Origin of the sequence: Dyadobacter sp. CY351 (genome assembly GCF_021502625.1) — a bacterium.
GTDB lineage: Bacteria > Bacteroidota > Bacteroidia > Cytophagales > Spirosomataceae > Dyadobacter > Dyadobacter chenhuakuii.
In genome coordinates this window covers 692,056-807,398 of record NZ_JAKFFU010000002.1, presented here as the reverse complement: position 1 = coordinate 807,398, position 115,343 = coordinate 692,056, and the positions used below count along the sequence as shown (strand labels likewise).

Here is a 115,343-nt window from a genome sequence, read left to right as displayed (position 1 = left end):
CACTGGCGAGCATGTAGGTGAGCCAAGATTACTGATTTGTCTGTACAATAACCCCATGCTTCATGTCGACTTAAAGTTTGTCTGCCTGCCTGATATGGCTTCCAGAGTGGAAGATCCGGTTATAATCTGGGAAAGAAATGGTGTGTTAACCGACGTACTGACACAGTCCGTGGCTAAATTCCCCCATCCTGATTTGCAGTGGATTGAAGACCGTTTCTGGGTTTGGGTTCATTATGCAGCCGCAAAAATTGGCCGTGGAGAGTATTTTGAAACGACAACATTTTTCTCATTTATCCAGCAAACTGTACTAGGGCCGCTGGCTTTGATCAGTAATAATGAGTTGCCAAAAGGGGTAAGGAAAATAGAATTCCTGCTTCCTGAGCAAGACTTAACATTCATGAAAAACACGATGGCGGAACATAACGCCGAATCCTGTTTCAATGCTTTGCAAAACACAGTCCGCTATTATCGCTTCCTAAGAGAAGCCACGAAGCCCGAATCCCTCCAGATAAACCACCGCGCAGAACAAGCTGTAATGGCTTACTTGTCCGACTACACGAACGATTCTTCCCGGTAACATTCATTGCGAAGCGCGTAAGATATCCGGAAACTTCCCGGAAGAAATTTTATGCTATTTTTTAAAATCCACACTCACCCAATTGATGCCATAAAATGGCCAATTCGTTGTCCATTAAGGCCAATTGCTGCAAAGTGTACTTCCCTTTTTTATACAACATTGCTAAACTAGCATCCGCCTCATGACATCCGGGCGATCTGACGGATGAAGTGCGCATTGACGGTCATTAAATGGAGCCGTTGGCTGCTTGTGACAGCTATTTTTTGTATTTCAGAAAGTACATTTTAAAGCCATGAATTGGAAAAGTTGGATGCTTCCGGGGGCGATCTTTATTGCCTCCGGGTGTAAAATTCAGTACCAGACAGAAAAGATTGAATACAAAGTCGAGTCCCAGGACGTTGCAGAAGGAAAACGACTTACCATGCTGGTCTGCGGATCTTGCCATTATAATTTTGAGACAAAGGATTTCAGTGGCAAAAGACTGGAAGACTCGCCAAAATTCATCGGTAAGATCTACTCCGCTAACATCACGCAGGATCCCGAGCGCGGTGCAGGCAAATACACGCCCGGCGAACTAGCTTACCTGATCCGCACGGGCGTAAGCAGGACGGGACGACTAATGCCTTACATGCACCGCCCCAATATGGCCGACCAGGACCTGGACGACATCATTGCTTACTTGAAATCCGATGATGCTGCCGTAAAGCCATCGGTAAGGAGCGCGGGTAAAACAAAGTACATGCCAGCGGGCGGGCTTGGTTTGAGCATGATGAAACCCGGGGAATATCGCAACCACAGCATTCAAAAGCCCAAAGAGGATCAGGTGATGCTCGGGAAATACCTGGTCGATAACCTGGCTTGCTACCATTGTCATTCCAAAAGTTTTGTTTCGCTCGACCCGCTGGATCCGGCCAGATCGAAGGGCTATTTGGGTGGTGGGAATAAATTGCGGGATGCAAGCGGAAAAAAGATCAAATCACCGAATCTTACGCCGCACATAACCGGCATCCTGAATTGGACGGATGCCGAGTTCAGACGTGCTATTACCGAGGGCATTTCAAAAGACAATTCGGTTATCAGTTACCCTATGCCGCTATTCCCGGAATTGACGGAAGATGAAAGTTCTGCCATATTCGCCTACTTACAAACTGTCCCACCTATAAAAAGGAAAAGATAACAAGCAACAATTCAATTGGTGAACTCGTCGTGATGCGATTCGAGAAATGCGGGCTTACGCTGGCAAATGTCGTATGCCTCTCGCAATCCAATTGGCGCATAATGCTGCTTTATTTTGAAAATATTGTCTATTCCCACATCCAGGGATTTGCCCACGTTCTCGTACGAGCCGTGAACATGTCCATAGAAAAGAGGAACATTGTGATGCGACTGGTGCCAGATCGACATAGGATAATGGGCACACACGAATTTGAAGGATTCCACCTGATAGAAGCCTATCTGGGTAAATTCAATAAATAAGTTTTGCGGGCCCACATGCGCCCGCGAGATATGGTGATCGTGATTGCCTTGCAGTAAGATCACATTTTTACAGGCAATTTTCTTCCTGAATATCTGGATGTTATCCTTACCACCAAACGACCAATCGCCGCAATGGATCAGCAGGTCATTTTTGCCCACAGTTGTATTAATGCCGGCTATGATGGCATCATTCATCTCCTCAATGAGCGGGAATTTTCGACATCCCCCGGCATGATCTTCCGGCCACGTTGTTGTTCCTGAACAAATATTTTTATGCCCATAATGCGTGTCAGAGGTCAGGTAAACCTCATCAATTTTGAAGGGCAAATTACGGAATGGTATCATTTTGGAACTGCTTACTTTGAATTCTTGTCAAACGAATAAGCTCGCCTAAAAGTTATCTGTTTGCATATTGCAACACAAGCTTTCCGCCTTTTTTAATAACCAAAACATCTTTCACCACACTTTCACCCGGCATGAACAACTTCATAGTCGTCCGCGGACTTTCCACATTAAAACCCACCAGTTCTATATTTTTCCAATCGATCTGGTCCGTTGACTGGGCCACTTTGGCATGGGGTAACACGGCACCTTCGCGGACCAGCATGACCACTTCCAATTCACCAGCCTCAATATCGTGCCAGCCGCCTTCGTACACCTTGCGACTTTGGTAATCCACCCATTTCCCTTTTGGTAAATACACCTGCCGGCTTCTGGCTTTTTCAAAAAACGGCGCAATCAGCATATCCGATCCCAGCATATATTCATTGTCCACCATCCAGGCACCCGGATCGTCCGGAAATTCGACCAGCAACGCGCGCACCATCGGCAAGCCCTTCTCGGAAGCTATTTTGGATTGGGTATAAATGTATGGCATAAGCTTATATTTCAGCTCCACCGCTTTTCTGAAATAATCCTGAAAATCTTTCCCATATTCCCAGGGTTCTTTGGGCGCTTGACCATGCGTGCGGGTATGGGAGCTCAGCAAGCCCATCATTAACCAGCGGCGGTAAAGATCTTCGGGCGTTTTCATGGTAAAACCGCCGATATCATGGCTCCAAAACGTAAAACCCGAAAGTCCCAGTGACAATCCGCCGCGCAGCTGTGCTTCCATTCCCTTGTCCGTGGTTTCCGCATCCCCGCCCCAATGGATGGGGTAACGCTGGCTGCCAGCCCAGGTGCTTCTGGCCCAGATAATGTTGTCGCCGGTTATCTTTTTTGTCAGTTCCGACACGATCTTATTATAACGCAATGGATACAGGTTATGCTCATAAAAGCCCGTGCGACCGGATGCATACACGCCCGATAATGGTGCAGCTTCACCAAAATCAACCTTAATAGCGCCAACGCCAAGTTTCAGCAATCCTGAAATTTTATCTTCATACCATTTAATGGTGTTGGGATTGGAAAAATCAAGCACAGCATCTTCATAGGGAATGGTCCCGTTTGCGTTCTTCACAGCCAGGCCTTTGTCCACGATTTCGGGATACAATGTGTTTTTCGGAACAAAATAAGGCAGCTGCCAAAGCGATGTACGGAAACCCTGTTTTTTGAGGTCCGCGATCATGCCCTCGGGATTTTTGAAGCGACTTGGGGCGAAGTTGTAGTCGCAACGCCAGTCCGTCTCAAACCAGCCTGTATCGAAATGGATCACGTCGGAAGGGATGCGGTTCTCGCGCAATTTGGCGGCAACATTGCGCCCGTCCTGCTCTGAGAAGTACGTTATGCGGCTCATCCACAGCCCAAATGACCACAACGGAGGCATGGATGCCTTGCCGGTCAGGTTTGTGTATTCATCCAGAATGTCTTTGGGCTGACCCAAAAACACGAACAGGTCCAGGTTCTCATCGCCGATCTGCATGGCATTGGACTCCCCGTAAGTAGCGCCAAAGTCGCAGGTTATGGGCGAAGTTGTATGCATAAACATTCCATAGCCGCGCGAGCTCATGTAAAATGGAATCGGTTTATACATCGTCTGCGTTTGAACGCCATTCGGGTCGTGCGTCCATAAAACAACCTTTTGCCCATTTTTGTCGAGCCGCGTAAACGACTCGCCGCAACCAAAAATCTTCTCGTCAGGCGAAATAGAAAAAACCGCCGCAACGCTCCGCGAATAGTCGGCAGCCCGGCGGACAAATGAAAACGGCAATGTCGGCGTATAAGAAGATTTGCCGTCTGCCTGCCCCCGCGTCTGCGTAAGCACTTTCCCATTTGAATCCTTAATCAGGATCTTCCAGGGATTTTCATAAATGATAACAGATCCGTGTGCATTCGTGTATTCGTGGCCACCATTAATTTTTTTATATTTCCAGGAACCATCCTTAACCGGCTCTTTCACAAGCATCAGCGACATTTCGGAGGAAGGTCCCAGAGCACCCGTATTCGCACGAATACGGACAGTGCGCGGCGATGTAAACTCAACAGAAAAAGGCAAAACAGGATCCTGTGCGTATTCAATGGAAGGAAATTCATTGCTGTAAGAGCGCTTATAGCTCAGCATGGAATTATCAAAATTATGCGCAGCGAAAGCCTCATGCCGCTTCCATTTGATCTTTCCGGCACCGGTTGCAGGATCAAATGAGGCCAGACTATCGGCAAAAAACAATGTGTTGGAAAAATCCCGGAAATCACCGCTGATATCAACGGGGTCATTCACGAGCTTGCTCTGCTGGGCTGAAACAGGATTTATATTAAAGATCAGCGAAAGCAGGAGGAGGAGCAATGCTGTTTTTTGTAGGAATTTATAATGATACATATTGGAGGATGCAATTGTTGTTGCCCTTGATTGCTGTTACTTGGGCGGACTAGGTGTCCTGTCACCCTGAGCGGAGTCGAAGGGGTGCTACTGCCTAGGCATGACGCCTTTTGCATCGTGCTCCTCCCCTTCGGCTCCGCTCAGGGTGACAGGGAACTTACTTCTTCACAATCCTGAAATTATCAACACTTCCATTAAACGAAGCAATGGCTACGTCGGCTGAGCCGAATGATACTTTCAGGTCGCTTACTTTGGATGCGTCTGCGATGGTGCCGCCGGAGGCGCTTTTGAATTCGGAAAGCTCTATGACGGCCGTTCTCCATCCATTGGTTTGATAACCGGTTGCGGTGAATTCTGTGGAATTCCAGGGCTGGAATGCGTATACGAATTCAGTGCCGCCTGCGGTGATCGTGATTTCGTATTTACCAGCTTTCCAAGGCTCTGCAATGTTGTGCTCGAATTTGAATTGTCTTTCAGCGGCCGGACCTGCTGCCAGCTTGAAATCGAAACTGCAAGTGGAGAAAACCCACGCGTCGGCGTAGCCGGTTGCGGGTAACTTGGTTTGTTTGATCCGTGAATATTTTCCTGAGATCGCATTCGCATCCGTTGCCGGCACAATCGGCGCTCCGCCCCAGCATACTTCTGCCCCCCATGTTGTTGCAGGCACGTCAAAATTGACCATATGCCCTTCCATACTGTTCACTTTGAAAGCGGTTTTGACACTGCCAAATTCGCCCTCCACCGTAACAATGTCCGAAACGGCAGTAGCGGGCATTTTGGCGGTGATCTGCTTCACCGTAGTGCTCAGGATCTGCAAGTTGGTCGCGCCTACTTTTACGGATTTAATGTTATAAAAATAATCTCCGTTGATAACCAGCGTGCCTCCGGGCTTTACAAATTCGGAATACAAACCTGTGAGCACAGGCGTCGGCGCGGATAATACGAAGTCGTAAGTAGCCTCCCCGCCGCGGGTCTGCACTTTAATTTTATTGGACACATTCGCGTCCACTGCCTTGGTAGGTGCATTGGCTGGTATGGTCACAACCAGATTTGAGTTGCTGCCCAATGCAGCATTGAATGTAGCTTCGAAATCATTGAAATACACCTTCATCACACTCCCCAGGTTCTGTCCCTGGATCACGATCAGACTACCCGGTTCTGCTGCATTCAGCGAACTGTCGGCTTTGGTAGGGTCGAGCAGGCGGACGTTGGTGATTGCAGGCGCGCCGTCCACATCGTCGTCATTACAGCTCTGGAACGAAAGCAGCATTCCCGCTGCCAGGCACAGCCCCAGTGCTGTTTTATATATATTTTTAAAGTTCATCGCTTTACAAAAATTAGGGTTAGTCAACTAATGTGCTGAAATCAAAAGGAACCGGTTCACCTTTCAATGAAGGTGCATTCACGAGCTCTCCCTCCGGAAAGGGCAGGTAAAGCGTGTTTTCCGACAACGGATAATACTCAGCCGGTGAATAAGTCACGGTGTATTTCTTCGGATTGGTAGAACCTGGCACGTAAGTCATTGTATAGTTCTCCCTGCGTTGTGCAGCTGTGTAGGCGATTGCTTTGGCCGGATTGAAATAGTACCAGCGGACAATCTCATTCCAGGAGTTACCTTCAAACACGGTTTCAATTCTTCTTTCTTTGAAAATATCCTCGAAAGTCAGTGAAGTTTTAGCCGCCAGACCCGCTCTTTTGCGCACCGCATTATAGTATTGCAATGCTTTGGCATCATTGGTTGTAGCCGCATTGCCTAAAACTGCATCTGCATAAATCAGGTAAACTTCTGCCAGACGCAGCATATAGGAATTGATATTGGCAGCCATGAATCCGCCCAAACCACCATTATCTGCCGGTGAGCCAACAATGTATTTTTTGATCGCCGATAATTGCGCAGGCCTGTTGTATTTCAAACCACCGGTCGCTTTCTGAATGTTCGGGTACACATCGCTGTCGAACATCGCGATTGATTTTCTGCGAAGTGAATCCGCAGGGTTTTCAACAAAATATTTCACCAGATCCGCCGACAAACCTTGCGCTGCACCCCAGCCATCGCCCGTTGTGGTAATGTTGGCGTCGTAGGCAAAGTATGCCTGGAACGAATTGTTAACTCCCCAGGGACTGCTTACCGGCATCCATTGCAGCGAAAACAAGCTTTCCGGGTTATTTTTGGAAGAGTTGTTATTAGCACTTTCAAACAGCTCCGCATAGGTTGGCGCGAGCGTCCGGCCGCTTTTCGTGATCACATCTTCCGCATAATATTTCGCACTGTCCAGATCCGACTGGTTACGCGTTCCTTTCTGGTTCAATCCGGCGCGCATCAGGTACATTCTCGCCAGCATTCCTTCGGCTGAATATTTTGTCAAACGGCCCTGATCGGCAGTTGCAGGAAGGTTTTCTGCTGCGAAACGGTAATCCTGAATCAACAGCTTCCACACATCTTCAATGCGGTTGCGGACAGGTGGCAAGTTAAGCTGCGCCACGTTATCATACACAATCGGCACCGCGCCCCAGTTGGTTACCAGGTAATAATAGGCTGTTGCACGCATAAAACGGCATTCGCCCAATCCCTGCGCTTTCACAGTGGCCGAAGCCGTGCTTCCTGTCGCTTCCTTGATCGCCTTGTAAGCATTGTTGCTTTGCGCAATGATTTTGTAAAACGATTTGTAACCCGGCAAAAGCGTATTTACATCCGTCGATGGAATGGCGTGCTTAACATATGCCGTCCTGTCATTGGAGTTAAGGTTACCAGCGCGGGCTTCCTGAAATGACATGTTGGCCTTATCATTGAAATCGAACCACACAATGTTGTAAAGTGGCGCCGTTCCGGCCAGGATTTCGGCGTCAGTTTTGTAAAAATTACCCGAAGTGAGCGCGTCCAGTGGCGGGCGGTCCAGGAATTCTTCGCTGCATCCCTGCATAAGCATCAGTGTGCCGATGGCTGCCAGGAGTTTTATTTTGAATTGCATATAAGTTTCTTTTAAAAAATTATTGGATCAGATCGATTAAAAATCAGCCATCAGACCGAAAGAATACATACGAACAGACGGATAGCGTCCTGTGTCGATGCCGGCCATGACCGTTCCGCCATAGCTTACCATTCCGATCTCCGGATCATAACCTTTGTATTTCGTAATGGTAAACAGGTTTTGCGCGCCTACCGAAGCTTTCAATCCACGGATGAAAGTGTCTTTCAGCAATGACTTAGGGAAGTTGTAGCTCAATGTGATATTTTTCAAACGTACATAGCTTCCGTCTTCAATGAAATTGGTGCTCATCCGGTTGTTACCATTCGGGTCACCCGGCGCGATACGCGGGATTACGTGACCAGGATTGGTAAGTGTTACCGTTTCCGCATCACCTACTGCATAGCTGCTTGGGCGTGCATAGTTGGCCACCGATTTCCACTGGTTTCCAAATACACCACCATTACCCGGTACTTCCGCACGGTAACGCGGATAGTTAAGAATATCATTCTTGAAACTTCCCGTCATGAACGCGTTCAGCTCGAAGTTTTTGTAGGTCATATTGTTATTGAAACCCAATGTGAACTTCGGCCATGGGTTACCGATCACGGTGCGGTCTTCTGCATCAATGATGCCGTCGCCGTTCAGATCCTTGAATTTGCTATCCCCTACCCAGCTGCCTGTGAGCGGATTCATCGTCAGCTCGCCGTTGGATGTCTGGATCGCATGGCCTTTAATGTCGGCAGCGTCCTGATAAAGTCCCTCGGCTATGTAGCCGGTTAGCATACTGGCTGGTTGTCCCACCTCTGTTTTGAAACCAACCGAAGTTGCGTTCCAGGTTGGTGTAATCGGGTTCAGCAGTGACGTTACCTTATTGCGGTCGAACGAAAGGTTAATGCCTGTTCTCCAATAGAAACCCGCTTTGTCGATGTTCACGGTGTTCAATGTAAAGCCGACACCTCGGTTTTTCATGGAACCAGCATTAACGGCCGGCCAGCTCAGGTAACCTGGCGAGTAAGCAATGTCACCACCATAAGTAAACGGATATGAATTAACCGTGATCAGGCTCGTAATGTTTTTGATATAAGCATCCACGATCAGTTCCACGCGGTTGCTGAACATATGCAGGTCCAATCCGGCATTGATCACGTCGTCTTTTTCCCAGGTCAGGAATTCATTGGCAAAGTTCGAAGCCAGGAAGCCTGTTCCCCAGCCCGTTGGAACCGTTTGAAGCGTTGAATAAATAGCATTACCGCCACTTCCCTGGTTACCCGAGCGACCGATCTCAAATCTCAGTTTCAGGTCATTGATTGCATTAACACTTTTCAGGAAAGGCTCTTCCGAAACGCGCCATGCCACCGAAACGGCCGGGAAGTTGCCCCAGCGACGTCCTTCACGGAATGCCGAAGAACCGTCCATCCGGTAAGTTCCCTGCAAGAAGTAACGCTCATTGAAGCTATAATTCACACGAGCAAAATACGATTCACGGGATCCTGAACCTTTACCACTGTTGTTGCTGACATTGGAAATAACAGATGCATCACCACCGGAAAGCTCCTCTATCGTATTGGTAATGAACTTTTTACGCGTACCGCTCAATGATTCATAGGTAAATGCCTGTGCTTCATGACCAGCCATAATATTCACACCGTGACGTCCCAGTTTCAAATCATATGTCATACGGCTGTGCAAGCTCCACCAGTTGTTGGTGTTGACCGAGCGCGTCGAGGTCGCTGCGTCTTGTGAAACCACGTAACCGCCGATTGTATAAGAAGGGTGGAATGAGTAGTATTTCAAAAACTCAGAGCTTCCGTTCACTTCCGTGTGCCACGTCAGGTTTTTCATCAGCTTCACATCTGCAAAAAGGCTTCCCAGGATCGATGTACGGCGGTTATAGTCGTTGTAGATCTTGGAAATCATCACCGGGTTCGTGAATTGGAACTGTGTAGAAACAGGCCCGCCCCAGCTTCCATCCGGATTGGTTACCGGCACACTCGGGTTTTGGTCCAGTGCAAGCTGAATAATGCCGCCATTGTTCGTGTTCACTTTTTCCTCAGTGATACCAACGCTCATATTCGCGCCGATTTTCAGCCAGTTACGCGTTTGGTTTTCTAGGTTCAAACGACCATTATAACGCTTGAAGCCCGAACCTTCCACAATCCCTTTCTGATTAAAATACTCACCGGAAAGGTAATAAGTCGATTTTTCCGTACCGCCGCTCAGGCCCACAGAATACTTCTGCAATGTAGTCGGACGGAAAAGTGCGCTCTGCCAGTTTGTACCATCTCCTAATACCGAAGGGTCCGCAAATTGCGGTTCGGTAGCCGTGCTACCCACAGCCGCCGCTTCATTCCGGAACTGTGCATATTCACGCAGGTTCATTACATCAATGTGCTTTGGCTCCGATTGCAATGTCAGCAGCGAGTTGAAAGTAATTTTCGCTTCCCCCGCCTTACCGCGTTTGGTAGTGATCATGACAACACCATTGGCCCCTACTGCACCATAAATCGCTGTGGCAGAAGGACCTTGCAAAACGTTGATCGTTTCGATATCGTCCGGGTTAATGCTCGAAAGAATGTTTGAAAAACCGGTTGGCCGGTTATTAGGATCATCCTTCATGTTATCAGGCTTGATCTGCACACCATCAATTACATATAATGGCTGCGTTGTGCCCGTCAGCGAGCTTAGTCCGCGTATCAAAACCGAAGGCGCCGCTCCCGGCTGACCCGAATTTTGCTGCACCATTACGTTCGCCGCCCGTCCCTGTAAACCCTGTTCAAGCGAAGTATTGATCGTTTTGCTGAGGTCTTTGCCTGAAACAGTCACTTGTGAGCTCGAAACGTCCGTTTTCTTCATTTCTCCGTATCCAACCACCACCACTTCGTCCAGGGCAGCAATGCTTTCCTGCAATCTGATGTCGATTTTTGTCTTGTTCCCTACCAGAATTTCCTGCGTCACATACCCGATAAAAGAGATCACCAATGTATTTCCCGCACTCGCCTCAATTGAGAATTCACCCTCCGTATTTGTAGTTGTACCATTAGAGGTTCCCTTCACCACCACGCTTGCGCCTGGAATTCCATCGTCGCCATCCACCGAAACCACCGTACCGGTAATCGTTTTTTTCGCATCGCCCTGCGCAAAGGCACCCAGCCCAGCGCCCATGATCCCCAATGTTAAAAGAAGAGGTCGTAGCAACCCGGCGAGGAACTGCAAGCTGCGACTTACCCGCCTTGTTTCGTACAAATTTTGTTGCATGTTGTTTGGTTTTATAAAGTGACTATTTGTTCACCTCCGATTTAGATTTTTCCGGGACTACTGGGTGAAGTGCCGGATTTGGTATAAATCGAATGAATAGTTGGACAAATGTGCCTTTAAAAAACAATCAGCAGGGGATCCAAATGTTTACAAATAGGGGTTCATTTGTAAACTGAGACGAAAAATTGCCCTATTTTTTCGCCTGTGGATGCATTATGGGATGGTTATTTAAAAAATGCGATTGAGCAGGTAATGAGCAAGTGTATGCCGATTATATGTTAGTATCAAAATGATCTTTTGTACTATTCCTGGCCAAGATGCTCTTTCCGGTAGGCTGTGGGAAGCATATTATACTCTTCTTTGAAGAGTTTTGCGAAGTATTTCGGGTTGTTAAAACCGATCTGATAAGCGATTTCAGAAATGGATAGCTGGCTTTTTTCCAATAGGCTCGCGCCCCTGCGTATACGGATGATGCGAATGAATTCAATGGGCGTTTTGCCGGTCAGTGAAAGGATTTTTTTGTACAAATACATGCGGCTCATGGACATGGCATCGCTCAGTTCTTCGACGGTAAACTCGGCATTGGACATGTTTGCTTCCACCACTTTCACTGCGCTGTTTACAAATTCCTCGTCCAGCGAACGAATGGCAACCTCGCTCGGACGGATCTCCACGTGCTGCTGAAACTGCTGCTGCAACTGCTCACGCTGACGGATCAGGTTGGCGATCCTGACTTGTAAAATATCCAGCCGGAAAGGTTTGGTCACATACGCATCGGCGCCGGTCTGGTAACCTTGCAATTGCTGTTCTTCTTCCGCACGGGCTGTGAGCAGCACTACCGGAATATGCGAAATACGCCGGTCCGTTTTAATAATGCGGCAAAGCTCGATCCCGTCCATTTCGGGCATCATTACATCGCTTACAATCAGGTCAGGGATTTGTTCCAATGTGATTTCCAGTCCGGTTTTCCCGTTACCGGCTTCCAGGATGTCGTATTCTTTTTGAAATACTTCTTTTAAATACACCCTGAACTCGTCATTGTCCTCCACGAGCAGCACGAGCGGCTTGTTTTTCGCCGCTTTTTCCACGGGCAGATCTATTTCCACGTCGGTCATACTGGGCGCCAATGCCTCTGTCGCGGGCAATGCATACACTCGGGACGGATTTTCCTGCAAAGGCAATGTCACGGTGAATGTGCTTCCCTGGCCCACTGCGCTTTCGAGATCGATTGTGCCGCCATGCATTTTTACAAACTCCGAGACAATCGCAAGCCCGATCCCGCTGCCCTGGTTCATCATATTGTCGGGCATCGGATGCTGGTAAAACCGTTCGAACACCTTGGCTTGCGCGTCGGGCGGAATCCCGATCCCCGAATCGGCCACGCTTATTTCCAATGCTTCGCTATTATCCTGGTTCACAATGTGCAAGGTCACAGTTACGCGCCCGTTTTCCGGCGTGAATTTGAATGCATTAGAAAGCAGGTTATACATGATCTTCGACAACTTATCCTGATCAAAATCAGCATAGCGGGAGGTTAATTCACTTTCGAACCGGTAACGAATGTGCTTGTGCTCGGACAAGTCCGAAAAAGTCTGCGCGATCTGCCTCAAAAACCGGACAATATCTCCCCGTTCCGGCCGGAACTGCGTTTCTTCCACTTCCAGCTTTTTGAAATCGAGCATCTGGGTTACCAGGTTAAATAGCCGCTGCGCATTCCGGTGCACCAGCGACAATTGCCTGTGTACAGTGTGATCGGAACGGATATTTTTCAACAGGTTTTCGAGGGGAGTCAACATCAGGGTAAGCGGCGTGCGGAACTCGTGGCTTACATTGGTGAAAAACCGGATCTTCATCATGTCCAGTTCGTGCAGCTGCTGGGCATAATGTCGCTCCTGTTCGAGTTTGAAGTTCATCCGTTCGCGCTCAATCAGGATCCATCGCGCAACCATCAGCGCACCGGCTGCAAACAGGAAGTAAAGCAGATAAGCCAGAGGCGTGCGCCAGAATGGCGGCAGGATCACCACACGCAGGCTGCGCTCCGTGGACGCGCCGCCCTCTTTCATTTTCACCTTGAAAATATAAGTCCCCGGATCAAGGTTGGTGTAAGTCACCTTGCGCGTATTGTCGGCTTCAAACCATTGTTCGTTAAAGCCTTCCAATGTATACAGGTAATGGTTTTTCTCAGGATGCAGGAAATTCAGCGCAGCAAATTCGATCGTAAATACATTCTGGCTGTATTTCAACACAATGCGATCTGTCAGTGAAACCGACTTGGCCAGCACAGCCTCGCCATCGAAAAGCTCCCCAGGCTGAACGCTTTGATTGAAAATCTGAAAATCGGTGAGCATTACCTGTGTGGCGGTGCGCTCGTTTGTAATTTGTTTTGGATCAAAAATCGAGAAACCGTTGGCCCCGCCAAAAACCATTTCGCCCGATTGCAGCCGGAGCGCAGCATTTTCATTGAACCCCCTACCCTGTAAACCATCGACCTCATTGAAAGTCCGCACCTGAAATGTGACGGGCACCCCACCCGAACGCTTGGAAATATCCACATGAACCAATCCTTTTGGTGTACCAAGCCACAAATTTTGCATCTCGTCGACGGCCACTGTCAGAATGGAGTTATCCGGCAAGCCGTGTCGCGTATTATAGGCAACGAATGCATTGGTGCGCGCGTCGTATCTGTTCAATCCTTCCGAAGTCCCGATCCAGATGTTGCCGAAATGGTCCTGTGCGAGTGAAGTAACGGCATCGCTGCTCAAACTTTTGGGATCGCCGGCTTTGTAGGCATAATGCACAAACCGGCCCGTTTGCCGCATTAAAACGTCGATCCCGTTTGCGGTTCCGATCCAGATGTTGCCTTGCCTGTCTTCGAGCATGGCCGAAATGTAATCCGAGCTGACGGAGTTGGGGGCCAGCCGCCGGTAATGCCGGAATGTTTTTTTGTTCCGGTCAAATAAATCAAGGCCATCGGCGAGGGTGCCTACCCACAATCGCTTTTGCGAATCTTCAAAAATCTCCCAGACGCGGTCATCGATGAGGCTCGTGGAATCAGCCGGATCGTGCAGATAGCGCGTGAAGGTTTTGCCGTCAAAACTGTTGAGCCCGCCAAAATAAGTTCCGATCCAGAGCACATTGCTTTTATCGAGACAAAGACTGACAATCACATTGTTACTCAAACTTGCGGGGTCGCCGGGAATGTTCTTGTATTGCCGGAATGTGTTGTTTTTACGGTCAAAATAAATCAAACCCCCGCCATTCATACCCAGCCAGAGATTGCCTTTCTGATCCTCCACAAACATATTCACATCGTCAAAAGGAAGACTGCGCGGATCGCCGGGTGCGTGCTGTATCAGCGAAAATTTGAAGATATTCTTATGGTAACTGCAAAATCCTTTCTTAAATGTCCCGGCCCAGATCATGCCCGTCGGGTCTTTGTACAAAGCCTGAATGCTGTTCTGGCTGATCGTTCTGGGGTCGCCGGGATTGAACAGCATGGTGGAAACGGTCCCGTGTTTTTTATCCACGACATTAATGCCCCCATGATCCGTGCCCATCCAGATGCGCCCATCCGGGCCGGTGACCATTGAACTTACGGTGTTGTTACTGAGGCGGAAATCTGCCCCGGCGGTGTTGGCAATGCGTAATGTGTTGTTTTTGAAATCAAAATAAAATGCACCCAATGCGGCTTTTACCACATACACCCAGGGCTCGCCATCGTCATCCACAAAAACCTTGTGGTTGGACAAATTACCCAGGTTTCGGTTTTGTAACATGGCACTTTGCACATCCACCTGGTAGGTTTTTGCATGCAAACGGGCCAGAAACCCATCGTCACACACCACCCACAAGTTACCCTGCGCATCCTCACCGAAATCGGAGATCAGACGCTTGGCGGGCTCGGATGAGTCTTCGGAAGGGCTAAATTTAACCTTGACCAGCTTTTTGGAACGGGTTATAAATTTCAGTAACCCCAGCCGGTTGTGATTGATCCAGTAGTCGCCGGAGCGTGTTTTTATAATGCGGCTGAAATTGGCATCTGGCAGTCCGAGCCTTTTTGCCGCCAAGTCGGCATTGTGGTCAATGCGTTCAGCGATGGGATCGTAAATATCAAATCCAACCGGTGTACTGATCCAGATGTAACCCTGCGGATCTTCAAATATCGCATTGATCCGATGATCCGAAATGGTGGTGGAATCGCCTTGAATGTGCTTGAAAACGCGAAACGAGTAGCCGTCGAACCGGTTAAGGCCGTTAGCCGTGCCGATCCAGACAAAACCCTGGCTGTCTTTCAGGAAACAGTTGACTTCATTGTGGGATAGTCCGCGTTCGGTGTTATAGCGTGCAAACTGATATTCATTGGATTGAGCCAGGCTCTTCCCCACGCAACCCAGCACGACCATTATTACCCAGCAAAAACCCCAAAAGCAACTTCGCATCACACAAAAAAACGAATCTTTTGTCTGAATTCTTACATTGTTATATGTGAATGTGGATACAACCGGGCGAGCAGGCAATGTTGCTGCCCGGCAACATTGCTTATCAGAGCTTCCTGCTGAAACTTAGTCCTACACCTGCCTGATTATTTCCATCTGGAAAGCTGTAAATATTCCAGGAGGTGCGTTTCTGCTCCATTTTCTTCTGGCGCAAAAGATTCCAGCTGCTCAATAGAATGGTGCTGGTGCCGATGCCTATATTGAACAAAGAAAGCCTGCCCTGACTGGTAAATTGAGGCGAATTGTCACCCTTGGTCAAACGTCTTTCGCGCGCAAAGCCGAAAGCACCCATAGCAACCTGGCTTGTTCCGGCCAAAAATCCAAGGACCGGGGCCGTTTTGGAATCGGCGCCCCTGGTAATATCTGCAATATTAATAACATTAAAAGTCGCATTTGCGCCCATCACAACGGCTGAACTGATGGCATACATGGGCTTAATGCGGTTTGAAGGCTGATCGGGATATGGATATGAGCCGTAGGCTGGCTGAATCATCGCACATTCTTCCTTCGTTAACCCACTCGACGCGATCCAGTTGTCAACCGATTCGCTGTTCATATCTAAAATGTCGGCATACTGATAATTTGCGTTGATAAGCTCTGCTGTACGCCTCCCGGCAGTTTGTTCAACGAGATAACCTACCGCGCAAATATTCTGGTCTTTGTCGATGAAACACGGTTTGCGCTGCCCTTCGTAATCGTAGTTTTTAGGATACTTTCCAGCTTGCGCATAGCTCCGGAGCAGGTCGAGCAAATGGGTTCTTCTGGATTTAAATTCGTTGGTAAGGTGCGAAACATCTGCTTGACGCAAAAGCCGCTCCACATACAGGAGGTGTGTTTTGATCCGCAGCTCGTTATCCGTGTCCTCATCAGGCTCAAATCCAAACTTCTCAATAAAACTAATGTTACCGATGACCGGGTTGACGACGTCGGACTTTTGGTGATTACACCCGGCAAAAAATGCGATAATACACAGGCAGATAAATAAGGAAACGGTGCGCATAGGACGTTGACGGTTAGGTTGATAGTTCGGTTTAATATCCTTCCAGTTACTAAGAACTAAACAAATCGAAAATGGTTGGAAACTACTCGTCAATCCTTTGTGCAAAAGCGTCCTATTCATTTTTTTTCGCTAGAAAATGTTTCAAAATTTCCGCGGCATAGGGACCAACAAATATTGCGGGGGATGGGGAGGAGGATTGTCATTTAAATCGCTTTTACCGGAAATCGAACGACTGCTGCCATGACACAGAACTACGCGAAGATCGCTTTCCGGGGACTTGCCAGAAATAAAGCTCATTCCTTCATCAACATTGCCGGCCTGGCCATCGGGATGGCCGTTGCACTGCTCATCTCCATGTGGGTGTGGGACGAATGGAATTTCAATAAAAAGATTGAAAACAGCGACCGCATTGCGCGGGTTATGTGGAATTCGACGCAAAATGGCAAGGTGATCACGTCTGCCAATATGCCGTTCCCACTCGCTGCCGAGCTGCGCAACAGTCACGGACAAGACCTGGAACAGGTAGCCGTGTCATGGAGCAGTGACGATTATGATATCTTGTCGGATGAGAACAAGTTTCGGCGTAAAGGGCGTTTTATGGAGCCGCAAGGCGCGCACATTCTGTCGCCCATAATGATGAAAGGCAGCCGGGAGGCTCTTCAAAACCCTTCCGCGGTGCTCATTTCTGAATCCGCTGCGAGCGCATTTTTTGGAAAAGGTGAAGCATTGGGCAAAATCATCCTGATCGATCACGAGCTGCGGGCCGAAGTTGCCGGCATTTATCAAGATTTCCCTGAGAATTCTGAATACAAGAATCTCGATTTCATCGCACCGTGGAAACTGTTCGTTAGTGCCAAAAGAAGGCAATGGATAGGCGAGGCTAAGGATAACTGGGGCATTAAGACATTTGAAATACTCATAAAAGTTACGCCCAAAACAAACATTGAGTCGGTGTCCGAGCGGATCAGCGGGTTAATGATGAGCCGCGTAAAGGACAATAAGATGGAAGCGAGTTTAAAACCAAGCTTGCTATTGCATCCTATGAACCGCTGGCATTTGTTCGCCGATTGGGAAAATGGCCGGAATGCGGGCGGTCAGATTACATATGTATATATTTTCAGCGTTGCCGGCATCTCCATTTTATTGCTGGCTTGCATCAATTTCATGAATCTGAGCACGGCGCGGTCTGAGAAAAGGGCTCGTGAAGTGGGCGTCCGGAAGGCGGTTGGATCGATGCGTTACCAGCTTGTTTTCCAATTTTTGTTTGAATCCCTTATTACCGTTACCATCGCATTGCTAATTTCATTTGTTCTGGTTGAAGTTGCTTTGCCTTATTTCAACGCGGTTGCCGATAAAAATCTGCAATTGGTACGAGGCACTGAATTCATCTCCAGCCCGGCTTTCTGGATCCTGATCCTTGCGTTTTGTGGCGTCGTTTCCATTATTTCAGGAAGTTATCCTGCTTTCTATCTGTCGTCCTTCAAACCTGCTAAAATCTTAAAATCAGGGAATGTTCACTTTGGCAACATTACTTCCTTACCAAGAAAAATACTGGTCGTTTTACAATTCACGGTTTCCGTTTCTTTGATTATCGGGACCATTGTCGTTTTCCGGCAGATCCAGTTTGGACAAAACCGGGCAGTTGGTTACGAACGAAACGGACTCATTAATGTTCAAATGCCACGCGGGGGCGGCCCATTGGATGCGCTGAATAATGATCTGCTGCAATCGGGTTATGTGGCCGATGTTGCACAGTCATCCGGCCCGGCGACGGACGTGATGTCCAATGCGAGCGGATTTTCATGGGCTGGAAAAGCGCCTGACTTGCAGGAAAATTTCGCCGTCATTGCAGCTTCACACAGTTACGGCAACACGGTGGGCTGGCACGTGAAGGAAGGACGTGATTTTTCAAAAGCATTTCCGTCCGACTCAATGGCAGTTATTTTAAACAAATCTGCCGTTGAATACATGGGTTTGAAAGATCCGATAGGGAAAACGATCCGCTGGAAAGATGCGACTTTTAATGATGATGTGTATCACATTGTGGGTGTGATCGACGATATGGTCATGCAATCGCCTTTTCAGCAGGTGAAGCAGACTATCTATTTCATGACCTACGCACCGAATTTTCTTTACCTAAAACTAAAACCCGGAACCGAAACTGCGACGGCCATGGAAAAGGTCCAGTCCATTTTCAAAAAGCATCTGCCGGATGCAGTGATCGATTTCAAGTTTGCAGATCAGGAATATGGCTTGAAGTTTGCAGTGGAACAGCGTGTTGCCAAGCTGGTTACCTTCTTCGCTGTGCTCGCAATTCTTATTTCCTGCCTGGGACTTTTTGCATTGGCAGCATTCACTGCCGAGCGGCGAACCAAGGAAATCGGCATCCGGAAAGTGCTAGGCGCAACCATCACGAACATCTGGCTGATGATTTCGAAAGAATTTGTTTACCTCATCGTAATTGCACTGCTCATAGCAACTCCCCTGACCTATTATTCTTTATCCAACTGGCTTGCTAAATATCAGTATCATACCACATTATCCTGGTGGATATTCACAATTTCGGGGTTGCTGGCATTGGCTTTAACCGTGCTTACAGTAAGCTATCAGGCTGTTAAAGCTGCCTCACTAAATCCTGTCAAATCGCTTAAATCGGACTGATCACTTTTTTTCAAACAATTTGATCGTATAATCCAGCAGCGCAGTATCGCCTGACTTGCCGTGGCCCGGAATTATGACCTCGACGTCGGGATATCGCTGTTTCAGCCTGGTCACCGTTGCGGGCCAGGCGGCTTCGTTGGCGTCTTCCAGGTTCCCTTTCCCTGCTCCGACTTCCTTAATAAGGCATCCGCCAAACATTACTTTTTCGCTCGGAAAATAACCGACGACGTTGTCTTTGGTATGTCCTTCACCAAAAAATTCCGTGATCACATTCCTGTTGCCTACTTTCAATGCAAGCTTGTTATCAAAACCTTTTTCAGGCGTCGGGAAATTTTTTAGTTTGGTGGAAGCAATGGTGCGGTTTTCGGCATAAGAAGGAATCCCACGGCGTTGAAACTCTTTGAGCCCGCCTACACAATCTTCGTGAAAATGCGTCGCAATGATGGCCACAACCTTACAATCGAGGCCATCCTGAACCCAGCTGATGAGTTGCGAAGAAGTGGAATCATCGACCGGCGTATCAAAAATAATAGCTTCCCCTTTATCAAATACAACCATCCCGTTGCAAGGCACTTTTCCGAATGTCTCACTTTGGAAGTAAGTAATGTGCCGGTAAACATTCGGCTTAACGCGCTCAACAATAATGTCTCCCTTGCTGAAACTTTTGTCAGAAACTTTTGCGGATTTGCAGCATGTCAGGAGAAATACAAGGCTTAGGAACAGGAGTTGTCTCATCGTTGCGTATCGTTGATTTTTGTTTTAGTAAAACAAAACGAATTCGCCTGCTTAAACAAATCTCAACCAACAAATACCCGAATCAATGTCAAAAATCACCTGGAAGTAACTGAATCGCGGTCCGCAGCTGCTGAACTGTCGCGATATTGCCTTCTCTGGCCCACCTGTGAACTGTCAGCGTATGCCTTTTGATTTGAACGCTGCGGTAGGGTCGTTACGGTTTTGGTCTGCATCATTCCTTCATTGCCTCGCGCGTCCGCTCCGCTCATTTCCCACCCTGTCAGTGGCGCGGGACTGTCTGTCGGTTTATACAGATCGGTTTTTATTTCCCTTTTAATATAAATGCTGGAAGGGTTTGCCAGCTTCGTCCTTGTTGCAAGCACCTCGGATTGTCTATTCTGATTTACAATGATCATGCAGCCAATCAAAACAAATAATGTAATGATCAGGCTAAAAAGCTGCCAATTTTTTGTCATAACTATGCAGAGTATACGTTCGCGGTGCTTTGCACTTCTTTACAGAGATATTTGTCACCATTGATCACTGTCTTAATGCACGTTACCAGTTCGTCGGGATGATTGGTTTTTAGTAGATATCCGCTCACACCCTCATCCAGAAGCGAATTTGCCAGATCGTGCTGTAATTTTCCAGCGTAAACGACGAATGATGATTGCGGATAATCGTTCATAATGCGCTTCAATGCTACATTATCGATACCATCCGCTTCCTCTGTCATACCAATGATGATGATATCAAAAGTATGCTGTTCATCACATTTCCCGAACGTTTGCATACAAGAGGTTTGGATCATTGTGAGGTTCTGGAAGTGATCCCTGAGAAAGATACGCATCCCTGAGCGAAGGACCGGATGCTGGTCTATTACGGCGATTTTCATGGCGCAAAACTACAACGTATAGCTGTCAGCGACACGCGAGATAATTGAATTGATAATTGAAAAATGTTATTTGAGGACTAAAAAAATTAAATACCCTGACAAATTAATTCTATAACTATTTTTTCTAACTTGTTGTGTGAATATGCCAGGTTTCATTATTACTAACGTTCCTCATGAGCATTCAAATTATTGTGGCCGAGGACCATCCATTGATTTTGATGGGGATCCAGCATTTGTTGATGGAACACATGCCAGGCGCTGTTGTCACGGCAACCGGCGATTTCAACAAAGCGCTGGCCTTGCTTGAAAAACAGCCATACAACTTACTGATCATGGATATTAACCTGCCTGGCGGCGACAAAGTGGGAATGATCACCTCTGTGCGGATGAAACAGCCCAAGATCCCGATCCTGGTATGTTCCAGCTATGACGAACAGCTTTACGCGCTCCCTTTTTTGAAAGCCGGAGCCAATGGCTACATTTCGAAGACGGCACTTAACGAGGAATTTAAGCAGGCGATTGACAGTGTGATCAGTGGAAAAATTTACGCGAGCCCTTCGGTTATGGAGCAGGTTTTTGGCCAGCTTTTCAATAAAGGCAGCCAGGATCTGATTACGGATAAGCTGACGGACAAGGAGCTGGAAGTCGCCAAATTACTATCCAAAGGACTGTCTACCAAGGCCATAAGCGAGCACATTCACTTGTCACCCTCATCCGTGAGCAGTTACAAAGCGAAGATCTTTGAAAAACTCGGCGTAACCAATGTCATTGAACTTACGAGATATTTTGAATTGAACGGGTAACTTCATGTACCGGCATTCTCTTAATTGGAAACGTGTTATTGACGCCCGAATGAGAATCTGTCCGGTCATCGTTTTACGGTGCTTTCTTTGCCTTATGCTCGTTGCCTTTTACATTAAAGCGCAGCCGCAGGACGAGCTTTCATCGTACCGCCTGCAACATTTCACTGACGAAAACGGGCTCCCGCAGAATAGCGTAAAGGCCATTATGGAAGACAGAAACGGCTTTTTTTGGCTTGCGACAGAGGTGGGCGTCGTGCGTTTCGACGGGCAAAAGTTTATCACTTTCGATAAGTCTAATGTAGCCATTTCAAGCAACCGGATACGCGGCTTTGTTCCCGCCCTGCCAAGTCCGCAGGCCGATCCCGATTACGAATTTTACGGACTCACGGAGGACAACCAGTACATCGGCATCCGCAACAACGGGCTGGTAAAATCTGACACCGCTTTTTATAAAAAATACACGCAGACCGACCCTTTCACAGGCAGGCAGATCAGGCACAACAGCATGCTGGGAAGCTCGCCCGCGCAATACCCGAACAGGCCGATGGAGGAGCATTACTTCGTGGCTGCGGACAGCGCGACATTCTACATATGGAGGCAAAACACCATTTCCTGCTATAAAAATCAAAAGCTGATCTCGACATCCCGCGGCTTGTTCCGGGATTTTTTCCTGATTGGGTCCCAACCGTTCGCCATCGACGCATTGGGCAGGATTATCAGAATAAGGATTGGGAAAAGCAATGAAATCGTTTCGCCCGATGGAGACATCGTTCGTAATGATTTGTTTATCAAAGGCAAAGACAATCTCAAATTGTATTGGAACAATGTTGCAAAAAGTGCCTTTCTATATCTGAATGAAACCTTCTACGCGCTCGAATTAACGCCTGGGGGACGATTGACGACAAAATTGCTTCTGCAGGGTTTTGATTTTGAAGATCAGGATATCGTGGCAGCGCATTATAGCAAAACCACCGGCGCTCTGCTGCTGGGAAGCACGACCAAAGGTTTGTTTTTAATTAAAAATAAAAACTTTGTAACGCTTAAAATAACCGGTAAGGACGCTGATAATGCATACTACGCACAAAAACCAGCTGGAAACAATGCTGTAATAACCAGCCAGGGATACCGCATAGGACGGAACGAAGCAGGTGCCCCGTTTTTTGAAGGCGTGGTTTCTCCGTTTATGAAAGAGTTTGGTTACAAATTCTCTCTGGCTATGAATCCTGACAGTTCTTTCTGGTTTGGGATCGGTGACGACCTTTTTAAATTGGATAAAACAGCACGAAATGTGCTATATCAGTTAAAATTGCAGCAAAAATTCATGTCGCTTCGTATCGATAAGCAACATAGGGTATGGCTGGGCGGGGAAAACAACACGCTGCATGAACTGGTGAAGTCCGGCAACGGCTACCAGCCCAAATTGGTTTTAAAAGCAGATTTCGGAGGTGTTTCCATCATAGGCCAGGAGTCAGATGACGTCCTTCTGCTGGGAACCACAACGGGGTTTTTCAGATATAATGTCCGCACCAAACTGTTCCAAAAGCTGACTAATTTCAAGGATATGAGTATCCGGAGCTTTTACACAACCGCAGAGGGAACGTGGATCACAACTTATGGCAACGGTTTTTTCCTGTTAAAAAAAGACCGCTTGATCTCGTTTCCCTTAGATAAGGACCGGTTTCTGGCCTTTGCACATTGCATCAGCGAAGATGCGAATGGCTTTTTTTGGATTACCACAAACAGAGGCTTATTTCAGGTAGCGAAGCGGCATTTACTGGACTATGTCCAGAATAGTCATAACATGGTTTACTATTTATATTACGACCGGAGCCAGGGTTTTGCTACAAATGAGTTTAATGGTGGTTGTTATCCGTGTTCGGTAAAGCTGGCCGACGGCACTTTATCACTTCCTTCAATGGATGGCCTTGTGTGGTTTTCTCCAAACAAAATCAAGCCCGAATTGCCGGATAGGGGCGTTTTTGTAAGTTCTGTCACTATGGATGGGAAAGACATCCCGGTCAAAGACACGCTGCTTGTTCCATATAACTCGGAACAGCTTCGCTTGCAGGTGACGACACCATATCCCGGTCATGTGAATAACATTCAGATGCATTATTCCTTGTCAGGCGGAGGAAGAGAGGAGAAATGGTTGCGCGTTAATACCGACTTCATGATCTCCATCCCGAAGATGCCGTACGGTAAATACAACCTGACGATCAGAAAGAAAAACGGCTTTAAGACCAACGATTACACCTACAAAACGATCGTCCTGGACATTCGGCCGGCGTGGTACGAAACGTGGTGGTTCCGGTTACTTATCGCGCTTGCCTTGCTGGGATTGTACTTCATGGCTGTAAAATGGCGGGCGGGTTATCTGGTAAAAAAAGAGCGAAAAGACAATCTGGTCCGGCATTACCGGGTTATCAGCCAGATTGTAGCAGCGGTAAATCACGACATTCAGACGCCATTGCATTACATCGGCTATTCGCTGCGGTATATCAATGATTATCTTCAAAAACTGGAAAATGGTAATCCGCTGATAAACAGGATGAGCGAAGAAACGCTTAATACTACGGTGCACATTGGAACGCTGACCAAAAATTTGTTGGATTACATCAAAATTCAAAACAAAAACGGCTCTTCACGCACACAAATGAGCCAGGTAGAGGCGCGGGCCATGATCGATGGCATTTATTCGCTTTTCTCCGGCATTGCCGTTTCCAGGGGAGTTGTATTAAAAAATAATGTTGAGCCCGGTTTTCATGTGTGGAGCGATCCCAGTCTGCTATCGATTATCGTGCATAATTTACTGGATAATGCATTAAAAATCAGCGCATCCGAAATAACAATATCGTCCGGCATTGAGGATGGCAAGAAGCAGATCATCATCGAAGACAGCGGAACCGGCATGCCGGAAGACCTTATGAAATGGCTCAATAAATCCTATCGCACCTACGAAGAATGGCTGAAAATCTCCCTATATCCCGAACAAAGAGGCATCGGACTTGTAATAGTAAAAGACTTAAGCGTCCTGCTCGCCATCAACATCACCGCCACCATCAACACCAAAAATCACACGATTGTGAGGTTGGTTTTTGAGTAGATAAGGGACTTACCAGCATGGCGTAGCTTATAAAACCCCACCCTCAGACCAACTTATCAACCGTGATCGGTAGCTCTCTTATGCGCTTTCCGGTGGCGTGGAAAACTGCGTTGGCGATGGCGGCGGCTACGCCTACGATGGCGATTTCTCCGAGGCCCTTGGAGCCGATGGGATTGACCACCATATCGGGCTTATCAATGTAAATTACCTCAATTTCCGGAGTGTCCATGTGAACCGGGAGATGATAGCTTGACAAATCATTCGTCACGTAACGGCCATAACGGTGGTCCATAACGGCTTCTTCCATCAGCGCCATTCCTATGCCGCCCACTATGCCGCCAATGGATTGGCTCCGGGCAGTTTTGTAATTGATTATTTTGCCAACGTCCGCGCAGGTGACGACACGCGTTACCCGCACTTCCGCCGTAACCGGATTCACCTGCACTTCCACAAAATGACACCCAAAAGAATACATGGAATACTGGTCACGCTCCGGCCCGGATTTAGATTCTTCCGTGACTTCGACTTGTGGTAAATTGTGATATTTCAAAATGTCGGGATACGAAACGGACTTGGAACCGGAGTCGGGCATCGCCTCAGCCAGTTCGGACAATCTCTTTTTCAGGGCTTCGCAAGCGACGTGAACTGCCGAGCCAACGCTTGGAATGGTGGATGAGCCATTCTGCCCCGGCGCGTCCGGCAGGCTGGAATCGCCCAGGTCGAACCGGATTTTTTCCGGGCTTATTCCCAGGACTTTCGATGCAATGCTGGTCATGGCCGTTCCTGTTCCCGGCCCAATATCCATCGTTGCGCTTTGCACAATAACGGACCCGTTGGCGAGCATAATCGCTCTGGCTTTGCTCGGGTGCCGGTGAAAACCATAAAGGCTCGAAGCCATTCCATAACCAACCAGCATATGGTCTTTTTGCATCGAGCGAGGTGACATGACCCGATCTTTCCAACCGAATTTTTCAGCTCCCAGTTTGTAACATTCCCGAAGTCCTTTCGCCGACCACGGCAGATTCCTTTCCGGGTCACATTCGGCATAATTGCGCAACCGCATTTCCAGCGGATCGATTTTCAATGCATAGGCCAGCTCGTCCAATGCTGATTCTAGTGCAAACATTCCCGTTGCGTCGCCGGGCCCGCGCATCCATGTCGGCGTGTTAACGTCCAGTTTCAAAAGCCTGTATTGCGTAGTCACATTCGGGCAGGCATACATGGCGCGGGACGCGAGGATGGTCCGCTCCAAATGTTCTTCGTAAGTGGAGGTCTGCCCTACCCCTTCGTGCACAATGGCGGAAAGCGTGCCCTGCTCATCTGCCCCCATAGCCACTTTTTGAACCGTATAGGGACGATAACCGACGGATGTGAACATTTGCTCACGGGCCAGAACGAGCTTCACCGGCCGATTCAGCTTCCTGGCTGCCAGCACCGCTGCCACCGTGTGCGGCCATACACGGATGCCCGATCCAAATGCACCGCCAATGAACTGCGCGTTCACTTTTACATTCTCCCGAGGCAGCTTGAACGCTTGCGCCAGATTCCCCTGGGCAGACTTGACTCCCTGATTTTTATCATAAATGGTCAATTTATCCGCGCCTTCCCAAACCGCAATGATCGCGTGCGGCTCGATGGGCTGGTGATGCTGCGTAGGGATCGTGTAAGTGTCCTCAATTTTTACTTTCGCTTCATTAATGGCATCTGGATTTCCCCTTACATAATCCTGAAAAGGTGAATTTTTATTTCTCTGTACGCCTTCTGCTAGGGCAGCATTTTTTATATTTTCCTCAAAGTCAGTCTGATGAGCCTCCTTTTGGTATTTTACTTTGACGAGTGATGCAGCTTGATTTGCCTGCTCCAATGTCTGCGCGACCACCATAGCAACCGGCTGGCCACTGAAATACACGAGGTTATCATAGAAAACGCGAAATGCTGTTCCGACAGCCGCTCTTTCGGCCGGTTGTTTAACATCCCCATATCCCGGAACGCCAGGGGAATTCAAATGGCTGATCACAGCGAGGACACCGCGTACAGCCGCCGCTTTTTTGGAATCAATGCTTACAATGCTTCCTTTTGCTATTGTACTGGTAATCAGCACAGCATAGGCCATATCAGGGAAGTGGTAATCTGCTGAATAAGTCGCGGCCCCCGTCACTTTTACCCGCCCATCCACACGATCGAGTGACATGTCCGGCTCCGAAGATTCAAAAAATGGCTTCATTGCTTTTGATTGTCATTTTGGACCTGCATAATGATATTTATTTTCTTATACATAGTTCAAAAAGCGCTATCTGCCCGCAAGTCTACCCGTTGTATCAGCGCGCTGCCAGCACTTCGCGTATGCGCGTCCAGCGGATATCCGGGTAGCGATCGTTGTCAAGCGGACTCATTTTTGGCTTGCCGCTCAACATGTTTTGAAGATATTGCATGCCCTGCCAGGGCGGAAAAACTTCGTCGTTCTGCGGAGATAAGGTGCGGGTGATTTTGATCATCGTGCCAAGAAAACCCAAGCCACCTGGACGCAATGTACCAAACTTTTCACCCGTCGCTTCCGAGGCTGCCCGCTGAATGTCCCGGATCGTCGCCACCTCTCCCGCAATCCGCAGATAACGCGGCGTAGTAGGATCCAGTGCCGCAGCTGCGGTATAATCAGCAGTATCCCGCATGGTTGTAAAGTCCATGGGCTGATCCGCGTTTCCCCAATAAAGCACGCGTTTGATTTTGAACAAAACCACGGGAGCCTGACCGGTTAACAGGTCTGTAAACATTCCATTAAGGATAGATGTGGCCGCAATGGGCGCATCATTTAGCTTACGACCAAATTCGCGCCGGAGATCAAGGTTGCGGTTGCTGCCATCGGGCAGCTTGGTGAAATCAATGCTGAAATCGGAAGGAATAAATCGCGGAATACCGGCAGCAACAGCAGCATTTAACAAACGCATCTGCATGTCAACAATCACGTCCCGGAGCCCTGATAGCGCTGAAACTAAGCAAGTCCCGCCGGCGCAAGCGCGTGTCAGCTCGTCGACATTAGCAAAATTCACCTCAATGATTTCGGCCCCTATACGCCGGAGTTCTGAAACGCGGGGGTTGCTGCTGCCTTGCCTGACGAGTGCCTTCACGACCCCACCGCGCTTCAATATAAAGCCTGCAATCAGAAAACCCAGCTCGCCCGTGGCCCCCGCCAGAATTATAGTCGCCGATTCGGGTAATTTTGTAATGTCCGTCATGATATCCGTTTAATGTTGCAACAGAGAATACAACAATTGTTCCCGGACACATTTACTTTACAGCATTGCAATGTATGGCTGAACGGACTTTCATTCAGGAACCGTCTTTCTAATCAAAACCCTCACGAAAAAGCAGCTCCTTGTTTCACTTTTCAGATTTAAATCAACTACTTTTTCAAAGACTTAATAAATAATGTAACAGACTCAATGTCCGGCTCCGTCAGGATGCCGACGAACGAGGGCATCTCTTCATTGTAACCCTTCACGATTTTGACGCCCGGTTTCAGAATAGATTCCTTAATGTATTTTTCGTCTGCAACTGCGCTTGTTCCATCCTCAAAAACGCGTTTGGAACCGTACAGATTCTGAAACGGCGGGCCATACATTCCGTCTGTTTTCAAGCCTTCCGAATGGCAGCCGGCGCAGGCCATTTTTTGGAATATTTCCCGGCCGTGTTCCGCTGAAACCATAACCTTTTTGTCTTCCTTTTCCGCAATTACCGGCATTTTGACGTCCAGTAGGGCAAGGTCAACATTGCCAAACCCATACGACGTCAAATCCATATTTTCCGCTTTGTTCACCGTAAAACAGAAGCTGTCGTTCATCTTTTTGCCGTCAGCCGCAGCCAGCTTATACGAAACTTCCATTTGCATCACCTCGGCCATTCCGGGGACCAGGATCAGAATCTTTTTACGGTCTGCCGACAAATAGGAAGCGGCAGCAGTCAAGGTTTCCTCGCCGGAAGTGCCATCCATTTTAAAGTGACCCGAACCATATTCTTCCGTGCGCTGATAATTCCATCTTTTCACTGCAAAATTGGCTGCATCAGCTGCCATTTTAGGATCAAGCTCTGCATCAAAACCAAGGATAACCCCTTGTTTGCCAGCCTTAAACTGGTTGGGCAGATAGCTCGGCTTACCTGTAGAGCGCAGGCGCAGCAATGCACTGATGCCCGTCGAAGTAGAGCCCCACAAGTTGAAACCGGCAACATATAGCTGCCCGTCGACCGGGTTAACGATGCCTTTGGAGGTCGGCGCAGGATAATCAGCATGAATGACCGAAACCCCTCCCTGCGTTACATTCGAAGAACTATCAATCAAAACTCTGAACAAACCCGGCCGGCCAAATGAGAAATGGATCAGGCTGCCATTCAGCGGGCCCATCTTATTGCCGGTAATCCACGCCTGGCTAATGCTGGAACGGTCCACTCTATGCGGAATCCAGGTCAGCGGAGGCGCCACTTCCGGATTATCTGAGCGGTGGGCAGTGGGTTGAACGCCATAGTAATCCCCTTTTTTAATTAAATAAATAGGTGTTGACGGAACGAAATTTCCCTGCTGATCCGAAGCGGTAAGAATGCCCTTTTCAGGATGAATTCCAAGGTAAGGCCCCCTTAGCCCCGTTGCTATCACCTCCGATTTCAGACCATTCCGGCTTATTTTAAGGATCGCCCCATTCTGCGTCGATCCGGATCTGAAACCTTTGCCGGTTTTGGCAGTCATTCCCGGCCCGTTGTCCAGGCTTCCGCCTTTCGCAATGTAAAAACTACCGTCCGGCGCCGCCACCATATCCGCAGCCCATTCTCTCGATTCGGCCGATTGCTCCATCACATTGGAGAAATTTTCGTAGAAATCAGCCACGCCATCTTTATTAAGATCGTGCAATTTCACAATGCCTTCCCGCCCGAATACATAAACCCGATCATTTACGATTTCAATGCTCATAGGCTCATGAAAACCAGAAGCAAAGCGCGTCCATTTCAGATTTTGAAGGTTTTTATCAATTCCTTCGATCATCCACACATCTCCCTCGAAAGTCACTACGCTGGCACGCCCATCTTTGAAAAACCCAACATCTGCCACACGCACATTGCGCTTCCACGGATTCGGCAAAGGAAGCGTTAACTGATCCGTCACAAAAGCGGCCGTGTCCGGCGAGAGTTTCCCTTTGGTAAAAACCGTTTCTTTCCATAGAGCCGGCCCGCCTTTTTTGTAGTCGGGAATGGTCACCTTGCCCTTTTTGCAATAATTTTCAAATGCTTTTTTAAGTCTGGCAGGGCCTTTCCAGATTACAACCGTCTCATTGATAGCCTTTTGAGATACAGGAACTCTTACCGTCAAGAACTGATTACCCGTAATTTCAGGCTGCAATGAACCTCCTTTGCCCAGAATGCCGACCGCCGTAACTGTATCCTTGTTCGCCCCGTGGTATAGATATGCAATTTTGCCCTTCACCTCCGAACCGGTTGCCTGCCGGACTTCTGCCGCTGTCAGGAAAATTTCCTTTGTAGTGTTTTCAAATTGAAATGCTCTCGTAAAAGCCGTTTGATCTTCAAACTTCGTGCTTCCCGGCAATTCGGCAACGTCGGCACTCCCCACCGTATAGGTCAAAACAGCCTCATTACCATAGACATAAACGCCTTTCCACCGACCTTGCTCCGCAGGCATCGGCGCCCAGGTTGGCTGCTTTGTTTCATTAATGTTGGATAAATCTCCCGAAAACGGCTTTTCCAGAGTCCAGCCTGGATAAACACCCGTGGCTATTTTCGCTTCTCCGGTGAGTGAAGCGATTTTATTATTCTTATTAAAAAAGTCCTTATACGAGACCTGCGCCATCAAAACCATCGGCAAATACTTCCCAGTCCACGCCACCGACCAGCGCAAAAGGTCGGTGTCGAAACAAACATAAGTGTCGTTACCGAGCTGCAAAGCCAATGTTCGCGCCGCCATATTGTCCTGCGGGTAAGCCGGTCCAAGCTTACGCGCATCAACTGATGTGGAAATATATGGAAAGCCATCCTCTATGAACGAACCCAGTTCCAGGGAATCCTTGTAATTGGCAACAACCGTTTTATTATCCGTATAACCCGTCAGAAAAACAGAACCCAACGTCAAAATACACATCCAGACTGTCCCCAGGTGTTTACGGCAATATCTCAAAATAAGCATGGTAATGAATATGGTAAAAGAACAAAGTCAAAAGTCTGTTGCAGTTGAAAAGTTACTTGTAAAACTATCTGAAAAAGTGAAAGCGCACCTGTACACCCACTTGAAGAGGACGCGTAAATGGAGGTCTTAGCCTGAATGATTTTACCTTAAAATAACTCAAACCGTCTACTGGCACAATGGATTACCCAAGAATTCAGAATCTCCGCAATTTTTATCAAACGCGTTAAGGAAACGCGTCATTTCAACTTTGTAAACCTTACTATGTTATGAAGAAAATTGTTTTACTATTTTCCCTACTCTGGTTCCAGCAAAAGCTCTTCGCACAAACCATCGAGAATGTGGGAATCAACACCTACACCCCAGACCCCAGCGCGGCGCTGGATGTTCAGGCTACGAACAAGGGGGTGTTGCTGCCTCGGGTTTTTTTGCAGTCAAACACCGATGCCGGAACCGTCGCAAACCCAGAAAGAGGATTGCTAATCTTCAACACAAATCCCGGATTACTGGATAAAGAAGGCTTTTACTTCAATATCGGTACGGCTGCGAGTCCTGATTGGAAGAGTATCGAGGAAAACATCAAGCTTCCTTTTAATCAAACTGCGACAAGTTCGGGGGCGCTTTTTTCTATTAAGAATACGACGACAACCGGCAATTCTGCTGGAATTGGAGGCTATGCTAATGCTGGACAAGCGATAGCAGGCCTTTCGTCGACCGGGACGGCGGTTATGGGAAGAGGTATTCAAAATGGAACGGGGGTGTATGCTTCTTCACTTACTGGACTTGCGCTAGAAGTAAATGGCAAATTCAAATATGATGGCCCGACATTATCGCCAGGGACAGGAAAAGTTCTAACATCGGACGGTGTTGGCAATGCAACCTGGGAAACACCGCTTAACGAATTTGATAATATCTTCAATGGTTTTCAGGCGAGTGGCATTCTTGGAGGTGGCAGCCAGAATATGTCTGAAAGCACTTTCGTCAAAGTTGCATTCGCAAATCAGATTTACGATTGGGGCGGAAGTTACAATGACGTTAATATGGCTCCGCATAGCACTTTTAATGCTCCAAAACATGGGATTTATCATTTTGACGTAATGGCAAGATGGGAGAAAAGTTCAGACGACCTTTTTGGCCCTACAATGAAGCTTGTTAGAATTAGAGGCGGAGTTACCACAGAGGTGTCAGAAAGCAGGGCATGGTCAACGGACGGATCTCATACATCACACATAGCCATTGATTGTGAATTAGAGCAAGGCGATCAGGTAAATGTGATTGCCAGGTCTTATGGGACTCAGGTAGCCCTTGCGATGTCTGATAGGGATGCACACTTTAATGGACATCTTGCTATAGAACTATAATTTTTAACTCCCCAAAATTAAGATACTTATGAAAAAATTATTCATCCTTTTAACAACAACGCTATTATGGGAAAGCGCTTCTGCGCAAAGCGTCGGCATTAACACAAATTCGCCACACCCTAGCGCCATACTGGATGTAAATAGCACCAACAAGGGTGTTCTTTTTCCGAAGATCTCATTGCAATCGGAATCGGATAAAATAACAATTCCCAATCCAGCAAAGGGCTTGTTGATTTATAATACGAACACGCTGGCGGGCAGTGAAGGCTTATACTACAATTCCGGTGATGGTAACAATCCTTTTTGGAGAATAGTTGGTTCAAAACTAAGTTTCCCTTTCAGCCAGATCGGGAACAGTAATGTTGCGTTGTTTTATGTTTCGAATTCGGGCGTTTCGCAAAATTCCGTCGCAATTTCTGGATCCTCCGAAGTGATAGGTGTTAGAGGTGCCTCCGATACGGGGATAGGTGTTTCAGGAACGAGCTCGTCCGGAGTAGGAGTTTTGGCGGCAAGCACTTCGGGACTTGCCTTACACGTTTCTGGAAACCTTAAAATCGCAGGAAACGGACAATCCCCTGGCAACGGTAAAATACTGACATCAGACGCCAATGGTAATGCAACATGGCAAGCACCGGCTGTAAACATTGTCGCTTTCTCAGAAGTGGGCATCAACGGTGGAGGCAATATCAATTCATCAGGCGGACAGGAGTTTGTCACGGTTAACTTTGGCAATATCACATATAATGTCGGTGGAAATTATAACCCTCTGGCTAACAGCTTCGTTGCTCCATTTAATGGAATTTACCACTTTGACGCCATGGTTGAATGGACCCACGGAGATCCGGACTTGGAATTCAGTCCTTCGTTGCAATTGGTCAGATTTAGCGGAAATAATGTCTCAGAACTAGCACTAGACTACAAATACAAGGTAAGTTCCAAGTATACATCGATCATATCAATCGATTGTCAATTGCAGCAAGGCGATGTTGTAAATGTCAGGGGGAAATCGGGAGTAAACGGTGTAGAGCTTGAAACCGCAAACTCCACTGCTCATTTCAACGGAAGAATGCTACAAAAGCTTTGATGCAAAAAAATTCAGTTCATTCAATAGTCAAATAATATATTATGAAAACAAAACATACCATAATAGCACTGCTAGGCTTCACAGCCGTTTTTGCAGAGGCACAGGCGCAATTGAAGACAGGCGCGAACAGCTTCTTTATATCGCCGGGAACAACCGTGACCGTTAGCTCTTTGTCACTGACGCCAACCGAAGCGACGAACCTGAACAACAATGAAATAACACATTCGGATGTGGCAATTGCTGGTAAGCCAACGGGCAGCATCAATCGTGTTTACAATCTGGCGAGCCCACTTACTTTTAAAGGAAAAGTGCTGATCACTTATCTTGAATCAGAATTGAATGGTAACAATGAAAATGTGCTGCAAATCACACATGCAGGACCAGATCACATTTACACGATTCCGACGAACAAAAGCACACCCGACCCGATTTTGAACAATGTTTCCGAATCAGGAGACTGGACGAACATCAGCACCCTCACTGCAACAGAATCCGGCAGTGGGCTGCCTGTTACATTGGTGGACTTCGTTGCCGCACAAAAGGAAAATGATGTTGTTCTTACTTGGAGCACTTCGTTTGAAGCCAATAGCGATTTCTTTGAAATTCAGCATAGCACAGATGGGAAGAACTGGCTCGTACTCGGAGACGTAAATTCAAACGGCGATAGCAAGATAGAACGCACTTACTCCTACGTACATGAGCGACCGTTAGCAGCTGTGCATTATTACCGCTTGCGTATGGTAGACAATGATGGAAAATTTGCATTCAGCAGAATCCGGAATATTCGGGTGGCAAATAATTTCGCTGTTGCATTCCATCCAAACCCAGTAGCAGATTGGCTTACCATTGAAATGCCGGATGCACGTCAACCCGAAAATGTAAAAATTGTAAGTAAATCCGGCAGTGTTGTGTACGAAGCCAATAAGAGTGAACTACAAAAGCTGCCTGATGGTGCAATCAATTTGAAACAGCTTACAGCAGGCATTTATGTTATACAGGTCCGTGAGCAGGATGGAACATTACATTCTTCTAAATTGATCAAAAACTGATTACTATGATCAAAAATCCCTATTCATGCGCTTGTATGATTTTATAAAGTGAATCTTTCTCTACCACGACGGCGTAGCTTAGTGACCAATGTGTCCTGGCTGCGTCGTTTTTTTGTTTCCAACTAGTGTGTTACCTGTTTAAAGCCACAGCTAATAAAGTCGATTCATGCCAAAACAATCCCTGTCAACAGCTTATCTAAAATTTTTCAGATATTTTTAGTGTCAAATGTTTGATATTTAAAATAACAATATTATTTTTACATCAAGGTTACACTTCATCAGCAAAAATTATGAAACGCGTTCACATCGACAACAACCATTGGAATACACTGGCCAGCATCAGGCATCACATGTATGAATATCTCCTGGTATTTTCTTGTGATAAGGTGACGGAAGCATTGCTTCATAATGTAAAGCGTTATTTTGAGGAAAATTATGGGTGCGCCTATGCTGCGAACCTGGTACCGCACCTTACGCTCTTCAAATGTACGATTCATGAAAACAAAGTGGATCGCATTATCCAGGGATTTGAGAAAGTGGCCCGCCATACATCTCCATTGTCCATTTCGCTGACGCAATTCAAGAAGTACGAATACGGGAAATTTTATGTCGATCTGGAAACAACGGCGTCCGATCAGGTGCTTGATCTGACTAAAAAGTTGAAATCAGAAATAGGCCGGCACGTGCGGCAATGGGCGCCCGGCGAGAATCATTTTTGTGAAGATCCGCATTTCACCATTGCAAGGAATATGAGCGCCTTGCAAACCGCCAAGGCAGCCATAGATTGGCTTTACCGCGAGTTCCTGGCATCATTTCAAGCCAGCGAAATGGTTCTCCTTAGGAGATCACTGGTTACAGGCTCTAAATACGAGCAAATCGCAAACTTCCCACTTCTTGGAGTTCCAGGAGGCAGTTATACACAAGGTTCACTGTTTTGAATGGTTAGGTTCATGGCGTGCGGGTGTCACATCATGAACAACATTCAATAGTTAGCGTAAACAAAATACCAGGAGTTGCCGCATATATGGGGTAGCAACATATGTGGAGTAACAAAATTCACTAGTGGGCGGCTCAGCAATGAGTAAATGTTTAAATTGCGTAAGGACGGCAGTATGATTAAGGCTGTTGATCCCGCAAAACCTGAACCAGCTACGTTTATGAAATTACGTCTCCTACTTAATTTGTCTGTTCTCAGCATATGTGCTTTTGCAGCAAATGGTCAGTCTTTTAACAACTTTCCGGTTACCACGCAAAAACCTCCTTTGCATGCCAAGCACTGGATCGGCATTACCGGAAAACCGTTGGCGGCTACGGCGGGAGCGATGATTTTTAGTAAAGGCGGGAATGCGATTGACGCTTCCTGCGCAATGCTGGCAGCAACCTGCACCATGTGGGATGTGTTGAGCTGGGGCGGTGAAACGCAGGCGCTGATCTATAACCCAAAAACGAAAAAAGTAATCGCAATCAATGCGATGGGTGTTGCTCCGACCGGGGCAACCGCTGATTTTTTTAAAAACAAGGGCATGAAATATCCACCGGAATATGGGCCATTGGCGGCAACAACGCCGGGAACGGCTGGTGGTTTAATGACAATGCTGGCAGAATATGGTTCAATGTCCCTGAAAGAAGTGCTCGCACCAGCAATGCAACTGGCGGAAGGATATCCCATCGAAGCACAGACTGCCAATGCGATCGAAAGAGATAAGGCCGAAATAAAAAAGTGGCCATATTCCACCAAAGTGTTTCTGCCACATCTTGGTTCAAAACGGGAGGCGCCGGATGCGGGCGAAATATTTGTTCAGAAAGACTTGCTGGCGACGTTGCAAAAACTGGTTGACACAGAACAGGAAGCATTAAAAAAGGGGAAGAGCCGGAAAGAAGCGATTTATGCAGCTTACGACCGTTTTTATAAAGGTGACATTGCCAAAGAAATCGCCAGAGGAACGAAGGAACAAGGCGGCCTGATCACAGAACAGGACATGGCCAATTGGAAAGTCAAGATCGAGGAACCGCTGATGACTTCTTACAGAGGGATCGATGTCTATAAAATGCAGCAATGGACGCAAGGCCCTGTGTTATTGCAGACTTTGAATATGCTGGAAAACTTCGATCTGAAAAGTATGGGTTACAACTCATCGCGATACGTGCACACGTTGTATCAGACCATGAACCTGGCTTTTGCCGACCGGGACTTTTACTATGGTGATCCGGCTTTTGCACCTGAGGAACCAATGAAAGGTTTGCTTTCGAAAGAATATGCCAAGGAAAGAATCAAGCAGATCAATTGGGAAACGAATGATGCGAAGGCACTTCCCGGAGATCCGTATCCATTCGAGGGAAAGAAAAACCCTTATGCAGATCAAATTAAGTCATGGGGAAATTTCCATGCTTCGCTTAACCGTAACGCGAACGGATTAAGTAATGAATATATGGATGAGTTCACAGCGGGGACGACATCTGTGGAAGCAGCCGATGAAGAAGGCTGGGTGGTAAGCATTACGCCCAGTGGCGGCTGGGTGCCTGCCTGCATTGCAGGCAATACGGGTGTGGGATTGAGCCAGCGTATGCAGTCATTCGTTCTGGATGCGAAGGAAAACCCGTTCAATGTTGTAGAGCCGGGCAAACGGCCGAGGGTTACCTTGACGCCAAGCCTTGCGCTGAAAGATGGAAAGCCATTTTTGTCATTTGCAAAACAAGCCGGGGATGAACAGGACCAGTTGCTGCTGCAATTCTTTCTGAATATGGTGGAGTTTGGCATGACGGTGCAGGAGGCTACGGAAGCACCCAGCTTTAAGACCTTGCAAATGTATGCAAGCTTTGGAGCACATGAAAAAGAGCCGGGCGGGCTTATACTCAACCAAGCCATGCCCGATTGGTCCCGAAAAGAACTTACCAGAATGGGTTACAAGCTTTACTTTCAGCCGAGAACAAGCGGACCGATCAATGCGATCTATTTTGACTGGCAACATAAAAGCTTCTGGGGCGGATCCAGCAACCATGGGGAAGATTATGGCATTGGCTGGTGATCCCTATTAAAATCCGGACCGTACTAACCCGGACAAGTGAGTTGCCATTCCTGTCGATGCATTTTTTTAAACAAAGCGCAATCAATATCTTTGAAATAAACCGATACGTATGTTTTCCGCTGCTGAATTAAAGAAACACAACACTTCATTGTCCACTGAAATTCTTGCAGGAGTGTCGTCGTTTCTGGCCACAGCGTACATTATCGTAGTCAACCCATCCATATTAAGCCAAACGGGTATGCCGTTTTCGGCAGTGCTGACGGCCACAATTCTGGTTGCTTTTTTCAGCAGCTTAATGATGGGTTTCTATGCAAATAATCCGATCCTGGTTGCGCCGGGAATGGGATTGAATGCATTTTTTACATTTACAGCAGTCTTTACCGAGAAACTGAGCTGGCAAGTTGCGCTGGGGACTGTGTTCTGGTCGGGTATCTTTTTCCTGTTGCTATCGTTTTTTAATGTGCGCGCCTACATTGTAAAGGCCATTCCAAAATCGCTGCGGTTTGCCATAGCGGCCGGAATCGGCCTTTTTATTACATTAATAGGCTTTGCAAATGCCAAATTCATCGTTGCCCATCCCGCAACAATGGTGGGTTTGGGCAAATTAAATGCTTCGTCGCTCACATTTGCCGCGGGGTTATTAATTACGGTCGTTCTTTTGATCAAAAATATTAAAGGCAGCATTCTTATCGGCATTGTTTTAACGAGCCTGCTCGCCTGGCCAATCGGACGCTGGTGGGGCGGAACGGAGACCATTATCAACATCGACACCATTGTTTCACAACCTGATTTCAGCCTGCTTTTCGAGCTGGATATGGTCAATTCACTGAAATGGAGCCTGGCCCCTATTATCCTGGCATTTGTTTTCACGGATATGTTCGACAGTCTTTCCACATTCGTAGGACTCGCCGAAGCGGCGGAACTGCTGGATGAGAACGGCGAACCCAGGAACATTAAAAGATCACTCGTTACCGACGCCTTTTCCACCACCATCGCTGGATTGGTCGGCAGCAGCCCGGGAACTGCATACATTGAATCGGCCGTAGGCATTGAGCAAGGTGGAAAAACAGGACTTACCGCTGTCGCGGGAGCGATTCTTTTTCTTCCTTTTCTTTTTTTATCGCCATTATTAAGCGCTATTCCGGCTATTGCAACTGCTCCGGCCCTTGTATTAGTGGGCGTTTTTATGATGAAACCAGTTGTTAAGATCAATTGGGGGAACCTGAGCGAAGCGTTTCCAGCATTTTTTGCGATGGTGCTAATTCCATTCACTTACTCCATTACGCAAGGAATTATCTGGGGATTTTTGAGCTGGACCGCACTGCATATTGCAACGGGAAAGATCAGGGAAATCAGTCTGGCGCTCTGGATCATTGACATTTTTGCCATTCTGGCGCTCATTCTTTAACTTTTTATGAAAAAATCACTCCTTATTTTTCTTCTCTTATTTTTACAAATTACAAACATTAATGCGCAGAGCATAACGGGCGTTCTTGGTGCATTTCCTCCTGAGCTGGTGTTGCTGCAAAGCAGAATGGAGGAGAAAAAAGACACGATCATACAGCAGATCCGCTTTACAAAAGGCAAATTAAATGGCCGCCAGATTGTATTGGCGCAAACGGGGATCGGGAAGGTGAATGCTGCGATCACTACGACTTTGATGATCGAACATTTCAAGCCACGCGAAATTATCTTTTCCGGAATCGCGGGCGGCATTGACCCTGCGCTTAACCCAGGCGACATAGTGATTGGGACACATGTGACCTACCACGATTTTGGTATGGCCGAAGACAACGGGATGCAATATTGGTCTACTAAAAACCCGGCAACAATGTTGGAAAACCCGAGGTCATTTGTTTGTGACAGTACATTGGTTAAGAAGGCGTTAGCCGTTTCTAAGGGACTTACATTCTCTAAGATCAAACGCGACAACGGCAGTTTTGAACCAGCTGTAAAGCAGGGAATTATTGTCACAGGCGATATTTTTGTCTCTTCTGAAATTATCACCAAACGCCTCCGTGAAGAGCTGAATGCCGCTGCAACTGAGATGGAAGGTGCTGCTATTGCCCAGACTTGTTACCAACAAAACACACCTTTCCTGATCATCCGCAGCCTGAGCGACAATGCCAATGAAAAAGCGCAAAATGACATTATGGCCTTTTACGACATTGCCGCTCACAACGCCGCCACACTTGTAATGGCTGTTGTCGGGAAAATGTAAATGTGCTGTTATTATGCCCAGATATCGTTGCTGGCCGTTAAAATGATCGGCGCGCCGTCGGTTACCACGATTGTGTGCTCATGCTGAGCCATGAAACCGCCTTTGTCCCCTACCGTTGTCCAGCCGTCGCCTGTTTCCACGGCCAGCGATGAACGTGTTGAAATAAACGTTTCGATGGCAACTACTGAGTTTTTCTTGAAGCGCCTCGTATTAGAACGATCGCGGTAATTGGCAATTTCGGACGGTTCTTCGTGCAGATGCCGTCCTATTCCATGGCCATTCAAGTTTTTGATCACCTTATAACCGCGTTTTCTGGCTTCTGATTCTATTAAAAAACCGATATCCGAGATTCTTACGCCGCCTTTGATGTTGCTGATCGCCTTTTTCAGGATTTGTTTGGAGGCGTCCACAAGCTGCTGATGCCCGTTTGTATCTGGTCCCAACACAAATGATCCGCCGTTATCAGACCAGTAGCCACCCACTTCTGCCGAAACATCAATGTTCACCAGATCGCTATCGCGCAAGATCGTTCTGTCCGTTGGGATGCCGTGGCAAAACTCATTATTAACGCTGATACACGTCCAACCGGGAAAGCCATAAGCGAGGTTAGGCGCTGATTTTGCCCCAAATTCTTTAAAAAGCCCAGCCCCGAAATTGTCGAGTTCTTTGGTTGTCATTCCGGGTTTTGCAAACGCCGTCATTCTTTTCAGGATTACGGCAACCACTTCACTCGCACGCTGCATTCCCGTTAATTCTTCTTCTTTGGTAATCGACATATCTTAATTGTAAAATCCCCGATGCTTATTCGCCCCTAACATAAGCAGACAAATGTGCTTAGTCAAGCGCGGATATGAAAATCGAGCAATTGTTTCTGGTGTTCTATTGTGGGAACAAGGATTTTCAACCGCTTCAAATCTTCTATACTCACGTAATAAACACTGCCTTTTTGTTTTGCGATCCTGTGAATGTTTCCTTCCAGACGTAATTGGGTAAGCATTAGTAACAGAAAATGGCTGTTCAGGTGCTCATTGGCAACAATGCGCAGGTATTTGGTATGTAAAACAAAATGGGGAAGATCGAAAAGGACACAATTGCCAAGCTGGCTGGAACTGCTGTTATGGGTAGATATAATGTCGCCATGCAGGAAACAGAACTTCTTTTTCTCGCGCTCGGAAACGCGCATATATTTCGGTTCTCCCAGGATAATACTGTCGCCGACCAGTTTTTCAATGAGTGTGAATGGTTGTAAATTTTCATCGGGCCATTCAAACTGAGCATATTGGCATCCCGTCGTGATCGTTGCCACAGCGCCCAGCTCTGCCTGATCGCAGTCTTTAAAATTAAAATACTTTATGGGTTTCAATAATTCCATCGTTTTGCCCCGGTCATCAAAATGTGTCCGCTCGTACATTAAAGCGCTTCATAAGATAGCCGGATAAGCATAGGAATGGAAGAAGGCAGGAGCTGAATGCCGGGAATTTTGGCCTGAATGACAGTTATATCGGATTTAAGTAATGCATCAATGATCCTATTTACCGAGCCAATCCTTAAATGCAGCAATGCGATCCAGGCTTACAGTCACTTCAACTCGTGGCGTAGGCTCGATTTCCACGACCATTTTGCCCATGGGATGCTGATTCACCGACCGGATGGAATGTAAAGAGATCACTTGCGACCTGTTAACCCTGAAAAATCGATTCGGATCAAGCAGTTCAACAAGCTTATCCAAACTGTAATCAAGGCTATAAAATTTCCCGTCTGTTGTGTTCAACAGCGTGGTCTTTCGCTCATAGGAAAAATAGGCGACTTGCGCCACCGCAATGCTCTGCAATCGCGTTCCGGCCGTGACCATGAACCGCTCTTTATAGGCCGACTCCTTATAATTTTCCAGTAACCGCGCGAACCGATTTTCGGGCAACGTAGGTTTTACAATGGTTTTAAACTTGTCGATGGCCTCCGAAAGCTCCTGATAATCAATTGGTTTTAACAAATAATCGATACTGAATGTTTTGAAGGCCCTTAATGCATATTCGTTGAAAGCGGTTGTAAAAATAACCGGAACGGTTAGTTTCAGCTCTTCCAGAATACGGAATCCAAGATCGTCTTCCAGGTGAATGTCCATGAAGATCAGGTCTGGAAGCTCCGCATTTTGTTTTGCAAAATATGCCAGCGTCTTTTCAACAGACGCGATTTTGTCGAGCACCCGGATCGTCTTGTCATACCTGTGAATGAGGTTTTCCAGGCGTTCGGCAGTCTGGCCTTCATCTTCAATGATCAATACTTTCATGTCAGCAATGGGATTTTCACAACGAATGAAACGCCTGTTTCAGAGACCGTTACCGGCTCTTTGGTCAGCAATCCATATCTGCGGATAATGTTGGACAGTCCTATTTCAGCCGAAGCCGGCACGTTGTTCCGCTTTCTGATGAGATTACTAATAATCAGCTGAAAATCAATCATTTCAATACTGATATGCAAAGGATTTTCCAGCGACATTTGGTTGTGCTTCACCGCATTTTCAATGAGCAATTGCAATGTGAGCGGAGCGATTTTGTATTGGTAATGGGCAGCAGCAGGGATTTCGATGTGCACATGCATCTTTTCCTCAAACCTCGATTTCAGTAAAAAAACATACGCTTCAATGAAATCCAGCTCCGTTTTCAATGTTACCGATTCCAGATCGGAATGATCCAGTATATAACGGTAGGATTTGGATAACCTATTGACATACACCACCGATTGCTGCGGATTCTTTTCAATGATAGAGGTCAGAATACTCAGGCTATTAAACAAAAAATGAGGGCTTAATTGACTTTTGAGTGCTATAAAGCGGGTTTGCAAATTCTCCTTTTCGAGCTGTGCGGCGCGCAAGCTTACTTGTTCCAGTTGTTCATTGCTGCGCTTGACCGAGACCATATAAATGGTCGCCAACATAGCCATCACCGTCAGGCCCGTATTCGCTTTTGCTTTTTGCTGACGGTTGAAAGGCTGTATTTCCTGCTCGGTCCTTTTGATGACGATCTGTAATTGCTGCGCCAGCAACATTTCCATATTGCGCCAAAGGAAAATGAATGCAAAATTGAATAACACCGCCAGCACCAAACCAACGGCATAGGTAAAAAGCCGCCTCGGAAACCTGAACGTAAACGTTGCATCGAGCCTGCCGGATGAGTATTGTATGGCACCGATGATCGCGATCCATATCCTGAAAAACAGCAGGTTAACAGCGAATTCAGCACTCCAGAGCGGCATTTTATTTAAAATGGTCTCTCCGTCCAACGCCACATTGCTTACAAATATCCGCACAGGCAGATAAATGCAAACAATCCCGGCCGCCAGCTGCCACTCCTGTTTTGAGAATAATGTTGAGACCGGAATTAATCGCATAGCGGAAGCAGGACGGTGAGGGTTACGTGAATGTGCGAACCCGGACTATCATTATTTATGCCTGGAAATGTAATCTGCATGACTTGAATTGCATTTTTTCAAAAGTAAGTATAAATCTGAAAGTCCCAGGCTGTTATGCAACGAAATTGAAGTAGCGATGTGTCCTTATGACAAAGCAATTATTACTACGATCCTGCATGATATCAAGAAAATTCTATCTTTCATTGACTTTGACTGCGCTGCTTTATGTCTTTTCAGAAGTCATTTTCAGGATAGGCCTTTCCCTGGTCGGTTATCCGTTCTTTCAGCCGGCCCGATATCTTGAAAAGAAATATTACCCCTATATCGAAGCCATGCAGGAGGCGCAAGTGGAACGTGGCGGCGACACCCGGAACATCCTGATCCTGGGCGGATCGGTGGTCAACACGCATTGGTCGAGGTTGGAAATGCGGCTGGATACATTGTTTCAAAAGGCCTATCCGACAGTTAAAAAATTCAACTTCTTCAATGTCGCCATGCCGGGCCATAACTCCCGCGACAATCTCGTAAAATACCGGCTCCTCAAAAACCAGCCCTATGACCTAGTCATTTTTTATGAAGCCATCAATGAGAACCGCGCCAATAACATTTCCACCGAAATGTTTTACCCGGATTACAGCCACATCAAATGGTATGACGAGATCAATTTGCTGTTGAAGCATCCGGAAATGAATGTGACTGTGATACCCTACTCCATTCATTTATTAATCAAAACACTGATAGACAAGCTAAAACACCGGAATTACATCAGCAATGACCAGGTTGACCCTGCATATGCCGGTTATGGTGAGGACATTAAAACGGCTGCATCCTACTATAACAACCTGAATGACATTGCCCGGCTGGCCAACAAGAAACACGACCCGCTGCTTCTGGTAAAATATGCAACCTTCTTCCCGCCCGGCATAACATTGACGGGTGAGGAGGCCGACAAAAAATATTTCACGCCCTGCTACATGGTATCGCCGGTGACCACGTGGGGCAAGCCGGCGAATGTTGCGAAAGGAGTCCGGATGCATAATGCAATGCTGGAAAAAGTCCATCGCGAACAAAAGACCGGTTTCTTTAATATGGCGGCGGTTATGCCCAAGGATTCGGTTTTATTCTGTGATGTATGCCATCTGAGTGAGCCTGGCGCGCAGCGTTTTGCAAGGGAGCTGTCGAAACATATCGTATCGAGCGGAGTGTTAAAGTGATCCGTTTTGCATATTTAATTTCAGTTCAAAAACTTGCTGCAAATCCATATTTAGACCAATTATCGTTTAACTTTGTGCATCTTGACTCTCAAAACAGGGAAGTTGCACCTGTTAACCCGTTATTTTAATTCGTCTTAATATGAAAAAACTTCTTATTGCTGCCTGTGCATTCTTATCGTTTGCTGCTCAGGCTCAGCAGAATGTCCTTCTGGAACAATCTTTCTGGAAAACCTCCCCGGATGTGAGTGCAGTGAAAGCGGAGATTGAAAAAGGAAGCAATCCTGCCCAGTTCAATAACAACATGTTTGATCCGGTTGTGCTTGCTATCAATGCAGGAGCGCCCAACCCTACCATTGAATATCTGCTGACCCAGCCGGGCAACACAGTGGATAAGGCAACCCACGACGGCCGGATTTATCTGCATTGGGCTGCTATGCGAGGCAATGTGGAATTGATGGAATATCTGGTTGCCAAGGGAGCGAAAGGAAATTATGTGGATGGCCACGGTGCTACGCCGATCAACTTTGCTGCAGGCGGCGGTCAGCAGAACACCAAGGTTTACGACATATGCCTGGCACACGGCGCCGATTTGAAAAAAGACCTGAATAATGATGGTGCAAATGCATTGCTGATCGGCATAGCAAATGATAAAGACCTGGCGTTGACCAATTATTTTATATCCAAAGGCCTGGACTTAAAAAGCACTGACGCTGCCGGACACAATGCATTCAGTTACGCTGCCCGTGCGGGTAAAATCGATGTTCTGAAAACACTTTTAGCAAAAGGTGTTCCTGCCAATTCGGATGCGATTCTCATGGCTGCGCAAGGCGGTCGCGGCAGTGCTAACCCTATCGAAGTTTATCAATATCTGGAAAGCCTGAAATTGAAACCGACAGTTATCGGGAAGAACGGAGAGAATGCATTGCATGCTATTGTGCGCAAGCCAAAGCAGGAAGATATCATCAAATATTTCCTGAGCAAGGGCGTGGATGTGAACAAAGCGGACGAAGATGGCAACACGGTTTTCATGAATGCTGCGGCCAGCAATCGGGATACAGCGACCATCGGCATATTACTTTCCAGTGTTAAAAACATTAACCAGTTGAATGAAAAGGGCGTTAGTGCGTTGGCAATGGCTGTTCGCGGTAATTCTCCTGAGGTGATCGGTTACCTGATCGGCAAAGGTGCAGATATTAATACAACGGATAAAAACGGCGATAACCTTGCTTTTTATCTCGCACAATCTTACAATGCCAGAACAGCAGGCGAGTTTGGACCAAAAATCAAAGTGTTGCAGGACAAAGGTTTTAAAATCGCTGCACCGGCGAAAAACGGTAACACATTATACCATATCGCAGTGGCGAAAAACGACCTGGCACTGGTTAAAAGTCTGGAAGCATATCAGATAGATGTGAATGCAAAAAACAGCGAAGGCATCACCGCATTGCACAAGGCTGCTATGGTTTCAAAAGACGATGCAATGCTGAAATATCTGCTTTCCATCGGTGCCAAAAAAGAGATTGAGACAAACTTCAACGAAACTGCTTTTGATCTGGCGGGAGAAAATGAGTCGCTATCTAAAAACAATGTAACTGTCAATTTCCTGAAATAACTTTCATGTCTGATTTATTTAAAATAACACTCCTTTTCCTGACACTGACGATCGCCCGCCCAAACAATGCTGTTGCACAGGCGGCCGGCAAGAGCAAATACAAGTGCATGATCCAGATGACCAATTACATGGGTGAAGGCGCATATATCGTGATTTCGCTCATTAACAGTAAAGGTGCTTACGAGAAGACATTGTATGTGCTGGGGCCCGATAAAAAGTGGTACAACAGCATGAAAGAATGGCACAAGTTCCAATCCAGGCAAAAAGCCAACATCAGCGCCATTACGGGTGCATCGGTGACGGGAGGCGACCGGAGCGTGAACGTGTTTGAAATTGATAATGCCAAGATCAACGCGGGATATAAGATCCGTTTTGAGAGCGCTGTGGAAGACAAGGAATATCACGTGAAAGACCTGGAAATCCCATTGACCACCGAGTCACTGGCTGCGAAAAACGAGGGAACTGGATACATTCGTTACGTCCGTTTCAGCGCTAATTAAAGTTTAAGTTCCTTATGACCATTTCTGTATGGAGATACAGCCACCTAGCGTTGGCTGTATCTTCTTTTCTTTTACTGACCCTCGCCGCTGTTACGGGCATCATTCTGGCATTTCAGCCATTGTCCGAAAAAGTCCTGCCCTACCGCACCGATCATTTCAGTGAAACTACGCTGGCGGGAACATTACCCGTTTTACGAAAACAATATCCCGGAATCAGCGAACTTACGGTTGATAAAAATCAGTTTGTACAGATCAAAGGCAGTGATGCGGAAGGGAAAAAACTGCAAGCTTACATTGATCCGCAAACCGGCAGCCTGCTGGGTTACCCCGCACCCAAAAGCGAATTTTTCGAATGGGTAACGGCGCTGCACCGCTCGCTCTTTATTCATGAAACAGGCCGGTTTTTTATCGGGCTGACTGCGTTTTTATTGCTCCTGATCACCGTTTCCGGCACAATGCTCATAATCCAGCGGCAGCGTGGATTGAAACGTTTTTTCAGCCGCATTGTGCGGGATAATTTTGCGCAGTATTACCATGTGGTGCTAGGCAGGCTGTCGCTCATCCCTATTTTCATCATTGCATTAAGTGGCACGTATCTCTCGCTGGCCCGTTTTGGATTGATAGAGTCCCCGGTTGTATCCGCCGAGGTTGATTTTGATGCGATCAAGTCGGGGCCTGTTCGGGATCCTGCTGATTTTGAGGTGTTTAAAAAAATAAATTTATCCGAGGTTCAAACCATTGAATTTCCCTTTTCCGAAGACCCTGAGGATTACTATACATTAAAACTTACCGACCGCGAGATAACGGTTAACCAGATCAACGGAGACATTTTAAGCGAGGTTCGGTATCCGACGGCTGCATTGCTTACCGAGCTAAATCTGGACCTGCACACGGGGCGCACCCATGCGATATGGGCTGTTATCCTGGCAGTTGCTTCGGGTAACATTCTCTTTTTCATCTACTCAGGCTTTGCGATGACATGGAAGCGCAGGGCTAACCGCGTAAAAAACAAGTATACGGCGGATGAAAGTGAGTTTATCATCCTGGTAGGATCTGAAAACGGCAGCACTTTTAATTTCGCCAATGCCATTCACAAGCAGCTGATCGCAGGAGGCAGATCGGCTTATGTTACGGAGCTTAATAATTATAAAGTTTATCCGAAAGCATCAAACATCATTGTCATGGCGGCTACTTACGGGCTGGGTAACCCGCCTACCAATGCTGCACATTTCGCTGCACATCTGGAAAAGCACAAGCAACCCCGTCCCGTCCGTTTTTCTGTGGTAGGCTTTGGTTCACACGGTTATCCCGATTTTTGCAAATTCGCGTTTGAGGTTGATAATCTTTTGGCCAAACAGGATTGGGCTGTTCCTGCCCTTGAAATCCACACCGTCAATGACAAATCCCCGGATGAGTTCGGTCAGTGGGCAGCGAGCTGGTCGCAGCATGCGGGTGTGGCGCTTGCTATATCCTCCGACTCGCTAACAACCCGCCATGAACCCGTACAGCAACTTACAGTCGTTGATAAAACAACCGTTTCAACCCCAGGCGAAGCCTTTCTCATCAGCCTTCGGGCAAATAACCCGACGGATTTCACTTCCGGCGATTTACTTGCCATTTATCCCGCAAATGATCACCGGGAGCGGCTTTATTCTATTGGCAAGGTTGGTAGCAACATTCAATTGAGTGTAAAATTGCATGAAGGCGGGTTGGGTTCGGATTATCTTTATCGCCTGAATGCAGGGAGCGAGATCGGTGCCAGGATTGTAGGCAACCCGCATTTCCACTTTCCAGAGAATGCGTCTTCGGTGATTATGATCTCTAACGGGACAGGCATAGCGCCGTTCCTGGGTATGATCGATCAGCAAAATGCTCCGGTGGATTGCCGTTTATACTGCGGTTTCCGGGACGATGCCTCGTTTTTGCTTTACAAAACTTCCATTCAAACTAACCTGAAAAACGGGAAATTAAACAGTCTGCACATTGCTTATTCCCGGGAAGGCGCCAGGGAATATGTGAAAGATCTGCTGGCAAGGGACGAAGCTTTTGTGGCCGAAACGCTGTCCAATAACGGTGTTATCATGCTTTGCGGGTCGTTGGCCATGCAGAACAATGTAGTCGCTTTGCTGGACCATATTTGTCAAACCCGCCTGGGGAAAAACATCAGTTACTTTCAGTCGCACGGCCAGGTGCTAATGGATTGTTACTAAGGCCGGTATCTGGCAATATTGAAATTTTTTGAAGTAACCACTTTACCGTCGTCGGTGATCATTACGCAATTGAATTCCGGGAATTGGTTGATGAGCTTCATTCCGGCTTCCTGGCCCATAACCATCAGCGATGTGCTGAAACCATTGGCGCGCTCGGCACCGGGCCCGAAAACGGTCACGCTCGTAAGGCCCGTAGCAGGATAACCCGTCGCAGGATTGATAATGTGCGCATAACGCTTGCCATCTATGACCACAAACTTCTCATAACTGCCCGACGTCACTACGGCACCCTGACGAAGCGGCACCACTGCAAAAAGTTCTCCCGGACGCCCCGGATCCGTTATGCCGATGACCCAGTCGCTGCCATCGGGCTGTTTTCCCCACGCGCTCATATCTCCGGAACCATTCACTATGCCAGCCTTAATGCCCTGTTTTAACATCATATCACGACACCGGTCCGTTGCGTAACCTTCGCCCAGCGCCCCGAACCCGATTTTCATTCCTTTCTCTTTCAGAAAAATAGTCCCTTCCTCTTTATCCAGGATAATGTTTTGGTAACCCACATTTTCAACAGATTTTTTCACAGCATCGGCACTGGGCATTGCTGTCATTGAGCCATCGAACTTCCAGATGCGTTCCATAGCTGCAAAACTGATATCGAAGGCACCATTGGTGAGTTTGGAAAGTGCAATGGCCCTTTCCGTTAACCCGAAAACCTCCGCATCGACTTTCACCGGCCGGATACCCGCATTGGCATTAACTTCTGAAACCTGGGAGTTGGGTTTCCAATCGGAAATCAGATTTTCGATCCGCGTAATTTCCGCGATCACGGCATCAATGCCCGCTTCTGCTGCGGCGGAATCTTGTGCTACGATGGTGATGTCAAAACGGCCACCCATGAGCATAGTGGTCCTTTTCCGCAAAACCTGTGCATTTGTTGTGAGGCAAAAAAGAAAGAAGAATATAGTAAAACGATATAGCATGTCAGAAGGATTCTTTGCAAAATTAATCCCTAGTCTATCTTTTTAAACACTTTTCAAAAACTATTGCTGCACCACGCATTTATAGCTTGCCGGTTGGTACGGTTTTAGTTTAGCACTGACGAAAAAATTAGATTATTGATATGGAAAATAATAATAAAAATACGCGCGACGGACGCAACACAAGCCTTTGGCAAAAAAATACATCCGGTGCAGCAGCCTCTGATGGGCTCGACACTTCCAGGACATTTGACGCACTCATTGTAGGTGCGGGAATTACGGGAGTAACAACGGCTTTACTCTTACAGAAGGCCGGGCGGAGTTGCATCCTGGTGGACGCGCACAATCCCGGATATGGCACAACCGGAGGCACCACGGCACACATTAATACATTTGCAGACACCACTTTTGCAGAAGTAGAAAGCAAATTCAGCGAAGAGGCTGCCAAACAATTCGCGGATTCCATCGCCGGGTCCGTACGCCTGATCCATGAGCATGTTGAAACTTACGAGATCGACTGCGATTTCGAATGGAAAAAAGGATATGTGTATTCGCAAACGGAGAAAGAAACCAAGGAGCTGGATGATATTTTCGACAGCTCGCTACGGGCTGGTGTGAAAGTGGAAATTACCAACGAAGTCCCCGTAAACGCCGAGTTTCAAAAAGCCATTGTATTCGAAAACCAGGCACAATTCCACCCGCTCAAATACATCCAGGGCCTTCTTTCGGAGTTCGAAAAGCTGGGTGGTGTCACATTGGGGAATACGCTGATCGATGATATTAAAACAGAAGATGGTGTTCACATTGCCTCAGCAACGTCGCGGGAAATTAAGGCGAAAACGGTTGTATATGCCACCCACATTCCGCCGGGCGGAGTTAATGTGCTCCATTTCCGGAATGCGCCTTATCGCAGTTACGTTATAGCAGCTACGCTTACCAACGACGAATATCCTGAGGATCTGGTCTATGATATGCAAGAGCCTTACCACTATTTCAGGACGCATGAAATTGATGGACAAAAGTATCTGATAGCGGGAGGTCATGACCATAAAACGGGCCACGGTGACCCGGAACAGTCATTTACTGACCTGATCAATTTTACAAAACAATGTTATCCCGTCAAAGACATTTACACCCAGTGGTCGGCACAGTATTATGTTCCGGCGGATGGGTTGCCTTACATTGGCAAGTCGCCCGGAGCCTCGGACGGCATTTATACAGCCACGGGCTTTAATGGAAATGGTATGATCCTGGGAACAGTTTCGGCGATGGTTCTTTCCGATATTATTTTAAATGGAAAAAGCGAATACGAAGACCTGTACAATCCGGCAAGAATTAAGCCGATCGCTGGTTTTACAGAGGTCATCAAAGAAAATGCCGATGTCGTGGGCCGCTTTATAGGCGACCGCTTTGGCGTGCAAGAAATCGATTCAGTTGCCCAACTACCGGATGATTCAGGTGAAATTGTTGAACTGGACGGTCAGAAGCTGGCCATTTACAAAGATCCAACGGGCAAGGTCCAAGCGCTTGATCCCGTGTGTACACATACCCATTGCATTGTGAACTGGAATAATGCTGAAAAAAGCTGGGACTGCCCCTGCCACGGAGCGCGCTTTGATACGGACGGGACCGTACTAACAGGACCGGCCAGAAGAAATCTCCAGCCGGTCAACATTGGGGTAAAATGATATTAGTAATAATTATGAGTATGGTTTAGATCATACTCATAATTGTTCCAGTTCGTGGATAACTGTCTTTGCGGCCAGGTCTGCTGCCAGCAGCACTATTTCTTCCGGAGAGCCTTCAAAAACTTCCCTTGCAGCAATAGAACGTTCGTTCAGGAACATGTGAATGAAAATGGTGCCCACCGGCTTTTGTTCCGTTTCGCTCCCACCCGGTGTGGTCAGCCCGGTAACAGCAACCTGGACATCTGATTTGATCAGGTTTTTCAGGCGCAAGGCCAGCTCTTTGGTAACTTCCCCGGATTCTGGAGTGAATTCTTCTATAAAAGCCGGATCCATCCCTAACACGTCCACTTTTACTTCCGCATCATAACACACAAGTCCGCCTTTGAGGACACTGCCGGAATTTTCCGTCAGTGAAAACTCCGCGGCTAGCCGGCCCGCCGTCGCACTTTCGGCGAAGGCAATGGTCAGTCCTTTTTCGTTTAAAATTTTACTACAATCAATAATCAGTTGTGAAGGCATATTTTCAATGGTTTAATCAGGAAACTGCATAGTTTGCGGCCGGTAGTCCGTATAGACGAGCCCGTTTTCTTTGCGCTCTCTTATAATGAAAAAGATATACAGGCTTCTTGGCAGAAACAACATTCAGTTTGCAATATAGCTGATGCGCTTTTTCTGCGACATAAGCCCAGGTAAAATTCTCATTCACCCGTTTCAAGGCATTATTACACAAGGCCTGATACTTTTCAGGGCATGACAATCCTTCCAAAAGGGCATCGGCAAGTGCCTTAGGATTGTGCGGAGGGACCAGAAAGCCCGTTTTTTTATCTAACACTGTAAACTTGATGCCGCCAACATCGGAGCCTATGACAGGTGTGCCGCAAGCCATAGCTTCCAGGGGTGTTATGCCAAATGGTTCATACCAGGGTGTTGAAATGAAGAAATCGGCTGCCTGATAATAGTAGCGGAGTTGCTGCCTGTTCCGTCGTCCTACGAACTCCACAGCGCCGGAAACTTCCTCTACTTCTGCCACTTCTTTGAGGCGTTTGAGTTCCGGATCATTCACAAAGTCAGGCTTCTCATCCGCACCGCCTACCACAAGCAGTTTGATCCTCGGAATATGTTTCAGGAACCGGATGGCGCGGATTACATTGTCAATGCCTTTGCGGGGTACAACCCTGCCCAGTTGCAGCAGCACCACATCATCTTTTTCAAGGCCGAGCTTACGTCTGGCTTTTTCTTTGGGATACGGATAAAATTCCTCGGAACTGAACCCGCACGGAATGATCGTTATGCGCGAAGGGTCAGCATTATAATGTTCTATCAGATCCTGTTTGTCCTGAGGGCACTCGGCGATGACGAAATCGGCGTCGTCTACAAGCATCTGCTCAATGTCCATCCGGGCGGCAGGAAATGCATCCTTGTCTTTCTGATGGATCATACGGATCTTACCTAAGGCATGGAAAGTGATTACATAAGGAATATCCAGTTGTTTTTTAACTTCGGAAGCCACAAGGCCGGACATGAAAAAATTGGCATGCACAAGATCATACTGGAAGTCCTGCTGGTTGATAAACCGGATCATGCTTTGGGTAAATTCATCCATATATCCCAGCAGCATTTCCTTAGGCACTTCCTGCGCAGGCCCCGCATCCATGTGAATCACGCGGATATTAGGAAGCCAGTGAACGATCTGAGACAAATATTCATCGTCTCTCCGCGTAAAAATGTCAATCACATAACCCAGTTTAGCCAGACATTTGCATAGTTCGGCCACGTATACATTCTGGCCTCCACTATCCACTCCGCCCAGGGTTGCCAGCGGCGAAGCGTGCTCACTGATAAATGCTATTCTTTTTGTCATGATTGTGGATCGTTAGTTGGATCGTTTGTCTGAAGGTATTTTCCCAATCACTGGTAAACCTGTTAATGTCAAATTTTTCCAGCGCCGTCTGTTTCGCTTTGGCGCCCATATCTGCAACCCTTGCAGGATCGGCTATGAGCGAATTCATCTTATCAATTAGATTTCCAATGTTGGTATCAATAAATCCGGATTCGCCATCCTTGATCACGGTCACATATTCCGTGGTAGCAAGCGCAACAACGGGCATACCGGTCATCATGGCTTCACACACCGCCAGACCGAAGCTCGTATACCGGATAGGGTTGAAGAAAAATCGGTAATGGCTGATAAATTCGGGAAGTTGCGGGTTCAGCACCTCGCCTAACCCACCGGATTCTGATGTCCCCATGCCGATCAGGTCCAGGGGCACATGCTTTCTCACTTCATCAAAAACATCCCAACCGGTGATCCGCCCCCGCTGTTGTATATGGTTAATCACCACAATGCCCCGGGGGATATCTCCCTGATAAGCAACCTGCGGGATGCACACTCCGTGCTCAATTACCCTCACATTGGGAATTCCGGTGCTGTCCCACATCAGCTTATTGAAATGCGTCACATGCACAAGCGTCACCTGCGGATCCGACATAACGTGCCGCGTATTGGTGGGATGCTTTTCCGGCGTGTTATGCTCCACGTAAACGCGCGGAAGTTGTTTCTGCCAGTCGGCAAGAACCTCATGCTGATCAATCAGGAAGTTACGTTCGGACTGAAAAAGGATGCAGTCAAACTGCATGTTCCTGACTTCCCCTGCCGGCACTTCAATCACATTCGGACCAAACGGAAACGTTTCTCCCCTACCGTAATAGCCTTCACTCTTGCGTTCAGTAACGGGGATATAAATGTCATAATCACCTTGCGATAAGTAGTACAGATAGCTTCCGTGAATGTGCCAGGTAAAGATTTTTAACCTTCCATTTGTCGTGTTGATTTGATGCATAGGTCAGCGAATTTGGATGAGGACAGAACGGCGTTATAAAAACAATGCCATCCAGCACAAAACGCTTCCCTTATTATCAGTGAGTTATGAAACCTGCTCATTGTCAGGACGAAACGATTTCAGGATTTTTATCAACATTTTAGAATCCCGGATTTACAAGCAATAAGTTCCACACTTCTTGCTGGCACCAAACTTGTAAGCAACCCGCTGCATTTAAACCAGACCACTGCTTATGTATATCCTTGGAATCAATGCTGCGTTTCACGATACCGCCGCAGCACTCGTTAAGGACGGCAAGATCATTGCTGCCGCCGAAGAAGAGCGTTTTACGCATATCAAGCATGGGAAACGGCCTGTTCCTTTCTCCACGTGGGAGCTTCCGTTTCATGCCATTGATTATTGTCTCAAAACAGCGGGCATTACCATGAAGGACGTGGACCACATTGCGTATTCATTTGATCCGGATGGCGTAAGCGAAGCAGCTGTATACGAGGACGACCTGCTTTCTGGCTCTGATGTGCTGGAAGCTGCGGATGTATACAATGGCTGGGATACATTATTTCTCAATTACATACGCAAAGCACCCGATCAGCTAAGGGACGGTTATCCGCACCATCTGCAAAAACGATTTGCGGATGCAGGCGATTTAAATGCAAAATGGACATTCATTAACCATCATAATGCGCATGCGGCCAGCGCATTCTTCCCGTCTCCTTATGAAGAAGCAGCCGTGCTGACTTTGGACGGACGCGGTGAGAAGGCAACGACAGGCTATTTTTTAGGACAAGGAAATAAAATTACACAGCTGGCGACGGTGGACATGCCGCACTCGCTGGGTATGTTATACGAAAAAATCACAACCTATCTGGGCTTTTTGCATTCGTCCGATGAATACAAAGTCATGGCCCTTGCCTCCTATGGTAAGCCGGTTTTTATAGAAGATTTCCGTTCCGTGATCCACATTGAGGACAACGGACAATATACCATTGATGAATTCGACCCGGAACAATGGTGGGGACCGGGCCGGAAAAAAGATGATCCTTTCGAGCAGCTGCACCATGACATTGCACACTCCCTGCAAAAAGCGTTGGAGGAAACTGTGCTGAAACTGGTTCACTGGCTGCACGAACAAACCAACTCGGAAAACCTGTGCATGGCAGGCGGCGTAGCGCTGAACTGCGTAATGAATGCAGTGATCCGGGATCACGGCCCGTTCAAAAATGTATGGGTGCAACCGGCAGCAGGCGATGCAGGCACGGCATTGGGCGCGGCGCAGTGGCTGGATGTAGCGTTGAACGCGCAAGGCGATATGCGCTATACAGCCGAAATGAACCACGTTTACTGGGGACCTGAATATACCGATGATGAGATAGAAAAATTCATGATATGGGCAAAGATGCCTTATAAGAGACTGTATAATGTTGCCAGCGAAACGGCCGCTATCCTGGCTGAGGACAAGATTATTGCCTGGTACCAGGGCCGTATGGAATTTGGTCCGCGCTCGCTGGGAAGCAGGTCTATCCTGGCGTCACCAATCCACCCGGATATGCAGGCCAGGCTAAACGATATCAAGGACCGGGAAGATTTCCGCCCTGTTGCTCCTGTGGTTTTGGAAGAAGATGCCCCTGAATGGTTTGAAGACGCAACCGTTTCTCCGTTCATGCTTTTTGTATATCCTGTAAAAGATGATAAAGCGGACCGCATCCCGGCGGTACGGCATACGGATGGCACGGCACGCGTGCAGACCATTAATGCACAGCAGCATCCGTTATATTATGAGCTTATCCGGGAGTTCAAGGCAAAAACGGGCGTGCCTGTTCTTGTAAATACATCATTCAATACGCGCGGCGAACCCATTGTTTGCTCTCCCCGGGATGCCATCGAATGTTTCTGGACATCACCATTCGACGCCCTGATCATTAATTCTTTCATCCTCGAAAAATAATGGCAGACCTGATTAGTGTAGTGATCCCAACTTATCGGCGACCCACACTTTTGCGCAAGTGCCTCGAAGCCATAGCCCTGCAAACGTGCAGAGGCTTTGCCTTCGAGGTTATTGTGGTCTCCGACGGGCCCGATCCGGCAACGGCATTGCTTATTGAGCGTATCAGTGGCGAACAGCCTCATTTATCCATTTCATTTCTTCCCCTTGAAAGAAAAAGCGGCCCCGCGGCTGCCCGGAATTCCGGCTGGAAAAACAGCAAGGGTTCATTGATCGCATTTACGGACGATGACTGCATTCCCGCACCGGGATGGCTGCAAGGGTTCTGGCAGCATTATAAAAATGAGATTGTGCCAACGATTGCATTCACGGGACAAGTTGAAGTTCCGGTTCCTGAGCGGCCCACGGACTATCAGAAAAATGTCTCACATCTGGCCACGGCCGAGTTCATTACGGCCAACTGCGCTTGTACCAGAGCCGCATTGGAGCAGGTTAACGGGTTTGATGAATCCTTTCCCGCAGCCTGGCGTGAAGATTCTGATCTGCAATTCAAGTTTTTGAAAAATAAAATACCCATTATCAAAGTGCACGAGGCGCTGGTATGCCATCCTGTGCGCGAGGCCGGCTGGGGATCGAGCATTCGCGACCAGGAAAAAAGTATGTTCAATGCCCTGCTGTTCAAAAAGCACCCCGACCTTTACAGGACCAGGATCGCCAGCGGGCCGGTGTGGAATTATTATATTACTATCGTGTCGACCCTAGTTGCCATTGTGGGATTGCTGGCAGGCAATAAATGGATTGCGGGCATTGCGATTGGGATCTGGCTCATTTCAGTAGCGCGTTTTACCCTGAAACGCCTGAAAGGCACAGATTTAAGTTGGTCGCACCGCTTGGAAATGATCATTACTTCCTTTCTGATCCCCTACCTTTCCGTATATTGGACATTGCGCGGAGCCATGCGTTATAAAGTTTTTTTCCTATGAAATTCTCTCCTGATACCACACATAAGATCGCCATTTTCAGGGCGTTGCAATTGGGCGATATGCTTTGCACGGTTCCAGCATTACGGGCGCTTCGCAACAGCTATCCCGACGCCGAAATAACATTGCTGGGCTTGCCCTGGGCCGCATCTTTCAGCGAGCGGTTTTCTGATTATATCGATCGTTTCATTCATTTCCCCGGCTACCACGGCTTACCGGAGCAACCGTTTGACGAAGCGGCTTGGAATGCTTTTCGGGTGCAGATAAAAGCCGAGCATTTCGACCTTATACTGCAAATGCAGGGGAACGGGAACATTGTTAATGAGATGCTGGAGAATTTAGACGCCGGGCCGGTCGCGGGCTTTCATAGTGCTGGTAATCACAGAAATGAAGCGCTTTTTCTCGAATATCCCAATGGCATTTCTGAGATTGAGAAACATTTAAAAATGCTGGCAAACCTCGGAATCCCTTCACTAGGCACCGATCTGCAATTCCCGATATCAGCGGCTGAAAGGAGGCACCTGCAGGAATCTGTTTCCCTGCCGGATGGTCGTTATGTATGTGTGCATCCGGGTTCCCGCGGTGCATGGCGGCAATGGCCTCCCGCACATTTCGCGAGCCTGGCGGACCATTGCGCAGATCAAGGCTATCACATAATCATTACCGGCACAAAGGACGAGGCGCCTATTACTGCGCAAGTGATTGGCTTAATGAAACGTCCGGTTTTGGATCTTACCGGTAAAACGGGTCTGGGAGAAATTGCCGCGCTAATCGAAGGGGCAGACCTGCTGATCAGTAACTGCACGGGCGTTTCGCACATTGCGGCCGCCACGCGCACGCGCAGCATTGTTATCAGTATGGACGGAGAGCCCGAACGCTGGGGACCTTTGAATAAATCTCTGCATTATACCATTGACTGGACAAGGGATACATCGTTCGAAAACGTCCGCATGGCGCTTGACACCCTGCTGAGCAGCATTACGGCACATTGAATGCAATGTTCAGATCTTACCTTTCGCATCCCAGTGATCTTTCAGGATTGCTCCTTGTTTATCTTTAATTAAAACACGCGTAAAACGCTCACCCTTGATCCTGCCATCCGGTGTAAGCTCGCCTATAAAAAGCAGGATAGGGTTTCCCTCCGCATCGGTCTTGAAGCTGATGTCGTAACGCTCAAATTTCCGGGTGATCATTTCCTCCGGTGCATATTGCTTGCTGAGCACCTTATGCAATTTTTCTCCGATTTTCATAACACAACATTCCTGTTTCCCTAATCAACATTTAGTTATACGACAGACTTTCCGGATCAAAGTCGCTCGTCTTCATTGTCGCCAGATCTTCCGTATTGAAGTCGTTCGTTTTACGATCCGACACATCGCCTGGATCTGTAATATTCAAGTGTATAGCGGACTGCTTTTTTGCTTCCAGTGTTTTTGTAATAAGCATTTGTGCCGCCATTAGCGCGTGCTGCGATTCTTCATGCAAAACCCGGCTGTATTTACTCGAAAAATCAGTATCCCAAAGTCCCGAATGATGCCAGATATGGAGATGGTCCCAGTCGGGCCGGTCGATGATGGGATACAAACACACGCCCAGCAACGGTACGCCACGATCCAGCACATCCGCACATTCCGATGCAATCATATTAATCCACAAGGGCCTGTCCTCCTTGGGATGGCTGGTTTCAGATATAATGATAGGCTTGTTGTATCGCTCGTATCCGGCCTGCAAAAGATCGGCCAGTGGTTTCCAGCGGGGATCAGGCACAGGATCATTCCAGCCGAGAAACTGGTATCCACCTATGATCCATTGGTTGTTATAATAAAAATTAAAGCCAATTACATCCACCAGATCCTCGCTGCCGCCGAGCTCGGGGCATATCCGCCCGCAAAGCATATCAACGGACTGGAACTGCTGCTCATTCTGGGCAGCGGCGGTTGCCAGGTCTTCTAAATCCGGGTCAAAACCCGGTACCATATTCACGAGCGGCTCGGTTGTCACGATCCGGACGAGGCCGCTGCGCTGCTTCATTGCCCTGGCTCCTGCAATGTAGGCGCGCATCAGTGCGTACTTCAATTCCCAGCCGTTTTTCGTACAGTAAGGCACCGTTCCGGCCACTTCTCCGCCCAGCCAGGAAATAAAACTCACCTCATTGATGGGTGTTACGAGCAATAATTTCCCGGGATTATTTTGTAAATAAAAATCAACAAATGCCTCACAAAGCGCCACAAAACGCGCGGTAAACTTGGGATGGAAAGGGCTCAGATCATCTGGGTAACCAAAATGACAAATGTCCCAGATCTGCTGCACATCGTGCTCGTCAGCCGCACGCATCATTTCCAGCACCGGACTGAAATCATACTCATAAGGTCTTCTCTCCACGAAACTCCAACGAATCCCTTCGCGCACCGTTGAAATTCCCAGTAACGAAATCCGCGCATAATCCGCCCTGATCAGTTCGAGGTGACCCGTCATTTCGAGCAGGTCGACCCGTTCGCCTCTGTTGTTCAACTGATCGGTGCATTCGAAGCCTGCCATCCAAAATGTCTTGAATGGATTCTCGAAAGTCCTTTTTGATTCAGTCAGGATGTTATTTTCAGTCAGCATTGCTGTTGGTCTAATGTCTGTCATTGCGGTTTATTTCTTGATCCGGGTCGGGCGAGGATGTAAGCAGTCCGGCCGGAACCGTTAGTTCGCCGGTTTCAAAGTCGATCAGTCCATTGCGTTCATCCTCAATGTTCGTGGCCTGTGTATAAACGTCTCCCGAAAAAGACCTCTTTCTCAGTTCCTTTTTAAAAAGGGCGATCTGGCTGGCTCGTGCAGAATCGTCCACCGGCCCGCCGTAGTTTTCAAATCCAAAACCTCCCCATTCACTTACGATCAGCGGCACCTGTTTCCTGTAAAAGAACGGGTCGCCGACAACGAGCGGAAAGGCTGCAACCGAATTGAGATTTCCGGCTGTCAATTCATCGAGCATCCATTTCCAATGATTGAGGTCAGGTGTGTACAAATGCGCGGTCAGCAGATCGGACTTTAATCTTCCCTCGAAGGAAATATGTTGCCAGCCGTCATTATCAACCACTATAAACTGCGGGTAGGCAATCTGCATGAAGTGATACATATCAATGATATACTGCCGCGTATCCACATTCACGGCAATGTCCTGGGCTCCCCAGTCTTCATTATACAGGCTCCATATCACCACGGAAGGATGTGTCCCGATCAATGCCAGCATGCGCATCAGCTCGGCTCGGTGATTCTCCCGGCTCTTCTTAGTCGATTGGTGCGGACTGGGAACTTCCACCCACAGCAGTATGCCAATTTTATCGGCCAGTTTATAAATACGGGGGTCTACACCGGCAATGTGGATCCTTACCAAGTTGCATCCCAGCTCTTTCATAGCCAGCAAATGCTTCTTGATCTGGTCATAGCTGGCATTGCCCGGCTGGTAAAGAATGCCATCCAGGTAAACCGGCAAATTATTGAGATACAGGCGACTGCCCCGGGCCTCAAATTTTCTGAGGCCGAATTTTGTCTCAATTTCAGAAATATCGCCTTTTTCGTCAATGAGCTGCGCCACAAGCCGGTATTGGTTGGGCGTTTCGGGCGACCATAGCAACGCATCCGGCATATCCAGCACCAGCCGCTGCGCCTTTTGTCCTGCTACAAGTACCAGCGGAAATTCATCCTCTGCCACGAGTCTATCATATTTGCCCGATTCGGCACCGAAAACCGACAGCTTGATCTTGTACTGTCCCGGGTCATGAATACGCGTGGTAAGTGTGAACCGCACCAGGTTATCCTCGATAATGCTCACAACACCTACCCTGGATCGTAAACGGTTTCGCTCTACCCTTTCAAGCCATATGCTGCGGACGGCGCCGGTGAATGTCTGGTACCAGATGCCGCCCCGCTTGTAAACATGGGATTCCTGCTTACCACGCGGAATATCAGCGTCCATACTGCTGGTAACACGAACTGTAAGCTTGTTGACCGGCCGAAGCACTTCCAATTCATATGAAAATGAGGTGTACTCACCCATATGGACCTGCTCGCCTTCAATGGTGGATAACAGATGCCCGTTTAACCAGACCCGGGTCTCATAACCGCAGGCACCAAAAGTCAGCTGCAAAATACTGTCTGTATCGTGCTCCGCCAATGCTTCCTGAGAAAGTTCGAATTCTCGTTCGTACCAGACTACAATTTTGTCCGTCCAGGAAGCTACATCCTGCTGGGATGCTGCCAGGTGCTGTTCTACACTTCCGGGCCACTGGGCGGTTTGTGAAAAGTCGTGCCGGACATACCAGCTTTCTGTAATGCCCCGGTCATTCGGATCGACTGCAAATTTCCACTCTCCATCGAGCAGCACATATTCATTCGGCCGGAGCACCGCGCGGGGCAGATCATCCTGAAATGTAAGGTCCTCAACATTCGCTTCCCGGCTTTTGGACGAGCCGTAATTGGTATGGTTTTGCATTGCTGTTATTTTGAATTCCGCGTCGTTTATGTCCACTAATGCGGACTGATACTGTTACTAGCTGGCACTTTTGAGCTCTCTTGTCAGCGCAACCGGCGTTTCCTGCTTTTTGACTGAAAGCATCAACCGCTGCATGGCGCTAAAAGTGTGTTCCCAGGACTTGTCCGCCAGATACTCGTCCACAGACCGCAGCCATTGCGCATTCTCCTGGTTAGTGAACTCATGCTCAATAGCATTGATAAAAGTATCTGCATCGTGCCCGATACTCACGAGACCCATCTTTGCATATGGAAAAACAACATCACGGATCGCAGTGGACACCACAGGCTTGCCTGCGGCGAGATATTCGGGTGTTTTTGTAGGACTGATAAAACGCGTGGATTCATTCAAAAGGAACGGGATCAATGCTACATTCCATCCTGCCAGATAGGACGGCAGTTCCTGGTAAGTCTTGCATCCCAGATAATGAATGTTATCTGCAACAGGCAGTTCGGCCATATCGATTTTTACAACAGGCCCTATCAGCATCAAATGCCAGTCCGGTCGCTTGCTGGCTATTTCGCGGATCAGCTGCTGATCAAAACGCTCATCGATCACCCCATAAAAACCAAGTTTTATTCCTTTAACGGAAGCCTGGTCTTCCGGCTCTGCCAGCTGGTTTCTGGCTGCCTGAAAGTGTTGCTTATCAATGCTGCTCGGGAATGGATGAATGTTATGGTGACTTGCCTTCTTGGCTTCATATAAACTTACTCCGCCGGTAAATACAACATCGGCCTTGGCCAGAAGCTGCTGCTCGACGAATTTAAGGCGCGGTGGCGCAAACTTAAATGCCGACAGCTCATCCATGCAGTCGTACACGATCAGGCCGGGCGCAAACGATCTTGAAAACTCGAAGGCAACGGGCGTATAATACCAAAATACAAAATCAGCGCAGTCGCGCTCCTCGAAGAATGAATCCAGAAGCATTTTGATCTGCGCGTTGGTCTGCTCCTGTGTGCCGCCGGCGGGGAGATGCGGCACGCAAACCCATAATCCGGGCAGCTTTTTATTAATGTCAAGATATGCCTCCCCGGAAGCATCGAAGAAAGGTTCTTCCAGGAAATAAACGTTCCCATTTTGGGCAAAGCGTGTCATCAAATGTTGAGGCCGCTGAAACACAAAGTCCCACCTGAGGTGGGAAAAACATAGTAGGTCTTTCTGAAGTCTGGTGGTCATAGGAAAACGGTGTCGGATTAAAGAAAAAACTCCCACTTAAATAAGAATTGTGCCAGGCGGAAACGGCGCTATAAAAAAGACCCGCACAGGAATGAGTACGGGTCTGTTTTTAGATTGAAATGCAGGCTTCTTAACTGTCGTCCCGCGAGCGTGACTTCATTAGCAACACGGCCAATGTAATCACCGCTGCACCCGTCAGCACCTTTTTTGCCAATCCTATTTTATTGAACTGCAGCTCGGATTTTAATCCGTGCTCTGCAATCAGATCCGGTATGTGACCGTTTTTCAGATCTTCGCCGATTCCTTCCATCATGTTGATCCGGTCGGCTACTAAAAGTGCCAGCCAGTGTGTCCAGGTGTTTTCACTGTACCGGAAAGCAAAGCGCCGCAACTGCCCGCTCAGCCCTGTTGGCGGATTGGGTGTGCCAAACACGGCTGTAAGTCCGGGACGCTCGTTGGAATGCAATATTTCTACCAGCGCCGGTTGTTGTGCCGGGCGCTCCCAGATCATCCCTTTGTTATCGTTTTCGTTTCGTTTTTTTATCGGATAGTTCGGCACGTCCAATGGGTCCGCGTCGATGCCCCATCCGTTAATGTGGCTGTAATCACTTGCTGTCTTTTTCATATCGAGCTTATTTTCTTGCTGATGGTGGGATAAGAATCGTTTTTATACAGTTGTCCAGTTTCGCGGAAAAAATATGGTAAGCGTCACCTACTTCTTCCAGCGGAATCCGGTGCGTAATGATCCCTTTCGGATCCAGGCGGCCAGCCTGCACGTGCTCGATCAACCTTGGAAGCAGTCGTTTCACAGACGCCTGGTTGGCCCTGATCGTGATGCCTTTGTTGACTACATTACCGATCGGGATGAGGTTACCCGTAGGACCGTAAACACCCACAATCGACACAATTCCGCCTTTTTTAACAGAATTAATAGCCCAGTGTAAGGCTGTTGCTGAACCGGCCTGCAACATTAGTTTCCGGCCTGTAATGGTCTGCAATGCATCCCCTGCCGCTTCGCAGCCTACTGCGTCAATACACACATCCGCGCCGATCCAGTCTGTTGTTTTCTTAATAAAAAGCACAGGATCTTCCAATGAGCGGAAGTTATACGCTTCGCATTGCGCGTATTGTTTTACAAATTCCAACCGGTACTCAATGTGATCAATAACAATCACCCTTCCTGCACCGAACAGCCATGCCGATTTCGCTGCCATAATGCCTATCGGCCCGGCACCGAAGACCACCACCGTATCACCCGGTTTGATACCGGCCATTTCAGCAGCCTGGTAACCTGTGGGAACAACGTCTGTAAGCAAAACTGCATCGTCGTGATCCATGTCTTCGGGGATGAGCGTCGGGCCAAAGTCCGCGTAAGGAACGCGCACATATTCTGCCTGCCCTCCGTCAAAGCCACCAGCCGTGTGCGAATAACCGAAGATCCCGCCTACCGCAGTTGCCTCCGGATTGGATTCATGGCAGTTACCATACAGCCCCTGCTGGCAGAAAACGCATTTTCCACACGCAATGTTGAAAGGCACCAGGACGGTATCACCCACTTTCAGGTTTTGAACCGAATCTCCGATTTCTTCAACAACGCCAATAAACTCATGGCCAAACGTCGTGCCCACTCTGGTGTCCGGCACTAATCCGTGATATAAATGCAGGTCTGAGCCGCAAATACATGAGCGGGTAACACGCACGATCGCATCTCCGGAATGCTCAATTTCAGGCATCGGCTTATTCCGGTCTGCTCTTACGCGGTAAGGTCCGCGGTAATTCATTGCTAACATAGTATTTTCTTTAGTTAGTGATGATTAATATTCCTGTTGAAGCGCGCCTTACTAAAAAACCATTCCTCAGAAGATTAGTTATATGCCCCCTAAATCGGCAATGGCACAAAAATTATAGCCCGCGGGGATAAATTGTTATCTAAACTCATGCATATGCGGGTCAATAAATGGTTAATCGTTTTGCTGGTATTGCTTGTACTGGCTGGGGTTGGGATCTGGTGGTGGAAGTCGCCTTCTTCGGAAAACGCGAAAGAAAAGGCGGCAGATAAGGTGATGCCTACAATCGGCGTGGCTTCAACAAATATCACGGACATTGATGCCGAGCGGATCAAAATGCAAAGCAAGGTCATACTTCATAATCCCCTTCCTGTCGACATTAAAACAAGCCGGCTCAATTACGTCGTGTATATCGATTCCGTGAAGGTGATCGAGGATGCTTATGAGAAACCTATCAACATCCGTTCATCTGACAGCACCACGCTTACCATGCCTATGGAGCTGCTGGTAAAACCAATGACCCGGGTACTCAAATATTTTGATGACAATAAGATTGACAGTGCGGACTATCAGATGAAAGCTTCTTTTGAGGTGGATGTTCCTATTGCCGGTGACCGCGAATTCACCATGAAAGTCTCGAAGCGACTGCCTGCTTTGCGAATACCCAAAGTAAAAATCAATCATGTGGATTTGAATGCACTTGCGCTGAAAAGCAAAGGCATGGATATCGAAGTGGCAGTGTTTAATCCGAATTTATTTCCGCTGAAATTAAGTGATGGGAAATTTGAGTTTAGCGTGGAAGACGCGCTTCAGATGAACGGAGTTTTGGAAAAAACCATATCAATTCCGGCAAAAGGAAGCCAGAACATTTCTGTGCACGCACAGTTAACAGACGGCAATATGCTGAAAACCGGCTGGAAAATGCTGACAGACAAAAAAGATACGCAGTTTGCCTGCAAGTTCGCGGGCACGATCGATTCTGAAAACAAAATGCTCAACAAAAGTAGAATGGTTACAACCATCACCGGCACGCTCGATGAAATCATGAATGCTGTAAAGAAGGCGGACTAATGCTAAACTTTTGATAGAAAGATAAATGCGACGGTTAGGCTCAAAAGAAAAGCCGGAATGTTCCGGCTTTATAAATTCCCCAATACTGGCATTAATCTGCCCAGTTTAACTCCCTCATGCATTGCAACTTACGTTATCTCAGCAAGGCTAGCAACCGGTGCATATCATCCATTTCACCGCTTTTCTGACTAATGGCAGTTTTAATAATATCGTCCAGCCTGTTGTTGAATTCTGCAAATGCTGTTTGCAAAGATTCATAACAGCGTTGCAGACCTGCTGCATATTCCTGGTGCGCTGCCAATGTCTTTTTTGGATACTTTTCATAATCCATATATTCGACACTGATATGCTGGCTTACTATATCTGCCTGCCATTCCCCTATCGGCGCCGGCACGTCTATAGGCGGCCGACATCCCAGGAGATAGGTTTGTCCGTTAAAGGCATAATGCACGATCAGGACAGAAACCTTAACCTTTGCTTTATTATTTCGTCCTGGCTGGTAAACTGAAACAGGATAAATCCGTTCACACAATTCTTGCCGCCCGTTGAGAAAATCTAACTGGGGCAATTTCAGCTCCTGATCGTTTTTCAGACCGCTAATGTGCATTTCTATTTGCTCCGGCGCGAAATAAGCGTCAGGCCATTCGCTTATCAGGTCGTTAACCTCGTTTGTTTTCTTTAAAAATAGCGAGTCGAGGTCATATTGGTCAAATAAATGTATGGTTTTCATGGACAAGGCTAGGATGTTTCTTTTTGCTATCATTAAAAAATCAGTGCCCATTGCCCGCTTTTCAGATAATTTTGCAAATCTATTTTACTGGATAAATAAAGGCGTCGCTGCCACAGTTCGTGCATTTCTGATCGGTTGCATTGTCAACGGCTGCATTGCCGCATTGCTCACAAACGTACTCATCCGCTGCTTCGCTGATCTCATACTGATATTCCTTGTCCCAGATAGGCAAAATAGGCAGCCCGGGCACCTGATCGTATCTTCGCATTAACGTGAAAGTGCCACCAGCTTCAAAATAAAGTCTTTTTACCTCCCCCAGATGCCGGATACCTTTACTGCGAAGCTGCGCAAATGCTCTTTCCCGGGTTATACCCACCTTTTTCATGTTATGCAAATTCAGATGTGAATCCTCAATAAGCGGTGTTATATCCCCCTGTGTAACCGTTTCCAGCCTTTCATTTCTGGTGGCAAGCTTGGCGATCAGCTGCTGAACAGATACGACGATTACCGCAATGACCACAGCTGCAAGAATGCCGCGATCGGGCGATTGCAGCGGTACACCGATGGCGGCAGCAAGGGATACCATCGCTACCATTTCATTACGGCTGAGCTGTGAGGCCATTCTTTTGCCCATAAGCCGCATGGAGACCATGAGGATGAGATAGATAACAGCAATGCGTAACACTACTTCCAGGTAAAATTCAGGAGGAACGTCGCCTATGAATATTCGTTGCCAATCATTGATATGGATGTCTTCTGGTTTCATGAATCGGCAAGTTGGGATTTTACGGAAATGGTGGCGGAGATCCAGGTTTTAGCGGTGCAGATCTGGCAAGCCTCGTCTTCATCCGCTGAATTTGTAACGTTCCCGCACGTGGCACATGCGCGGGAATTTTCTACCATTTCCTGGGCATAACCGTTCACAGCATCATCGGTTGGAGGAAAAATAGGAAGGCCTGCGGCAGGCTCCTTGGTTTTGTAAATACTAAAAATACCGCAGGCTTCTAAGTATACACGCCCCGTATCTCCAAGGTTATAGACATTCTCACTTCTTAAAGCGGAAAACAGCTGCTGCCGCGACACCTTTGCAGCGGCCATCTGATCGAGCTGAATACGGCCATCCTTAACAAGAAGCTGCGTTTCTCCCTGGCTTATTTTTTCAAATGCCGGGCTCTTCGTCTCTGTAAGGTTCAGGCCGCGTTGAAAAATCAATGCGCAGATCAGGATCAGGATACCCATCAGCACGCCCAGCTGCGGGATCTGCATGGCAGGTGAGACGATTGCACCGAGGGTGACCATAACGGCCAGCTCGGATACCGTCAACTGACCGCCCATGCGCTTACCCATCAGCCTCACAATGATGAGCAAAGCAATATAAATGATGAATGTCCGTACAAAAACTTCCACAAGGAATTCAGGCGGCGCTTCCCCAAACAATATCCTTTGCCAGTCCCAGGGCTGTATGTCTTCTTTTTTCATTATTTCAAAAAAGATCTAGGATAAAGTATTTTTCTCTATTCCTGCATCCGGGCATTTCAGGACCATAATGGAGCTGGCAGGCACAGTTAATACTTCTCCGGGTTTGAAATCATCGCCCGATTCTGCAATCATCCCAGCGTCGGTGTCGATCACTATCTCCCACTCGTTACCACATTCTTCTGACGGCAGCACAAAGTCCACCGCTTCATCGGAATTATTGAATATCAGCAGGAAGCTATCGTCTACAATGCGTTCGTTGTCCATATTTACGCACCGGATCCCTTTTCCATCCAGGTAAACTCCTATCGCACCTGCGCAGCTTCTTTCCCACTGCTCATCCGTGAGCTGATTTCCGTCAGGCATAAACCACATAATGTCTTTCGCTTCGGAACCGTGGAGCGGCAAGCCCTGGAACCACCTCCTGCGCCGGAAGGTCGGATGCTCCTTGCAGAACCGGATCAGCGATCTGGTGAAATCAAGTAATTGGTTATCAGCCTTTTCCCATGAAACCCAGGATATTTCATCATCGTGACAATAGCTGTTGTTGTTGCCTCCCTGCGTACGGCCCAGCTCGTCGCCTGCTACCAGCATCGGCACGCCTTGTGACAGGAACATTGTTGCCAGAAAATTTCTTTTTTGTTTGTTCCGAAGCAGAATAATGGCTTCGTCATCCGTTTCGCCTTCTACACCGCAGTTCCACGACCTGTTATCATCGGCCCCGTCCTTGTTATCCTCGCCATTCGCCTCATTATGCTTCGAATTATAGGAAACAAGATCGTGTAGCGTGAAGCCATCATGGGCTGTAACAAAATTAACGCTTGCCGTGGGTCGGCGGTAATCGCCCTGGTAAAGGTCCGGGCTGCCTGTAAAACGATTGGCAAAAGCACTTATCCCTACCGACTCCCCGCGCCAGAAATCACGGATCTGATCCCGGAACATATCATTCCATTCCGCCCAGCCGGGAGGGAATTTCCCTACCATATAACCTTCGTCACCAATGTCCCAGGGCTCCGCAATCAGTTTGACGCGTGAAATAATGGGATCCTGATGGATAATGTTGAAGAAAGAACCCAGGTTATCCGTCTCATGCAGCGTCCGTGCCAGCGTAGACGCGAGATCAAAGCGGAAACCGTCCACGTGCATTTCGGTGATCCAGTAACGCAGGCTGTCCATGATCAGCGCGAGCACATTAGGCAATTGCACATTCAGCGTGTTTCCTGTGCCCGTGTAATCCATGTAATAGCGCTGGTCTTCCGGGGTCAGCCGATAATAGGAAGCATTGTCAAATCCTTTGAAAGAAAACGTGGGTCCCTGGTGATTGCCTTCCGCGGTATGGTTGTACACCACGTCCAAAATCAATTCGATACCCGCTTTATGGAGCTCTTTCACCATATTTTTGAACTCAGTAACCTGCTCTCCATTATGCCCGCTGCTGCTGTATCGTGGGTCGGGCGCAAAAAAATTGAGGGTGTTATAGCCCCAATAGTTGGTCAGCCCTTTTTCCAGTAAATGCCTGTCGGCCACAAATTGGTGGACCGGCATCAGTTCAATGGCCGTTATTCCCAGCGAAGTAAGGTACTTAATGGTAACCGGATGGGCCAGGGCTGCATAAGTGCCGCGAATCTCCTCGGGAATGTCCGGATGCGTCATCGTCAGCCCTTTGACATGCGCTTCGTAAATGATAGAGTCATGGTAAGGAATTTCAGGACGCCTATCGTCTTCCCAGTCGAACTGGCCGTCAATCACAATCGATTTTGGGATAAATGGCGCACTGTCGGACTCGCTGAAACTCAGGTCTCCTTCCTCATGGCCGATTTCATAACCGAATAATGCATCATCCCATTTCAGGTCACCTGCCAGCGCGCGGCTGTACGGATCCACCAGCAATTTATTGGGATTAAAACGATGTCCTTTTTCCGGCTCATAGGGGCCTGCCACCCGGTAACCATATAGTTGTCCGGGTTTGAGTCCGGGAATATACACGTGCCATACGTGGTGTGTGACCTCCTCGATCTTGATCTTAATGTATTCTTCGGTATCATGCTCCGATTTGAATAGGCATAAATTTACTTCTTCGGCATTTTCGGAGAATACTGCGAAGTTGACCCCATTTCCGTCAAAAGTTGAGCCTAGTGGGAACGGATTTCCCGGTAAAACTTTAAGCTGCCGCGATTTCGGCGCTTTAATCAATTCATTTTCTATATGTCTGTCAGCCATAATGTGTTTGCTTTACTGTACATTAACTTTCCGGCGAATATAAAATGTGTGCCAAAGTAGGCCATAGGGCCCCATAAGCGAGCATAATATTGATTTTCAAGCGGTATAATCTTTGTAAGCAACATGACCGTCATTTACTTAGCCTAGTGAATGACTCCCAACCCATCACAATAAAAGAGTATGTTATGAAACCAGTAACCAACACCCTTTTGGCTGCCGCGACGGCCACATCCGCCATGACGCTTTTCAGCTACATTGCCTCGCACAAGGAGGATGAAAATTTCAGCGAACCAAAGCTGCTTGCGACATTCCTGGAAAGATCTCTGAATATTGAAAAAGAAGCGGCGCCACCGCTGGGCTGGCTATCCCATTACCTCATTGGTGCAGGGTTCGGAGTAGGTTATAAGTTATTTCTCAAATTGGGCAAAACGCAGGCTTCACCGCTGAACGGACTTTTATACGGGGCCGCAGCAGGTGCCTCGGGGATACTCTGGTGGAAAACAATGTTCGAAAACCATCCTAACCCGCCCAAAACGCACAGAAAAGGATATTATACGCAGCTTATGATCGCACACCTCATTTTCGGGGTGACATTATCTGCTTTTAAGGACAAACGAATTGTGTAGAGCAATATGACTCAACAACGCGGCGGCTGGTATGGTTTTTACATACCCGAGCCGCACTAAAACCAATAAATATGGAAAATATAACAAATGCCACGCATAGCGAAGGCAAAGTAGCCGAGGCAATCGAAGAGCAGACCGCTAAATTACCATCTGACATTTTCTTATGGGCGGCATTGGGATCAATGGGCGTTTCGCTCGCATTGAAAATCATGAAACGCAAGCATACAGCCTTGTTTGTAGGACAATGGGCAGCACCATTTTTGCTGCTGGGCGTTTATAACAAGATTGTTAAAACGCAGGGACACGATCAGGAAGGTGATTAGTCCATGCAATCTTAATTCAGCCCACCGTGCGTTATTTCAAGACACGGTGGGCTTTTTTTATTGATTCTTAAATACAAATTTCTCTATAACTGCCACTTCACCCTCAACGCCTTTTGCCAAAATGCCGGCGCGAACCGCCCTATCCCATGGTGGCAGGAAAGTAATATCAGGCGCGCTGATTTTCAAAGCTGTAAAAGCGGAGCCATTAAGGCTGTATTGAAAACCAATCTCCGTATTGTTTTTTACAGTCATTTTGATGAATAAATTTTTCCCCTTTGTGGCAACAGGAAACTTACCCAGACTGCTTCTTGCGCCATCTTTAACAATGGTAATGTCAATGCTATCCTGCTTTGCCACAGCGTAAATCAAATTTTTCTCGTCACCGATCAATGCTACACCGGCCATTGCGCTTTTTGCGGGAATGGTCTCCACAGTTGCCTCATAATTGGGGCCTTCTATCCTTCTTGCGATAAACAACTCGCGGTCGTCTTTAATCTGTAAACCTATACGGCCGTTTTTCAGCTCGAAAGCGGGCTTGTTGAAAACCGACCAGCTCCATTGCAGATCAAGTTTTTCTTTGTTAAAATCATCTGTTGCCGTAAACATTTTCGGGCTGTCCGACGGGGAAAGATATTCATCTGTAAAACGGATCCAGTTATCGGGTGTGAATTCAAAGCCACGAACCAGCGCCTGACGGCCCGTATATTTGTTTGAAGACTTGTCGTAAGCGTGATAAAGGAAATAATTTTTTCCCTGGTACGTAACGGCTGTTCCGTGTCCCGGGCACATCCAGTCGCCCTGGCCGGTCATAATCGGGTTTCCTTTGAATTTCTCCCAGGGCCCCATCAGGCTTTTGGAACGTGCAATGCCGGTGGCATAGGTGCAGCCTGGGCCGCAGCAGCCTGCTGCTGCATAAATTGCGTAGAAATAGCCATTGTTCTTAATCACCGAAACGCCTTCCACAAGGTTGGCTTCCCAGGGCGTATCGTTTCTGAACAGCTCTTTTTTTTCGCCCACAAGCGCCGTTTTTTCCTCATTGATTTCCTGGATCCAGATCGGCGTTGCCTTACCTACGCTATTGCCGTCTTCTTTCCAGATCAGGTGCAGCTTGTTATTTTCATCCCGGATCGGGAAACCGTCGATTGAGCCTACTTCCTGACAAACCAGCGGGCCGTGATCTTTGAAGGGCCCTTCGGGTGTGTCGGCACTGGCTACCCCTACGCACAGGTTACCCCCTTTTTTATGTGCAGTATAATAAACATATACTTTCCCATTCTCGTAATTCAGCTCAGGCGCCCAGTAGTAATAGTCCGCCCAGCCGGTCAGGTCGAGGAAAATGGATCCTGTTTGTGTCCAGTTTTTCAGGTCTTTGGACTTCATCACCGGAAAGCCCGGCGCCCAGTTGGAACTGGTTCCTGCGGCATAATATGTGTCTCCTACTTTAATAACCGAAGGGTCCGCGAAATCACCACGGATTACTGCCTGCTGTGCATGGGCAATGTGTACGAATATCAACAACAGCAGACTAATGCTCAATTTTTTCATAAATAACTTTTAAATGTAAACTGCGTTCCGGCCCCAAATATAAGCCAAAACGCTATTCGCCCGAGGGAACGGCAATGGCCTGCCCCGTAGAAACCGGCTCGCCGAAGCTGGGAAGACCGTCCGCTGTCCAGGTGAATTTCTGCATTCTCACATTCCGTGAACCGCCGCAGCGCTGCCCGGAGGCCGAGTTGGCATGGTAAATGATCCAGTCTTCCTCACCGTCTCTGGATTTGAAAAAGCCATTATGCCCCACGCCGAAAGCATTGGCCGAAGCCAGGCCTGTGAAAACCGGATTGGCTATTTTAGTCCAGCTTGCGGGTTTCAATGGATCACTTCCTTCCTGCAAACGCGCGATACCGAGCGAATAACGGTCATCCCCGCAGTAACTTCCCGAAAATACGAGAAGGGTTTGTCCGGCCGGGTTTTTCAAAATCTCCGGCCCTTCGTTCACTGGAAACCCACGCTTTTCCCAATCATACTGCGGATCAGCGATCTTCACCGTGGGTCCGGCAAGGGTAAACGGATTAGCCATCCGCGAAATGTATAAATTCTGGGTTAAATCGGTGTTTCCGCCTGCAAAAGGCCTTCCTGACCAAACCATAAAGAGCGTAGTATCCTGCTGAAAAACAGTCGCGTCAATGGACCAGAGGTCTTCCGGCTGCGTTTTAAGCTGGCCTTTATCCGTCCAGGTGCCCTGCGTCGGATCTGCATTTGCATTTTCCAGCACCCACATGCGGTGGTTGCGGTCCTGTCCGTCGGAGCCGGTATAGTAGATATACCATTTACCATTCAGAAAAAAGAGCTCCGGTGCCCAGATATCCCGCGAGTTACCACCCGATGCAGGTGCATTAAAGACCGTAACCGGCGTAACATCCTTCAAGCGGCTCATTTTACCCGTCTTCCAGATTTGTATCCGGTTGCCTAACGTGTGCAAATAATAGTAGGTTGTATCTTTCTGAAAAACCCAGGGATCGGGAGCAGCACTCAGTAAGGGGTTAGAGAATGTTGCTGCCTGCTGCTGCTTACCCGGCTCGGGGCTTTTTGCTTCCTTTTTACAGGACGCATCGATAAATAAAAATGCAAGGCACCAGATCAGGACTGGCTTATACAAGGTTTTGAATGTCATAACGGCGGTTTAAATGAACCAGAATTTGCTACTAATAACGTGGATTCTGCGTTAGGTTTGGATTTAAATCAATATCCGATTGTGGAATGGGATACCACTCGTTCCGGCCTATGACGAAGTTGGTAAATTCCGGATCTCTTGAAGCTAGTTGAGGTCCCAGATCACCCCATCTCTGCAAGTCCGCAAATCGCCACGTTTCACCACTCAGCTCAGTAATGCGTTCATGTTTTAGCTGGGCAAGAAACGCATCCTTTGAAAGTCCCGGCATGACCACGGACAGTGGCCGCAATCCTGCACGTGCGCGCACCTGATCCACATATGGATACGCTTGTACAGTTTGTCCAATGCCGTTTAATGCTTCGGCATACATCAGCAGCACATCTGCATACCGGAGTAACCTGTGGTTATTGGGCGAACTAAAACGCTCTTCCGTTCTTCCCTGCTCATTGTCATTAAGCTGCTTCCGGAACCAGACCATGCTTTTCAGTCCCGTACTGCCATACCTCTGTGCAAAAGTCTGTCCATATACCTGCGTGAAAGCCGGGCCACGTACATCCGTCGAATCGAACAGAAACGTAGCTGCAAGCCGGGGATCGCGCTCGTTGGTTGCTGTTTTTTCCTTGTGAAACTCGTTAACAACCCACCTGCGCGCAGCGCCGTCGGAAAATCCGAAGTCGCCTCCGGGAGGACCATAAAACCGCGCAATGGAAGTACCTGTATTATTAATGCGCGTTTCATCTACATCATCGTCGGTATTCTCATTGGGGTTAAACCTGAACTGTATTTCGAAAATCGATTCGCTGTTGTTCTCGGTAGAAGCCTTGAAGTTATCCTGATAATTGGCTACCAGCGTGTAAACCCCTTTTCCTTCGCCCGTAATAAACCACGCAAGTGCATTGGCTGCTTCCTGATATTTATTCTGCTGCAAGTAGGCTTTCCCAAGCAATCCCATTGCTGCCCCGCGCGTGGCCCGGCCGAGGTCGTCGCCTGTGTAACGCAGCGGCAATGCAGGCGCAGCTTCCATCAGGTCCCGCTCAACCTGTGCCCAGGCTTCTGCGTTGGTTGCGTTTGTGGGTCGGTCTGTCGGGCTGGACGGTTCAAGGATAATCGGTGGCCTGCCATAATACAGCGTGAGATTGAAGTAAAATAAGCTGCGCAAAAATTTCGCCTCGCCGATAATGCGCGTTTTTAAAGCTTCGTCCATTTCAATGCCGGGTACATAAGCTAATACCTGATTGGCCCTGAAAACACCGACAAACAGGTTTTGCCAGGTACCCGCAGTGAGACCTTCGTTATAGTTGGTCTGGTTGAAGCTCATCACGTTGTTCAGCGTAATGTCACCGCCTGAGCCGTAACCTTCGTCCGAACGCAGCATGCCGTGGTAAAACAGGAACCGGGAATAAAGCGTGGCGGTCCTGTGGAATGTGCTGTAAACGGCGTTGATCCCTTTAATGGCATCGTTCTGGCTCTTCCAGAAAGACGCAATGGTAGGGTTATTCGGATTCGGCTGATCAAAATCGCGGTTACAAGCCGTGGCAACCATTAAAATGAATGAGGTAAGCAAAAATATCTTTTTCATGTTGATGTCTTTTGAGATAAAGGCTGCTGATCAGAAACCCAGGTTGATGCCGAAAGAAATGATACGAGAAGACGGATATCCACCCAGGTCGACGCCTGGTTCGAGATTAAAATTCGCTCCGACCACATCCGGATCAAGGCCCGTATATTTGGTGAACGTCAGCAGGTTCTGCGCGCTTACATATACTCTGGCATTGCTCAGAGCCAGTTTGGTAGTCACAGCTTCGGGGATAGAATATGAAAGTTCGACATTTCTAAGCCTGAGATAGGACCCGTTTTCCAGCCAGCGGTCGGTATTGCCGCGCACATTGGATACAATGCCCCGATCTGCACTGGCAGGGTCGCCTGCTGCTCCTGTTGAATAAGAAACTCCTAAGCGTGGGAAATCAGTGTCGGTATTTTGTGGAGTCCACGGGTTAATGTCACGGCGGTAGTTGGAGTAGCCCATTCCGTCAATGTCCCTTCTCACATCATTGTAAATTTTTTGGCCAAATGCCCCATAGAACTGCACATTCAGCGATATGCCCGACCACGATCCGTTCAGGATCAAACCGGAAGTTAGTTTTGGCCATGGACTGCCTGCAAATGTGCGGTCACGGTCGTTGATATCATCATTGGTTCCCTGATCGATGCGGTTTACGTAGCGGACATCACCCGGTTTTGCGTAAGCGGCCTGCGCTTTATGCGCCTGAATTTCTTCGTCATTCTGGAAGAGGCCATCTGTTTTAATCAAATAGTATTCACCAATAGAGCGGCCCACTTGCGAACGCGTATTGCCCGACTGGATGTAATTCCTAGGTTCTCCCGTTTCTTCATCCACACCCAGATTACCCAACTCGAGCACCTTGTTCCGGATCAGACTGAAATTGGGCGCAACGCTCCATGTGAATGGTCCGGATGTATGGCGATAGGTAAAATCCAGCTCAATGCCCTTGTTTTCAATAGAACCAATGTTAACCAAGGGATCGCCTTGCAAATTCCCGATGTAAAGGGGCAGTGGCAGCGATAGCAGAACGTCTTTTGCCACAGAACGGAAGGCGTCAATGGTAATAGCGAGCTTGTTGTTGAAAAGCACCAGGTCTGCACCAATGTTAGTTGTCGCTTTTTGTTCCCATTTAATATCTTCATAAACCAGCCTGGCTTGCGTAGCACCGGGAAATTCTGTCTGCCCCGACCCAAAAACTGCCCTCGGCGCCTGGTTTAAGAATCCGGTAAACTGATAGTTACTCAAATTGGCCGAGCCGAGGACACCATAAGAACCTCTCAGTTTCAGCTCGTTGATAATGTCAGACTTAAAAAATTCTTCATTACTGACTTTCCATGAAGCTGCGGCCGATGGAAAATATCCCGTGCGGTGAGCAGGCGAAAAACGTGAATCCTTATCAGCCCGGAAAGTGAATGTGAGGTAATATTTTTCAGCAAAATTATAGTTCAACCTGCCCAAAGCGGAATTGATCAGCGTCTGTGAACGGGTACCCGTCGCTGTCATGCCACCACTGGCCGAATTGATGGTTGTAAAATAATCGCCGCCGTACACACCTAGCTGTAAACGCCGCCCCCCAACATCATCATTGCGAATGGTCTGCTGCGTATACCCTACGACCCCGTTTAAGTTGTGCTTATTAAATGTAAAATTGAAATTCAATGTATGCTCAAACAGATAGCTCAGGAATTGTGCCCTTGTCTGCCCTACGCTGCTGAACTCCGGTGATTGGTTCCAGTACCAAAGGCCTTCTTTCCTGATGTTATTCGTTTTGTCAAAGCTCGTTTCCAAACCGGCATTGAAGCGGTAAGTAACGTTTTTCAGGATTTTATAATCGATAAATGCATTACCCAGCACTTTGAAAAAATTGGAAGCTGAGCGGGTAATGTCGTTGATGGCAGCCTGGTTTCTGGAAAATGACCGCGCATTGAACGACCCGTAACCCCAGCCGCCCGGATTGGAAGTACTTTGCAGGTCGGCACTTTGGACCGGGATGATCGGCAGGCTCGTCCATACATCATACCAGGCGTTACCCTCTGCAAATCCACCCTGAAAAGGCGCATTCCGCTCGGTGCTCGACACCATCAGATTTTCTCCGAACGTAAATTTATTGCGGGTCGCCTCGGTATTGATCCGCATCGAACCACGCTTGAAATCCCGGGCTTTGAGCACACCTTCATCCGCAAAATAAGAGCCGGAGATGAGATATTTGCTATCCTTGCCTCCCCCGGACAAGCTGACATTATAATCCTGAATACTGCCTGTTTGCAGCAACTCGTCAGCCCAGTTTGTATTGACGGCGCCATTATAATTAGCCACAGATGGCTGCAATGCATAACCTGCCGCCTGGTAAGCGCGGGTATTGGTTTCCACGTATTCCTGGGCATTCATCATATCCCACCGTTTGGGAAGCGACGAAATGCCAAAACGCGCCGATGCATCCACTTTCAGCGCACCCTCTTTTCCTTTTTTGGTAGTAATGATAATGACTCCGTTTGCAGCCCGCGAACCGTAAATGGCCGCCGCCGACGCGTCTTTTAACACTTGTATCGTTTCTACATCATTGGGATTGACCGTTGTATTGGCATCGGCCAGCATACCGTCGATCACGTACAGCGGACTGGCATTTCCAAACAGTGTACTCAGTCCGCGAATGTTCACTACTGCTTCCTGTCCCGGCGCACCGCCATTCCGGACCGCGACGCCCGGGGTCATGCCCTGCAACGCTTCCGGGACCGAACGGGCAATCCGCTTATTCGTATTCTGGGCATCAATGATGCCCGTTGCGCCCGTCAGGTCTGAACGGCGAACCGACTGATAACCGATCACCACAAATTCTTCCAGATTCTGAGCATCCTCGGCGAGCTGTATCGTGTAGCTGGTCTGGTCGGTAACCGGCACATCTGAGGGCAGGTAGCCGATAAAAGTAACCCTTAATGTCTGACCGTTTTGTGCAGTAATTGTAAACTTTCCGTTGGCATCTGTAATGGTGGCGGCATTCGTTCCTGCGACGACGACCGTGGCGCCAGGCAGGGCTTCACCCGTGGCTGTTTGCACGACACCGGTTACATTGGTGCCTTGCGCGAGGGCAAAATGAACGCCGGAAAGCAGAATAAATAAGAGTTGAAACAGGGTATAATAATTACGCATAGCTGATGGGTTGATGAATTTAGTTGAATCCTTAATGTTAATTGTAACTCCTCATCGACAGGAAAAATTGCATATATTCTATAAAAATTGTGCCAATTCAAGGATAAAGCAATGGTTACATAGCATAAAATACCGCCACATTTCTATGGCGGTATTCTTAGCTGTTACATTGAAATCTGAGATTACTCGCGCCGGAATATTACTGCTTCGTATTATGCTTGGTCGCCTCGTTTTTGTAGTTGTTGGTCTTTCCGGTGTGGTTCTTCGTATTTTTTGGTGCAGAACCGCTGCCCTTCTTCATGGTCGTATCCGGTTCGGTCAGGTTTTTTTTACGCCTTGCTACTGCTTCCTTTGAGTTCAGTAATGATTTCGAATCTTCATTATCGGAAGAATATCTGCCGACGTCGTTCGCATTCTCGTTCGTGGCGCCTCCCGGTCTCGTGCTTGATTGTACGTCACCGCTGTTAGCGTTGCTCCTGCCCTCCGGCCTGGGATTGGATGGACTGGCAGCCGGCGCGTTATTCGCGCCTTGCTTGCTCTGAGCGGCAGACTGTCCTTGCTTACTTTGCGATGCAGTTTGTCCTTGCTTGCTCTTATCAGCATTTTGCCCGCCCGAAACGGTTGCATTTTGAGAATACGACACGGTGGTAGCAAATAGCATTGCTGCAAGAAATGAGATTAATGGCTTGTTCATGGTTCGGTTAATGTTTGATGAATAATGTTTGGCATAATAGCCATTCCAGGCGGAGGATATTATAAAAGGCATGCCAACAGATCAGATCGCTCACTAACAAATTTTCATTTTTGGGCACAAAAAAATAGGCACCTGTTAAAGTGCCTATTTGACGTCTAATTATGTCTGATCAAAGGTCGAGCCCCCTTCTTCTCAATCGCTCTTCATCGGTCAGATCTTCGGCTTCCACTTCTGTATGGCGCAGCGTTTCGTTGATTACCTCATCGCGCTCGTCCACTGTCTTGTTCAAGCTTACTTCTTCCACAACCCGAGCTTCCTTATTTACAACCGGGATCTCTGCATATTCCTTCATTTCAATAGTTCCTTTAGTGAAGGTATCAAAATCCGATTCTGAAGCAATGCGGTCAACAGGTGTCCTGTTAACATTCACCTGCTCCTGACGCAGGCGAACGCTTTCCTGGACCGGACGTTCAATGATGCGGCTTCTCAGACGCACGCCACCCGTTTCAATCTCGCGTTTCCCAACTTGCAACTCTTCCTTGATAACTGGTAACGATCCCGATTGCTCATCCGCAATGATGGATCTTTCATCCCGATCGGTTGAATAGTCATCTCCGATCAGTGAACTCTCCCGATTTGTTGAAATGTCATCGCTAACAATCGAGCTGTCATTCCGAATTGTTGAATAGTCATCTTCAATAAGTGAACGATCGCGATTTGTTGAATATTCGTCGCCAATCAGCGAACTGTCGTTACGGGTTGTTAAATCATCTGAATCAGATACAACATTAAGCGATCGGTTTGCATAAGGATCTACTGTGTTATCCTGATATGGATTTACCGGAACTTCCGTAGCGGTGCCTGCATATCCTTGATCTGCCGTATATCCTTGGTCTGCCGTATACTTAGCATTATGGTCATTCACATCCACCGCACCGAACTGGTCGAGAATAGCAGCTGCGTTTTCGGCTTCCATAGCATTGGCAGCATGAACTGTTACAATGGTTCCGCGACGTCCCGCTTCCGAGTAACGTCTTGTTTCTTCTTCGTCCCCATCAAACAGGTCCCTGAAAAAGTTACCGATACGGTCCATCACATCCTCGTCGTCATTATGAACAGTTGATGTTTCCTGGTCCGACTTGTAGGAAGCCGTTTTGATATCGACATCGCCGCCTGCGAATCCGTTTGCCAGTAAATAGTTTTGCGCTTCCTGCGCATCGCTTTCATATTCGAAAATTCCAACTACTGTATTAGCCATGATTTCTTATTTTAAAAGTTATTGGTTTGTTGATTAGCCGCCCACTCTTAAATATCCATGCCTGAAGTGTCTCTCGAAATCGTGACTTCTTCTTTTCTCAGCACTTGTGAATATGTTTTCTGATCCTGGTGCTGATGCTTTTTTATGTGAATTTCTTCAACGAGCATCAACCGCTTTTCCACAACCAAAACCTCCTTGACAACCGAAATAATGGTAATATCCCCCTCTTGTCGAACAGGTGCCGGAGCAGCGTCCACGTACTGATTGATTTCTTTTCTTTCTATGGTCACTTCTTCACTCGTAACCGTAGCATCAGCGAAAACTTCCTCTTCCAGCACTTTTTTTGAAACAGTAACACTCCCCGTTTCTACAACTTTGGAAGATATCACCAGTTTTTCCTCGATTACCGGGATCTTTTTTGTTTCCAAGGAAGAAAATTCATGACCGATCCCGGAATCGTCATTATTGGAAGACATTGTTATTGTTTCGGAAATTTGTCCACAGTTTCTTTTGTCTCATCGGCAAGTTGTTCAGCGGAACCCTTTGCTTTATCGACATATGCATTCGCTGTGTCTTTAACCTGGTCTGTCAAAGAGTTAAGCTTATCCTTGGCTGTGCCAGCTACTTCGGCAGCCTTTGATTTTGTTTCTTCCCATTGATTTTTCAGCTTGTCTTTTTGCTGATCGGCCAGGTCTTTAATCTGCTGACGTGTCTCTGCGCCTGATTTTGGAGCGAATAACATGGCAGCTAACGCACCAACTGTCGCACCTACGAGCACACCAATTACAAAACCGCCGTTAAAATCTTCTTTGTCTTCATAATGATACTTCGAGCTCATGACATTATAATGTTTAGTTGAGCCTCAATTACTGCTAAAAATGTGCCAGGCGAAAAGCCAGGGACGATTCAGCGATGCATAGTGCAATGTTAGGCCATGCACAATTCGTTGGCCCAGTTATTTAGGGCGTAATGCTGATTTGACATTAAAGCTGTTTAGCTTTGGCAAATTACTTCCTGCAAAAGTATGTTTGTAATTCAATTGAATTCTCCGCTACACAATTATATAGCATGAATAAGAACGGCCCGATTATCATTATAGAGGACGACCCCGACGATCAGTTTGTATTAGAAGAAGTTTTTAATGAGCTCGGTTACTCTAATCCGCGGATGTATTTTGCGGATGGGCAAACGGCATTACAATATTTGTATCAGGTCGACGAACGGCCCTTTATCATTATCTCGGACATTAACCTGCCCCAGCTTAACGGACTGGAACTGAGGAGAAAAGTCCAAACAGATGCCGAGCTGAGCCTTAAATGCATTCCTTACGTTTATTTTACAACGGCCATTAACCATCAGGTCGTTATTGATGCTTACAGCACATCAGCGCAGGGATTTTTTGTAAAACCAGGTGAATTTGAAGAGATTAAATCGACTATCAAAGTGATGATCGACTATTGGAAAAAGTGTGCTGCCCCTAATAATTTCTGAACCGCCTTTCACTCATTTTCTGAATAAATCTTCCCGAACACTTCCTTGCTGAGCGGCTTGGAATGATAGCCCTGCACAAGCGGATGTTCTTCGGCACTCTTGATATCCTCCGGGTCGATGGAGGACGAAAGCAAATATATAGCAAGTTGTGAGCGCATTTGACTGGGAAATAAGGCCACCTCATCCAGAAATTCCCACCCGCTCATTGTGGGCATATTAATGTCAAGAAAGAGCACCGTTTCCCCAAAAGGTGTCGCCTGCCCAAATGCTTCTTTGAAGAACGTTAGCGCTTCTTCCGGATTGGTAAACAGCTGTATGCTGGCCGCGGGTGCAACACTTGCGATCACATATTTGCAGACCATATTGTTGATCGGATCATCGTCAACCACAATAAATTGAGCAGGTAACTTCATATAACCGGGTTTTGATTCAGTTCAGACTGAAATTCAATCTTGAATTCAGTGCCTTCATTCACAGTACTATTCACATGAATCTTTCCACCGAGCATTTCCACCTGCGTTTTGACCATAAACAGCCCCAGGCCTTTGCCTTCCACATGCTGATGGAAGCGTTTATATAAACCAAAAATCTGAGAGCCTTTTCTTGTCAGATCAATTCCCATCCCATTATCGCGTATGCTAATGTTTACCAGGCCGTCGTCGAGGCTGCTGCTAATGTAAATAACAGGCGACAGATCCGGGCGGCGATACTTTATGCTATTGATAATCAAATTGTAAAAGATGCTGTACAGGTAAGTTTTAAGCGTAAACAACTCATCTACGGCGCGGAAGTCTGTTTGAATGCTGACCTGCTCTCTATCAATGATGTTTTGAAGGCTCGACCGTATGTTATCGACCAGATGCTGCAAATTCACAGATTCTTTGTTTTCGCTTACCTCCCGTTTGATACGCAAGATTGTATTCAAATCCGAAATGACATCATCCAGCCTTTTTACATTCAATAGTATACCTTCCAGGAACTCGTCCTTCACCGGTTGCGGATAAGCATCCTGGCTAATCAGCTCGCCCAGCCCGATAATATTTGCTACGGGCGCCCGCAGGTTGTGTGATACGATGTACGCAAACTGGTCAAGCCCTTTGTTGGATTCGGAAAGCTCACTCGCGTAGTTCCGTAAATTCTCATTAAGCTCGCGGAGCCTTGATTCAGACTCTTTCCGCTCGGTAATGTCCCGGAAATACGCCGATAGGCCATTCAGGGAAGGGTAAGCTGTAATCTCGAACCAGGTGTTGTCCATTGCATAGTAAAACTCGAAATGCTGGATTGCATTAAGCTCCACCGCCTTATTATATTTTTCATAAATAGTTGTCTGGACGACGTGCGGAAAAACATCCCACAAGCTCCGACCCAGTATTTTCTCTTTCGGGAGATGCAACAGGATCTCGGCTTCTTTGTTCCAATAGTTGACGGTCCAGTTTTTATCCAATGCATAAAACCCGTCCCCTATGCTTTCAAGGATCACTTTTCTCTCTTCAAGCGCCTTAATTACTTTTTCATCGGCTTGTTTTTGCTCAGTAACATCATGTAAAACACCATATAATGTAGCTGGTTCTCCGAGGCTGTTCAGCTCGATCTGCGCGCGCACGTGCAAATGCCTGACCTGCCCGTCTTTTCTGATGATACGGTGATGATAGTCGGCGGGCTGCATGGAATCCAATACGCGCTGATTGCTTTTTATAACATATTCCAGGTCCTCGGGATACACAAATGACAGCCACGACGCTGTGGATTGAATGTTGTCCTGATCTTCCAGGCCGTAAATCCGGCATGCTTCATCCGACCATACACTGGTATTGGTTGCCAGGTCTGTTTCCCAGCTGCCCAAATGGGCTATCGCCTGGGCCTGCCGCAAGCGTCTTTCTTTGTGTTTGAGTTGTTCGTCAGCGATCAGTTTCAATCTTTCTTTTTCGAAGAAATCCAGGGAGTAAGAAATTTCCATGGCTGCTTCCTCTAATAAAGTAATTTCTGCCTCAGTGAATATATCCGTTTCGGAAGCGTAAAGGTTAAACGTCCCCACGATCTCGCCCGATCTTTTGATGGGCAAAACCAAACAAGACTGGTATCCAGCCAAAGCTGCCAGCGCTTTCCAGGAATCGGAAAGAAATTTTTCCTGGGTGTTATTGGTAATATAATAAGGCTGTGATTCCAGAGACGAACGCAACATGGTCTGCTCGCCAGCTACATTTGCAAGGCCAGCCATAAATTCTTCCGGCACGGCATGCTGTTCAACAACATTGATTTTTTCAGTGTCGTGGACAAACATCCCTACCCAGGCTCCCTGAAATTTCCCGGTTTCACACGCAATCCTGCAAACTTCTTTCAGGACCGTTTGCGCGTCCGGCGCATGTACAACCGTGTGGTTAACCTGGCTCAGGAAAGCATACAGCCTGTTCAGATGCAGTATTTTATCTTCGCTGACCTTTTGTTTTGTAATATCCCTGAAATTATCAACAATCCCATTCACCGCCGGCTCGTCCAGGAGGTTGGTTACCGTTGCCTCTATCCAGCGCCATGTGCCATCCTTATGAAGCATTCGGCCGGTATGCCCTGGTATTGCGGTTCCTGGATTGGCAAATACTTTCATCATAGTATCCGATAACCCGGAAAGGTCCTCGGGGTGCGCCTTGGAGAAAATGTCCATAGCCATAACTTCCTCGGCCGTATATCCCAGGACGTTTTTTACCGCATGTGATACATAAGTTGGCCGCGCTTCCCTATCGAGTATCACCACCGCATCGCTGCTGTTTTCAACAAGGGTGCGAAAACGCCCTTCACTATTGGTTAATTGTTGCAGCAACGCCTGTTGTTCCCGCTTAACCTGGTATTTTTCAAGGGCCTTATGCACTGCAAATGACAAACGTCCAGCCTGATTTTTGATCATATAGTCATCTACCCCCGTCAGCAACATTTCTTCCGCCATTGTATCGGAGACCGCATCGGAAATAACAATGAAGGGAATCGTAAGGTCAAGCGACCGCAGAATTTCAAGCGCCTCGGTGCATTTAATGCCTGGTAAATTGTATTCCGAAAGAATGATATCGGGAGCAGATTCCGTGATAGCAGCAATAAATTGTTCTCTCGTGCCAGCTATTGTGATGACTGGAAGCAGGTCTGCTTTCTGCAAGGCTTGTGTTACAATGTTCGCTTGATCGTGTGAATTTTCCAGGTAAACTATTTTCAGACTACTCTCCATTTTAAATCCATTAGGATGTGTGCAACACGCCGGGGCTTGATTTTGAATTTATTATTTCAATATGCAAATGTTAAACGAAGAGTGAAGCTAACAATGTCGAATTATTTTGTATTAAATATAGGAAGAAGTAGTGTCGTAAACACTTCTTCCTTTTTTCGGCAGGGATTGGAGTTGAAGAATTGTGAAATGCTAACGGCTTCTGACCCTCAGAGCGCTACGTGATAGTTAGGGTCGTCGACGATATTTACTTCGATCACATCCTGTGCATTGGCCAATAACCTTCGACAATCGGGGCTCAGATGCGTGAGGTGGACTTTTTTGCCTGCTTTCTGATACTTTTCAGTGATCTTATTAAGCGCTTCAATGCCGGACATATCTGCAACCCGGCTTTCAGAGAAATCAATAATTACTTTTTCCGGATCACTAGCAATGTCGAACTTCTCGGAAAATGCAGTTACCGATCCGAAAAACAGCGGGCCGTAGATTTTATAATGTTTGACGCCATTTTCATCAGTCATTTTTTGCGCGCGGATCCGTTTGGCACTCTCCCAGGCAAATACCAATGCCGAAATAATGACGCCAATGAGGACAGCCAGGGCGAGATTATGCAGGTAAATCGTGATCGCCGCAACCAGTATCCCTACAAACACATCCTGCTTGGGCATTTTATTAATAATCCTGAAACTCACCCACTCGAAAGTCCCGATCGCAACCATGAACATGACACCCGTAAGGGCGGCCATGGGAACGAGTTCAATGACAGGCGCACCGAAAAGAATGATCATGAGAATGGTCAGCGAAGCGATAATACCTGATAATCTGGCCCTTGCGCCTGCCGAAAGGTTGACCAGCGTTTGCGCGATCATGGGGCATCCACCCATTCCGGTGAAAAAACCATTTAAAATATTCCCACTCCCCTGTGCGATGCATTCCCTGTTTCCATCACCCCGCGTCCCGGTTATTTCGTCCACCAGATTCAATGTTAGAAGTCCTTCGGTAAGCCCCACCGCACCCATGACCAGGGCATAGGGAAAAATAATCTGTAATGTGGAGAAATTGAGCGGGATGTCCGGAATGTGAAAGGGAGGAAACCCGCCGCTTACGGACGCAATGTCGCGCACTGTTTTGGTTTCAATTCCCAATCCCAGGACAACGAGGGATACGATAATGATCGCAACCAGTGAAGGCGGAACTGCCTTCGTAAGTTTTGGAAAAATGATAATAATGCCGATCGTAAGCGCCACCAAACCAGCCATAACCAGCAACTGCGCGCCTGCTAACCAGGTAGTTTCACCATTTACAACCGTTTTGAACTGTTCCAGCTGCGACATAAAAATGACCACTGCCAAACCATTCACAAAACCATACATGACCGGCTGCGGCACCAACCGCACAAACTTCCCGAACTTGAATATGCCGACTAGGATTTGAAAAACCCCGGCCAACGCCACCGCTGCAAACACATATTCCACCCCGTGCGATTGCATAAGCGCGATCAATACAATCACCGTGGCTCCCGCTCCGCCCGAAATCAAGCCCGGCCGGCCGCCGAAAATGGACGTGACCAGGCCCATAATGAATGCTGCATAAAGCCCGACCAAAGGTGAAAAACCAGCCAGAATAGCAAAAGAAAGCGATTCCGGCATCATCGTCATCGCGACGGTCAGTCCGGCTAAAATTTCATTTTTATAATTTACTTTCTGCTTGAAATCGAACAGATTAAAGAAGCTTTTCATTTATGGATTTATTATATCATTCTGTTTCAGGAGCTGAGCCAGCCCATCATTGCAGCCCGAACCACCTGACAACTTCCCGCGAACAGCGTTGCGTAGCAACAGCAAAAGTATAAGGAAGATCTTCATAAATGATGATGGAGCCCACTTTTAAACCACAGAAAAGCTGGCCCATTGCAACCCATAGGCGGCTATATTCAATACAATGCTAAGTAAAAAAACGTTACGGCAGGCCTTTCGACTTACTTAAAGCCTTCAGAATATCCAATCTTCTAATGCTAACCCAGCCGATGGACGGAAATGTTGATGAACAGGAGTTATGGAAAGCATTTCAGTCGGGCAGCGAGGATGCCTACACCCACCTTTACCGGCTGCATGTGAAGGCCATGTATCGTTACGGGATGAGCCTGGTGCCGGTTTCAGAAGCTTTTGTGCTGGACTGCATTCATGATGTTTTCACCGAGATCTGGATAAAAAGGGAGCGGCTTTCTCTTCCTGAACACATTCGTCACTATCTGCTCAAAGCATTAAAAATCAGAATAATTCATCTATTGAAACGGCAGGAAAAATCACATTCGCCGATTACACAGGCAGATTTAGACGATCTGTGGTCCGAGCCTTCCACGGATGAAGTTTACGCCGAAAAAGAAGAAGCTGAAAACCGGCAGGAGCTGATGCGCAGGCTGGTCGCACTGCTTCCGCATCGCCAGCAGGAGGCGATCAGACTTCGTTACACCGAAAATATGGATTATCAGGAAATAGGAAACATCCTTTCTGTGAACCGGCAATCGGCGCAGAACCTTGTCCACCGTGCTGTCCAAAAACTTCGTGAGTGGCTCAAATAGCCATATTATATTCTGCATTTGCAAATTTTTTACTTTTTTTCAATGGCAAGTGAGTATGATCATAGCTGTTTTGTTATATACTGATAAATAACAGGCAGTAATGTGATTAAAGACTACACAAATTTCAGCGTAATTGACCTGGCGATAGATGATGCCTTCCTGCGGCACTATTTGCTACCAAGCCCTGAATCCGATCTGTTTTGGTACAATTGGCTGCGCGATAATCCAGGACAAGCAACAGACTGGGAGGAAGCCCGCAAGCTGGTAGAAGCAGTCCTGCTCGGATTAAAGGACTACACACGCATTTATCTTTCGGAAGAAGCCGAAGAAGAGTTGCTTCAAAGAATCTGGGCGACCAATCGCTCCGCGCAGCCGGACCGGGAAAAGGTCGTTCCGATGGTAAGCTGGCAACATAGCCGCCTGTTGGCCGCATGCGTGGTGCTGGCTATCCTTGCCGCGGGTTACTGGTTTGTATGGCAGCATGATGCAGCAGGTTCCATGTATCAGAAGCAGGTTTCCCAATTACAGGATACGCGCATTGAAAAAGTTAACTCACTTTCTGAGCCGCAAATATTCTACCTGCCCGACAGCAGTTCCGTGCTCCTGTTTCCTGCCAGTAAGATGAGCTATTCAAGCGCCTATAACAATGAGAACCGCAATGTATACTTGTCGGGCAAAGCGATTTTTGACGTTCGTAAAAATCCGGAGCGGCCGTTTTTGGTATATGCCAATGAAATTATAACCAAAGTACTCGGCACGCGCTTCGAAGTAAGTGCTTTTGAAAAAGACGCGGATGTAATCGTAAAGGTGCAGAGCGGCCAAGTATCTGTTTATCAGGAAAAAGAATACAGTAACAGCTCGCGACAGCATTCAGAAAAAGCGGGCGTGCTGCTCTTGCCCAACCAGCAGGTCGTGTTCAAACGGACTGGCGAGCAGTTCAATAAAGCACTGGTTGAAAGTCCTGCATTACTCCCGGCTGCACCTGTCAGCGCATTTGTGTATGATGAAACCCCGGTGTTGAGGGTTTTGGAAGAAATTGAAATGGCTTACGGTGTTGATATTGTCTTCAGTGACGAATTACTCCAAAGCTGCGAGCTTACTGCAAATCTGAGCGAGGAGCCCCTGCGTGGCAAGCTGGACATTATTTGCCGGTCTATCGGCGCTACTTATGAGATTGTGGATGCGCAGATCATTATCACTTCCAAAGGCTGCAAAGAGATTTGAATACCTTATTCCTAAACCCTAATCCTAAATCACCGCCCTATGAAAGGAAGCACATAAACTACCGCCGCAAAAATTAGCCAACGATGCTTGCTCCATCGTTGGCCGGAATTCCTTCGATAACAGCCTTGCCAGACTGACGGGGAATCCTTTGTCCGAACTTTTCAATCATTACGAACAAACAATCAAAAATATGGAACATGCCAGAAATTTACTATTCCTATGTATGAAAATCTCGTTGGTGCAAATACTGCTGCTATGCGCATTTTTTGGTGTTTCCTGGGCAAATGACCTGTCGGCGCAGGAGTTGCTCAACCAGCGGCTTTCGCTGGACCTAAAAGAGAAAAAGATGAAAATGGTGCTTAAAGAGATTGAAAAATCGGCTGATGTACACTTTTCGTATAGTCCCCAGGTTATCGAATCCGGCAGGATGGTCAGCATCACTGTAAAAGACGCTACGCTGGGCGAAGTGCTCAAACAACTGCTCACGCCTTTACAGATTTCCTACGATGTAACCGGCAAGCAGATTGTGCTCAGCTATGCTCCCCAAATGCTTAAACCTACGAAAGAAAATAATCCCGGCTCGTCCGCTCCGATCGATAAATCGATAAATGGCCGCGTGACCGATGACAAGGGTGATGCGCTGCCGGGCGTGAGCATTATGATCAAAGGACGCACGCAGGGAACCACCACGGACAACGACGGCTATTACAAACTGACCGTACCGGATGGCCCGGTTTCCCTCATTTTCAGCTTTGTTGGATACACCAGTCAGGAAGTGGCCGCAGACAAAAGCAGCATTGATATCCAACTTACAGCAGATATCAAATCGCTGACCGAAATGGTGGTGGTGGGTTATGGAGTACAAAAGAAAACATCCGTAACCGCGGCAGTTTCTACATTGAAAGGTGAAGAAGTCGGCGATATCCCGATCACGAATTTAAGCAACAGTCTGGGAGGGCGGCTGTCCGGTGTGATTGTAAAACAGGGTTCGGGAGAGCCCGGACGCGACGGATCCAGCATTTTTATCCGCGGCATCTCTTCTACCGGGGCCAATCAGCCGCTTCTGATCGTTGATAATATCCCTAGAAACTTCCAGCATTTAGATCCCAATACGATCGAATCTTTCACGATTTTGAAAGATGCCGCTGCCGTGGCTCCCTACGGTGTTGCCGGTGCAAATGGTGTTGTGCTTGTGACTACTAAACGAGGAAAAAAAGGCACGCCAAGCCTTACATACAATGGTTATGTAGGTTTTCAAAACCCGACTGTCCTACCCGACTATGCAAGCGCGCACCAGTTTGGCTTACTAAAAAATGCAGCTGCCGAATCGGCTGGTCTGCCAAAACCTTATACAGATGAAGAGCTGCAAAAATTCATTGACGGATCGGATACCGACAAATATCCGAACCATGACGTACGTAAAGAGCTCATTGCCCGGAATGCAGTAATCACGACGCATAACATTGAGCTTTCGGGCGGAGCCGAGCGTGTATCGTATTATGCCAGTGTGGGTTATCAGCATCAGGCTGGTATGTGGCACGCAACCAACAACAACCGGTACAATCTTGCATTAAACCTGGACGCGAACGTAACAAACTCTACCAAAATTTCCCTGAACCTTAATGGCCGGGTACAAAAATCGCTTTACCCATCCATTAATACCGCGCGGATTTTCGAGCTGCTGCATTATGCCCATCCCCAGAACGGGCCGCTGTTTTTCAGCAATGGAATGAACGGTTCCTATGTGACTGGCAGCATTCTGAACAGCGGTTACCAGCGGGATAATACCACCAGCATTTACACGCAACTTTCCATAGAGCAGCAGATCCCATTTATTGAAGGACTGAGCTTGAAAGGCACCATTGCCTACGATCCTACGACTGAAATGAGTAAACTCTGGACGTTACCCGTGCATCTGGCGTCTATCAATACTTCTCAGAAACCATATGTGATCACCGATGGTATTTTTGGTCAGACAAAACCGTCACTGAACATGAGCACGGCGAAAAATCACCAGCTCACCTACCAGGCCGGCCTGAACTACAACCGCTCTTTCGGAAAAAACAACATTGGGGTTTTAGGTTTATTTGAAGCAAAAGCAAACGAGTTCATGACCCTTGCTGCGACCCGCAGGAACTATAATCTGGCGATCGACGAGATCAATATGGGCAGTAGCAGTAATGCGGATATGACAACCAGCGGGACTTCCAGCTCAGCGCGGCAAGTGGGTGTGGTTTATCGTGTCACTTACGATTATGCAGATAAATATTTACTTGAAGCGAGCGGTCGCTACGATGGAAGCTACTTTTTTTCACCTGAACAAAGGTTCGGCTTTTTCCCGGCATTCTCAGCGGGTTGGAGGCTGTCGGAGGAGCCGTTTTTGAAAGGAAAAGTGCGCTGGCTGGACAACCTTAAAGTGAGGGCATCTTATGGAGAAGTTGGCGCACTTGCCGGAAGCCCGTTCCAGTATCTCAGTACATACAATGTGGTTGGCCCGGCATATGTGATTGGCGGAGGCGCGGTACAAGCCGTTCGAGAGCGCAATCAGGCCAATCCGAATATTACCTGGGAAAGGGCCAGAAAAACCGACATTGGTCTGGAAGGGACATTGTGGCGGGGGCTTTTGAATTTTGAAGTGGATTATTTCTACGAAAAACGTTCTAATATGCTCGTCAACCCAGACGTGGTCCTTCCGCTGGAATACGGCATCGGGCTGAGCCAGGTCAACGACGGGATCATGGACAACCGTGGTTTCGACCTCTCGCTGGGATCCAATTACCGCGTTTCCAACGATCTGCAAATATCACTTTCAGGAAACCTGACTTATGCTAAGAACAAAGTGTTACAGGTGTTTGAAACAGCCACTACTTTCAATAACCCCAACAGAAGGCTTACCGGCCGGCCGCTGGGCACGCAGTTCGGTTTCCATTCCCTGGGCTTTTTTCAGGTGGAGGATTTTGATGATGCGGGCGCGCTCAAACCGGGGATTGCAGTTCAGCCCTGGGGCAAAGTGCAGCCGGGAGATATCCGGTACGAAGACCTCGACGGCGATGGGCGTATCAATGACAATGACATTACAACCATCGGCGATCCCGTTGCAAGTCCGCGCATTATCTACGGAATTTCTCCTGGTGTCAAATACAAAAACTTTAATCTGGACATGCTCTTTCAGGGCGCGGGCAAAACCAACTTTTATTACGATCTGGATGCAGGATGGGCCTTTTTTAACGGAATGGGTGCATTCGCAAACCACATGGATTACTGGACGCCCGAGAACCGCAATGCCAGCAATCCGCGGATCACAGCTGCTCCAACCACCAATAACACCCAGCGGTCGAGTTTTTGGATGGGCAATGCAAAATATCTCCGGCTAAAAACGGTCACCTTTTCCTACAACATTCCGGCTGCGGTAACCAAAAAAATCAGGACCCAGAGTGCCCGGGTATATGTATCTGCGCAGAACCTGTTTACCTGGACGCCTCTGCGCAATTTTGATCCTGAAATAGGAAATAACCTGGGCCGTGGTTATCCGCAGCAAAAAGTGACTTCAATTGGTCTGAACATTACGTTTTAAAACCCGCTAAATCACCATATCATGATAAACATCGAGATTATACGTAATTATAGTGGCAAGTGTCTGTTAATCTGCCTTTTTCTGACACAACTGTCCTGCTCCAAATTCCTGGAAGTTGAATCCAGGGAACAGGTTTCTGACGCTACCCTTTGGCAAACGACAGGCAATGCCGACCTTTTTCTGAACAATGTTTACTCCGGTCTGCCCGGCCCGTTTAACACATATGATCCGGGTGAAAATTTTACTGATAATGCCATGAACGGCGTGAATGGAACGGCAAGCCGGACACTTTACGCAAATTCCGTTTATACCCCGAGTAACACCCCCAATGTCTGGAATTTGTATAACAGCATCCGGGCCGCCAACCTATTCATTTCCAAAGCTACGGCATCGCCACTTGCCGACGACTGGAAGAAATTGAGGCTGGCAGAGGCAAGGTTTGTGCGGGCTTACTATTATATGCTTTTATGGACCAATCACGGCGGTGTTCCCATTATCACCGATGTACTGAACCAGAGCGAGCAGGACGATGAGATTTTCCGCGCACGAAATACAGCGGAGGAAACTTACCAGTTCATTGTCAGCGAATGTGCGGCTATTGCCAATGATCTGCCCCTAACTGCCGAAGCCGGCCGCGCTTCAAAAGGGGCAGCATTAACCTTGCAGGGTTTTTGCGAGCTATACCAGGCAAGTGCGCTTTATAATCCTTCAAACGACAAAGCAAAATGGTTGCAGGCCGCAAAAACCAATAAACAGGTGATTGACCTTGCGGCCTACACCCTGTTTCCGAACTATGAAACCATGTTATTGGAAGCCAATAACAACAACAGTGAAGTCATTTTTTCCAAACAATATCTTGGCGGCACTTCCCTGGGGGCGGGTAAAGAAGGACTGTACGGGCCCTGGATCGTGGGCGGGATCCAGTTTGCTTACGGCGGCGTGAATCCTACGCAGGAGTTGGTGGATGAGTACGCAATGGCAAATGGCCTGCCTATCTCCGATCCCGCTTCTGGTTATGATCCCCAAAAACCTTATGTCAATCGGGAAAAGCGCTTTTATCAGTCTGTTATCTATGATGGCGCATTGTGGCTGGACAAGGAAATGGTCATGAAACAGGGTGTCGGCAGTCGGAATGCGACAGATTTGAGTAATACAAATGAAGCGACGAACACAGGCTATTATCTCAAAAAAGGGCTTGATCCAAAATATGCAGTCAACGGAGATCACAAGCTAAGCAGCGCAAATTTTGTGATATTCCGCTTCGCGGAGGTGCTGCTGAGCTATGCAGAAGCACAGAATGAAGCGGTAGGGCCCGATGTGTCTGTATATGAAGCCATTAACGCGGTTAGAAAACGAGCTGAGCTTCCAGCATTGAAAGCAGGACTTACCCAGGCGCAAATGCGCACGGCGATCCACCGGGAGCGACGGGTAGAACTGGCTTTTGAGGAGAAAAGATGGTACGACCTGATGCGTTTGAAACTGGCTGAGAAAAATCTCAATGGTACGGTTCATGGCATGGTGATCGAACAGACAGGAGGAAAGTGGGTATACAAAGTAGTGCCTGCGCCAGAGGGTGCGAGAGCATTTTTTGCCAATAAAAACTACGTATTCCCTATTCCGCAGAATGCTATTGACAGAAATTCAAAGCTGACCCAAAACCCTAATTACTAGGACAGGAATAAGATAAGGTCAGTACTCATTCAAATAGATTGCTATAATGACTATTTCAAAATTGCTTGGCGCTTGCATACTGCCGTGTTTGCTGCTTGTGACAACTGCAGGCTTACGCACTAAACCTGTTACCCGCGAAGTGCCGCCGGAAAAGGCGTTGGCCACATTTCAGTTGCCCGACAATTTTCAGATCGAGCTTGTGGCCAGCGAGCCGCTGCTATCCGATCCGGTGGCCATGGAAATTGATGAATATGGCCGTATGTATGTGGTTGAAATGCACGGGTATCCTTTGGATAAAAGTGGAACAGGAAAAGTGCGGATCCTGGAAGATGCGGACGGAGATGGCAAGATGGACAAAACGACCGTTTTTGCCGAGGGACTCGTGCTTCCAACGGGTATTATGCGCTGGAAAAAGGGAATATTGGTCACGGATCCCCCTAATGTGCTTTACCTGGAAGACCGGGATGGCGATGGCAGGTCGGACATCCGCGACACTTTGCTGACCGGGTTCGCTATGTCGAACCCGCAGCATAACTTCAATAACCCGCTGCTGGGCATTGATAACTGGATTTACCTGGGACATGAACCAGCCGTTACTGCCAAGGTTTTTCAGGAAGAGTTTGGCGACCGGGGCGGCGAGATTCTTTACCCGAAAGAAAAAGGCGGCAAGACCCTACCGCAAAATGCATTGGGGCGTAGCGTCCGTTTTAATCCGGATAAAAAAGACATTGAGATCCTTTCCAGCTATACCCAGTTTGGCCATACCTTCGACAAATGGGGCCGTTACCTGCTGGTGAGCAATGCTAACCCAGGCTACCACGAAGTGATCGCTGCCCGCTATCTGAACCGCAATCCCGACCTGCTGGTATCGAACGTAACGCAAAGCATCTCTGATCATTCGTCGGAGGTGTTTCCCATCACCAAAAACCCATTACACCAGTTGCTGACCGACGTGGGCGTTTTTACCTCTGCCTGCGGCATTACCAGTTACCAGGGAGGACTTTTCCCCGCTCCTTTCGACAGCGTCACGCTGGTAGCCGAGCCGGTCAGCAACATTGTTCATGCAGATATCATCCGCGACAAAGGCGCCAGTTTCACGGCCAGCCGCCTATACAAGGATAAGGAATTTCTCGCCTCGACAGATCCCTGGTTCAGGCCTGTGAATATGTACATTGGTCCCGATGGTGCTTTGTATGTGGTGGATTATTACCGGCAGATCATTGAGCATCCTGAGTGGATGGCCGATGATGTGATCAAATCCGGCGCATTGTACAATGGTGTAGATAAAGGCAGGATTTATCGTATTACACCAAAAGGAACCGCAAAAGCTTCCTGGACCAAAAACCTGAAATTTGGCGACGCGCCGGACGACGAGCTGGTGCAGCAGCTTGCCAACCCTAATATCTGGTGGAGAAGAAACGCGCAGCGATTGCTGTTGGACAGAAACCCTGAGCATGCTCTACCCGCTTTGGAAAAAATGGCTTCTAACGCAGCATCCCCGGCAGGCAGATTGCATGCACTCTGGACATTGGAAGGATTAAACAAACTGGACACCAAGACCATTGTCCATGCATTACAGGACAAAGAAGCGGGTGTGAGAGAAAACGCGGTCAGGCTGGCAGAACTCCATTTGCAACAATCTCCGGAGCTTTCGGAAAAGCTGCTGAATATGAAAAACGATGCTAATGCAAAAGTGCGGTTTCAGCTCCTCGCTACACTGGGCTTTGTAGATACACCGCAGGCTGCGGAGGTGCGCCAGGCTATTTTGTTCAGAGATTTGAATGATCCCTGGGTACAAATTGCTGCATTGTCAGCTCCTACGTCCGGAAAAGGTGTGCTGATGGACGCAGTATTGAAGAATTACAAACCAGCAATCCCGGCTTACGCTTCGCTTGTGGAGCGACTGAGCACGATGGCGGGCACCAGCGGCGACACAGCTGCGATTAAAAAGCTGGTCAGAAATGCATTGACAAATGACGCATCCAAAGGCAAACCATTGACCAAAGCCGACTGGCGTCCTGCCGTATTGCACGGTCTGGCGCAAAGTATGAAGAAACCGAAGGATCCCGGCGCACTGAAAGACACGAAAACGATGCTATTGCAGGCCGCGTTATCCAACCCGTCGGCGGCTTTACGCGAAGCAAGTTTACGCTTGTTAAAAACAACCGGTTTACCGCAAAGCAACGAATCGGTGCTGGCTATGCAGCGGTCTGCGAAACTTGCAGCCGACCCCAATGCCGCGCCCGAAAGGCGAAATGATGCTATCCAGTTCTTGTCTCTGGACAACCCGGCAAAGTATGAGCAGATCCTGAAAAAGCTGGTCGCACCCCATGAGCCCCGTGCCATTCAGCTGACCGCATTAAAAACCCTGAGCGCTATCCCTGATGAAACGGTAAGCCATTTTTTGCTCGAAAACTGGCCATCACTCACCCCCGACCTCCGGGATGCGGCTATCAGTACTTTTATGGTTAATGACAAGCGTATCAAATTGCTGCTTGACGGTGTGGAATCAGGTAAAATCCATCAGGAAAGTATCGGATGGCCACGTAGTGTAGGGCTTATGGCGCAAGGTAACGAAGCGCTGAGAAACCGGTCGAGGGCGTTGCTGACAAAGAAAGACGACGCCCGGCAAGGCATTATTAAAAAATACTATGAAGCATTGAGCCTCACGGGTAATGTATCTTCCGGAAAGCTGGTTTATCAGAAAAATTGCTCTGTATGTCACCAGATCGGCGGTAGCGAAGGTGTGGCTTTCGGTCCGGACCTGGGTACGATCCGCAACCGGCGCCCGGAGTCCATTGTGGGCGATATCCTGGACCCCAATCTTTCGATTGCCGATGGTTACGATATCTGGATCATTGAATTAAAAGCGGGTGAATCCGTGCAGGGATTGATCGCTAACGAAACGCCTACTGCGATTACAGTAAGCAATTACGGCGGGCAGAAAACAGTGATTGCCCGGAAGGATATCAAATCACTCAAAGCACTGGGCATGTCGAGCATGCCCGCAGGACTGGAAGCTGAAATTGACCAGCAGGCGATGGCAGATTTGCTAGCCTATATCAAACAACCCAAATAAAAGACCCTTATGCGATACTTAACAATGCGTTTTTTACCCGTTTGCATTATTCTTGCCCATATTGTTTTTACAAATGCTGCTTTTGCTCAAAACTTCCGGGCCTCGGTGGTCAAAGTTGATATAACACCGGATAATTCGCAGCAACTATTGGGTTACCAGGCGCGTAAATCCACCGGTGTGCACGATAAGATCTATCACCGCATTGTGGCTATGGATGACGGCAAGACGCAGTTTTACATTATTTCAACCGATATATGTCTCATCTCGCCTTCCCAATACGACAAGCTGACGGCCAGGCTGCAAAAGCAGTTAGGCATTACGCCGATGCAGGTTTGGTGGGCAGCAACGCACACGCATTCGGCCCCGGAAGTAGGCCCGGCTGGCTTGCCTTCCGTATTTTTAGGAGATCGCTACAAGCATGAATTTGATGCGCAGTATACCGATCTGGTGGAACAAAAGATCGTTGATGGAATGGTAGAAGCGAAGAAAAACCTGGCTCCCGCAAAGCTTGGAACCGGCTGGGGATCATCGAATGCCAATATCAATCGCCGCGCCAGGAGCATTGAGGGAAAAACAAGCCTGGGTATGAACCCGGACGGCCCGGTTGACCGCCGCATCGGGTTGCTTCGCCTGGAGAAAGCCGACGGCAGCCTGCTTGCACTGATCGCCAATTACGCTATGCATGGGACCGTCATGAGCGGAGAAAACCTGCTGATCAGCGGCGACGGCCCTGGAATTGTGTCGGAATATGTAGAACAAAAAACCGGCGCTCCATTGCTATATATCAATGGCGCAGCTGGAAACATCGCCCCTATTTACAGCGTTTACCCAAGCCCGGCAGCGGGACGTTTGAACCAGTTCAAAGCTATGCTGGGTGAAAAAATCATCGACGCCAGCAAAACCATTACTGCAACTTCCAATCAGGTGACGCTTAAAGCGGCTGGCACCATCGTAGAAATCCCACGAAAAGAAGGTCTGGGCTGGCCCGATGATCTGAAAAATTATACGCGGACTACCAAGGCAGGTGTAAATATGATCCGGTTACCAGTCCGTTTTCTTAAAGTAAATGACGACGTGGCCATTTGGAGTGCACCGCTTGAACTGTTCTGCGAAATCTCGAATGAAGTACGCGATCGCTCGCCATTTCCGTATACTTTCTATTTTGGATATACCAATGGCTGGCTGGGTTATTTGCTGGCAGAGGAAGAATTGCAATATGGCGGCTACGAACCCACTGTTTCTCCCTACGCGCCAGGGGCTGCAAAATCGCTGACCGAAGCGGTAGTCAATTACCTGCAGGGCGATATGCGTAGCGGACATTAACCATTCATTCCGAACCTTAATATTAAAATATGAAGCATTTAATAATTCCAATCATAACACTATTCTGCTTTTATACAGAACCATTATTAGCCCAAAATAAACCTTTTAAATGGCCGGAAGGAAAACGAATGGCGATCAGCCTGAGCTTCGACGATGCCCGGCTGAGCAATGTGGATGAAGGAACGGCGCTACTAAACGAATACGGCGTGAAAGCAACCTTTTACCTGGTTCCAAATAATGCAAAACAACGGTTGGAAGGATGGAAAAAGGCAGTTGCCAGCGGGCACGAAATAGGAAACCACTCGATTAACCATGCTTGCAGCGGTAATTTTGTATGGGCAAGAAAAAATCCCCTGGAAGATTACACACTGGAAAAAATGCGTGAGGAACTCGTTGAAACAAACCGACAGCTGAAAGATATGCTCGGCGTAACGCCCACCGTATACGCCTACCCCTGCGGCCAGACTTCGCTCGGACGTGGAAAAAATACGCAGAGCTTTGTTCCTTTGATCTCGGAATTGTTTGTATCCGGACGCACCTGGCTGGATGAAGCGCCCGTAGACCCCACCTATTGCGATATGGCGCAGCTTACAGGTATGGAAACGGATGGAAAGAGCTTTGAGCAAATTTTAACGATCATTAAAGATGCCGCCAAAAACGGCCAGTGGCTCGTGCTCGCGGGACATGAAACGGCTGCATCCGGTGCGCAAACCACGCGGCTTGATATGCTCCGCCAACTTTGCGCTTATGCCAAAGATCCTGCAAACGGCATTTGGATCGCACCCGTAGGAGAAGTTGCCGCATATGTAAAGGCTGCCCGCGATACGATCAACATTCCCGAAATGGTGGGTCCACAAACCGATGGGAAAATCGTTTTGAATGCAAACACCGGGAAAGGATTAGGACCAAAAATCCAGTATATGCCTGAGTGGAAAGCGTTTGGATGGTTTACAGCCGCGGATCGGGTGGAATGGGATGTGGACATAACTAATGCCGGTAAATACGAAATTCAAATGGAATGGTCGGTGGATGACACGGAAGCCGGTAAGCCATTTGTGATAGAAGCCGGCAGCGCCAAATATGCAGGTAAGGTGGGAAAAACGGGGTCATGGGAAACCTTCAAAAAAGAAACGTTAGGACAACTGAAGCTAGCCGCCGGTAAACAAAAGCTGGTATTCAAACCAGACTCCCAGTTTTCCAAAGGTGCATTGCTGGATCTCCGAGCCATCGAGCTCGTGCCGGTCAAATGATGATCAATTGAATTTAAAAGATCACAGACCTAATGCGGCAAATGATCCTTGAACCTGCCATAAACCCAGGTGCCTGCAATTGCACTGATCAGCGTGACGATTACTACTGTAGCGCCTATGCCGATTTGTGCGAATAAGGGCCCTGGGCAAGCGCCGGTCAGGCCCCAGCCCAGGCCGAACATTAGTCCTCCGTAAATTTGTCCTTTATTGAATTTCTTATCGGTGAATGTGATTTGTTCTCCTGAAATGGTGGTGATCCTGAAGCGCTTGATAAGCCAAACCGAGATCATTCCCACAACAACAGCGCTGCCGATTATGCCGTACATATGAAACGTCTGAAGCCGGAACATTTCCTGGATACGGAACCAGCTGATCACTTCGGCTTTCACAAAAAGCACTCCGAAAAATAAGCCTACCATCAGGTATTTCAGGTTGTGATACCACTTAGGCTGTCTTTGACTTTCATTCATGATTATTTCTAACTGATCTTTCATTCTTTTATAGCATCAATATGAAGGGCAAGATCCAGTTTGCCATTATAAATCCGCCGATCATAAAGCAGACGGTCGCTACCAGCGAGGGCCATTGTAAAGTGGAAAGTCCCATAATCGCATGGCCGCTTGTGCAACCACCGGCATAGCGGGTGCCGAAGCCTACCAAAAACCCACCGCCAACCATCATGATAAATCCGGGGAGCGTGAAAAGCTTATCCCAACTTACGAGATCGACAGGCACGAGCGATGAAAAATCAGTGATGCCGTAAATGCTGAGTTCTTTTACCAAAGCCGGGTTCAGCTGCATGGGCGCGGGATTGGCCAGGAATACTGCCGCGATGATGCCCCCGAAAAAGATTCCTAATACGAAAAACATATTCCACAATTCCTTTTTCCAATCGTATTGAAAAAACGGGATTTTTGCTGGGATACACATCGCGCAAATGTGTCGGAGCGATGATGAAATCCCGAAGGACTTATTGCCTAATATCAGCAGTGCAGGCACCGTCAGCCCGATCAGCGGTCCGGCCACATACCAGGGCCAGGGTTGTCTTATTATTTCCAGCATAACCAGTTCGTTCTTGCTATCAAAGATAGAACAAAAGTTGAAGCGGTTCTGAGTGTGTCCAATGCAATTAATCCGCCTTCTCCTCCCAGCTCCGTAAGCTTATGAAATGGCTGCGCCGCATGCCGCGCCGAGCTTCATGTTTTTATGTAGTACACTGTAACCCCATAAGCTACCGGGCTGCGAACCTATTATAGAAGTGGGCACACTTCAATCGTTATCCTTGTATTTAAATTTCAAAAACAGCATTGCAACATTGAGACATATTGTAAATATGTTCGTTGCGATGATTGGAACATCCTTTTTATCGATACCGTAATAAACCCACAAAGCGTTTCCCGAAAGCAACACAATAAACATCACTGTCGACACTTCACTGGCTTTCTTTTTTTTGACGGTCGTAACCAGTTGCGGCACGACTGCCGAAGAGGTAAGTATGCCTGCCACCAAGCCAAGTCCTTCTATAAAGTCCATATGTTAATTTTTAGTAATTAGAGCCGAGCGTTAATAATTTTCGTGCCAAACGATTTGTTAGTAGAATAATTTTAACAAAAGTATGCAGTCACAATCCCTGGCATGGATTTTACTTCAGAGTGAATTCTTGTTTTTCACCAAGGAACCACACTTTAATTATTTTCAATGATCAACGAGCCCGACTCAGCGCTGAATGGCCAAGGCTTTAATCAGCTGGAGAGCTTGGAAAACAAAGTGTTAGTCGAATCTATGGTAGAAGCGACCTGGATAACTGACGCAAGCGGACGCTCCTTGCAAGATGCTCCCGCCTGGCGGGCCTATACCGGCCAAACACTTGAAAAGTGGATGGAAGAAGGATGGACAGAATCCGTACATCCGGATGATAAAGACGGTGTTATTCCCCGGTGGCAGACTGCACTTCAAAGCAAACAAATGTCAAATTTTGTATGCCGTTTGCGACAAGCCGCCGATGACTGGTGCTGGAACGATGTCAGGGTAGCTCCGATTCCGGGGGTGAATGGAGAAACTGTCAAATGGGTAGGTGCATGTGTTGATATTTCACAGCAAAAACAAGCCGAAGCTAATTTCACCCAGTCCGAAACCCAGTTCCGGCTGCTGGCTATGCTGAGCTCTGATACGCTTTATCGCATGAGCGCTGACTGGCGTGTGATGGTCAATCTTAGGGGTTTTGACTTTCTGGCTGACACGGTAGTAACAAATGGCCAATGGTTTGAGCAATACATTCCAACTTCTGATCAGGAAAGGGTACGTGCTGCCATTGATGAAGCGATAATTAACAAAAGTCTTTTCGAACTTGAACATCAGGTGTACCGGGCTGACGGGAGTATTGGCTGGACATCCTCGCGGGCAACACCATTGCTAGACAATCAGGGACAGGTCAAAGAATGGTTTGGCACAGCACGTGATATTACAAAGCGTAAAATGGCAGAAGAAAGAAGAGTTTTCTTGCTTGAATTGAGCGACAAGTTAAGACCACTTGCTTCTTCTTTGGAGATTCAGAAAACCGCGGCTTCGTTGATTGGTGCTAAACTTAATACAGACCGTGTCATTTATGCCGAAATCATAGGCGCCGAAGATGAATATTTAATTGCCCGAAATTACCTGGCATCTGAGGAGGTTATACCAGTCATAGGAAATTTTCCTGCTGCGCCTTTTGGAAAGTGGCTGATGGATGAAGCGAAGGCAGGAAATACAGTGGTCATCAACGATGTCGTGACTGATCAGCGACTAACGAATTCCGAGCGTGATGCTTTTTGCCAGATTGGAGTAAGGGCTTTCATTACCACGCCGCTCAAAAAAGAAGGAAAATGGGTCGCTGCCATGAAGATACACCACGGCCAGGCGCGCAACTGGACTGACTTGGAAATTTCGCTGGTGGGAGAAATTGCAGAACGCACCTGGGCAGCTGTGCAACGCGCCAAGGCGGAAGAAGCACTCCTGGACGCCGACCGTCGCAAAGATGAGTTTCTTGCATTACTGGCGCACGAGCTTCGCAACCCGATGGCGACGCTTTCCAATACATTGATGGTGCTTGAAATGACCGGCGGCATGAATCACAAGTTGCCCCTCGACAAGGCTATTACAATGATGCGGAAGGAAGTTGTTCAACTGGTGCGGCTGGTAGATGATCTTTTGGATGTAAGCCGCATTAACCAGGGTAAGGTCACGCTTGAACTGGAACGCCTTGACTTTTCAGCGCTCGTCAACGACGCAGTGCTGACTGCGCTTCCCATAGCCAATAGTGAAAATCGTCATCTTACGACAGCACTTCCAGACGAACCCATGTATGTAAACGGAGATCGTGCGCGCCTGACCCAGGTGGTCCGCAATCTTTTGTCAAATGCCATTAAGTTTACCAACGAAGACGGGCACATCTGGGTTGAACTCACGAAGGAACATGGGTATGCTGTCCTAAAGGTGCGTGATGATGGTATCGGGATTCCGTCAGATCAGTTGGATCGGATATTCGAATTGTTTGTCCAGGTTAACTCCTCCCGCACGCGCTTACGTGACGGCCTTGGACTGGGATTGACGCTGGTTAAGGATTTTGTGGAAAAACATGGAGGACGAATCCAGGTCCATAGCGCCGGCCTGGATACGGGCAGTGAATTTATTATCTATTTACCTGTTATACCACCACTTTAGACTAATTACCACCACTTTAAACTAATTGAAGAATGGCAGAATCTGATAAAAATACGATACTGGTTGTTGATGATAACCAGGACGCGGCCTACACGGTAGGCTTGTTTTTGGAATTGAAAGGTTATGTTGTACATACGCGCAATTCTGGTAAAGACGCATTAGAAGCTGTTGAGGCGCTACGTCCTGAATTGGTTATACTTGACCTTGCAATGCCGGAAATGGACGGTTACGAAACTGCAACATTGCTTCGTGCAAGTCACGGGCCTGCGCTTCCGATCATTGCGCTTTCGGGATATGGCCAGCAGGAAGACATTCGAAGGTCATCCGAGGCAGGCTTTAATGCACATTTGGTTAAACCTGTTGACTTTGTTGCCTTGATAGATCTGCTGAATTCATTTCTGGGCATCCGATCTGCCAATTGAAAACTTTTATGTCATCTCAGGCTCAACGCTACACAGAGCTGTTTTTCCTGGTTAGGTTTATAGTCTCACGGGTAAGATTGGGGGATCGTAACTTCAACGCTTGTTCCAACATCGGGCTGACTTTTTACACTTAACTCTGCTCCGAGAATTTCACAAAGGCGTTTGATGATAAAGAGCCCGATCCCTTCCCCATGTCCATCCGTATTGGATTCAACATCGGAAGTGGAGTTTTCGGTCTGTGTGCCATTCAGTTTTGCCAGCAGATGCTGAGTAAGTCCTGGCCCAGTATCCGAAACTACAAATTTCCATAAGGCAACCTGCGCGTTCTCTGAGTCAATGGCTTGCCAACGAACACTTACACCACCTTCACGGGTATACTTCAGTGCGTTTAAAATCAGGTTTTGGGCGATGCGGCGTACCTTTACATCATCACCTTCTACAAGCAGATCTCCAGGCCCTTCAAATTGTATAGATAGCCCCTTTTCCAAAGCCAGCTGCTCAGATCCGGCGCAGAGCTCTGTCAACAGGCTTCCGGCATTGAAGCTTTTAATGTGCAACTTTTCCTCGCCTGATTCGAGTCTTGAATAATCCAGCAACGGGTTCATCATCTCTGATACCTGTATCAGGTTACGATGCAGCATTTCAAGGATTCTTTCCCGTTCATGATGGGTATCCATGGTATTTAGCAGGGCCGTTGCCCCTACGATTATACCGAAACTGCCACGTAGGTCATGAAATGAAGAGCGTAAAAATGCACCCCGATGCCTCACATATTCTTTCATTGCGGCCAGCGACTCGACCATCTCGTTTGAGCTATGCAGCTGCTCTAACAGCTTTGTCTCCTTAAAACCACCTTCCTTAAAATCGGTAATATCAAGTTCTGTAATGGCAATGCCATGGTCGTGCCGGGTCATGGAGGTGGCCAGCCACCTGGGGTTCCCATCTAGCAAATGTTCCTCGTAGAATGGATTCCGGGTCAAATAAACCTGCCTCATCTCCTGCTGATGCTGCAAAGAAAGAAGCCCTGATGCAAGCATGCCCACCAGATCTGAAACTGATTTGCCAAAGTCGCCGGAGAATTTCTGGTTGCATACTACAAGCGTAAAATCAACCGGCTGTCCATCTTCACCTTCAATGGCCTTGAAAAAAGCAATTGAGGCAGGAGAGCTGTCCAGCACAGCCAGCAGGCTTGTGGCCACTCCGGTGAGTTTTTGATTGGCATTACTAAGCTCAACGGTTTTTTCGTCAACATGCACATTAAGCTGCTCAGTAAGTGTTTTTTGAAGATGGATGTCGACCCCGCTGCCCGTATAACCCGTAAAAATGTTATCATCGGAAAACATCGGACTTGCATTTTCCAATATCCACCGGTATTGTCCATCGCTTCGTTTAAGGCGGTATTCCAGACTGAACTCTGTCTGATGTTTCAGGTTTTCAGAAAAAGTGGCCTGGTAATTTGTCAGGTCATCAGGATGGAGTGCCCTGTAAAAAGTTGCCTGGCTTTCACCCACAGACTGCCCGGTAAAATTAAGCCAGGCTTTGTTTAGAAAACTAATGTTACCATCGGCCGCGCAGACCCAGATCATGGCTGGCGCGTTGTCTACAAGCTTTTCAAACCATTGCTTTCTTTCATTCAGCAACCGCTGCTCGCGGCGATGGACCGTAATGTCTTCAAAACCTAGTAGGGTGATCTGCTTTCGATGCAGTGTCAACTTTCTGGCGTGGATGACCATCGTCCGCTGCTCATTAGCGGAAATACGCACATTCACTTCAAGGCCGCTAACAGGCGCATTATAAGCGCCGAGCTGGTGTAATAGGTCACGAAACTCGGGAAAATCGAATTGGCGGTTACCCAGCTCATAGATCAATTGTCCTTCGGTCCGCTCGGCATCCGTAGAAAAGAACCGGTAAAATGCCTGGTTTGCGCTTTTAATACGCATATACTCGTCCAGAACAAGGGTCGCTTCATTGATCGTTGAAAGAATTGCCTCCGAGTATTCATAAGACTCGGTGAGTTGGTCGTTGCGGTTTTGCAGCTCCTGGTTAATGGTTTGCAACTCTTCATTGGCCGATTCAATTTCCTCCTTGCTGGTTTCAAGCTCTTCATTAATGCTTTGCAGCTCTTCATTGCTGCTGACTATTTCTTCGTTAGCCGATTGCAGTTCCTCATTACTTGCTTCCTGCTCTTCGACAATTGAATGCATGTCCTGTCGAAGTGCCGTGAGTTCGGCTTCCAGCTGGCGGTGGCGCTGGTCAGTGTCCCCCGTACGCGAAACGTGTGCCATGTTCTCACTGACTTGTTCAAATAAAACCAAAAAAAGCTGCTGATTGGCAGGATTTGTGATGGGTACAGCCTCAATGTTAACATATATAGGTTTGCCCGGGTAACTGATTTCCAAACCATCCTTTCTTTGCCTTTCCGCTGTTTTACGCGCTTTGTGGACAATATTGCGAAGCTCGAAAACCAGTGAAGGGTGCGCCATCTTGGCCAGGTTCAAACTGGCTTTTCCCGTTGAATGCTGCAAAAAAGGCGATGTAACACCACGGAACTGAATAATTTCCAAATCCTGGTCAATGACCACGCTCGCCGGTACATATTCAGCGAGCAGCAGGTTATCCACCAGTTTGTCCAGGTCGCTTACCGTAACCAGTTCAGTGGTCTTGGTTGTGAGCGTTTTGATGGGAAGGGAAGGCGAATTGCTTTTAAATGCCATATCGATTGAGATTTTGGCCCGAGTGTTGTTTTTGCGCACAAATACTTTTTGCGTTTTTTCTATCTGCGAAAAATACATGGAGGAACCGCCAACAGACTCCGATTTGCCTAGCAGCAGATACCCGTCGGGTTTAAGGGCATAGTGGAAGGTTGTAAAAACTTTCTTTTGCAGCTCGTCGTCCAGGTAGATCAGCAGGTTGCGGCAGCTGATTAAATCCATACGAGAAAATGGCGGGTCACTCAAAAGATTGTGCGGCGCAAAGACGCAAAGGTCCCGCACCAGTTTATTCACCCGGTAATGGTCGTCAACTTTGGAAAAAAAGCGCTCAAGCCGGGCAGGTGAAACATCCAGCACCTCACCTTTTGTAAAGACACCCATACGGGCTTTGGCGATAGCCGAGTCACTCAGGTCAGTAGCGAAAATCTGTATGGGCAGACTGGATGCCTTCGCGCCCAGCACTTCCAGCGTCATAATGGCCATTGAATATGCCTCCTGGCCGGTGGAGCACCCTGCTACCCAGATCCGGACTGCTTCACCAGCAGATTGCCGCCAACAATGCGGGGAAGTATTTGCTTTTTAACATGCTCCATGGTGGCAGGATCCCGGAAAAAGCCCGTCACATTGATCAGCAGGTCATTAAATAGAATCCCAGCTTCCATCGGGTTCTTTTTAAGATAGATTACATAGTCTGCGAGCGTTTCAAGTTTATAAAGCAGCATCCTTCGGATGATCCTTCGCCGTATGGTCGTCTTTTTGTAATGGTTAAAGTCCACCCCGGCGGCAGACTTTACGAAAGCTAATATTTTTTTAAGATCTTCTTTGTCGGAATCGTCCTGAAGTGCCTCGCTGCTTTCTGAGGTCAGCTGGAGAATATCTGCGTGGCTACTGAGCCTTAAAAGCTCGGCAGCAATATCGCTGGGTGGCAATACCATATCGACAACGCCCTCGATGATGGCCGACTGTGGCATGCCCTGAAAAACTGCCGTTTCATCCTGTGCAATCGTAATCCCGCCGGCAACTTTGATGGCCTTCAAGCCGAGTGTGCCATCACTTGCCATACCGGAAAGCACAATGCCTATCGCCCCGTCCTTTTGCCTTTCGGCCAGGGACATAAAAAAGTCATCAATAGGCAAGTGAGGAGCAGGTTTAGGTTTTCTGGGAGAAAGTACCAAAACCCCATCCACAACCTCCATGGTTTTGTCAGGCGGGATCACATAAAGCCGGTTTGGCTCTACGGGCATCAAATGGCCAGCCTCCTGAACCGGCATGGGGGTTTTGGCAGAAAGTATAAAGTCCAGTTTGCTGTCGTAATCCGGGGATAAGTGCTGGATATAGACGTAGGCCAGGCCTGTGTCTGCCGGCAGAAATGATAATAGCTCGCTCATGGCCTGTTGCCCGCCAGCCGAACCGCCAATGGCAACGATCGGCACAGGTTTTTTGCTCAGCTCCAGATTGGTATAGGCTGTATTTTCTGGGTCGGAGGTTGGCATCGGATCATTCATAATTAACAGAGATAAATTCGTCCTGACTTTGCGGCAGGACTAGGCTATGCCATTTTCTGACTTTTTAGGAAACGAAATGGTGTCCCACCAGACAGCACATAAGTCGGTCAGATACGAAAAAGACCCCGCGGGCTCGGCAGTTTTGACCAGATACGCGTTAGCTTGAAGCTTAAAACTGGCCTTAATGTCCTGCTGGTGCCCGGATGAGCTCATTACCACAACCGGTGCGATTGGAATGCCCTTGTCCACAAAGTACATCCTCAGCCAGGCCAGCAAATCCAGGCCTTGCTTGCGGGCTGGCAGGTACAAATCCACGATGATGAGGTCGATGGCCGCAGACGCTGTCTTGTCGAGCGACTCGAAAAAATCGATAGCAGTTTCAGCAGACGTTTGGCGGATGACATTGAGACCGGGAGCATCTCTTTTGATAAAAATTTCCATCAGCTCGGCGTGGTCCGGATTGTCCTCGATAATGACAACGTTCTTGCCAGCAGTGTTTCGAAACGTTCCTGTCTGCGCCGCAGGTAAATAAATATTCAGAAAGCAAAGATTTACGGCATGCGCCATGCGCAGGTAACCATCAAGGGTATAGGGTTTGACAATGTATGCATTTGCCCCCTGTTGATAGGCCGATTCAATAGTAGTATGGCTTTGGCTTGTCGAAACGAGCACTACTGGAATATGGCGCAGCTCTGATCGGTCCTTTAAAGCAGATAACGCTTCAACCCCATTCATAATGGGCATATTCATGTCCATTAAAATAAGTGAGGGCTCTATGGAGCAGCTTTCCTCCAAAAATGTCAGCAGCTGTTGTCCATTGGTAAACTCAACGATTTCAGTCTCTTCTGCCATGCTTTCAAGCGCTTGCCTGATCAGCATCCGGTCATCTTCATCGTCATCTACCAGGTAAATCTTTCTCATTATTTTTTCATTGTCGTGTAATCATCCTGGCTCCAAATCTCAGGTTTGCTATTGTTATAGGCTGGAAGGGAAGTAAGGTCTAAGAAGCCGGAAGATCCGCTGGAAGCGCGATGGCTGATTTGCCTTGCTTTTTTTTGATCCGCTTTTTGAGTGTATATATGGAGTGTTCCGTAATGGAAACCCCAAGTTCATCCTTAACCTGCGCTACAACAATGATTGCAGGTAGGTTAAAAAGGTTTTCGCCGTAGTAGGCAAGTAAAACATCGTAACGGCCTTTAAGGCGGAGATCGAACGCCTGAGTAACATATTTCTTGTCCAAGACGCTGTTATTTACCCAATGAAGCTCTAATATAGGCCTAATATATTTAAGATGGTGTAAATTTTCGATTGCGGTTGAAATATGGCCCTAAAAGTATTTACTCAAAGTGGGCAACTTGGCATTAGCATATCAAGGCAACTTGATGTCATTTACCTGCCCTTGAGAATAGATATAGTCAAGCAATGCTTTGGAGCGGGCTTTGAGGATATCGGCCTTTTCTTCAAAAGTCCTGGCATCTGATTCATTGCCGCTCATTTCACTGCGCGTCACACCTTGTTCTAAAAACAGGATACCTTCTTCCATACTGCGCATTGCTTGCCACAGTTTTGTTTCGACCGCCTCTGTAATCCCTGACCACAGGGCGCTTGCTGAAAACGCGTGCCCTGTATGGCATCTGTAGCGCACATTTGCTCCTTCCTGGAAGCTGTTCAGTACCCCGCCACATTCGGGACAGGTTAATTCCGAGGTCTCTCCCATCTTGTTGATGTCTTTTGATAAGGCGTTTTTTTGTCCGGCAATTTCAATTTCGACCTTCATTCTGGTTTTAAGCGCATCATCTTCCAGCTGGATAGGCTCCGCAGGCTGGGTGACGAGTGTGTTGATCAATTGCCCGATATCCTTTAAGGGTAGAATATAATCCGGATCTACTCGTTCGAGGGCGTTTTTAGGCATATCCGGATAAGGAGAATCTTCGGGGCTCTGAACAATTGTAACACCACCAAATTGCTCGACCGACCACAGCCCTGAACTGCCGTCGTTTAAATACCCGGTCAGCACAGCGGCGATCACACGGCTTCCATGCCAGTAGGCGGCCGAACGCATTGTTACATCGACAGCTGGCCTGAAATTATTTTCTTTCGGCCCTCTTTTAATAGAGATATGCTCTTCTTCAATAATCAAGTGGTGATCCGGTGGCGCAACATAAATGATGCCTTTTTGTATCTTTTCCCCATCCTGTGCGTGCTTGGCTGGAAGCGGCCCGTTGCTGGAAAGTATATCTGGCAAATAACTAACCTTATCCGCAGCAAGGTGCTGCACGATAAAAATGCTGGCGGCCAAATCCTTATTAAAAGATTTAACCAGTTCTTTCAACGCAGGAACGCCTCCTGCTGATGATCCTATAACAATAATATCGCGGCTTTGTAAATCCATCGGGGGTAATTTTAATTGATTGAGGAGGCCTTTTGTAGTATACTAACCCTACCAACTGGCACAGATCAACCTTCTCTATTTTTCTATGATTGAATTTTGTGATTTTAAATTATTCAATATGCATGAGGCGTTTTAAAATAAATATCGTTCCAACCAATTCCCATGACCTCAAGAAAAAAGCCACTTACAGAAAATTTGTAAGTGGCTGATTAATAAGTGGAGAATATCGGATTCGAACCGACGACCTCTTGCATGCCATCCAGATTTTTGAGGATTTTTTGTATATTTGATTTTTATAAAAAACAGTCTAACATATTGAATATTAGTCAGTTAATTGAGTTTCTTTAAGTTTGCTTAATTATCCTTAGACAAGAAATGTTCGACCTATGTTCGACCTAATTTTGATCAAAATATGCACTGATGGCACTCTCAACCAAGTTTATCCTAGCTTCCAAAGTTAATGATTCGTGCGAGTATCCGATAATGCTCCGCATCATTATTGATCGTAAGAACCAGTTAGTCAGCACAAAGAAGAGCTGTAAACAAGAAAATTGGTTAGTTAGTCAACAGCAAGTTGCCCGCGGTCACCCTAAGCATCAGGAGATCAATTTACTACTGAGAACAATAGTCTCTGAGTTAGATTTCCTGATCATTTCCGAAGGAAAAAAAGGTCGGAAGCCAACGTTCGACGAAATGAAAAGTGTGGTTCGTAGTTTGACTGGCGCAACGAAAGAACCAGAGAGCAAATCACTTTTTAAGCTCTTTGAGGACCATATTGCTCTGCTCAATCAGCAAAACCGGATTGGCTATGCGGACACCTTTAAATTTACGCTGAGCAGCCTGAAAGGGTTCGTGAAAAACAAAGACCGAGATCTCCTATCTATAAATCTAAATTTTCTGAAGAAATATGAAGAATACTTGATGGAACGCGGATGCGCTATCACCACAAGAAGTGTTTATCTAAGAACATTCAGGACGATGTGGAAGGTGGCAATCCGGGAAAAATTTTGTCCCGAAGGTCACTACCCTTTTAAAGAGCTCGCATTTGGCAAATACAACAATCCTAGAACCAAAAAACGAGCGATTCAAAAATCGCAGATTGATCAAATCTCAGCGCTGGTGATCGATCCAATGAATGATACACTCATTAATTCACGTAATTACTTCCTTTTCAGTTTTTATTGCCGAGGAATCAATTTTACGGATCTTGCAAGTTTAAAATGGGATAACATTGTTGATGACGAACTCGAGTATATCAGATCGAAAACCAAGGAAGAATTTCGCTTTAAGCTCCATCCAGAAGCTATGCGGATCCTTGATTTTTACCGAAGCCTTCGAGGCAATAGCGATGCCGGCTACATCTTTCCCATATTGTACAAAAGGCACGACAGCATACAGTCGATCAGATATAGAAAGCAGAAGATTCGAACGCGGGTTAACAAGGACTTACAAGAATTAGGTGCAATCTTAGGCATTCAAAAAAACCTGACTACTTACGTGGCCCGACATTCATATGCAACCACGCTCCGGAGAAACGGAGTATCCAAGGAGAATATAGGCAGGTCATTGGGACATGACAGCTTAAAAACAACTGATATTTATCTGGAAGACATCGGGGATCCAATTTTGGATGATCTGATTAACTCAACGCTTTGAACGAATGTATTTTTTCAATTTGCCAGGCTTCGATCCTGATCTTGGTATAAACCTGGACGACCAGGGACGGTTTCCATATTTAAGATTTGTAGATCATGTTTTTCGTAAAGGAAAAGCAGACTACCTAGCACGCAACTTCCATTTTGAAAACATTGCTGATAAAGCAGCGCCGCCGGTATTCCTCAGCGAGCCAAACCTCAAAGCCATTTTCGACCTGAAAGACCGGAAGAATGTCATCGTAGACCATCATAGCCCAATCTCCGAATCTTATGCCGACGAACTGAGAGCGGAATTTGAAAGAGGGTACTTCGACGCGATGAAGGAGTATCCACAACAAATAGTCTCCTTTCTCTATAATCCTGACAACGAAAGCAAAATCGCTCATTTGGAGCAATTCATTGAATTTTGCTCCTATCATTTATACTTCGAGGGATTTGCTATTCCATCCTGTTTATACGCACTCGGATTTATCCAGGCGTACCTCGTGCGTGCGTGTGGCGATAGAGTAAATGCGCTTCGCCTTCCTAAATACAGACCTCCAATCGTGTTACAGAAGCAAGAATTGCCAGTGGTCGAAGCGCAAACGAAAGGTCCAGAACGGATTCCGCTCGACTATGCGGTTGATGAAATCATAGCCATGTGGTTGATCCTGGTAGATGCGTGGAAATGTCGGGCAGTGGGCTCGATTCAGGTTTTTACCAGTGAGGAGGAAGTGTTGCAGCTGTTGGGAACGATGTTTGAAGAGAAAGGAGGCAGACTGCCCAGGCCTGAACATAAGTATTTTGATATGCCCCCGGGAAACTACGAGAGGGTTTTAAACCTACTTATGCATGCCACCTATAAGCTGAATACAGATCGGAACAATATTGGGCTTGACAGATACTGTCAATTGCTGCTCGAGACATTTTCCTGCTACTCGAAAACGAAGCTGGAAAGCCTTCGCAGCAACATCAACAAAGCGCGCGGCAACATCGTGCAGAGCATTGGTAATCTGAGTGATAGCCCGCATTCTAAAAATGTTTTGAAAACATTAAGGAAAATAAACGAGTACGGGGTCGAGGACCTGACTTAGTCAACTTCATATTGTTTTTTCCCGATTTTCTAGCCTTGCTTTGCCCATCACCAAAATGCAAAAGGGATGAGCACGACAGTTCTAGTTTCAATGAACGATCAGCAGTTATCGGAGTTGATCGAGTCTTCACTGCGCCGGGTTTTAGAATCAAAACCGGAGGCTGCGGCCGATACCAGTGACACTTTGCTGGACACCAAGGAGGCGGCACGCCTGACCAAATACAAGGAGACATCCATCTATGGGCTGGTGAAAAGAAAAAAGATCCCATTCTGCAAAATGGAAGGCAAGCTACTCTTTTCACGCAAGGAGCTCCTGGAATGGATAGCCAACGGTCAGCAGAAAATCGGAGGTAGCCATGAAAGATAATCCGGTTTACCTACGCATTGGTACCAGTTACTTTAAGAAAGTCAACCGGCCACTGTCCTCCGGCGACACGATTTCCTCATTGATCCCCTGGTCAGCTGAATGCATCCGGCTGGATCACAGCCGTGACTACTTAAAAGACCGGGTGGATTGCTTTGACGGATTTTGTTTTGTGCCCAGCCATTTGGATTACCAACAAAGGGTCGGCGGATTCTACAATCGCTACCAGCCATTCCAGCATGAGACGAGGCAGGGCGATGCCTCGGTGATCTTTCAGTTCCTGGGCCACATTTTCGGCGAGCAGATCGAGATGGGTTACGATTACTTCAAAATCCTGCTCGAACGTCCTACCCAGATCCTGCCGATCCTATGCCTGGTCAGCGAGGAGCGTGGAACGGGAAAGACCACGTTCCTGCATTTTTTCAAATCCATCTTTGGCGAAAACATGACGATCAACAGCAATGAGGATTTTCGCTCCAACTTCAACATCGAATGGGCGCAGAAATTGGTCATTGGGGTGGACGAAACATTCCTAGATAGAAAAGAGGATTCAGAGCGGATCAAGAACCTGAGCACGGCCAGGTTTTACAAAGTCGAGGCCAAAGGCCACGACCGGCAGGAAGTAGAGTTTTTCGGTAAATTCGTTTTGTGCAGTAACAACGAAGACCATTTCATTATCGCCGAACCAGGGGAAATCCGGTATTGGGTGAGAAAGGTGCCGCCACTAAAATCAGAGAATCACCACCTCCTTGCCCAGCTACGGGCTCAGATCCCGTTCTTTCTGCATTTTCTGGTGAGCCGCGACTTCGTCCACCCCAGTAAAACAAGAATGTGGTTTACTGCCGATCAAATTGCAACACCTGCATTGAAAAAGCTGCTGAACCAAAATCGGAATAAGCTGGAAGTGGAGATCGCCCATATCCTGCTGACGATCGCAGACGAAAAAGAGCTGGACGAAATCCGGTTTTGCACCGGGGATGTCCAGGACTGGCTGAATAAAAAACACATCCGTTTTAAAGACCTCTCACAGATTAAGCGGATCCTGCAAAATGCCTGGAAATTGAGCCCGGCAAGTAATTCACTTACTTACCCGCAATACAAATTTCTGACCGACGGTTCGGTCTTCGAGCAGACCGGCAAGGGCAGGTTCTATACCCTATCCCGAGGACGTGTAAATGAGCTCAATGAATTGCCTTAATTTTTGATGCCTTGATGCGCATCATATTTAATTAATTGACTAATAAATAATTACAGCGCATCAAAATCCGCATCAACGCGCATCAATCACTGAGTAGCGATGCGGGCTCTGATGCATTTTGATGCTTTTCTGATGCGGGGTTAATTAATTAAAAACCAATCAGTTGTAAGCTCCTCGCATCAATTCATCAATTTTTTCACTTTCAAGCCCCTGTAATTATGACTTGCGAGCAAGCCAAACAGATATCTATGGTAGATCTGTTGGAACACTGCCATATTCACCCCCAATATGTCCGGGGACAAGACCATTGGTACCTCTCCCCGTTCAGGGACGAGAAGACTCCTTCTTTTAAGGTCAATGCGCGGTTGAATCTCTATTACGACCATGGAAATGGTCAGGGAGGTGATGTCATTGATTTAGGACGTGCCCTATTTCGTTGCGATACAAAAGCGTTGTTGGAAAAATTGGATTCTGGTCTTTTTCTATTTCAACCGCAAAACCCAAAATCGACTGGCTTGCATATAGACAGTGGCGTTACCCCGGCCAGGGCTCTCGATCGATCTGGCATCCATATTACTGCTTTAAAGGAGTTAGGCAGTAACCTGGCAATTACCCAGTACCTGGAATCGCGCGGTATCGATCTGGCC

At 47.6% G+C, this 115,343-nt stretch carries 88 protein-coding genes (2 of these 88 only partly in view); 38 read left to right on the top strand and 50 right to left on the bottom strand.

Annotated elements, in window-relative coordinates; all coding sequences use genetic code 11:
• Positions 1–577, top strand: the 3' portion of a protein-coding gene (locus L0660_RS05420) for an oxalate:formate antiporter (protein WP_235158480.1). 218 nt of this gene lie to the left of the window's left edge; the window shows 577 of its 795 coding nt (coding positions 219–795); the start codon falls outside the window, past its left edge; the stop codon is at positions 575–577.
• 292 nt (positions 578–869) lie between these two features.
• Positions 870–1,754 (top strand): c-type cytochrome, encoded by an 885-nt coding sequence (locus L0660_RS05415; protein ID WP_235158479.1) that lies wholly within the window; start codon positions 870–872, stop codon positions 1,752–1,754.
• 11 nt (positions 1,755–1,765) lie between these two features.
• Here L0660_RS05415 and L0660_RS05410 read toward each other — a convergent pair whose 3' ends face one another.
• The 7 genes from L0660_RS05410 to L0660_RS05380 form a co-directional block, all read right to left on the bottom strand.
• Positions 1,766–2,398, bottom strand: coding sequence for a metallophosphoesterase (locus tag L0660_RS05410; RefSeq protein ID WP_235158478.1), 633 nt, complete (start codon positions 2,396–2,398; stop codon positions 1,766–1,768).
• A 52-nt stretch (positions 2,399–2,450) separates the two neighbouring features.
• Positions 2,451–4,808: an alpha-xylosidase gene (locus L0660_RS05405; protein ID WP_235158477.1), complete on the bottom strand. Its 2,358-nt coding sequence runs from the start codon at positions 4,806–4,808 to the stop codon at positions 2,451–2,453.
• Positions 4,809–4,965: 157 nt separating this feature from the next.
• Complete coding sequence (locus L0660_RS05400) at positions 4,966–6,132, bottom strand: glycan-binding surface protein (RefSeq protein WP_235158476.1); 1,167 nt, start codon at positions 6,130–6,132, stop codon at positions 4,966–4,968.
• Between the two features lie 19 nt (positions 6,133–6,151).
• Positions 6,152–7,777 (bottom strand): RagB/SusD family nutrient uptake outer membrane protein, encoded by a 1,626-nt coding sequence (locus tag L0660_RS05395; RefSeq protein ID WP_235158475.1) that lies wholly within the window; start codon positions 7,775–7,777, stop codon positions 6,152–6,154.
• Positions 7,778–7,813: 36 nt separating this feature from the next.
• Positions 7,814–11,032, bottom strand: a complete 3,219-nt coding sequence (locus L0660_RS05390) for a TonB-dependent receptor (protein ID WP_235158474.1) — start codon at positions 11,030–11,032, stop codon at positions 7,814–7,816.
• 302 nt (positions 11,033–11,334) lie between these two features.
• Entirely contained in the window at positions 11,335–15,471 is a 4,137-nt protein-coding gene (locus tag L0660_RS05385; protein WP_235158510.1) for a hybrid sensor histidine kinase/response regulator transcription factor, read from the bottom strand.
• A 103-nt stretch (positions 15,472–15,574) separates the two neighbouring features.
• Complete coding sequence (locus L0660_RS05380) at positions 15,575–16,528, bottom strand: hypothetical protein (RefSeq protein ID WP_235158473.1); 954 nt, start codon at positions 16,526–16,528, stop codon at positions 15,575–15,577.
• A gap of 240 nt (positions 16,529–16,768) precedes the next feature.
• On the opposite strand from L0660_RS05380, the gene L0660_RS05375 reads away from it, so the two are divergent.
• The gene (locus L0660_RS05375; protein ID WP_235158472.1) at positions 16,769–19,189 is read left to right on the top strand and encodes an ABC transporter permease; all 2,421 of its coding nucleotides are present in this window, start codon (positions 16,769–16,771) and stop codon (positions 19,187–19,189) included.
• Here L0660_RS05375 and bla read toward each other — a convergent pair whose 3' ends face one another.
• From bla to L0660_RS05360, 3 genes are all read right to left on the bottom strand, one after another.
• The gene (gene bla / locus L0660_RS05370; RefSeq protein WP_235158471.1) at positions 19,190–19,924 is read right to left on the bottom strand and encodes a subclass B1 metallo-beta-lactamase; all 735 of its coding nucleotides are present in this window, start codon (positions 19,922–19,924) and stop codon (positions 19,190–19,192) included.
• A gap of 95 nt (positions 19,925–20,019) precedes the next feature.
• The gene (locus L0660_RS05365; protein ID WP_235158470.1) at positions 20,020–20,400 is read right to left on the bottom strand and encodes a hypothetical protein; all 381 of its coding nucleotides are present in this window, start codon (positions 20,398–20,400) and stop codon (positions 20,020–20,022) included.
• A gap of 2 nt (positions 20,401–20,402) precedes the next feature.
• Positions 20,403–20,819 (bottom strand): response regulator transcription factor, encoded by a 417-nt coding sequence (locus tag L0660_RS05360; RefSeq protein WP_235158469.1) that lies wholly within the window; start codon positions 20,817–20,819, stop codon positions 20,403–20,405.
• A 173-nt stretch (positions 20,820–20,992) separates the two neighbouring features.
• Here L0660_RS05360 and L0660_RS05355 point away from each other — a divergent pair, with 173 nt between their 5' ends.
• Together L0660_RS05355 and L0660_RS05350 are read left to right on the top strand one after the other, a co-directional pair.
• A complete protein-coding gene (locus L0660_RS05355) occupies positions 20,993–21,622 on the top strand; it encodes a response regulator transcription factor (RefSeq protein ID WP_233795891.1) in 630 nt (209 codons plus the stop codon).
• A gap of 94 nt (positions 21,623–21,716) precedes the next feature.
• The gene (locus L0660_RS05350) at positions 21,717–24,725 is read left to right on the top strand and encodes a HAMP domain-containing sensor histidine kinase (RefSeq protein ID WP_235158468.1); all 3,009 of its coding nucleotides are present in this window, start codon (positions 21,717–21,719) and stop codon (positions 24,723–24,725) included.
• 43 nt (positions 24,726–24,768) lie between these two features.
• On the opposite strand, the gene L0660_RS05345 is transcribed toward L0660_RS05350, so the two are convergent.
• The 3 genes from L0660_RS05345 to L0660_RS05335 all read right to left on the bottom strand — a co-directional run bounded on the left by L0660_RS05345 (position 24,769) and on the right by L0660_RS05335 (position 30,906).
• On the bottom strand, positions 24,769–26,949 hold the full coding sequence (locus L0660_RS05345) for a xanthine dehydrogenase family protein molybdopterin-binding subunit (RefSeq protein WP_235158467.1): 2,181 nt from the start codon (positions 26,947–26,949) through the stop codon (positions 24,769–24,771).
• Between the two features lie 94 nt (positions 26,950–27,043).
• Complete coding sequence (locus L0660_RS05340) at positions 27,044–27,958, bottom strand: NmrA family NAD(P)-binding protein (RefSeq protein ID WP_235158466.1); 915 nt, start codon at positions 27,956–27,958, stop codon at positions 27,044–27,046.
• A 167-nt stretch (positions 27,959–28,125) separates the two neighbouring features.
• Positions 28,126–30,906, bottom strand: coding sequence for a DUF6797 domain-containing protein (locus tag L0660_RS05335; RefSeq protein WP_235158465.1), 2,781 nt, complete (start codon positions 30,904–30,906; stop codon positions 28,126–28,128).
• Between the two features lie 266 nt (positions 30,907–31,172).
• Between L0660_RS05335 and L0660_RS05330 the strand changes: the two genes are divergently transcribed.
• The 7 genes from L0660_RS05330 (at position 31,173) to L0660_RS05300 (ending at position 39,644) form a co-directional block, all read left to right on the top strand.
• Positions 31,173–32,264, top strand: a complete 1,092-nt coding sequence (locus L0660_RS05330; protein ID WP_235158464.1) for a hypothetical protein — start codon at positions 31,173–31,175, stop codon at positions 32,262–32,264.
• Between the two features lie 28 nt (positions 32,265–32,292).
• Complete coding sequence (locus tag L0660_RS05325) at positions 32,293–33,348, top strand: C1q-like domain-containing protein (RefSeq protein WP_233795883.1); 1,056 nt, start codon at positions 32,293–32,295, stop codon at positions 33,346–33,348.
• A 41-nt stretch (positions 33,349–33,389) separates the two neighbouring features.
• Complete coding sequence (locus tag L0660_RS05320; RefSeq protein ID WP_235158463.1) at positions 33,390–34,397, top strand: T9SS type A sorting domain-containing protein; 1,008 nt, start codon at positions 33,390–33,392, stop codon at positions 34,395–34,397.
• A gap of 290 nt (positions 34,398–34,687) precedes the next feature.
• The gene (locus L0660_RS05315) at positions 34,688–35,335 is read left to right on the top strand and encodes a 2'-5' RNA ligase family protein (RefSeq protein ID WP_233795881.1); all 648 of its coding nucleotides are present in this window, start codon (positions 34,688–34,690) and stop codon (positions 35,333–35,335) included.
• Positions 35,336–35,554: 219 nt separating this feature from the next.
• Entirely contained in the window at positions 35,555–37,423 is a 1,869-nt protein-coding gene (locus tag L0660_RS05310) for a gamma-glutamyltransferase family protein (protein WP_233795880.1), read from the top strand.
• A gap of 109 nt (positions 37,424–37,532) precedes the next feature.
• Positions 37,533–38,831, top strand: coding sequence for an NCS2 family permease (locus L0660_RS05305; protein WP_233795879.1), 1,299 nt, complete (start codon positions 37,533–37,535; stop codon positions 38,829–38,831).
• Positions 38,832–38,837: 6 nt separating this feature from the next.
• The gene (locus L0660_RS05300; protein ID WP_235158462.1) at positions 38,838–39,644 is read left to right on the top strand and encodes a 5'-methylthioadenosine/adenosylhomocysteine nucleosidase; all 807 of its coding nucleotides are present in this window, start codon (positions 38,838–38,840) and stop codon (positions 39,642–39,644) included.
• Between the two features lie 11 nt (positions 39,645–39,655).
• Here L0660_RS05300 and map read toward each other — a convergent pair whose 3' ends face one another.
• From map to L0660_RS05280, 4 genes are all read right to left on the bottom strand, one after another.
• On the bottom strand, positions 39,656–40,420 hold the full coding sequence (map, locus tag L0660_RS05295; protein WP_235158461.1) for a type I methionyl aminopeptidase: 765 nt from the start codon (positions 40,418–40,420) through the stop codon (positions 39,656–39,658).
• 62 nt (positions 40,421–40,482) lie between these two features.
• Complete coding sequence (locus L0660_RS05290) at positions 40,483–41,055, bottom strand: restriction endonuclease subunit S (protein ID WP_235158460.1); 573 nt, start codon at positions 41,053–41,055, stop codon at positions 40,483–40,485.
• A 117-nt stretch (positions 41,056–41,172) separates the two neighbouring features.
• Entirely contained in the window at positions 41,173–41,931 is a 759-nt protein-coding gene (locus L0660_RS05285; RefSeq protein WP_235158459.1) for a LytTR family DNA-binding domain-containing protein, read from the bottom strand.
• Entirely contained in the window at positions 41,928–43,031 is a 1,104-nt protein-coding gene (locus L0660_RS05280; protein ID WP_235158458.1) for a sensor histidine kinase, read from the bottom strand. The genes L0660_RS05285 and L0660_RS05280 overlap by 4 nt, the downstream gene beginning before the upstream one ends.
• A gap of 197 nt (positions 43,032–43,228) precedes the next feature.
• On the opposite strand from L0660_RS05280, the gene L0660_RS05275 reads away from it, so the two are divergent.
• The 4 genes from L0660_RS05275 to L0660_RS05260 all read left to right on the top strand — a co-directional run bounded on the left by L0660_RS05275 (position 43,229) and on the right by L0660_RS05260 (position 48,588).
• Positions 43,229–44,266 carry a hypothetical protein gene (locus L0660_RS05275; RefSeq protein WP_235158457.1) on the top strand — a complete coding sequence of 346 codons (1,038 nt, stop codon included), beginning with the start codon at positions 43,229–43,231 and terminating at the stop codon, positions 44,264–44,266.
• A 139-nt stretch (positions 44,267–44,405) separates the two neighbouring features.
• A complete protein-coding gene (locus L0660_RS05270) occupies positions 44,406–45,878 on the top strand; it encodes an ankyrin repeat domain-containing protein (RefSeq protein ID WP_235158456.1) in 1,473 nt (490 codons plus the stop codon).
• 5 nt (positions 45,879–45,883) lie between these two features.
• The gene (locus tag L0660_RS05265) at positions 45,884–46,378 is read left to right on the top strand and encodes a DUF2271 domain-containing protein (protein WP_235158455.1); all 495 of its coding nucleotides are present in this window, start codon (positions 45,884–45,886) and stop codon (positions 46,376–46,378) included.
• Positions 46,379–46,392: 14 nt separating this feature from the next.
• On the top strand, positions 46,393–48,588 hold the full coding sequence (locus tag L0660_RS05260; protein ID WP_235158454.1) for a PepSY domain-containing protein: 2,196 nt from the start codon (positions 46,393–46,395) through the stop codon (positions 48,586–48,588).
• Here L0660_RS05260 and L0660_RS05255 read toward each other — a convergent pair.
• Entirely contained in the window at positions 48,585–49,511 is a 927-nt protein-coding gene (locus tag L0660_RS05255; protein WP_235158453.1) for an FAD:protein FMN transferase, read from the bottom strand. The genes L0660_RS05260 and L0660_RS05255 overlap by 4 nt on opposite strands.
• Positions 49,512–49,711: 200 nt before the next feature.
• Between L0660_RS05255 and L0660_RS05250 the strand changes: the two genes are divergently transcribed.
• Positions 49,712–51,256 carry an FAD-dependent oxidoreductase gene (locus L0660_RS05250; RefSeq protein WP_235158452.1) on the top strand — a complete coding sequence of 515 codons (1,545 nt, stop codon included), beginning with the start codon at positions 49,712–49,714 and terminating at the stop codon, positions 51,254–51,256.
• Between the two features lie 36 nt (positions 51,257–51,292).
• On the opposite strand, the gene L0660_RS05245 is transcribed toward L0660_RS05250, so the two are convergent.
• Genes L0660_RS05245 through L0660_RS05235 form a run of 3 tightly spaced genes read right to left on the bottom strand, consistent with a single transcriptional unit; the run spans position 51,293 to position 54,096 of the window.
• A complete protein-coding gene (locus L0660_RS05245; protein ID WP_235158451.1) occupies positions 51,293–51,775 on the bottom strand; it encodes a CinA family protein in 483 nt (160 codons plus the stop codon).
• 16 nt (positions 51,776–51,791) lie between these two features.
• On the bottom strand, positions 51,792–53,117 hold the full coding sequence (locus L0660_RS05240; RefSeq protein ID WP_235158450.1) for a glycosyltransferase family 1 protein: 1,326 nt from the start codon (positions 53,115–53,117) through the stop codon (positions 51,792–51,794).
• The gene (locus L0660_RS05235) at positions 53,089–54,096 is read right to left on the bottom strand and encodes a glycosyltransferase family 4 protein (RefSeq protein ID WP_235158449.1); all 1,008 of its coding nucleotides are present in this window, start codon (positions 54,094–54,096) and stop codon (positions 53,089–53,091) included. Before L0660_RS05235 ends, L0660_RS05240 begins: the two co-directional genes overlap by 29 nt.
• 232 nt (positions 54,097–54,328) lie before the next feature.
• Between L0660_RS05235 and L0660_RS05230 the strand changes: the two genes are divergently transcribed.
• Genes L0660_RS05230 through L0660_RS05220 form a run of 3 tightly spaced genes read left to right on the top strand, consistent with a single transcriptional unit; the run spans position 54,329 to position 58,010 of the window.
• Positions 54,329–56,041: a carbamoyltransferase C-terminal domain-containing protein gene (locus tag L0660_RS05230; protein ID WP_235158448.1), complete on the top strand. Its 1,713-nt coding sequence runs from the start codon at positions 54,329–54,331 to the stop codon at positions 56,039–56,041.
• Positions 56,041–57,021 carry a glycosyltransferase family 2 protein gene (locus tag L0660_RS05225; RefSeq protein WP_235158447.1) on the top strand — a complete coding sequence of 327 codons (981 nt, stop codon included), beginning with the start codon at positions 56,041–56,043 and terminating at the stop codon, positions 57,019–57,021. Before L0660_RS05230 ends, L0660_RS05225 begins: the two co-directional genes overlap by 1 nt.
• Entirely contained in the window at positions 57,018–58,010 is a 993-nt protein-coding gene (locus L0660_RS05220; protein WP_235158446.1) for a glycosyltransferase family 9 protein, read from the top strand. Before L0660_RS05225 ends, L0660_RS05220 begins: the two co-directional genes overlap by 4 nt.
• 9 nt (positions 58,011–58,019) lie before the next feature.
• Here the strand turns inward: L0660_RS05220 and L0660_RS05215 are convergent, their stop codons facing one another.
• The 6 genes from L0660_RS05215 to L0660_RS05190 form a co-directional block, all read right to left on the bottom strand.
• Positions 58,020–58,268, bottom strand: a complete 249-nt coding sequence (locus L0660_RS05215; protein ID WP_235158445.1) for a hypothetical protein — start codon at positions 58,266–58,268, stop codon at positions 58,020–58,022.
• Positions 58,269–58,299: 31 nt separating this feature from the next.
• Positions 58,300–59,649: an amine oxidase gene (locus L0660_RS05210; RefSeq protein WP_310589623.1), complete on the bottom strand. Its 1,350-nt coding sequence runs from the start codon at positions 59,647–59,649 to the stop codon at positions 58,300–58,302.
• A complete protein-coding gene (locus L0660_RS05205) occupies positions 59,636–61,495 on the bottom strand; it encodes a glycoside hydrolase family 2 protein (RefSeq protein WP_235158444.1) in 1,860 nt (619 codons plus the stop codon). Before L0660_RS05205 ends, L0660_RS05210 begins: the two co-directional genes overlap by 14 nt.
• Positions 61,496–61,552: 57 nt before the next feature.
• Positions 61,553–62,629, bottom strand: a complete 1,077-nt coding sequence (locus L0660_RS05200; RefSeq protein WP_235158443.1) for a glycosyltransferase — start codon at positions 62,627–62,629, stop codon at positions 61,553–61,555.
• 211 nt (positions 62,630–62,840) lie between these two features.
• A complete protein-coding gene (locus L0660_RS05195; RefSeq protein ID WP_235158442.1) occupies positions 62,841–63,335 on the bottom strand; it encodes a hypothetical protein in 495 nt (164 codons plus the stop codon).
• Positions 63,336–63,342: 7 nt separating this feature from the next.
• The gene (locus L0660_RS05190) at positions 63,343–64,500 is read right to left on the bottom strand and encodes a zinc-dependent alcohol dehydrogenase (protein ID WP_235158441.1); all 1,158 of its coding nucleotides are present in this window, start codon (positions 64,498–64,500) and stop codon (positions 63,343–63,345) included.
• A 153-nt stretch (positions 64,501–64,653) separates the two neighbouring features.
• Here L0660_RS05190 and L0660_RS05185 point away from each other — a divergent pair, with 153 nt between their 5' ends.
• Positions 64,654–65,568: an LEA type 2 family protein gene (locus tag L0660_RS05185; protein ID WP_235158440.1), complete on the top strand. Its 915-nt coding sequence runs from the start codon at positions 64,654–64,656 to the stop codon at positions 65,566–65,568.
• Positions 65,569–65,701: 133 nt separating this feature from the next.
• Here the strand turns inward: L0660_RS05185 and L0660_RS05180 are convergent, their stop codons facing one another.
• The 4 genes from L0660_RS05180 to glgX all read right to left on the bottom strand — a co-directional run bounded on the left by L0660_RS05180 (position 65,702) and on the right by glgX (position 69,994).
• Entirely contained in the window at positions 65,702–66,298 is a 597-nt protein-coding gene (locus L0660_RS05180) for a hypothetical protein (RefSeq protein WP_233795857.1), read from the bottom strand.
• 79 nt (positions 66,299–66,377) lie between these two features.
• Positions 66,378–67,064 carry a DUF421 domain-containing protein gene (locus tag L0660_RS05175; protein WP_235158439.1) on the bottom strand — a complete coding sequence of 229 codons (687 nt, stop codon included), beginning with the start codon at positions 67,062–67,064 and terminating at the stop codon, positions 66,378–66,380.
• A complete protein-coding gene (locus L0660_RS05170; protein ID WP_233795855.1) occupies positions 67,061–67,777 on the bottom strand; it encodes a DUF421 domain-containing protein in 717 nt (238 codons plus the stop codon). Before L0660_RS05170 ends, L0660_RS05175 begins: the two co-directional genes overlap by 4 nt.
• 15 nt (positions 67,778–67,792) lie before the next feature.
• On the bottom strand, positions 67,793–69,994 hold the full coding sequence (gene glgX / locus L0660_RS05165) for a glycogen debranching protein GlgX (protein WP_235158438.1): 2,202 nt from the start codon (positions 69,992–69,994) through the stop codon (positions 67,793–67,795).
• Positions 69,995–70,179: 185 nt separating this feature from the next.
• Between glgX and L0660_RS05160 the strand changes: the two genes are divergently transcribed.
• A complete protein-coding gene (locus L0660_RS05160) occupies positions 70,180–70,620 on the top strand; it encodes a hypothetical protein (RefSeq protein ID WP_233795853.1) in 441 nt (146 codons plus the stop codon).
• 71 nt (positions 70,621–70,691) lie between these two features.
• Positions 70,692–70,943, top strand: coding sequence for a hypothetical protein (locus L0660_RS05155; protein WP_026631002.1), 252 nt, complete (start codon positions 70,692–70,694; stop codon positions 70,941–70,943).
• Between the two features lie 57 nt (positions 70,944–71,000).
• Here the strand turns inward: L0660_RS05155 and L0660_RS05150 are convergent, their stop codons facing one another.
• From L0660_RS05150 to L0660_RS05115, 8 genes are all read right to left on the bottom strand, one after another.
• Complete coding sequence (locus L0660_RS05150; protein ID WP_235158437.1) at positions 71,001–72,488, bottom strand: family 43 glycosylhydrolase; 1,488 nt, start codon at positions 72,486–72,488, stop codon at positions 71,001–71,003.
• Between the two features lie 52 nt (positions 72,489–72,540).
• On the bottom strand, positions 72,541–73,614 hold the full coding sequence (locus L0660_RS05145; RefSeq protein ID WP_235158436.1) for a family 43 glycosylhydrolase: 1,074 nt from the start codon (positions 73,612–73,614) through the stop codon (positions 72,541–72,543).
• A 31-nt stretch (positions 73,615–73,645) separates the two neighbouring features.
• Positions 73,646–75,193, bottom strand: a complete 1,548-nt coding sequence (locus tag L0660_RS05140) for a RagB/SusD family nutrient uptake outer membrane protein (protein ID WP_235158435.1) — start codon at positions 75,191–75,193, stop codon at positions 73,646–73,648.
• Between the two features lie 30 nt (positions 75,194–75,223).
• Positions 75,224–78,325: a TonB-dependent receptor gene (locus L0660_RS05135; protein ID WP_235158434.1), complete on the bottom strand. Its 3,102-nt coding sequence runs from the start codon at positions 78,323–78,325 to the stop codon at positions 75,224–75,226.
• Positions 78,326–78,524: 199 nt separating this feature from the next.
• Positions 78,525–79,019, bottom strand: a complete 495-nt coding sequence (locus tag L0660_RS05130; RefSeq protein ID WP_235158433.1) for a hypothetical protein — start codon at positions 79,017–79,019, stop codon at positions 78,525–78,527.
• Positions 79,020–79,188: 169 nt separating this feature from the next.
• Positions 79,189–80,277 (bottom strand): YsnF/AvaK domain-containing protein, encoded by a 1,089-nt coding sequence (locus tag L0660_RS05125; RefSeq protein WP_235158432.1) that lies wholly within the window; start codon positions 80,275–80,277, stop codon positions 79,189–79,191.
• Positions 80,278–80,324: 47 nt separating this feature from the next.
• Positions 80,325–80,753 (bottom strand): YsnF/AvaK domain-containing protein, encoded by a 429-nt coding sequence (locus tag L0660_RS05120; RefSeq protein ID WP_235158431.1) that lies wholly within the window; start codon positions 80,751–80,753, stop codon positions 80,325–80,327.
• A 2-nt stretch (positions 80,754–80,755) separates the two neighbouring features.
• A complete protein-coding gene (locus L0660_RS05115) occupies positions 80,756–81,115 on the bottom strand; it encodes a YtxH domain-containing protein (protein ID WP_235158430.1) in 360 nt (119 codons plus the stop codon).
• Positions 81,116–81,345: 230 nt separating this feature from the next.
• Here L0660_RS05115 and L0660_RS05110 point away from each other — a divergent pair, with 230 nt between their 5' ends.
• Complete coding sequence (locus L0660_RS05110; RefSeq protein WP_233795844.1) at positions 81,346–81,768, top strand: response regulator; 423 nt, start codon at positions 81,346–81,348, stop codon at positions 81,766–81,768.
• Between the two features lie 8 nt (positions 81,769–81,776).
• Here the strand turns inward: L0660_RS05110 and L0660_RS05105 are convergent, their stop codons facing one another.
• The 3 genes from L0660_RS05105 to L0660_RS05095 all read right to left on the bottom strand — a co-directional run bounded on the left by L0660_RS05105 (position 81,777) and on the right by L0660_RS05095 (position 86,715).
• Positions 81,777–82,181 (bottom strand): response regulator, encoded by a 405-nt coding sequence (locus tag L0660_RS05105; protein WP_235158429.1) that lies wholly within the window; start codon positions 82,179–82,181, stop codon positions 81,777–81,779.
• Positions 82,178–84,979, bottom strand: coding sequence for a PAS domain S-box protein (locus L0660_RS05100; protein WP_235158428.1), 2,802 nt, complete (start codon positions 84,977–84,979; stop codon positions 82,178–82,180). The genes L0660_RS05105 and L0660_RS05100 overlap by 4 nt, the downstream gene beginning before the upstream one ends.
• A gap of 206 nt (positions 84,980–85,185) precedes the next feature.
• Positions 85,186–86,715 carry a SulP family inorganic anion transporter gene (locus L0660_RS05095; RefSeq protein WP_235158427.1) on the bottom strand — a complete coding sequence of 510 codons (1,530 nt, stop codon included), beginning with the start codon at positions 86,713–86,715 and terminating at the stop codon, positions 85,186–85,188.
• 287 nt (positions 86,716–87,002) lie between these two features.
• Here L0660_RS05095 and L0660_RS05090 point away from each other — a divergent pair, with 287 nt between their 5' ends.
• The 7 genes from L0660_RS05090 to L0660_RS05060 all read left to right on the top strand — a co-directional run bounded on the left by L0660_RS05090 (position 87,003) and on the right by L0660_RS05060 (position 99,678).
• Positions 87,003–87,557 carry an RNA polymerase sigma factor gene (locus tag L0660_RS05090; protein ID WP_235158426.1) on the top strand — a complete coding sequence of 185 codons (555 nt, stop codon included), beginning with the start codon at positions 87,003–87,005 and terminating at the stop codon, positions 87,555–87,557.
• Between the two features lie 102 nt (positions 87,558–87,659).
• Entirely contained in the window at positions 87,660–88,781 is a 1,122-nt protein-coding gene (locus tag L0660_RS26200; RefSeq protein ID WP_235158425.1) for a FecR family protein, read from the top strand.
• Positions 88,782–89,004: 223 nt separating this feature from the next.
• Positions 89,005–92,355, top strand: coding sequence for a TonB-dependent receptor (locus L0660_RS05080; RefSeq protein ID WP_233795838.1), 3,351 nt, complete (start codon positions 89,005–89,007; stop codon positions 92,353–92,355).
• Positions 92,356–92,376: 21 nt separating this feature from the next.
• Positions 92,377–94,026: a RagB/SusD family nutrient uptake outer membrane protein gene (locus tag L0660_RS05075; RefSeq protein WP_235158424.1), complete on the top strand. Its 1,650-nt coding sequence runs from the start codon at positions 92,377–92,379 to the stop codon at positions 94,024–94,026.
• 46 nt (positions 94,027–94,072) lie between these two features.
• A complete protein-coding gene (locus L0660_RS05070) occupies positions 94,073–97,105 on the top strand; it encodes a PVC-type heme-binding CxxCH protein (RefSeq protein WP_235158423.1) in 3,033 nt (1,010 codons plus the stop codon).
• A 9-nt stretch (positions 97,106–97,114) separates the two neighbouring features.
• On the top strand, positions 97,115–98,428 hold the full coding sequence (locus tag L0660_RS05065; RefSeq protein ID WP_235158422.1) for a neutral/alkaline non-lysosomal ceramidase N-terminal domain-containing protein: 1,314 nt from the start codon (positions 97,115–97,117) through the stop codon (positions 98,426–98,428).
• A gap of 29 nt (positions 98,429–98,457) precedes the next feature.
• A complete protein-coding gene (locus L0660_RS05060) occupies positions 98,458–99,678 on the top strand; it encodes a polysaccharide deacetylase family protein (RefSeq protein ID WP_235158421.1) in 1,221 nt (406 codons plus the stop codon).
• Between the two features lie 29 nt (positions 99,679–99,707).
• On the opposite strand, the gene L0660_RS05055 is transcribed toward L0660_RS05060, so the two are convergent.
• From L0660_RS05055 to L0660_RS05045, 3 genes are all read right to left on the bottom strand, one after another.
• Positions 99,708–100,172 (bottom strand): YeeE/YedE family protein, encoded by a 465-nt coding sequence (locus L0660_RS05055; RefSeq protein WP_235158420.1) that lies wholly within the window; start codon positions 100,170–100,172, stop codon positions 99,708–99,710.
• A gap of 4 nt (positions 100,173–100,176) precedes the next feature.
• Positions 100,177–100,740 (bottom strand): YeeE/YedE family protein, encoded by a 564-nt coding sequence (locus L0660_RS05050; RefSeq protein WP_235158419.1) that lies wholly within the window; start codon positions 100,738–100,740, stop codon positions 100,177–100,179.
• Positions 100,741–100,947: 207 nt separating this feature from the next.
• The gene (locus L0660_RS05045; RefSeq protein ID WP_235158418.1) at positions 100,948–101,211 is read right to left on the bottom strand and encodes a SemiSWEET family sugar transporter; all 264 of its coding nucleotides are present in this window, start codon (positions 101,209–101,211) and stop codon (positions 100,948–100,950) included.
• A 165-nt stretch (positions 101,212–101,376) separates the two neighbouring features.
• Here L0660_RS05045 and L0660_RS05040 point away from each other — a divergent pair, with 165 nt between their 5' ends.
• The gene (locus tag L0660_RS05040; RefSeq protein ID WP_235158417.1) at positions 101,377–103,377 is read left to right on the top strand and encodes an ATP-binding protein; all 2,001 of its coding nucleotides are present in this window, start codon (positions 101,377–101,379) and stop codon (positions 103,375–103,377) included.
• Positions 103,378–103,409: 32 nt separating this feature from the next.
• The gene (locus L0660_RS05035) at positions 103,410–103,799 is read left to right on the top strand and encodes a response regulator (RefSeq protein ID WP_235158416.1); all 390 of its coding nucleotides are present in this window, start codon (positions 103,410–103,412) and stop codon (positions 103,797–103,799) included.
• Between the two features lie 65 nt (positions 103,800–103,864).
• Here L0660_RS05035 and L0660_RS26195 read toward each other — a convergent pair whose 3' ends face one another.
• The 5 genes from L0660_RS26195 to L0660_RS05010 all read right to left on the bottom strand — a co-directional run bounded on the left by L0660_RS26195 (position 103,865) and on the right by L0660_RS05010 (position 110,407).
• Positions 103,865–107,035, bottom strand: a complete 3,171-nt coding sequence (locus tag L0660_RS26195) for a CheR family methyltransferase (protein WP_235158508.1) — start codon at positions 107,033–107,035, stop codon at positions 103,865–103,867.
• The gene (locus tag L0660_RS05025) at positions 107,026–108,015 is read right to left on the bottom strand and encodes a chemotaxis protein CheB (RefSeq protein WP_235158415.1); all 990 of its coding nucleotides are present in this window, start codon (positions 108,013–108,015) and stop codon (positions 107,026–107,028) included. The genes L0660_RS26195 and L0660_RS05025 overlap by 10 nt, the downstream gene beginning before the upstream one ends.
• Before the next feature lie 39 nt (positions 108,016–108,054).
• Positions 108,055–108,936, bottom strand: coding sequence for a response regulator (locus L0660_RS05020; RefSeq protein ID WP_235158414.1), 882 nt, complete (start codon positions 108,934–108,936; stop codon positions 108,055–108,057).
• Between the two features lie 79 nt (positions 108,937–109,015).
• Positions 109,016–109,255, bottom strand: a complete 240-nt coding sequence (locus L0660_RS05015; RefSeq protein WP_235158413.1) for a hypothetical protein — start codon at positions 109,253–109,255, stop codon at positions 109,016–109,018.
• Positions 109,256–109,384: 129 nt separating this feature from the next.
• A complete protein-coding gene (locus tag L0660_RS05010) occupies positions 109,385–110,407 on the bottom strand; it encodes a chemotaxis protein CheB (protein ID WP_235158412.1) in 1,023 nt (340 codons plus the stop codon).
• A gap of 420 nt (positions 110,408–110,827) precedes the next feature.
• Between L0660_RS05010 and L0660_RS05005 the strand changes: the two genes are divergently transcribed.
• The 5 genes from L0660_RS05005 to L0660_RS04985 all read left to right on the top strand — a co-directional run.
• Entirely contained in the window at positions 110,828–112,063 is a 1,236-nt protein-coding gene (locus tag L0660_RS05005; RefSeq protein ID WP_235158411.1) for a site-specific integrase, read from the top strand.
• Between the two features lie 4 nt (positions 112,064–112,067).
• Complete coding sequence (locus L0660_RS05000; protein WP_235158410.1) at positions 112,068–113,135, top strand: hypothetical protein; 1,068 nt, start codon at positions 112,068–112,070, stop codon at positions 113,133–113,135.
• A gap of 66 nt (positions 113,136–113,201) precedes the next feature.
• Complete coding sequence (locus L0660_RS04995; RefSeq protein WP_041735500.1) at positions 113,202–113,501, top strand: helix-turn-helix domain-containing protein; 300 nt, start codon at positions 113,202–113,204, stop codon at positions 113,499–113,501.
• Positions 113,491–114,696 carry a primase-helicase family protein gene (locus L0660_RS04990; RefSeq protein WP_235158409.1) on the top strand — a complete coding sequence of 402 codons (1,206 nt, stop codon included), beginning with the start codon at positions 113,491–113,493 and terminating at the stop codon, positions 114,694–114,696. Before L0660_RS04995 ends, L0660_RS04990 begins: the two co-directional genes overlap by 11 nt.
• A 248-nt stretch (positions 114,697–114,944) precedes the next feature.
• A protein-coding gene (locus L0660_RS04985) for a toprim domain-containing protein (RefSeq protein ID WP_235158408.1) crosses the window boundary here: on the top strand, positions 114,945–115,343 show its start. The gene runs 507 nt beyond the window's last position; the window shows 399 of its 906 coding nt (coding positions 1–399); the start codon lies at positions 114,945–114,947; its stop codon lies off the right edge, out of view.

Bases quoted from the DNA above. Each gene is read 5' to 3' on its own strand.
- L0660_RS05415 (WP_235158479.1), top strand. From the start codon at position 870: ATGAATTGGAAAAGTTGGATGCTTCCGGGGGCGATCTTTATTGCCTCC.
- L0660_RS05410 (WP_235158478.1), bottom strand. From the start codon at position 2,398: ATGATACCATTCCGTAATTTGCCCTTCAAAATTGATGAGGTTTACCTG.
- L0660_RS05405 (WP_235158477.1), bottom strand. From the start codon at position 4,808: ATGTATCATTATAAATTCCTACAAAAAACAGCATTGCTCCTCCTCCTG.
- L0660_RS05400 (WP_235158476.1), bottom strand. From the start codon at position 6,132: ATGAACTTTAAAAATATATATAAAACAGCACTGGGGCTGTGCCTGGCA.
- L0660_RS05395 (WP_235158475.1), bottom strand. From the start codon at position 7,777: ATGCAATTCAAAATAAAACTCCTGGCAGCCATCGGCACACTGATGCTT.
- L0660_RS05390 (WP_235158474.1), bottom strand. From the start codon at position 11,032: ATGCAACAAAATTTGTACGAAACAAGGCGGGTAAGTCGCAGCTTGCAG.
- L0660_RS05385 (WP_235158510.1), bottom strand. From the start codon at position 15,471: ATGCGAAGTTGCTTTTGGGGTTTTTGCTGGGTAATAATGGTCGTGCTG.
- L0660_RS05380 (WP_235158473.1), bottom strand. From the start codon at position 16,528: ATGCGCACCGTTTCCTTATTTATCTGCCTGTGTATTATCGCATTTTTT.
- L0660_RS05375 (WP_235158472.1), top strand. From the start codon at position 16,769: ATGACACAGAACTACGCGAAGATCGCTTTCCGGGGACTTGCCAGAAAT.
- bla (WP_235158471.1), bottom strand. From the start codon at position 19,924: ATGAGACAACTCCTGTTCCTAAGCCTTGTATTTCTCCTGACATGCTGC.
- L0660_RS05365 (WP_235158470.1), bottom strand. From the start codon at position 20,400: ATGACAAAAAATTGGCAGCTTTTTAGCCTGATCATTACATTATTTGTT.
- L0660_RS05360 (WP_235158469.1), bottom strand. From the start codon at position 20,819: ATGAAAATCGCCGTAATAGACCAGCATCCGGTCCTTCGCTCAGGGATG.
- L0660_RS05355 (WP_233795891.1), top strand. From the start codon at position 20,993: ATGAGCATTCAAATTATTGTGGCCGAGGACCATCCATTGATTTTGATG.
- L0660_RS05350 (WP_235158468.1), top strand. From the start codon at position 21,717: ATGCTCGTTGCCTTTTACATTAAAGCGCAGCCGCAGGACGAGCTTTCA.
- L0660_RS05345 (WP_235158467.1), bottom strand. From the start codon at position 26,949: ATGAAGCCATTTTTTGAATCTTCGGAGCCGGACATGTCACTCGATCGT.
- L0660_RS05340 (WP_235158466.1), bottom strand. From the start codon at position 27,958: ATGACGGACATTACAAAATTACCCGAATCGGCGACTATAATTCTGGCG.
- L0660_RS05335 (WP_235158465.1), bottom strand. From the start codon at position 30,906: ATGCTTATTTTGAGATATTGCCGTAAACACCTGGGGACAGTCTGGATG.
- L0660_RS05330 (WP_235158464.1), top strand. From the start codon at position 31,173: ATGAAGAAAATTGTTTTACTATTTTCCCTACTCTGGTTCCAGCAAAAG.
- L0660_RS05325 (WP_233795883.1), top strand. From the start codon at position 32,293: ATGAAAAAATTATTCATCCTTTTAACAACAACGCTATTATGGGAAAGC.
- L0660_RS05320 (WP_235158463.1), top strand. From the start codon at position 33,390: ATGAAAACAAAACATACCATAATAGCACTGCTAGGCTTCACAGCCGTT.
- L0660_RS05315 (WP_233795881.1), top strand. From the start codon at position 34,688: ATGAAACGCGTTCACATCGACAACAACCATTGGAATACACTGGCCAGC.
- L0660_RS05310 (WP_233795880.1), top strand. From the start codon at position 35,555: ATGAAATTACGTCTCCTACTTAATTTGTCTGTTCTCAGCATATGTGCT.
- L0660_RS05305 (WP_233795879.1), top strand. From the start codon at position 37,533: ATGTTTTCCGCTGCTGAATTAAAGAAACACAACACTTCATTGTCCACT.
- L0660_RS05300 (WP_235158462.1), top strand. From the start codon at position 38,838: ATGAAAAAATCACTCCTTATTTTTCTTCTCTTATTTTTACAAATTACA.
- map (WP_235158461.1), bottom strand. From the start codon at position 40,420: ATGTCGATTACCAAAGAAGAAGAATTAACGGGAATGCAGCGTGCGAGT.
- L0660_RS05290 (WP_235158460.1), bottom strand. From the start codon at position 41,055: ATGTACGAGCGGACACATTTTGATGACCGGGGCAAAACGATGGAATTA.
- L0660_RS05285 (WP_235158459.1), bottom strand. From the start codon at position 41,931: ATGAAAGTATTGATCATTGAAGATGAAGGCCAGACTGCCGAACGCCTG.
- L0660_RS05280 (WP_235158458.1), bottom strand. From the start codon at position 43,031: ATGCGATTAATTCCGGTCTCAACATTATTCTCAAAACAGGAGTGGCAG.
- L0660_RS05275 (WP_235158457.1), top strand. From the start codon at position 43,229: ATGATATCAAGAAAATTCTATCTTTCATTGACTTTGACTGCGCTGCTT.
- L0660_RS05270 (WP_235158456.1), top strand. From the start codon at position 44,406: ATGAAAAAACTTCTTATTGCTGCCTGTGCATTCTTATCGTTTGCTGCT.
- L0660_RS05265 (WP_235158455.1), top strand. From the start codon at position 45,884: ATGTCTGATTTATTTAAAATAACACTCCTTTTCCTGACACTGACGATC.
- L0660_RS05260 (WP_235158454.1), top strand. From the start codon at position 46,393: ATGACCATTTCTGTATGGAGATACAGCCACCTAGCGTTGGCTGTATCT.
- L0660_RS05250 (WP_235158452.1), top strand. From the start codon at position 49,712: ATGGAAAATAATAATAAAAATACGCGCGACGGACGCAACACAAGCCTT.
- L0660_RS05245 (WP_235158451.1), bottom strand. From the start codon at position 51,775: ATGCCTTCACAACTGATTATTGATTGTAGTAAAATTTTAAACGAAAAA.
- L0660_RS05240 (WP_235158450.1), bottom strand. From the start codon at position 53,117: ATGACAAAAAGAATAGCATTTATCAGTGAGCACGCTTCGCCGCTGGCA.
- L0660_RS05235 (WP_235158449.1), bottom strand. From the start codon at position 54,096: ATGCATCAAATCAACACGACAAATGGAAGGTTAAAAATCTTTACCTGG.
- L0660_RS05230 (WP_235158448.1), top strand. From the start codon at position 54,329: ATGTATATCCTTGGAATCAATGCTGCGTTTCACGATACCGCCGCAGCA.
- L0660_RS05225 (WP_235158447.1), top strand. From the start codon at position 56,041: ATGGCAGACCTGATTAGTGTAGTGATCCCAACTTATCGGCGACCCACA.
- L0660_RS05220 (WP_235158446.1), top strand. From the start codon at position 57,018: ATGAAATTCTCTCCTGATACCACACATAAGATCGCCATTTTCAGGGCG.
- L0660_RS05215 (WP_235158445.1), bottom strand. From the start codon at position 58,268: ATGAAAATCGGAGAAAAATTGCATAAGGTGCTCAGCAAGCAATATGCA.
- L0660_RS05210 (WP_310589623.1), bottom strand. From the start codon at position 59,649: ATGACAGACATTAGACCAACAGCAATGCTGACTGAAAATAACATCCTG.
- L0660_RS05205 (WP_235158444.1), bottom strand. From the start codon at position 61,495: ATGCAAAACCATACCAATTACGGCTCGTCCAAAAGCCGGGAAGCGAAT.
- L0660_RS05200 (WP_235158443.1), bottom strand. From the start codon at position 62,629: ATGACACGCTTTGCCCAAAATGGGAACGTTTATTTCCTGGAAGAACCT.
- L0660_RS05195 (WP_235158442.1), bottom strand. From the start codon at position 63,335: ATGAAAAAGACAGCAAGTGATTACAGCCACATTAACGGATGGGGCATC.
- L0660_RS05190 (WP_235158441.1), bottom strand. From the start codon at position 64,500: ATGTTAGCAATGAATTACCGCGGACCTTACCGCGTAAGAGCAGACCGG.
- L0660_RS05185 (WP_235158440.1), top strand. From the start codon at position 64,654: ATGCGGGTCAATAAATGGTTAATCGTTTTGCTGGTATTGCTTGTACTG.
- L0660_RS05180 (WP_233795857.1), bottom strand. From the start codon at position 66,298: ATGAAAACCATACATTTATTTGACCAATATGACCTCGACTCGCTATTT.
- L0660_RS05175 (WP_235158439.1), bottom strand. From the start codon at position 67,064: ATGAAACCAGAAGACATCCATATCAATGATTGGCAACGAATATTCATA.
- L0660_RS05170 (WP_233795855.1), bottom strand. From the start codon at position 67,777: ATGAAAAAAGAAGACATACAGCCCTGGGACTGGCAAAGGATATTGTTT.
- glgX (WP_235158438.1), bottom strand. From the start codon at position 69,994: ATGGCTGACAGACATATAGAAAATGAATTGATTAAAGCGCCGAAATCG.
- L0660_RS05160 (WP_233795853.1), top strand. From the start codon at position 70,180: ATGAAACCAGTAACCAACACCCTTTTGGCTGCCGCGACGGCCACATCC.
- L0660_RS05155 (WP_026631002.1), top strand. From the start codon at position 70,692: ATGGAAAATATAACAAATGCCACGCATAGCGAAGGCAAAGTAGCCGAG.
- L0660_RS05150 (WP_235158437.1), bottom strand. From the start codon at position 72,488: ATGAAAAAATTGAGCATTAGTCTGCTGTTGTTGATATTCGTACACATT.
- L0660_RS05145 (WP_235158436.1), bottom strand. From the start codon at position 73,614: ATGACATTCAAAACCTTGTATAAGCCAGTCCTGATCTGGTGCCTTGCA.
- L0660_RS05140 (WP_235158435.1), bottom strand. From the start codon at position 75,193: ATGAAAAAGATATTTTTGCTTACCTCATTCATTTTAATGGTTGCCACG.
- L0660_RS05135 (WP_235158434.1), bottom strand. From the start codon at position 78,325: ATGCGTAATTATTATACCCTGTTTCAACTCTTATTTATTCTGCTTTCC.
- L0660_RS05130 (WP_235158433.1), bottom strand. From the start codon at position 79,019: ATGAACAAGCCATTAATCTCATTTCTTGCAGCAATGCTATTTGCTACC.
- L0660_RS05125 (WP_235158432.1), bottom strand. From the start codon at position 80,277: ATGGCTAATACAGTAGTTGGAATTTTCGAATATGAAAGCGATGCGCAG.
- L0660_RS05120 (WP_235158431.1), bottom strand. From the start codon at position 80,753: ATGTCTTCCAATAATGACGATTCCGGGATCGGTCATGAATTTTCTTCC.
- L0660_RS05115 (WP_235158430.1), bottom strand. From the start codon at position 81,115: ATGAGCTCGAAGTATCATTATGAAGACAAAGAAGATTTTAACGGCGGT.
- L0660_RS05110 (WP_233795844.1), top strand. From the start codon at position 81,346: ATGAATAAGAACGGCCCGATTATCATTATAGAGGACGACCCCGACGAT.
- L0660_RS05105 (WP_235158429.1), bottom strand. From the start codon at position 82,181: ATGAAGTTACCTGCTCAATTTATTGTGGTTGACGATGATCCGATCAAC.
- L0660_RS05100 (WP_235158428.1), bottom strand. From the start codon at position 84,979: ATGGAGAGTAGTCTGAAAATAGTTTACCTGGAAAATTCACACGATCAA.
- L0660_RS05095 (WP_235158427.1), bottom strand. From the start codon at position 86,715: ATGAAAAGCTTCTTTAATCTGTTCGATTTCAAGCAGAAAGTAAATTAT.
- L0660_RS05090 (WP_235158426.1), top strand. From the start codon at position 87,003: ATGGACGGAAATGTTGATGAACAGGAGTTATGGAAAGCATTTCAGTCG.
- L0660_RS05080 (WP_233795838.1), top strand. From the start codon at position 89,005: ATGAAAATCTCGTTGGTGCAAATACTGCTGCTATGCGCATTTTTTGGT.
- L0660_RS05075 (WP_235158424.1), top strand. From the start codon at position 92,377: ATGATAAACATCGAGATTATACGTAATTATAGTGGCAAGTGTCTGTTA.
- L0660_RS05070 (WP_235158423.1), top strand. From the start codon at position 94,073: ATGACTATTTCAAAATTGCTTGGCGCTTGCATACTGCCGTGTTTGCTG.
- L0660_RS05065 (WP_235158422.1), top strand. From the start codon at position 97,115: ATGCGATACTTAACAATGCGTTTTTTACCCGTTTGCATTATTCTTGCC.
- L0660_RS05060 (WP_235158421.1), top strand. From the start codon at position 98,458: ATGAAGCATTTAATAATTCCAATCATAACACTATTCTGCTTTTATACA.
- L0660_RS05055 (WP_235158420.1), bottom strand. From the start codon at position 100,172: ATGAAAGATCAGTTAGAAATAATCATGAATGAAAGTCAAAGACAGCCT.
- L0660_RS05050 (WP_235158419.1), bottom strand. From the start codon at position 100,740: ATGCTGGAAATAATAAGACAACCCTGGCCCTGGTATGTGGCCGGACCG.
- L0660_RS05045 (WP_235158418.1), bottom strand. From the start codon at position 101,211: ATGGACTTTATAGAAGGACTTGGCTTGGTGGCAGGCATACTTACCTCT.
- L0660_RS05040 (WP_235158417.1), top strand. From the start codon at position 101,377: ATGATCAACGAGCCCGACTCAGCGCTGAATGGCCAAGGCTTTAATCAG.
- L0660_RS05035 (WP_235158416.1), top strand. From the start codon at position 103,410: ATGGCAGAATCTGATAAAAATACGATACTGGTTGTTGATGATAACCAG.
- L0660_RS05025 (WP_235158415.1), bottom strand. From the start codon at position 108,015: ATGAATGATCCGATGCCAACCTCCGACCCAGAAAATACAGCCTATACC.
- L0660_RS05020 (WP_235158414.1), bottom strand. From the start codon at position 108,936: ATGAGAAAGATTTACCTGGTAGATGACGATGAAGATGACCGGATGCTG.
- L0660_RS05010 (WP_235158412.1), bottom strand. From the start codon at position 110,407: ATGGATTTACAAAGCCGCGATATTATTGTTATAGGATCATCAGCAGGA.
- L0660_RS05005 (WP_235158411.1), top strand. From the start codon at position 110,828: ATGGCACTCTCAACCAAGTTTATCCTAGCTTCCAAAGTTAATGATTCG.
- L0660_RS05000 (WP_235158410.1), top strand. From the start codon at position 112,068: ATGTATTTTTTCAATTTGCCAGGCTTCGATCCTGATCTTGGTATAAAC.
- L0660_RS04995 (WP_041735500.1), top strand. From the start codon at position 113,202: ATGAGCACGACAGTTCTAGTTTCAATGAACGATCAGCAGTTATCGGAG.
- L0660_RS04990 (WP_235158409.1), top strand. From the start codon at position 113,491: ATGAAAGATAATCCGGTTTACCTACGCATTGGTACCAGTTACTTTAAG.